104 protein-coding genes, 1 tRNA gene and 1 pseudogene (1 of these 106 only partly in view) are annotated in these 113,292 nt (G+C 70.8%); 51 read left to right on the top strand and 55 right to left on the bottom strand.

All coding sequences use genetic code 11. From position 1 onward, the window contains the following. Nucleotides 1–876 carry the 5' portion of an FAD-binding oxidoreductase gene (locus tag ACWEFB_RS20740; RefSeq protein WP_452287591.1) on the bottom strand. The gene continues 432 nt to the left of window position 1, outside the view, so the window shows 876 of its 1,308 coding nt (coding positions 1–876); it begins with the start codon at nt 874–876; its stop codon lies beyond the left edge, outside the window. Nucleotides 877–970: 94 nt separating this feature from the next. Between ACWEFB_RS20740 and ACWEFB_RS20735 the strand changes: the two genes are divergently transcribed. After that, nucleotides 971–3,061 carry a S9 family peptidase gene (locus ACWEFB_RS20735; RefSeq protein ID WP_452287589.1) on the top strand — a complete coding sequence of 697 codons (2,091 nt, stop codon included), beginning with the start codon at nt 971–973 and terminating at the stop codon, nt 3,059–3,061. A 161-nt stretch (nt 3,062–3,222) separates the two neighbouring features. Next, the gene (locus ACWEFB_RS20730; RefSeq protein WP_452287587.1) at nt 3,223–4,464 is read left to right on the top strand and encodes a family 16 glycosylhydrolase; all 1,242 of its coding nucleotides are present in this window, start codon (nt 3,223–3,225) and stop codon (nt 4,462–4,464) included. A gap of 59 nt (nt 4,465–4,523) precedes the next feature. On the opposite strand, the gene ACWEFB_RS20725 is transcribed toward ACWEFB_RS20730, so the two are convergent. Beyond that, on the bottom strand, nt 4,524–5,468 hold the full coding sequence (locus ACWEFB_RS20725) for a threonine ammonia-lyase (RefSeq protein ID WP_452287585.1): 945 nt from the start codon (nt 5,466–5,468) through the stop codon (nt 4,524–4,526). Between the two features lie 121 nt (nt 5,469–5,589). Between ACWEFB_RS20725 and ACWEFB_RS20720 the strand changes: the two genes are divergently transcribed. After that, a complete protein-coding gene (locus tag ACWEFB_RS20720; RefSeq protein WP_452287583.1) occupies nt 5,590–6,678 on the top strand; it encodes a DUF4352 domain-containing protein in 1,089 nt (362 codons plus the stop codon). Between the two features lie 4 nt (nt 6,679–6,682). Here ACWEFB_RS20720 and ACWEFB_RS20715 read toward each other — a convergent pair whose 3' ends face one another. From ACWEFB_RS20715 to ACWEFB_RS20705, 3 genes are read right to left on the bottom strand one after another with little or no spacing between them, the layout of a single operon-like run. Continuing rightward, nucleotides 6,683–8,239, bottom strand: a complete 1,557-nt coding sequence (locus tag ACWEFB_RS20715) for an FtsX-like permease family protein (protein ID WP_452287581.1) — start codon at nt 8,237–8,239, stop codon at nt 6,683–6,685. Next, nucleotides 8,236–8,928, bottom strand: coding sequence for an ABC transporter ATP-binding protein (locus ACWEFB_RS20710; RefSeq protein WP_452287756.1), 693 nt, complete (start codon nt 8,926–8,928; stop codon nt 8,236–8,238). The genes ACWEFB_RS20715 and ACWEFB_RS20710 overlap by 4 nt, the downstream gene beginning before the upstream one ends. Before the next feature lie 53 nt (nt 8,929–8,981). Further along, a complete protein-coding gene (locus ACWEFB_RS20705) occupies nt 8,982–9,518 on the bottom strand; it encodes a PadR family transcriptional regulator (protein WP_326561528.1) in 537 nt (178 codons plus the stop codon). A gap of 201 nt (nt 9,519–9,719) precedes the next feature. On the opposite strand from ACWEFB_RS20705, the gene ACWEFB_RS20700 reads away from it, so the two are divergent. From ACWEFB_RS20700 to ACWEFB_RS20685, 4 genes are all read left to right on the top strand, one after another. After that, nucleotides 9,720–10,076 carry an STAS domain-containing protein gene (locus tag ACWEFB_RS20700; RefSeq protein ID WP_326561529.1) on the top strand — a complete coding sequence of 119 codons (357 nt, stop codon included), beginning with the start codon at nt 9,720–9,722 and terminating at the stop codon, nt 10,074–10,076. A gap of 128 nt (nt 10,077–10,204) precedes the next feature. After that, nucleotides 10,205–10,678: a large conductance mechanosensitive channel protein MscL gene (mscL, locus tag ACWEFB_RS20695; protein WP_452287578.1), complete on the top strand. Its 474-nt coding sequence runs from the start codon at nt 10,205–10,207 to the stop codon at nt 10,676–10,678. Nucleotides 10,679–10,743: 65 nt separating this feature from the next. Beyond that, nucleotides 10,744–10,998 (top strand): hypothetical protein, encoded by a 255-nt coding sequence (locus ACWEFB_RS20690; RefSeq protein WP_326561531.1) that lies wholly within the window; start codon nt 10,744–10,746, stop codon nt 10,996–10,998. A 21-nt stretch (nt 10,999–11,019) separates the two neighbouring features. Further along, nucleotides 11,020–11,397 (top strand): hypothetical protein, encoded by a 378-nt coding sequence (locus ACWEFB_RS20685; RefSeq protein WP_452287576.1) that lies wholly within the window; start codon nt 11,020–11,022, stop codon nt 11,395–11,397. A 30-nt stretch (nt 11,398–11,427) separates the two neighbouring features. On the opposite strand, the gene ACWEFB_RS20680 is transcribed toward ACWEFB_RS20685, so the two are convergent. Next, nucleotides 11,428–12,360, bottom strand: a complete 933-nt coding sequence (locus ACWEFB_RS20680) for an SCO2521 family protein (RefSeq protein ID WP_326561533.1) — start codon at nt 12,358–12,360, stop codon at nt 11,428–11,430. Nucleotides 12,361–12,642: 282 nt separating this feature from the next. On the opposite strand from ACWEFB_RS20680, the gene ACWEFB_RS20675 reads away from it, so the two are divergent. Together ACWEFB_RS20675 and ACWEFB_RS20670 are read left to right on the top strand one after the other, a co-directional pair. Next, nucleotides 12,643–13,614 (top strand): FAD-dependent oxidoreductase, encoded by a 972-nt coding sequence (locus tag ACWEFB_RS20675; protein ID WP_452287574.1) that lies wholly within the window; start codon nt 12,643–12,645, stop codon nt 13,612–13,614. Between the two features lie 128 nt (nt 13,615–13,742). After that, entirely contained in the window at nt 13,743–18,095 is a 4,353-nt protein-coding gene (locus tag ACWEFB_RS20670; protein WP_452287572.1) for a HEAT repeat domain-containing protein, read from the top strand. A 38-nt stretch (nt 18,096–18,133) separates the two neighbouring features. Here the strand turns inward: ACWEFB_RS20670 and ACWEFB_RS20665 are convergent, their stop codons facing one another. The 4 genes from ACWEFB_RS20665 to ACWEFB_RS20650 all read right to left on the bottom strand — a co-directional run bounded on the left by ACWEFB_RS20665 (nt 18,134) and on the right by ACWEFB_RS20650 (nt 23,205). Next, nucleotides 18,134–19,093, bottom strand: a complete 960-nt coding sequence (locus ACWEFB_RS20665; RefSeq protein WP_326561535.1) for an SCO2522 family protein — start codon at nt 19,091–19,093, stop codon at nt 18,134–18,136. Further along, entirely contained in the window at nt 19,090–20,010 is a 921-nt protein-coding gene (locus tag ACWEFB_RS20660) for an SCO2523 family variant P-loop protein (RefSeq protein ID WP_452287569.1), read from the bottom strand. The genes ACWEFB_RS20665 and ACWEFB_RS20660 overlap by 4 nt, the downstream gene beginning before the upstream one ends. A 2-nt stretch (nt 20,011–20,012) precedes the next feature. Next, nucleotides 20,013–21,854: an SCO2524 family protein gene (locus ACWEFB_RS20655; protein WP_452287567.1), complete on the bottom strand. Its 1,842-nt coding sequence runs from the start codon at nt 21,852–21,854 to the stop codon at nt 20,013–20,015. 331 nt (nt 21,855–22,185) lie between these two features. Continuing rightward, nucleotides 22,186–23,205 (bottom strand): LuxR C-terminal-related transcriptional regulator, encoded by a 1,020-nt coding sequence (locus ACWEFB_RS20650; RefSeq protein ID WP_452287565.1) that lies wholly within the window; start codon nt 23,203–23,205, stop codon nt 22,186–22,188. Between the two features lie 63 nt (nt 23,206–23,268). On the opposite strand from ACWEFB_RS20650, the gene ACWEFB_RS20645 reads away from it, so the two are divergent. Beyond that, the gene (locus tag ACWEFB_RS20645; RefSeq protein WP_326561539.1) at nt 23,269–23,988 is read left to right on the top strand and encodes a PP2C family protein-serine/threonine phosphatase; all 720 of its coding nucleotides are present in this window, start codon (nt 23,269–23,271) and stop codon (nt 23,986–23,988) included. Between the two features lie 97 nt (nt 23,989–24,085). On the opposite strand, the gene ACWEFB_RS20640 is transcribed toward ACWEFB_RS20645, so the two are convergent. Both ACWEFB_RS20640 and ACWEFB_RS20635 read right to left on the bottom strand, forming a co-directional pair. After that, on the bottom strand, nt 24,086–24,397 hold the full coding sequence (locus ACWEFB_RS20640; protein WP_326561540.1) for a hypothetical protein: 312 nt from the start codon (nt 24,395–24,397) through the stop codon (nt 24,086–24,088). Nucleotides 24,398–24,491: 94 nt separating this feature from the next. Next, on the bottom strand, nt 24,492–25,388 hold the full coding sequence (locus tag ACWEFB_RS20635; RefSeq protein WP_452287563.1) for an NAD-dependent protein deacetylase: 897 nt from the start codon (nt 25,386–25,388) through the stop codon (nt 24,492–24,494). A gap of 221 nt (nt 25,389–25,609) precedes the next feature. On the opposite strand from ACWEFB_RS20635, the gene ACWEFB_RS20630 reads away from it, so the two are divergent. Beyond that, entirely contained in the window at nt 25,610–26,401 is a 792-nt protein-coding gene (locus ACWEFB_RS20630) for a DUF4184 family protein (RefSeq protein WP_452287561.1), read from the top strand. A 176-nt stretch (nt 26,402–26,577) separates the two neighbouring features. Here the strand turns inward: ACWEFB_RS20630 and ACWEFB_RS20625 are convergent, their stop codons facing one another. From ACWEFB_RS20625 to ACWEFB_RS20615, 3 genes are read right to left on the bottom strand one after another with little or no spacing between them, the layout of a single operon-like run. Further along, the gene (locus ACWEFB_RS20625) at nt 26,578–26,769 is read right to left on the bottom strand and encodes a DUF397 domain-containing protein (protein ID WP_452287559.1); all 192 of its coding nucleotides are present in this window, start codon (nt 26,767–26,769) and stop codon (nt 26,578–26,580) included. A 35-nt stretch (nt 26,770–26,804) separates the two neighbouring features. Continuing rightward, nucleotides 26,805–26,987 carry a DUF397 domain-containing protein gene (locus tag ACWEFB_RS20620; protein WP_452287754.1) on the bottom strand — a complete coding sequence of 61 codons (183 nt, stop codon included), beginning with the start codon at nt 26,985–26,987 and terminating at the stop codon, nt 26,805–26,807. After that, the gene (locus tag ACWEFB_RS20615; protein ID WP_452287557.1) at nt 26,984–27,787 is read right to left on the bottom strand and encodes a helix-turn-helix domain-containing protein; all 804 of its coding nucleotides are present in this window, start codon (nt 27,785–27,787) and stop codon (nt 26,984–26,986) included. Before ACWEFB_RS20615 ends, ACWEFB_RS20620 begins: the two co-directional genes overlap by 4 nt. A 257-nt stretch (nt 27,788–28,044) precedes the next feature. On the opposite strand from ACWEFB_RS20615, the gene ACWEFB_RS20610 reads away from it, so the two are divergent. The 3 genes from ACWEFB_RS20610 to ACWEFB_RS20600 are packed head-to-tail and all read left to right on the top strand — an operon-like array spanning nt 28,045 to nt 29,005. Further along, nucleotides 28,045–28,257: a hypothetical protein gene (locus tag ACWEFB_RS20610; RefSeq protein WP_452287555.1), complete on the top strand. Its 213-nt coding sequence runs from the start codon at nt 28,045–28,047 to the stop codon at nt 28,255–28,257. Continuing rightward, a complete protein-coding gene (locus tag ACWEFB_RS20605; RefSeq protein ID WP_452287553.1) occupies nt 28,254–28,802 on the top strand; it encodes a hypothetical protein in 549 nt (182 codons plus the stop codon). Before ACWEFB_RS20610 ends, ACWEFB_RS20605 begins: the two co-directional genes overlap by 4 nt. After that, nucleotides 28,799–29,005, top strand: a complete 207-nt coding sequence (locus tag ACWEFB_RS20600; RefSeq protein WP_452287551.1) for a hypothetical protein — start codon at nt 28,799–28,801, stop codon at nt 29,003–29,005. The genes ACWEFB_RS20605 and ACWEFB_RS20600 overlap by 4 nt, the downstream gene beginning before the upstream one ends. Before the next feature lie 334 nt (nt 29,006–29,339). On the opposite strand, the gene ACWEFB_RS20595 is transcribed toward ACWEFB_RS20600, so the two are convergent. Then, nucleotides 29,340–29,612 (bottom strand): helix-turn-helix domain-containing protein, encoded by a 273-nt coding sequence (locus ACWEFB_RS20595; protein ID WP_326561548.1) that lies wholly within the window; start codon nt 29,610–29,612, stop codon nt 29,340–29,342. Nucleotides 29,613–29,647: 35 nt separating this feature from the next. Here ACWEFB_RS20595 and map point away from each other — a divergent pair, with 35 nt between their 5' ends. Continuing rightward, entirely contained in the window at nt 29,648–30,415 is a 768-nt protein-coding gene (gene map, locus ACWEFB_RS20590) for a type I methionyl aminopeptidase (protein ID WP_452287549.1), read from the top strand. Here the strand turns inward: map and ACWEFB_RS20585 are convergent. Then, nucleotides 30,396–31,106 (bottom strand): DUF4386 domain-containing protein, encoded by a 711-nt coding sequence (locus ACWEFB_RS20585; protein ID WP_452287547.1) that lies wholly within the window; start codon nt 31,104–31,106, stop codon nt 30,396–30,398. The two genes, map and ACWEFB_RS20585, sit on opposite strands and share 20 nt — an antisense overlap. Nucleotides 31,107–31,199: 93 nt before the next feature. Here ACWEFB_RS20585 and ACWEFB_RS20580 point away from each other — a divergent pair, with 93 nt between their 5' ends. The 6 genes from ACWEFB_RS20580 to ACWEFB_RS20555 all read left to right on the top strand — a co-directional run bounded on the left by ACWEFB_RS20580 (nt 31,200) and on the right by ACWEFB_RS20555 (nt 36,199). Then, entirely contained in the window at nt 31,200–31,889 is a 690-nt protein-coding gene (locus tag ACWEFB_RS20580) for a TetR/AcrR family transcriptional regulator C-terminal domain-containing protein (protein ID WP_452287545.1), read from the top strand. A gap of 78 nt (nt 31,890–31,967) precedes the next feature. Beyond that, the gene (locus ACWEFB_RS20575) at nt 31,968–32,519 is read left to right on the top strand and encodes an RNA polymerase sigma factor (RefSeq protein WP_452287543.1); all 552 of its coding nucleotides are present in this window, start codon (nt 31,968–31,970) and stop codon (nt 32,517–32,519) included. Continuing rightward, on the top strand, nt 32,516–33,310 hold the full coding sequence (locus ACWEFB_RS20570) for a zf-HC2 domain-containing protein (protein WP_452287541.1): 795 nt from the start codon (nt 32,516–32,518) through the stop codon (nt 33,308–33,310). The genes ACWEFB_RS20575 and ACWEFB_RS20570 overlap by 4 nt, the downstream gene beginning before the upstream one ends. A gap of 92 nt (nt 33,311–33,402) precedes the next feature. After that, entirely contained in the window at nt 33,403–34,203 is an 801-nt protein-coding gene (locus ACWEFB_RS20565) for an ABC transporter ATP-binding protein (protein ID WP_452287752.1), read from the top strand. Then, nucleotides 34,200–35,588, top strand: a complete 1,389-nt coding sequence (locus ACWEFB_RS20560; protein ID WP_452287539.1) for a hypothetical protein — start codon at nt 34,200–34,202, stop codon at nt 35,586–35,588. Before ACWEFB_RS20565 ends, ACWEFB_RS20560 begins: the two co-directional genes overlap by 4 nt. Next, nucleotides 35,585–36,199, top strand: coding sequence for a hypothetical protein (locus tag ACWEFB_RS20555; RefSeq protein WP_452287538.1), 615 nt, complete (start codon nt 35,585–35,587; stop codon nt 36,197–36,199). Before ACWEFB_RS20560 ends, ACWEFB_RS20555 begins: the two co-directional genes overlap by 4 nt. Before the next feature lie 67 nt (nt 36,200–36,266). Here the strand turns inward: ACWEFB_RS20555 and ACWEFB_RS20550 are convergent, their stop codons facing one another. The 5 genes from ACWEFB_RS20550 to ACWEFB_RS20530 all read right to left on the bottom strand — a co-directional run bounded on the left by ACWEFB_RS20550 (nt 36,267) and on the right by ACWEFB_RS20530 (nt 42,812). Beyond that, on the bottom strand, nt 36,267–39,071 hold the full coding sequence (locus ACWEFB_RS20550) for a hypothetical protein (protein WP_452287536.1): 2,805 nt from the start codon (nt 39,069–39,071) through the stop codon (nt 36,267–36,269). A 579-nt stretch (nt 39,072–39,650) separates the two neighbouring features. After that, nucleotides 39,651–39,723, bottom strand: a tRNA-Lys gene (locus ACWEFB_RS20545). A 130-nt stretch (nt 39,724–39,853) separates the two neighbouring features. Beyond that, nucleotides 39,854–41,176: an ABC transporter permease gene (locus ACWEFB_RS20540; protein WP_452287534.1), complete on the bottom strand. Its 1,323-nt coding sequence runs from the start codon at nt 41,174–41,176 to the stop codon at nt 39,854–39,856. Continuing rightward, the gene (locus ACWEFB_RS20535; protein ID WP_452287532.1) at nt 41,173–41,931 is read right to left on the bottom strand and encodes an ABC transporter ATP-binding protein; all 759 of its coding nucleotides are present in this window, start codon (nt 41,929–41,931) and stop codon (nt 41,173–41,175) included. Before ACWEFB_RS20535 ends, ACWEFB_RS20540 begins: the two co-directional genes overlap by 4 nt. Then, nucleotides 41,928–42,812, bottom strand: coding sequence for an efflux RND transporter periplasmic adaptor subunit (locus ACWEFB_RS20530; protein WP_452287530.1), 885 nt, complete (start codon nt 42,810–42,812; stop codon nt 41,928–41,930). The genes ACWEFB_RS20535 and ACWEFB_RS20530 overlap by 4 nt, the downstream gene beginning before the upstream one ends. A 449-nt stretch (nt 42,813–43,261) precedes the next feature. Between ACWEFB_RS20530 and ACWEFB_RS20525 the strand changes: the two genes are divergently transcribed. Next, nucleotides 43,262–43,627, top strand: a complete 366-nt coding sequence (locus tag ACWEFB_RS20525; protein WP_326561560.1) for a cupin domain-containing protein — start codon at nt 43,262–43,264, stop codon at nt 43,625–43,627. Here the strand turns inward: ACWEFB_RS20525 and ACWEFB_RS20520 are convergent. Continuing rightward, the gene (locus tag ACWEFB_RS20520; protein ID WP_452287528.1) at nt 43,624–44,487 is read right to left on the bottom strand and encodes an SDR family NAD(P)-dependent oxidoreductase; all 864 of its coding nucleotides are present in this window, start codon (nt 44,485–44,487) and stop codon (nt 43,624–43,626) included. The two genes, ACWEFB_RS20525 and ACWEFB_RS20520, sit on opposite strands and share 4 nt — an antisense overlap. A gap of 134 nt (nt 44,488–44,621) precedes the next feature. Between ACWEFB_RS20520 and ACWEFB_RS20515 the strand changes: the two genes are divergently transcribed. From ACWEFB_RS20515 to ACWEFB_RS20505, 3 genes are all read left to right on the top strand, one after another. Then, on the top strand, nt 44,622–45,188 hold the full coding sequence (locus ACWEFB_RS20515; RefSeq protein ID WP_452287526.1) for a TetR family transcriptional regulator: 567 nt from the start codon (nt 44,622–44,624) through the stop codon (nt 45,186–45,188). 143 nt (nt 45,189–45,331) lie between these two features. Continuing rightward, nucleotides 45,332–45,799 (top strand): hypothetical protein, encoded by a 468-nt coding sequence (locus tag ACWEFB_RS20510; protein WP_452287524.1) that lies wholly within the window; start codon nt 45,332–45,334, stop codon nt 45,797–45,799. Between the two features lie 67 nt (nt 45,800–45,866). Then, nucleotides 45,867–46,700, top strand: a complete 834-nt coding sequence (locus tag ACWEFB_RS20505) for a class I SAM-dependent methyltransferase (RefSeq protein ID WP_452287522.1) — start codon at nt 45,867–45,869, stop codon at nt 46,698–46,700. On the opposite strand, the gene ACWEFB_RS20500 is transcribed toward ACWEFB_RS20505, so the two are convergent. Beyond that, nucleotides 46,686–47,204: a hypothetical protein gene (locus ACWEFB_RS20500; RefSeq protein WP_452287520.1), complete on the bottom strand. Its 519-nt coding sequence runs from the start codon at nt 47,202–47,204 to the stop codon at nt 46,686–46,688. The genes ACWEFB_RS20505 and ACWEFB_RS20500 overlap by 15 nt on opposite strands. A 97-nt stretch (nt 47,205–47,301) precedes the next feature. Between ACWEFB_RS20500 and ACWEFB_RS20495 the strand changes: the two genes are divergently transcribed. Beyond that, entirely contained in the window at nt 47,302–48,465 is a 1,164-nt protein-coding gene (locus ACWEFB_RS20495) for an NADH-quinone oxidoreductase subunit D (RefSeq protein ID WP_452287518.1), read from the top strand. Nucleotides 48,466–48,471: 6 nt separating this feature from the next. Here the strand turns inward: ACWEFB_RS20495 and ACWEFB_RS20490 are convergent, their stop codons facing one another. From ACWEFB_RS20490 to ACWEFB_RS20475, 4 genes are all read right to left on the bottom strand, one after another. Further along, complete coding sequence (locus ACWEFB_RS20490) at nt 48,472–50,382, bottom strand: hypothetical protein (protein WP_452287516.1); 1,911 nt, start codon at nt 50,380–50,382, stop codon at nt 48,472–48,474. Nucleotides 50,383–50,515: 133 nt separating this feature from the next. After that, nucleotides 50,516–51,520: a glycine betaine ABC transporter substrate-binding protein gene (locus ACWEFB_RS20485; protein ID WP_452287514.1), complete on the bottom strand. Its 1,005-nt coding sequence runs from the start codon at nt 51,518–51,520 to the stop codon at nt 50,516–50,518. Nucleotides 51,521–51,886: 366 nt separating this feature from the next. Further along, nucleotides 51,887–52,609: an ABC transporter permease gene (locus ACWEFB_RS20480; protein ID WP_326561569.1), complete on the bottom strand. Its 723-nt coding sequence runs from the start codon at nt 52,607–52,609 to the stop codon at nt 51,887–51,889. Further along, nucleotides 52,606–53,295 carry an ABC transporter permease gene (locus ACWEFB_RS20475; RefSeq protein ID WP_326561570.1) on the bottom strand — a complete coding sequence of 230 codons (690 nt, stop codon included), beginning with the start codon at nt 53,293–53,295 and terminating at the stop codon, nt 52,606–52,608. The genes ACWEFB_RS20480 and ACWEFB_RS20475 overlap by 4 nt, the downstream gene beginning before the upstream one ends. 98 nt (nt 53,296–53,393) lie before the next feature. On the opposite strand from ACWEFB_RS20475, the gene ACWEFB_RS20470 reads away from it, so the two are divergent. Further along, nucleotides 53,394–54,356, top strand: a complete 963-nt coding sequence (locus ACWEFB_RS20470; protein WP_452287750.1) for an ABC transporter ATP-binding protein — start codon at nt 53,394–53,396, stop codon at nt 54,354–54,356. A gap of 104 nt (nt 54,357–54,460) precedes the next feature. Here ACWEFB_RS20470 and ACWEFB_RS20465 read toward each other — a convergent pair whose 3' ends face one another. The 7 genes from ACWEFB_RS20465 to folP all read right to left on the bottom strand — a co-directional run bounded on the left by ACWEFB_RS20465 (nt 54,461) and on the right by folP (nt 59,467). Further along, nucleotides 54,461–54,952 (bottom strand): hypothetical protein, encoded by a 492-nt coding sequence (locus tag ACWEFB_RS20465; protein WP_452287512.1) that lies wholly within the window; start codon nt 54,950–54,952, stop codon nt 54,461–54,463. Nucleotides 54,953–55,126: 174 nt separating this feature from the next. Then, a complete protein-coding gene (locus ACWEFB_RS20460; RefSeq protein ID WP_452287510.1) occupies nt 55,127–55,441 on the bottom strand; it encodes a hypothetical protein in 315 nt (104 codons plus the stop codon). Between the two features lie 78 nt (nt 55,442–55,519). Continuing rightward, nucleotides 55,520–56,926 carry an ABC transporter permease gene (locus ACWEFB_RS20455; protein ID WP_452287508.1) on the bottom strand — a complete coding sequence of 469 codons (1,407 nt, stop codon included), beginning with the start codon at nt 56,924–56,926 and terminating at the stop codon, nt 55,520–55,522. A 183-nt stretch (nt 56,927–57,109) separates the two neighbouring features. After that, on the bottom strand, nt 57,110–57,628 hold the full coding sequence (locus tag ACWEFB_RS20450; protein ID WP_442792077.1) for a DUF3180 domain-containing protein: 519 nt from the start codon (nt 57,626–57,628) through the stop codon (nt 57,110–57,112). Between the two features lie 110 nt (nt 57,629–57,738). Further along, nucleotides 57,739–58,266, bottom strand: coding sequence for a 2-amino-4-hydroxy-6-hydroxymethyldihydropteridine diphosphokinase (gene folK / locus ACWEFB_RS20445; protein WP_452287506.1), 528 nt, complete (start codon nt 58,264–58,266; stop codon nt 57,739–57,741). Next, entirely contained in the window at nt 58,263–58,628 is a 366-nt protein-coding gene (gene folB / locus ACWEFB_RS20440) for a dihydroneopterin aldolase (RefSeq protein ID WP_452287504.1), read from the bottom strand. The genes folK and folB overlap by 4 nt, the downstream gene beginning before the upstream one ends. Continuing rightward, nucleotides 58,625–59,467 carry a dihydropteroate synthase gene (gene folP, locus ACWEFB_RS20435; protein ID WP_452287748.1) on the bottom strand — a complete coding sequence of 281 codons (843 nt, stop codon included), beginning with the start codon at nt 59,465–59,467 and terminating at the stop codon, nt 58,625–58,627. The genes folB and folP overlap by 4 nt, the downstream gene beginning before the upstream one ends. A gap of 460 nt (nt 59,468–59,927) precedes the next feature. Here folP and ACWEFB_RS20430 point away from each other — a divergent pair, with 460 nt between their 5' ends. The 7 genes from ACWEFB_RS20430 to ACWEFB_RS20400 all read left to right on the top strand — a co-directional run bounded on the left by ACWEFB_RS20430 (nt 59,928) and on the right by ACWEFB_RS20400 (nt 68,701). Next, complete coding sequence (locus tag ACWEFB_RS20430; protein WP_452287502.1) at nt 59,928–60,245, top strand: hypothetical protein; 318 nt, start codon at nt 59,928–59,930, stop codon at nt 60,243–60,245. Between the two features lie 16 nt (nt 60,246–60,261). Beyond that, entirely contained in the window at nt 60,262–60,624 is a 363-nt protein-coding gene (locus ACWEFB_RS20425) for a hypothetical protein (protein WP_121158026.1), read from the top strand. 127 nt (nt 60,625–60,751) lie between these two features. Then, nucleotides 60,752–64,345, top strand: a complete 3,594-nt coding sequence (locus ACWEFB_RS20420) for an ATP-binding protein (protein WP_452287746.1) — start codon at nt 60,752–60,754, stop codon at nt 64,343–64,345. 1 nt (nt 64,346) lies between these two features. Continuing rightward, nucleotides 64,347–66,308, top strand: a complete 1,962-nt coding sequence (locus ACWEFB_RS20415; protein WP_452287500.1) for an MFS transporter — start codon at nt 64,347–64,349, stop codon at nt 66,306–66,308. A 6-nt stretch (nt 66,309–66,314) separates the two neighbouring features. Then, entirely contained in the window at nt 66,315–66,863 is a 549-nt protein-coding gene (locus ACWEFB_RS20410) for a hypothetical protein (RefSeq protein WP_452287498.1), read from the top strand. Nucleotides 66,864–66,882: 19 nt separating this feature from the next. After that, a complete protein-coding gene (locus tag ACWEFB_RS20405; RefSeq protein ID WP_452287496.1) occupies nt 66,883–68,046 on the top strand; it encodes a peptidoglycan DD-metalloendopeptidase family protein in 1,164 nt (387 codons plus the stop codon). 37 nt (nt 68,047–68,083) lie between these two features. Further along, entirely contained in the window at nt 68,084–68,701 is a 618-nt protein-coding gene (locus tag ACWEFB_RS20400) for a hypothetical protein (RefSeq protein WP_326561580.1), read from the top strand. Nucleotides 68,702–68,716: 15 nt separating this feature from the next. Here the strand turns inward: ACWEFB_RS20400 and ACWEFB_RS20395 are convergent, their stop codons facing one another. Continuing rightward, on the bottom strand, nt 68,717–69,283 hold the full coding sequence (locus tag ACWEFB_RS20395; RefSeq protein WP_452287494.1) for a hypothetical protein: 567 nt from the start codon (nt 69,281–69,283) through the stop codon (nt 68,717–68,719). Between the two features lie 209 nt (nt 69,284–69,492). Here ACWEFB_RS20395 and ACWEFB_RS20390 point away from each other — a divergent pair, with 209 nt between their 5' ends. Then, a complete protein-coding gene (locus tag ACWEFB_RS20390) occupies nt 69,493–72,219 on the top strand; it encodes an FtsK/SpoIIIE domain-containing protein (RefSeq protein WP_452287744.1) in 2,727 nt (908 codons plus the stop codon). Beyond that, nucleotides 72,216–72,513: pseudogene (locus tag ACWEFB_RS20385) on the top strand (hypothetical protein); the annotation flags it as partial. The gene ACWEFB_RS20390 and the pseudogene ACWEFB_RS20385, both read left to right, overlap by 4 nt. Before the next feature lie 160 nt (nt 72,514–72,673). On the opposite strand, the gene folE reads toward ACWEFB_RS20385, so the two are convergent. The 4 genes from folE to ACWEFB_RS20365 form a co-directional block, all read right to left on the bottom strand. Continuing rightward, a complete protein-coding gene (folE, locus tag ACWEFB_RS20380) occupies nt 72,674–73,342 on the bottom strand; it encodes a GTP cyclohydrolase I FolE (protein WP_326563068.1) in 669 nt (222 codons plus the stop codon). A gap of 29 nt (nt 73,343–73,371) precedes the next feature. Next, entirely contained in the window at nt 73,372–75,396 is a 2,025-nt protein-coding gene (gene ftsH, locus ACWEFB_RS20375) for an ATP-dependent zinc metalloprotease FtsH (RefSeq protein WP_363593832.1), read from the bottom strand. 486 nt (nt 75,397–75,882) lie between these two features. Continuing rightward, nucleotides 75,883–76,458 carry a hypoxanthine phosphoribosyltransferase gene (gene hpt, locus ACWEFB_RS20370; RefSeq protein WP_452287492.1) on the bottom strand — a complete coding sequence of 192 codons (576 nt, stop codon included), beginning with the start codon at nt 76,456–76,458 and terminating at the stop codon, nt 75,883–75,885. Nucleotides 76,459–76,556: 98 nt separating this feature from the next. Then, nucleotides 76,557–76,700: a hypothetical protein gene (locus ACWEFB_RS20365; protein WP_326561585.1), complete on the bottom strand. Its 144-nt coding sequence runs from the start codon at nt 76,698–76,700 to the stop codon at nt 76,557–76,559. 152 nt (nt 76,701–76,852) lie between these two features. On the opposite strand from ACWEFB_RS20365, the gene ACWEFB_RS20360 reads away from it, so the two are divergent. Beyond that, nucleotides 76,853–77,806 (top strand): GlxA family transcriptional regulator, encoded by a 954-nt coding sequence (locus ACWEFB_RS20360; protein ID WP_326561586.1) that lies wholly within the window; start codon nt 76,853–76,855, stop codon nt 77,804–77,806. A 65-nt stretch (nt 77,807–77,871) separates the two neighbouring features. Here ACWEFB_RS20360 and ACWEFB_RS20355 read toward each other — a convergent pair whose 3' ends face one another. From ACWEFB_RS20355 to dacB, 4 genes are all read right to left on the bottom strand, one after another. Further along, nucleotides 77,872–79,524, bottom strand: a complete 1,653-nt coding sequence (locus ACWEFB_RS20355; protein WP_452287489.1) for a gamma-glutamyltransferase family protein — start codon at nt 79,522–79,524, stop codon at nt 77,872–77,874. A 9-nt stretch (nt 79,525–79,533) separates the two neighbouring features. Beyond that, complete coding sequence (gene tilS, locus ACWEFB_RS20350; RefSeq protein ID WP_452287487.1) at nt 79,534–80,526, bottom strand: tRNA lysidine(34) synthetase TilS; 993 nt, start codon at nt 80,524–80,526, stop codon at nt 79,534–79,536. 10 nt (nt 80,527–80,536) lie between these two features. After that, on the bottom strand, nt 80,537–81,607 hold the full coding sequence (locus ACWEFB_RS20345; RefSeq protein ID WP_452287485.1) for a zinc-dependent metalloprotease: 1,071 nt from the start codon (nt 81,605–81,607) through the stop codon (nt 80,537–80,539). A 94-nt stretch (nt 81,608–81,701) separates the two neighbouring features. Then, nucleotides 81,702–83,324: a D-alanyl-D-alanine carboxypeptidase/D-alanyl-D-alanine endopeptidase gene (gene dacB / locus ACWEFB_RS20340; RefSeq protein WP_452287483.1), complete on the bottom strand. Its 1,623-nt coding sequence runs from the start codon at nt 83,322–83,324 to the stop codon at nt 81,702–81,704. Between the two features lie 88 nt (nt 83,325–83,412). On the opposite strand from dacB, the gene ACWEFB_RS20335 reads away from it, so the two are divergent. Further along, complete coding sequence (locus ACWEFB_RS20335) at nt 83,413–83,658, top strand: hypothetical protein (RefSeq protein WP_452287481.1); 246 nt, start codon at nt 83,413–83,415, stop codon at nt 83,656–83,658. Between the two features lie 237 nt (nt 83,659–83,895). Continuing rightward, on the top strand, nt 83,896–84,405 hold the full coding sequence (locus tag ACWEFB_RS20330; RefSeq protein WP_326561590.1) for an inorganic diphosphatase: 510 nt from the start codon (nt 83,896–83,898) through the stop codon (nt 84,403–84,405). Nucleotides 84,406–84,459: 54 nt separating this feature from the next. On the opposite strand, the gene eccD is transcribed toward ACWEFB_RS20330, so the two are convergent. Further along, nucleotides 84,460–85,887 (bottom strand): type VII secretion integral membrane protein EccD, encoded by a 1,428-nt coding sequence (eccD, locus tag ACWEFB_RS20325; RefSeq protein WP_452287479.1) that lies wholly within the window; start codon nt 85,885–85,887, stop codon nt 84,460–84,462. 125 nt (nt 85,888–86,012) lie between these two features. On the opposite strand from eccD, the gene eccCa reads away from it, so the two are divergent. From eccCa to ACWEFB_RS20310, 3 genes are all read left to right on the top strand, one after another. Then, a complete protein-coding gene (gene eccCa / locus ACWEFB_RS20320) occupies nt 86,013–90,023 on the top strand; it encodes a type VII secretion protein EccCa (RefSeq protein WP_452287477.1) in 4,011 nt (1,336 codons plus the stop codon). Between the two features lie 152 nt (nt 90,024–90,175). Next, nucleotides 90,176–91,531 (top strand): type VII secretion-associated serine protease mycosin, encoded by a 1,356-nt coding sequence (mycP, locus tag ACWEFB_RS20315; RefSeq protein WP_452287741.1) that lies wholly within the window; start codon nt 90,176–90,178, stop codon nt 91,529–91,531. Between the two features lie 36 nt (nt 91,532–91,567). Further along, nucleotides 91,568–92,107 carry a GNAT family N-acetyltransferase gene (locus ACWEFB_RS20310; RefSeq protein WP_452287475.1) on the top strand — a complete coding sequence of 180 codons (540 nt, stop codon included), beginning with the start codon at nt 91,568–91,570 and terminating at the stop codon, nt 92,105–92,107. A 23-nt stretch (nt 92,108–92,130) separates the two neighbouring features. Here the strand turns inward: ACWEFB_RS20310 and ACWEFB_RS20305 are convergent, their stop codons facing one another. From ACWEFB_RS20305 to ACWEFB_RS20285, 5 genes are all read right to left on the bottom strand, one after another. Beyond that, complete coding sequence (locus ACWEFB_RS20305) at nt 92,131–93,309, bottom strand: MarP family serine protease (protein ID WP_452287473.1); 1,179 nt, start codon at nt 93,307–93,309, stop codon at nt 92,131–92,133. Nucleotides 93,310–93,381: 72 nt separating this feature from the next. Further along, nucleotides 93,382–94,101: an NUDIX hydrolase gene (locus ACWEFB_RS20300; RefSeq protein ID WP_452287471.1), complete on the bottom strand. Its 720-nt coding sequence runs from the start codon at nt 94,099–94,101 to the stop codon at nt 93,382–93,384. Further along, nucleotides 94,098–94,700, bottom strand: coding sequence for a TlpA family protein disulfide reductase (locus tag ACWEFB_RS20295; RefSeq protein WP_452287469.1), 603 nt, complete (start codon nt 94,698–94,700; stop codon nt 94,098–94,100). The genes ACWEFB_RS20300 and ACWEFB_RS20295 overlap by 4 nt, the downstream gene beginning before the upstream one ends. Continuing rightward, nucleotides 94,697–95,509, bottom strand: a complete 813-nt coding sequence (nth, locus tag ACWEFB_RS20290; RefSeq protein ID WP_442792080.1) for an endonuclease III — start codon at nt 95,507–95,509, stop codon at nt 94,697–94,699. The genes ACWEFB_RS20295 and nth overlap by 4 nt, the downstream gene beginning before the upstream one ends. A gap of 61 nt (nt 95,510–95,570) precedes the next feature. Beyond that, on the bottom strand, nt 95,571–96,767 hold the full coding sequence (locus ACWEFB_RS20285; RefSeq protein WP_452287467.1) for a CapA family protein: 1,197 nt from the start codon (nt 96,765–96,767) through the stop codon (nt 95,571–95,573). A gap of 327 nt (nt 96,768–97,094) precedes the next feature. Between ACWEFB_RS20285 and ACWEFB_RS20280 the strand changes: the two genes are divergently transcribed. Next, nucleotides 97,095–97,772 (top strand): Crp/Fnr family transcriptional regulator, encoded by a 678-nt coding sequence (locus tag ACWEFB_RS20280; RefSeq protein WP_326561599.1) that lies wholly within the window; start codon nt 97,095–97,097, stop codon nt 97,770–97,772. Between the two features lie 136 nt (nt 97,773–97,908). Further along, complete coding sequence (locus tag ACWEFB_RS20275; RefSeq protein WP_452287465.1) at nt 97,909–98,658, top strand: metallophosphoesterase family protein; 750 nt, start codon at nt 97,909–97,911, stop codon at nt 98,656–98,658. 39 nt (nt 98,659–98,697) lie between these two features. Here the strand turns inward: ACWEFB_RS20275 and ACWEFB_RS20270 are convergent, their stop codons facing one another. Continuing rightward, a complete protein-coding gene (locus ACWEFB_RS20270; RefSeq protein WP_452287463.1) occupies nt 98,698–99,267 on the bottom strand; it encodes a hypothetical protein in 570 nt (189 codons plus the stop codon). Between the two features lie 108 nt (nt 99,268–99,375). On the opposite strand from ACWEFB_RS20270, the gene ACWEFB_RS20265 reads away from it, so the two are divergent. From ACWEFB_RS20265 to ACWEFB_RS20240, 6 genes are all read left to right on the top strand, one after another. Continuing rightward, nucleotides 99,376–99,978, top strand: coding sequence for a TetR/AcrR family transcriptional regulator (locus tag ACWEFB_RS20265; protein ID WP_452287461.1), 603 nt, complete (start codon nt 99,376–99,378; stop codon nt 99,976–99,978). Between the two features lie 36 nt (nt 99,979–100,014). Beyond that, on the top strand, nt 100,015–100,887 hold the full coding sequence (locus tag ACWEFB_RS20260; protein ID WP_452287459.1) for a TIGR03084 family metal-binding protein: 873 nt from the start codon (nt 100,015–100,017) through the stop codon (nt 100,885–100,887). Next, nucleotides 100,884–102,614 carry an acyclic terpene utilization AtuA family protein gene (locus tag ACWEFB_RS20255; RefSeq protein ID WP_452287457.1) on the top strand — a complete coding sequence of 577 codons (1,731 nt, stop codon included), beginning with the start codon at nt 100,884–100,886 and terminating at the stop codon, nt 102,612–102,614. The genes ACWEFB_RS20260 and ACWEFB_RS20255 overlap by 4 nt, the downstream gene beginning before the upstream one ends. 198 nt (nt 102,615–102,812) lie before the next feature. Further along, nucleotides 102,813–104,369 carry an acyl-CoA carboxylase subunit beta gene (locus ACWEFB_RS20250; RefSeq protein WP_452287739.1) on the top strand — a complete coding sequence of 519 codons (1,557 nt, stop codon included), beginning with the start codon at nt 102,813–102,815 and terminating at the stop codon, nt 104,367–104,369. An 11-nt stretch (nt 104,370–104,380) separates the two neighbouring features. Next, nucleotides 104,381–106,417 (top strand): acetyl/propionyl/methylcrotonyl-CoA carboxylase subunit alpha, encoded by a 2,037-nt coding sequence (locus ACWEFB_RS20245; RefSeq protein ID WP_452287455.1) that lies wholly within the window; start codon nt 104,381–104,383, stop codon nt 106,415–106,417. Between the two features lie 16 nt (nt 106,418–106,433). Beyond that, nucleotides 106,434–107,597 (top strand): acyl-CoA dehydrogenase family protein, encoded by a 1,164-nt coding sequence (locus tag ACWEFB_RS20240; protein WP_452287453.1) that lies wholly within the window; start codon nt 106,434–106,436, stop codon nt 107,595–107,597. Nucleotides 107,598–107,616: 19 nt separating this feature from the next. Here ACWEFB_RS20240 and ACWEFB_RS20235 read toward each other — a convergent pair whose 3' ends face one another. Beyond that, nucleotides 107,617–108,021, bottom strand: coding sequence for a hypothetical protein (locus ACWEFB_RS20235; RefSeq protein ID WP_452287451.1), 405 nt, complete (start codon nt 108,019–108,021; stop codon nt 107,617–107,619). 141 nt (nt 108,022–108,162) lie between these two features. Between ACWEFB_RS20235 and ACWEFB_RS20230 the strand changes: the two genes are divergently transcribed. After that, on the top strand, nt 108,163–108,645 hold the full coding sequence (locus ACWEFB_RS20230) for an NUDIX domain-containing protein (RefSeq protein WP_452287449.1): 483 nt from the start codon (nt 108,163–108,165) through the stop codon (nt 108,643–108,645). Between the two features lie 51 nt (nt 108,646–108,696). Here the strand turns inward: ACWEFB_RS20230 and ACWEFB_RS20225 are convergent, their stop codons facing one another. From ACWEFB_RS20225 to ACWEFB_RS20215, 3 genes are all read right to left on the bottom strand, one after another. Continuing rightward, nucleotides 108,697–111,225, bottom strand: coding sequence for an alkaline phosphatase D family protein (locus ACWEFB_RS20225; RefSeq protein WP_452287447.1), 2,529 nt, complete (start codon nt 111,223–111,225; stop codon nt 108,697–108,699). A 681-nt stretch (nt 111,226–111,906) separates the two neighbouring features. Beyond that, entirely contained in the window at nt 111,907–112,701 is a 795-nt protein-coding gene (locus ACWEFB_RS20220) for a hypothetical protein (RefSeq protein ID WP_452287445.1), read from the bottom strand. A gap of 47 nt (nt 112,702–112,748) precedes the next feature. Continuing rightward, entirely contained in the window at nt 112,749–113,015 is a 267-nt protein-coding gene (locus ACWEFB_RS20215; protein WP_452287443.1) for a hypothetical protein, read from the bottom strand. Nucleotides 113,016–113,292 lie beyond the last annotated feature (277 nt).

Genomic DNA, 113,292 nt, shown 5'->3' with positions numbered 1-113,292 from the left:
CAGCCGGGCCACCCTGCCCCCGACGTCTGCCTGCCCGCCCTCCAGCAGCACGGCGAGACTGCCGGCCTCCGGCGGACCGGCCCGGTGGCCGGCGGCCGAGAACCCTTCCTTCGGCAGGTCGATCTCGATCGCCGCCGGGCTCAGCCAGGATCCGTGGATGAGCCGGACCAGGTTGTACATCTCCAGTGGGGACTGGACCGGGCGGGTCACCCAGATCCGGCTGGCCGGCACCGGCTGCACCCGCAGGGTCGCCGAGACCAGCACCCCGAGCGCCCCGTTGGATCCGCAGAGCAGCCTCGCGAGGTCGTGTCCGGCGGTCTCGCCGGCCGCCCAGCCGCCCGCGTGGTGCAGGACCCCGGACGCGTCGACGTAGCTGACCCCGAACAGCCGGTCGCCCGGCGAGCCGTGCCGGTGCCGCATCGGACCGGTCTCGTCGGCGGCCACCACCCCGCCGATGGTCGCCTCGGCCGAGGGCGCGTCGATCGGCAGCCGCATCCCGGTACGGGCCAGCGCGGCCTGCACCGCCCGGACCGGTGTGCCGGCGCCCACCTCGGCGACCATGTCCTCACCGGAGTGGTGCCAGACCCCGGCCAGCCGACCGGTGTCGAGGACGATGTCCACTCGCGAGGGTGGTGCGCCCCAGTCCAGTTTGGTGCCGGCGCCGCGCGGAACCACCGACAGCGCCCGGTCGGCGGCGGCCCGCAGCACCGCACCCACCGCCTCGGCGGTGCCCGGTGCGGCCACCCAGGCGGCCGGTGCTCCGGCCACCCCGTCGGCCATTCCGGCCGGTCGGGCGAAACGCTCTCCACAGATCTCGGCCAGACGCTGACCGATCCCCCCACCAGTTGTCCGCTCCACCGCTGTCGATGTCCCCACGAGGTTTATCGTACACATGTTCGAACGATTGCCAACGGTCGGCGCCGGACCGGCGGGGGGCGGGGGCGGGGGCATGGGCGGTAACGTGGCCGGGGTGAGCACTGAGACGCCCGTTGCCGCCCCCGTCGCCAACCGGATCCCCACCGAGCGCACCCACCACGACGACACCGTCATCGACGAGTACGCGTGGCTTGCGAACAAGGAGGACCCGGCGACGATCGCCTACCTGACCGCCGAGAACGACCACACCGACGCGGTCACCGCACCACTGGCCGCGCTGCGGGAGACGCTCTTCGGCGAGACGAAGGACCGCACCCAGGAGACGGACCTGTCGGTGCCGGCCCGCAAGGGCGGCTACTGGTACTACACCCGCACGGTCGAGGGCCAGCAGTACGGCATCCAGTGCCGCCGCCCGGTCGCCGACGGGGAGACCGAGCCTCCGGCGACCGGCGACGGCGCCCCGCTGGACGGCGAGGAGATCCTGCTCGACGGAAACGCGCTCGCGCAGGGCCAGGACTTCTTCGCCCTCGGCACCTTCGACGTCAGCCCGGACGGGCGGTGGCTGGCGTACTCGACGGACTTCGCCGGGGACGAGCGGTTCACGCTGCGGGTCAAGGACCTCCAGACCGGTGAGGTGCTCGCCGACGAGGTGCCGGACACGTTCTACGGTTCCGCCTGGTCCGGCGACGGGTCCACGCTGTTCTACCTGACCGTGGACGAGGCGTGGCGGCCGAACCAGGTGTGGCGGCACACCGTCGGCGCGGCGGCGGCCGACGACGTTGTCGTCTACCAGGAGGACGACGAGCGGTTCTGGGTCGGGGTGGAGCTGACCCGGTCGGAGAAGTTCATCGTCATCGACTCGCACAGCAAGGTCACCAGCGAGGTACGGGTCATCCCGGCCAGCAACCCGACCGGCGAGCCGGCGGTCATCGCACCCCGCCGGCAGGGCATCGAGTACTCGATCGAGCACCACGGGCACCGGTTCCTGATCCTGCACAACGACGGTGCCGAGGACTTCGCGCTGGCGTACACGTCGGCGGACAGCCCCGGCGACTGGGTGCCGATGATCGACCACCAGCCGGGCACCCGACTCGAGTCGGTGGACGCGTTCGCGAACCACCTGGTCGTGTCCCTGCGTTACGAGGGTCTGACCGGGCTGCGGGTGGTCACCGCCGGGAGCACCGACTCGTACGACATCGACTTTCCCGAGCCGATCTACAGCGTCGGGCTGGACGGCAACCCGGAGTACCAGACCGACACCGTACGGCTGCGTTACACCTCCCTGGTCACCCCGGACTCGGTCTACGACTACAACCTGGTGACCCGGGCGATGGTGCTGCGCAAGCGCAAGCCGGTGCTGGGCGACTTCGACCCGGCCGCGTACGAGCAGCACCGGGTGTGGGCGCTGGCCGACGACGGCACCCGGGTCCCGGTGTCGCTGGTCGCCCGCGCCGGTACGCCCCGCGACGGCTCGGCACCGTGCGTGCTCTACGGCTACGGGTCGTACGAGGCGAGCATGGACCCGTGGTTCTCCATCCCCCGACTGTCCCTGCTGGACCGGGGTGTGATCTTCGCGGTGGCCCACGTACGGGGTGGCGGTGAACTGGGCCGGCACTGGTACGAAGAGGGCAAGATGCTGGCGAAGAAGAACACCTTCACCGACTTCGTGGCGGTCGCCCGGCACCTGGTCAAGTCCGACTGGACGTCGACCGACAAGCTGGTGGCGCGGGGTGGCTCGGCCGGTGGGCTACTGATGGGGGCGGTGGCGAACCTGGCCCCGGACGCGTTCGCCGGGATCGTCGCGCAGGTGCCGTTCGTGGACGCGCTCAACTCGATCCTGGACCCGTCGTTGCCGCTGACCGTGACCGAGTGGGAGGAGTGGGGCAACCCGCTGGACGACCCCGAGGTGTACGCGTACATGAAGTCGTACACGCCGTACGAGAACGTGGCGGCGGTGGACTACCCGGCGATCCTCGCGGTGACCAGCCTCAACGACACCCGGGTGCTGTACCACGAGCCGGCGAAGTGGATCGCCCGGCTGCGGGCGGTGGCGCCGGGCGGGTCGTACCTGTTGAAGACGGAGATGGGCGCCGGGCACGGTGGGCCGAGCGGGCGCTACGACTCGTGGCGCGAGGAGGCGTTCGTCAACGCGTGGACGCTCGACCGGTTCGGACTGGGGGCCTGAGGCCTGGCCCGTCACAACACGAGGCGCGGGAGCGCGCCTGATCGGTACGCACTGGTGGAGAGTCGCGGCTGTCGCGGCTCTCCACCAGTCTTGTCGGAATTGACTTAGTTATTAGTTAACAACCTTGCCAGAAAGCCAACAGATGTTATAGAAGTATTTCCATGCGTATACGACGGACCGCCCTGGCTCTCGCCCTGTTGGGGGCAAGCCTGGCCACCCTGCTGACGGCTCCAGCGTCCGGCGTCGCCCAGGCGGCCCCGGGCGCACTCACCTGGAGCGACGAGTTCAACGGAGCCGCGGGCACCAGCCCTGACGGCGGCAAGTGGAAGTTCGACATCGGTGGCAGCGGCTGGGGCAACAACGAGCAGCAGTACTACACCAACTCCACCCGCAACGCCGCGCACGACGGCAACGGCAACATGGTGATCACCGCCCGCCGGGAGAACCCGGCGAACTACCAGTGCCACTACGGCACCTGCCAGTACACCTCGGCCCGGTTGCTGACCGCGGACCGGTTCACCCAGACGTACGGCCGCTACGAGGCCCGCCTGAAGATCCCGCGCGGGCAGGGCATCTGGCCGGCGTTCTGGATGCTCGGCACCGGCTCGCAGGGCTGGCCGGGCAACGGCGAGATCGACATCATGGAGAACATCGGTCGGGAGCCGAACACGGTCTACGGCACCCTGCACGGCCCCGGCTACTCCGGCGGCAGCGCGATCAGCAGCGCGTACAGCCTCCCCGGCGGGCAGGCGTTCGCGGACGCCTTCCACACCTTCACCGTGGACTGGGCCCCGGACTCGGTCACCTGGTACGTCGACGGCATCCAGTACGCCCGCAAGACTGCGGCCGACCTGCGCGGCAACCCGTGGGTCTACAACCACCCGTTCTTCATGATCATGAACGTGGCGGTCGGCGGGTACTGGCCCGGCTACCCCGACGGCAGCACCGTGCTCCCCCAGCAGATGCTGATCGACTACGTCCGGGTCTACGCCTGGAACTCCGGTGGCACCCCGCCGCCCGCCACCGGCGGGCAACTGATCGGGTACGGCAACAAGTGCGTCGACGTGCCCGGCGGTACGCCCACCGACGGCGCGCTGTTGCAGCTGTGGGACTGCAACGGCACCGACGCCCAGCGGTGGAGCTTCCCCGGCGACGGCACCGTCCGGGCGCTGGGCAAGTGCATGGACGTGGCCTGGGGATCGGTGACCAACGGCGCGAACATCCAACTCGCCACGTGCAGCGGCAACCCGGCCCAGCAGTTCGTCCTGAGCGGCGCCGGTGACCTGGTCAACCCGCAGGCGAACAAGTGCGTCGACGTACGCGACTGGAGCACCGCGAACGGCGCCAAGCTCCAGCTCTGGACCTGCCTCGGCGGGGCGAACCAGAAGTGGCGTCGCGGCTGAGCACGCCTCCGGGTCGTACCTGACCCGGCGCCGGTGTTCGCCTGAGCGGGGGGATCCGCTCAGGCGAGCACCGCGGCGGCCAGCACGGCCGGATCGACGTTCCCGCCGCTGATCACCGCCACCGTCCGGCCGGGCGGCAACTCGGCCGGACGGAACAGCCGGGCGGCGGTGGTCACCGCGCCACTCGGCTCGACCACCAGCCGGGCTCCCCGTACCAGGCGGGAGGTGGCGGCGGCGATCTCGTCCTCGGTGACGGTCACGATCCCGTCGAGGTGTTCCCTCAGGTGGGCCAGGGTCAGCTCGGCGAGGTTGGTACGCAGCCCGTCCGCGCTGGTCCGATGGGTTCGGGCCAGGTCCCAGACGACAAGCTCCCCGGTGGCCAGCGACTCCTGCGCGTCGGCCGCGTACGCGGGCTCGACCCCGTAGACCCTGGTCGACGGGGAGAGTGCCTTGATCGCGGTGGCGACGCCGGAGGAGAGTCCGCCCCCGCCGACCGGGACCAGCACCACGTCGACCTCGGGCAGGTCCTCGACGATCTCCAGCCCGATGGTCCCCTGGCCGGCGATGACGTCGCGGTGGTCGTACGGCGGGATGAGCGTCCGCCCCCGCTCGGCGACGATCCGCTCGGCGGTGACGAGCCGGTCGGCCGGCGGTACGAGCAGCACCTCGGCGCCGAGCGCGCGAACCTGCTCGATCTTGACGGCCGGCGCCCCCTCGGGGGTCACCACCGTGCACGGCACCCCGGCAGCCCGAGCCGCGTACGCCAGCGCCTGGCCGTGGTTGCCGGAGGAGTGGGTGACCACGCCACTGGCCCGCTGGGCCTCGGTCAGCCGGGCGACCGCGTTGGTCGCGCCGCGCAGCTTGAACGAGCCGACCGGCTGGAGGCTCTCCGGTTTGAGCCAGAGCTCCGGGTCCCAACCGGCGGGCAGCAGCGGGGTACGGACGACCCGGCCGGCGATCCGTTCCGCGGCGGCCCGGACATCGTGCAGCGTCACCAGGTCCATTCGATCATCATGCCGCAGGGGCTGGTCCGTACACCGCCACCAGAAACCACGATCTCGAACGGGCAAAGCGGCACTAAAGCCTAGAATCAGGCAAAGTGTTCCGCGTGATCGGGGGACCGCGATGCCCACGCCCGACCCTCCGGATAACGGCACGCCCGAACCCCGTCCCGAACCCACCCCGGACCCGCACGGCTCCCCGCCCTCCCGGTCCGGGTCACCACAGCCGCAGTCGTCCGAGCCGACCCCCGCGTCCGAGCCGCCGGAGGAGTCGGGCCCGCACGCCCAGCCCTGGACCTGGTCGGTGGATCCGGACCCGCCCACCAGCGAGCCGACCCCGGATCCCGAGGGCGGCCCCTTCGTGGACGACCCGACTCCCCCGTCCCCGGTGACCGGGCCACCGCCACCCGAGCCGCCCGCCCGTCCCCCGGACTGGTCCACCCCGGACACCCCGGTGGTCGCCCCACCCATCGGTGGAGACTTCGCCCCGCCGCCCCACCCGGACCAGACCTCGCCGTACGCCGAGCAGCCCCACCCCGGGCAGGACCCGTACCCCGAGCAGGAGTACGGGGAGCAGCAGCAGTACGCCGACGAGCCGTACCCCGACCCGCCGGGGGCGTACTGGCCGGACCACGCGCCCTGGCTGGACGAGCCACCGGGGTACGTACAGCCGCCGCCGGAGCGGCGCCGTCGGCTCTGGCTGCTGCTCGGGGTGAGCGTGGCCCTGGTCCTCTGCTGCTGCGCCGGCGTCGTCGGTACGGCGTTGACCTGGGGCGGCAACCTCTACGCCGAGGTGGAGAGCCGGGGCCAGCGGATTGTCGGGTTGAACCAGCCGGGCCGCGACGGCGACCTCGAATTCCTCGTACGCGAGGTCGAGTGCGGTGTCGGGCGGGTCGGTGACCCCCTGGTCAACCAGCTCGCGGTCGGTCAGTTCTGCGTGGTCGAACTCGCCGTGCGCAACGTCGGCAAACGACCGGTGTTCTTCACCGACACCCTCCAGGAGGCGTTCGGACCGGGGGGCGAGCAGTTCGGCGCGGACAGCGGCGCGAGCGTGCTCGCCAACTCCGACCAGCAGGTGTTCATGAACGAGATCAACCCCGGCATGAAGGTGACCGGTGCGGTGGTCTACGACATCCCGGCCGGCGCCCGGATCGTACGGATGCGGCTGCACCACATGCCCAGCTCGCCCGGCCTGGTGGTCCGGGTGGAGTAGCCGCTCAGCCCACCCGCAGCTCGGTCAGCGTGGTGCTGCGGCGCAGGAAGAGCAGCCCGACGCCGACCATCACCAGCACCGCGCCGAGCGCGCCGGCACCATAGAGCGCCAGCTCCGCCAGGGGTACGGGCACCGACCCGCCGACCAGCGGCTCCGCCACCGTCCGGCTGTACTCGGCCGAGGTGGCCGGGTTGTCGCACAGCGCCGGCCCGGCATCGCAGACGGTGTAGCTGTAGCCGCCGTGGCTGGGCGTACCGAAGAAGCCCCTGGCGAGGAGCACCCCGACCGTCAGCGCCATCACGATCGCCGGCACCACGGGGGCGAGCGCCTGCCAGGCGACCGACCGCCCGAGTACGGACGCGGGCACCCCGGTCGCGATCAGGGCGGCGTACGCCCGGCGTCGGGACACGATGCCCTCGACCAGCGCGACCAGCAGCCCTGCGGCGGCGATGGAAAGCGCGACGATCACCGCCACGTCGACCAACTCGACGGTACGCAGATAGAACGGGTCGTTCACCTCGACGATCTGCGGTTGCCCGGCGGCGAGGGCGTGCTGGCGCTGTACGGCCTCCCGGACCCTGTCGTCGGCCTGGAAGTACGCCCGCGCCCCGGCCGCCCCCGCGCCGAACAGCACCGCGGCCAGCATCGCGCCGAAGGTACGGCTGCCGGTCCACGGATCGGCGATCAGCCGCCGGGCCGCCAGCAGCGTCGCCGGGGACCGACCGAACCTGTGCAGCAGCCGCCCCGAGGTGTACGAGAGCCACCCCGTCCCGAGCACCACGCCGAGCGCGGCCAGTACGCCGCCACCGAGGAGCAACAGGATCATCAGCCCCTGGTCCGCGCCGTTGTCGCCGCCGTACCGGCGGTTGATCGAATCCGCGCTGCCGGCCGCGAACAGGCCGAGCGCGATCAGCACCCCGGGCCAGGGCCACGGGCTCCCGTCCCGTCGCGTCCGGCGGTAGACCCGGAACGGGGTGATCACGGTCCGGCGGGCGAGGAACGCGCCGATCAGCGCGGTCAGCAGCGGTAGGCCGATCAGCACGGCGACCAGCGCGCCCGGTGCGGGCAGCACGTCGGTGGGCAGGGCCAACCTGCCCTCGGCGTCCGGCCGGTGCAGCACCCGCCGGCCGACCAGGTAGACCGCGGTACCGAACCCGGTGCCGAGCAGGCTCGCCACCCCGGTTTCGGTGGCGATGATGGCGATCGCCTGGCCCGGTGTGGCTCCGGCCAGCCGGAACGCGGCCAGCCGGCGCTCCCGGGCCGGCGCGCCGAGCCGGGCGCACTGACCGGCCAACGCCAGCACCGGGATGGTGAGCAGGATCAGCGCGATTACCACGCCGGGTCGCAGCCCCGGCTCGATCAGCACGTTGTTGGTGTACTGGGTGGAGTTCTGACTCGACCGGTCGTCGCCCACCATCGGCGGCGTCGGGATGGCGAGCACGGTCAGGGCGGCCAGGGCGATGAGGGCGGCCAGGGCGGCGCTGAGTGCGGTCAGCACCACCCGGAGCGTGTCCGTACGGGTCCCGGCCAGGGCCAGCCGGACCAGGGTCGGGGGTCTCATCCGGCACCGGCCAGCAGTGTGCCCAGCCCGAGACCGGTCCCGTCGAGTTCACCGTCCCGCATGGTGATCTCCCGATCGGCGTAGCCGGCCACCCGCGCCTCGTGGGTGACCAGTACCACCGAGGTCCGCTGCTCGCGGACGACCCGGACCAGTTCGCCCAGCAGCCGCTCCCCCGCGAGTACGTCCAACGCACCGGTCGGCTCGTCGGCGAAGAGCACCCGCGGCTCGGTGACGAGCGCCCGCGCCATCGCACACCGTTGCTGCTCACCACCGGACATCTCGCCCGGCTGGTTGTCGGCCAGGTGTGCCACGCCCAGCCGGTCGAGCCAGGCCAGTGCCGCCGACCGTGCTGCTCGCCGCCCCGTGCCGGCGAGCAGCAGCGGCAGCGCGACGTTCTCCGCCGCGGTCAGTTCGGCGACCAGTTGGCCGAACTGGAACAGGACCCCGAACTCGGTCCGGCGCAGCCGTGCGCGGGCCGCCTCCGACCAGGTGTCGAGCCGGTGTTCGCCGTAGTGGACCTCGCCCGAGTCGGGGCGGAGGATGCCGGCCAGGCAGAGCAGCAGGGTCGACTTGCCGCAGCCGCTCGGGCCGGTGATGGCCACGATCTCGCCCTCGGCCACCGTCAGGTCGATCCCCCGCAGCGCCGGGGTACGCCCGTACGACTTCACCAGGTGGTCGGCGCGCAGCAGGGGCGGTGTGGTCGATTCTCGCTCGGCTTGGTCAGCCCGTTGTTCCGGCTCGGTCACGGCCGCACCTCCCGGTGCCAGTCGGCGACGCGTTCCAGGGTGGCCTGCAGCCACCGCAGGTCGGCGTCGAGATGGACGATGGCGAAGTCGGCGGCGACCACCTCGGCGAGGCTGGCCGACGCACTGATCTTGATCTGGGTCAGCTCGCGCAGCCGTACGGTGTGCGCCTGCCGTTGTGCGATCAGGTACTCCCTGGTCCGGTCGACGCCGACCACCAGCAGCGCCACCGCGACCTTGGCGAACAGGGTGCCGCTCACGTACGGCGCCGGTGGCTCGACCACCGCCAACCAGGCGTCGAGCGCGGCGTGCCCGGTGTCGGTGAGCGCGTACGAGGTCCGGTCGGGTCCGCCGTCCCGGTCCTGTCCGGCCGGCGCGACCAGGCCGTCCCGGGCGAGCCGGCCGAGCGTGGCGTAGACCTGGCCGTAGCCCAGTGGCTTGGTCCGGGGCAGTCGTTCGTCATGGGCCCGTTTGAGCTCGTACCCGTGCTGCGGACCGCCGGCGAGCAGCCCGAGCAGCACCTGAGCCGTCGACATGGCGCCACTATTCACTGAATGAATAGTGGCCGTCAAGCCCACCTCGTCCGAGCCGACACACCGGTCGGCGATCGACTCACCGGGGGCCGCCTGCCTCCGGTCGCCGCACGACCAGGAAGATGAGCACGCCCACCAGGGCGTCCGGTCCTGCCGCCGAACCCTCCGGTGGAGTACCGTTCGATCGATAACAGGAGGTCGCGAATGTCCTTGACGGTGCACACCGAGCAGCGCGGCGACGTGGTCGTCGTGGCGGTCGCAGGCGAGCTGGACATGGCCACCGCGCCGCAGCTACAGGACGAGATCACGGATCTGCTCGACCGGGGCAACAGCCGCCTGGTGTTCGACCTGTCCGACCTGACCTTCTGCGACTCGACCGGGCTCTCCGTGTTCGTCCGGGCGAAGAACAGCAGTGACGAGGTCGGCGGGGTGGTCCGACTCGCCGCACCGCAGCGCGGCGTGTTGCGCATCCTGGAGGTCAGCGGCCTGGTCGAGGTGTTGCAGACGCACCCCTCGGTGGAGCAGGCCATCGCGGCGGACCAGACCTCCGCCTCGTCGTAACAGCACACGCCCGGTCATGACGTGATCACCGCCTGGTCCGCCGCACAGCGGGCCAGGCGGCACTTTTCTCCGCACCCTCGACGGGGCATAGGTTGTCGGTCGACACCGCCAACCTTTCGGAGACGCGAATGCTCAAGGGTTTCAAAGACTTCATCATGCGCGGCAACGTCGTCGACCTCGCGGTCGGCGTCGTCATCGGCACGGCCTTCACCACCCTGGTCACCCAGCTCACCAACTCGTTCCTCAAGCCGCTGATCCAGTTGATGGGCGGCGACACGGGGGTGACCGCCGGGACATGGCCGGTGGGCGACGTCGAGTTCGACTGGGCGGCGTTCGTCAACGCGATAATCACCTTCCTGATCACCGCCGCGGTGCTCTATTTCCTGATCGTGCTGCCGCTCAACAAGCTGGCCGAGCGGCGTCGGCGTGGCGAGGAGCCGCCGCCGGCCGCCCCGAGCGAGGAGATCAAGCTGCTGACCGAGATCCGTGACGCCCTGGTGGCCGGCGGTCGGGTGCCGGCGCAGCACCGGGAGTCGTTCGACAACCTGACCGGCCGGGACTACCCGCCAGCCGGTCGGGAGTACCCCTCGGCCGGTCGCTGAGCCGCCGGCACCCGACTTTCCCCCTCCCCGCACCCTATCGAACACGTGTTCGATAGGGTGCGATCATGGAACAGCGGAAACACTGGTGGAACGGCAAGTGGGGGCACCTCGCGAGGCGCGATGTCTACCTGCGGACCGACGCGGACCAGTGGCACCTGGAGCAACGGGCCGGCGGCGCCGAGGGGATCTCCCGGTTCTACGAGTTCGACAGCGAGGACGAGGCGTACGAGGCGGTGCGCGGCCTGCTGGTCGGACCGGACAACTGGCGGGAACTCTCGGCCCGACCGCCCGGACTCGGCAGCGGTGGTTTAACCGGCTGACCGGGCGGGAATCGCCCAGACATGCACACCGATGTCCCGAACAGCCCCGAACCCATCGCCCAGGTGACCAGCGGCATGCGGGTGATCGACCCGGGCGGCGAAGAGGTGGGCACCGTCATCGCGGTCCAGCTCGGCGACCCGAACGCGGTGGCCGCCCAGGATCCGCCGAGCGGTGACGGCGTACTCGGTGACGGGGTGCCGCACACCGCGAGCGGGGACGAGCCCGACGTACCGCCGGACCTGGCGGCCCGGCTGATGCGTACGGGCTATCTGAAGGTGGACAGCCGAGGGTTCCTCGCCCACGACCTCTACATCGAGGCCGACCAGATCGCCAAGGTGAACCAGGACGTGGTGGAGCTGACCGTGGACCGCGACCGGCTCCTCCCCGAATCCCGCTGACCCTGGCCCCGCCGAGCGGGTCGGAACCGGTCAGCGGTACGGGGTTTCGAGCATCGCGATGGTGCCGAGACTGACCTGGTCCCGGATCCGGGTCACCGACGACTGCCACTGCCGGCTGAACCCCGGCCGCCGCTCCAGCGACTGCCAGACCGACAGCACGGACTCGTCCAGCCGGGCGGCGGGCATCCACAGGTGCAGCAGGCAGTCGATCGCCGGTCGGAGCCGGTCCAGCTTCTGCGCCCGGGTGCCCGGCCCGGTGAGGCTCGACTCCATCAGCGACACCAGCGTGGTGAGCAGCCAGTCGTGCAGGGCCAGGTCCTCGCAGAGCTCGACGATCGCCTGCATGTCCTGCCGGGCCGCGGTCAGTTCCAGCGTACGCAGGGTGTCCGACTCGACCCGGAAGGTGCCCTGGAGCTCGGCCTCGGGATCCTCGACCGGAACCACCGCCCAGCGCAGGCAGGTGCGCTGGGCCCGGAACGGGGGCCGGTGGTCCAGCGTCGCCGAGGCCTGGACGGTGTCCATCGTCCGGGCGCTGACCGCACCGAGGTTCAGCGCCGCGGCCTGGTACGCCGAACCGAGGAACCCACGGGTGATGTCCCGTACGTCGACCTTGCCGATCGTCTCCACCTGCCCCGGCCGGGAGAGGTAGTGCGACCAGACGAGCCGACGGTTGGCGGCGGCGCGGTCGATCCGGGTGTGGGTCGACCCCTGGAGCACGTGCCCGCCGGTGACCGCCGCGTGGGAGACGACCGTGCCGACGCCCCGGCTCCGGCTGCCCGAAGCGGTCGGCAGCCGGCAGTCGACCCCGCTGAGCTGGTCCGGGGAGACGGCGTACGCGATCGGCCGTTCCGACCGGCGGACCCGCTCGCCCACCAGCAGGTCGAGCAGGCCGGCGGTCCGGTCCAGCGGCAGTGCGGTCGAGTTCTGCAACAACCCGGTGTGGACCTCGCCCACGGTCAGCATGGCACCTCCGCAACGTCACGCGTCGCCACCGGCCACGGTCACGCCGCGGTCAGAGCCGATCGACCGGTTTCATCCCATCATCGGACCGACGCGCAACGTACCGGACACGCATGAGCGCGAATGATAATTCCCGGTCCTCACGTGCACGGCCGTCGCAAATACCGTCGAACCGACGGGACATCGGGTTATGACGAGCGGTTTCCGAGGGAAGTCCCTGATGCGCCTTTTCACCGAACTTCCAGGGCCAGCGTCGGATCGCATTTCCCGCCATAGGCTCAACTGGTGGCTCCTGCGAACATAGACGTACTCGTCGTCGGTGCCGGGGTGACCGGGCTGACCACGGCGGTGTGTCTGGCCGAGAGCGGGCGTTCGGTGCTGGTCCGTACCCGGGACCGGCCGGCGGACACCACGTCGTTCGCCGCGGGTGCGATCTGGGGGCGGGTGATCGCCGCGCACGAGCGGGCAGCGTACTGGGGTCAACAGACGCTGTCCCTGCTCAAGCCGTTGGCCCGAGCGGCCGGGACCGGGGTGCGTCTGGTCACCGGTCTGGAGGCGACCCGGGTGCCGTGCCCGCCGCACCCGTGGCTGACCGGGATCGACGACTTCGAGGTCTGCCCGCCGGCCGAGTTGCCCGCCGGTTTTGTCGCCGGCTGGCGCTACACCGCGCCCGTGGTCGACATGCCGCGCTACCTGGAGTACCTGGTGAACCGGCTGGGCCGAGCCGGTGGTCGGATCGAGCGGGCCACCGTCGGCTCGTTGGCCGAGGTCGCGGCCGAGGCGCCGGTGGTGGTCAACTGCACCGGCGCCGGTGCGCGGGAACTGGTGCCGGACAACGAGGTGCAGCCCACCCGCGGCCAACTGGTCGTGGTCGACAACCCCGGCGTGCACTGGTTCTTCGCCGAGAGCGACACCGAGACCACCGAGCTGACCTACTTCCTCCCGCACGGCGACCATGTCGTGCTCGGCGGAACGATGGAGGTCGGACACTCGGACGCCGCACCGCAGGCCGAGACGGCGGCGGCGATCGTACGGCGGTGCGCGGCTGTCGAACCCGCCCTGGGCCGGGCCCGGATCCTCGATCACCGGGTCGGATTCCGGCCGGTACGCCCTCAGGTCAGGTTGGAACAACTGGATCTCGACGGCGGCATAATGATCCACAATTACGGGCACGGTGGCAGCGGAATCAGCCTTTCCTGGGGCTGTGCCCTCGAAGTGCTGAACATGATCGAAACACGTACGGCAACCCCGTCCTGAAAATCATTGGCGCCGATGTCTTCGCAGGCCGGCGATACTGCTGTCGGGGGCCGGACGAGGGGACAAATATTCTTGCCCCCCATTGATACGGTGACCTCACGTGCCGCTCACGCCGCATAGGAGCCGCCGTGACCAAGGTCTACGTGTCAGCCACTTTCCGAGATCTACAGGAGTGCCGCGCCTCAGTGCAGCTCGCGCTGCGCCGGCTCCGGGTCGAGGACATGGCGATGGAATCCTATGTCGCGGAAGATCGACGGCCGCTGGAAAAGTGTCTGGCGGATGTCCGCGAATGTGATGTCTACGTGGGCATCTTCGCCTGGCGTTACGGTTTCGTGCCGCCGGGTTACGGCCGGTCGATCACCGAATTGGAATACCGCGAGGCGCTCAACAACGGAAAGCCCTGTCTGATCTTTCTCCTGGACGAGGAGGCACCCTGGCCGCGCCGGTTCGTCGACCGGGGGCCGGAGGCCGAACAGATCGAGGCGCTGCGGGCCGAGCTCGCCGACCGGCACATGTGCAGCATCTTCACCGAGCCGGGTGACCTGGCCGCGCGGGTCACCGCCGCGGTCGCCGTACGGCTGGCCGAGACCGGGTGGTCCGGGCACGGGTTGAACGCCCTCGGCCAGGACACGGTCCAGCGTTACTTCGCCCGGCTGCGCCAGCACTACGGCGTACTGGACCTGGACGCGTTGACGCCGACCGAGAGCGAGGACTACCTCCAGATCGGGTTGGCCTCGGTTTTTGTCGAGCAGTCCGTACGGGCGGATCCGCCGCCGGCCGAGATGCCCCGCGAGTGGCGCCAGCGGGTGCCGACGAACGGGCATCTGAGCAGCGAAGACGTCCCCGCCGAGGTGAACCCGACGGATCTGGTGCACCTCCAGGAGTCGTACCGGGCGAAGCCGTTGCAGCGGCTGTTCGACGTACTCGCCTCACCGGAGCAGCGGGCGGTGGTGCTGCTCGGAGACCCCGGCTCGGGCAAGTCCACCGCAGCCCGTTACCTCGTTCTCGCCCTGGCCGGCGGGCACCCCGACGACCGGCTCGCCGCCCTGACCGACCATCTGCCGCTCCTGGTCGAGCTGCGCTCGTACGTGACCCTCGCCGCCGAGAACCGCTGCCAGAGCTTCGTGGACTACCTCGACCACCGCGCGCACACCGACGGGCTGGGGATCGACCGGACGGCGCTGCTGCGCCACCTGACCCTCGGCCGTACGGTGGCCGTCTTCGACGGGCTCGACGAGGTCTTCGACCGCCGCCGCCGGGAGGAGGTGGCCAGCCAGATCGCCAACTTCGCCGCCGACTTCCCCCAGGTACGGGTGATCGTCACCTCGCGGGTGGTGGCGTACTCCCGGCGGATCCTCACCGACGTCGGTTTCACCCACTTCACCCTCCAGGACCTGGACGCCGACCAGACCGCGGAGTTCCTCGGCCACTGGTACCGGTTGGCGATCCACGACCGACCGCAGGACGCCCTGGTCCGCCGGGCCCGACTGCTCGACGCGATGCGGCACTCGCACGCGATCCGGGAACTGGCCGGGAACCCGCTGCTGCTGACCATCCTCGCGATCATCGGCAGGCACCAGGCGCTCCCCCGCGAGCGGTGGAAGCTCTACGACCACGCGGCGACCGTGCTGGTCGAGCACTGGGACGTGAACCGGCACCTGCGCGACCAGCACCAGGACCCGGACTTCATCGGCACCGAGGACAAGAAGGAGCTGCTGCGCCGGCTCGCGTACCGGATGCAGTCGGCCGACCGTGGTCTGGCCGCGAACTACATCGCCGCCGAGGAGTTGAGCCAGGTCTTCGAGGACTACCTGGTCGAGCGCTACCACCGGGATCCGGCCGCCGCTCGGGCGATCGCCCTGTCGATGATCAACCAGTTCCGGGAGCGGAACTTCATCCTCAGCCGGTACGGCCCGCACCTGTACGGCTTCGTGCACCGCACCTTCCTGGAGTTCTTCTGCGCGGACGCGGTGCTGACCAGGTTCGCGCACGACCGGGTGCTGACCATCGGCGAGGTGAAGGACCTGTTCCGCCGGCACTGGGTGAGTCCGTCCTGGCGGGAGGTGCTCCGGCTGCTCGCCGGTGCGCTGCCGGAGGAGCGCACCGCCGAGGTGGTCGACCTGCTGACCAACGAGGTCAACCGGTCCTGGCCGCCGACCGCGTTCCCCACCCCGCCGTGGAACCTGGCGCTCGCGGTGCAGTGCCTCGCCGAGGTCCGGACCATCACACCGGCGGTGGCGAAGCCGGCCGCCGCCCTGCTCCGGAAGGTGATCCTGCTCCTGGAACACGGTGTCGCGATCAACGACCGGGAGACCGCGAAGCTGATCGAGGAGGAGATCCTGCCCGCCGCCCAGGCGATCGGCACCGACTGGCCGGGCCGGGAGGACTACCTCTCCTGGTACCGGCGGCGCGGGGTCCGGGTGGTCTGGAGCCCGGTGTCGGCGTACGCCGCCCGGCTGGCCGCGATGCTCTCCACCCCGGCCGAGCGGATCGACGACCTGTTCGACGAGGTGCTCGGCGGACTCGACGACAGCTCCGCCGCGTACGCCTGGGTCGCCGGGCTGGCCGAGGTGGCGCAGCTCGCGACCGCCACGGAGGAGAGCCCCCCGCATCGCGCCGCCGCCGAACGGGTCCGCAACCGGCTGGTCAGGCGGGCCCGCGACGACGGTTACAGCGGAGCGCGGCTCACCGCCGTACAGGCCCTCGGAGAGTGCTTCGGCACCGACCAGCGGGCCCGCGAACTGCTCGCCGAACGCGCCAGGATGGACGGGTACGCCGGGGTCCGACTCGCCTGCGTGCAGGCGCTCGGCGAACGGTTCCGGGGCGAGACACCGGTACGCAACCTCCTGCTGGCGCAGGCGGGCCTGGACAGCAACGCGGGCGTACGGCGGGCCGCCCTCCAGATCCTCGGTGAGCGCTGCGGTGGTGAGGACGAACTGCGGTCCCTGCTGCTCGACCGACTGGAGACCGACACCGACGCCGATGTGATCCGGATGGCCGCCCAGGTCCTGATCGAGCGGTTCAACGCCCCCGGTGAGGTCCGCGACCTGCTGATCGGGCGGGCCGGTGCCGATGTCGACCCGGTCCTGCGTCGGGCCGTCGTCCGGGCTCTCGGCGAGCGGCTCGGGATCGACCCGGTGGTCCAGACGGTCCTGGTGGAGCGGATCCGGGTGGACACCGACGCCGGTGTCCTCCGGGCGGCGGCGCAGTCCCTGGTGGAGCGGTTCGGTCCGGACGAGGAGCTGCGCAAGCTGCTGGTGTCCCGCGCCCTGGAGGACACCGACGAGGTGGTCCGCCGGGCCGCCCTGCGGCTGCTGATCGAGTGCTTCGCCCGCGAGGTGCCGCTCTGCGAACTGCTGATCACGGTGGCGCGGGCCGACCGGGACACCGACGTCCGGCTGGTTGCCGTACGGGCGCTGGCGGACCAGGTCGGCACGGCACCGGAGGCGGTCGACGCGCTCACCGAACTGGCCCGTACCGACCTGGCGCCCAGGATCCGGTTGCTGGCCGTCGGGGCGCTGGTGGACAGGGTCGGAATGGACCCCGACGTACGGGACGTGCTCGCCGGGCTGGCCCGCGCCGACACCAGCGCGGCGGTACGGCTCGCCTCGGTACGGGCACTGGCCGAGTGGGTGACCGAACGCGACCTGCGGGAGCTGATCATCGAGCGGGCCCGTGAGGACAGCGGGGCGGAGGTCCGGCTCGCCGCCGTACGCGCCCTGGCCCGGGAGGCGGGTACGGACGCCGAGGTGCACGCCGTACTCGTGGATCGGGCCCGGCACGACTCGGACGGTGGCGTCTTCGCGCACGCCGCGGCGGTGATCGCCGGGCTGGCCGAGCAGGACGAACCGGCCTGGGAACTGCTCGCCCGGCGGGTCGGGGTGGACAGCAACGCCCGGCTCCGGCTCGCCGCGACCCGGATGCTGGTCGACCGGTTCGGGACCCGGCCGGAGGTCTCCGAGATCCTGCTCGACCGGGTACGACTCGACCCGGACGCGGAACTGCTCCGGGCGGCGGCGACCGCGCTGGTCGGCCAGTTCGGTCCCGAGGTGGCACAGTGCAAGGCGTTGCTGGCCCGGGTCGACAGCGACGACGTCCCGGTCCGCTGTGTCGCGGTGCGGATCCTCGGCGAGGAGTTCGGGGCCGACCGGGGCGTCCGCGAGGTGCTGATCGACAAGGCCCGCAAGGACGACGACGTGCAGGTACGCCGGGAGGTGCTCCGGGTCCTGGGTGAACGCCTCGCCGACCACCCGGAGGTCCGGGCGCTGTTCGTCGAGCGGCTGCACGACCACGACTGGTCGGTACGGGTGACCGCGGTCCGGCTGCTCGGCACCAGGTTCGGCGCCGACCCGCAGACCCGTACGCTGCTCACCCGGCTGGCCCGCGAGGACGACGACCACGGGTTCCGCCGGTTCGCCGGTCAGGCGCTGACCTGGCTGCCCGGTGCGGACCCGGACCAGTTACCGGACGTGCCGCGATGAGCCCGTCGACGGGGCGCCCGGTGCCCGACGGTTGCCGGTCAGTCCGAGATGAAGGTGTACTCGATCCGTTCGACCAGGTCCTTGGGGACGTCGACGTGTTCGTGCCGGCTGCGGGTGTGGATCTGGTCGAGCACCGCGGGGCCGATCGACACCTGACTGAGGATCGTCCGGACCGCGTGCTCGATCGGCAGGAAACGCGACCCGAGGACGGAGAAGGTGCGGTACGCGCTGAACGGCGCCGCCCTCGGGTTCAGCTTGACCACGGCCGGCAGGTCGTCCCAGTCGTCCGGCCACTCCTCGACCTGGTACGGGTTGGTCACCCCTTCGCCCTCGTGCCGCAGCAGGCCCAGTCGCATGAGCTGCCACACCCCGGCGAGGAAGGGACAGGACCAGCGCAGTTGCCCGTCCTCCTCGTAGTCCCACAGCTCGACGTCCATGAAGATGGAGTGCCGGTTCGCCGCGTTCTGCACCGGCGGCTGCCAGGTGTAGTCGCTCATCGCCTGGGCCGGGCCGGTGGCCGGGGAGCGTTTGCCGTTGCAGAGCCAACCGGTCTCGGTGAGCGGTGGACGTTCGCCGTTGGTTTCCGGGACCGGATCGGAGACGAGCTGGTCGAGTACGAGTTTGGCGAGCGGGATGTCGTCGGCCTGGGCGCACCCGGACTCGCGGGCGAAGTAGTCGATGACCAGGCCGGTGCCCTCGGTTGCTTCCTGGAGTTGCCGGACCACCTCGCCGGGCGTACTGAACCGGGTGAAGTAGTCGTCGATGAGGAAGCAGGTGCTGATCCGGGCCCGACCCTTCGGGACCCGGTCGATCGCCGCCTGCCTGGCCGCCGCCACCCAGGGCGCGACCCGCGAGAAATGTCGACGGAGTTGCTGGACCCCGCCGGCGAACTCCTCGATGTAGAGGTGGCCGAGTTCGATCGAGAGATGGGACAGGGGGACCGACTCGATGGTGCGCCGGGCCGCGGTCTCCTCGAAGCTCACATCCGTTTTTGTCACAGGGTCTCCCAGGCCGCGTCGTCGACTATCCGTTTGGCCAGGGAGGAGAACGCTTCGACCGTCTCCAGGTTGGCGATCCGCCGGGCGTACACGTCGTTGTCGGAGATGAGCTGCTCGCGCCATTGCAGGACCGGGTCCAGCGGCACCGAGCCGATCATCATGGTCCGACCCACCCGGTTGTTGCTGGCCAGCTCCAACAGGTCCTGGTTGCACTCACGCAACCAGGCCACCTGTGGCGGCTGGAGTCCCTCCAGCTCGGGTGAGTCGGGGTCGACCACGGCGGTACGCACGAAGCGCAGCGCGTTTATCAGGTCGTCGTGTTTGTGGCCGCGTCGTACGCCGGTGTCGAGGATGCCCTTGGCGCCGTACACGAGGCTGGAGGCGGCGAGCACGTGCTGCCGGGTCCAGCGGTGGAACACCAGCCAGCGGGCCTTGACCGCCCGCAGTTCGGGGGAGGCGGTGGCGGCGAGCACGATGTCGGTGGCGTACGAGCGGCCGGCGCTCAGGTCGATCAGGCTCAGTTCGAACTCCTCCTCGAGCCGGAGGAAGAGTCGTACGCACTGCCGGACCCGTTCCTCGCTGCTCGGGAACTCGCCCCCGCCGACGTCACCGGGCAGGAGCATCAGCCGCCCCGCGCCGGGCGGCCGGTTGCGCAGGCTGGCCCGGTCGGACTCGGACCACACGTCGATCCGGTTCGGCTCGGCGCACTCGCCGTTGAGGTAGACGTGCAGCCCGGTCTGGGTGGTGGTGCCGTGCACCGCGGAGTCGATGTTGAAGATGGCCCCGGCCGTGGGCGAGCCGAAGTCGAAGTCGAGATAGCAGACGTCGATGCCCTGCAACGCACTCCGGTAGAGCACGTTGCTGCTGGTCACGGAGCGGCCGGTGCCGCCCTTGTCGGAAGTAGCGAAGATCAGCATGGTCAGCCCGCCTCCGAGACGTCACGGCGGGCGGCGTCCAGTTCGTCGAGTGAACGCAGCACCTCGGTGGCCAGGGCTGCCGCCGAGCCGGGCCGGTCCTGCACGATCTCCCGGGCCCGGCGCAGGTTGACCCGGATCAGGTGCAGGGTCTGCTGCATCTTCGGGCCGCCCTCGGCGGCGCCGCTGAGCAGCTCCATGTCGTACAGGTGCTCGGCCTCGCTGAGCAGGTCCAGGGCGTAGTCCGCCAACCGGTCGCTGCGCAGTGGCGGTCGGTTCAGCATGTTGGCGGTGGTGACCAGCCCCTGCACCACCCGCTCGGTGTAGTACCAGGAGGTCCCGTCCTGGTTCTGTTTGATCTGGCGGAAGACCTTCGCCGGCTGGTCCCACAGGCTGCGGCCGGCACCGCCGTCGAGCCGCCGCTCGGCCAGGTGGTCCCAGACCCGGTCGGCGAGGTCGAGCAGCGCGGCGCGCTGCTCGGCGTCGCTGAGCAGGCCGGCGATGAACGAGGTCCGTTGCAGCAGCAGGGCGGAGAACTCGCTGACCATCCAGCGCAGCCGTGGGCCGCCGAGCTGCTCACTGCCGATGAGGGTCAGCCGTACGCCGGGTGAGTGCAGGGTCAGCGCCGGGTCGGCGTCGAACGGGCGGCGGGTGATCCGGGCCCGGTTGGCCAGCTCGCTCAGGGCCAGCCCGACCCGGGACAACTCGGCGTCGGAGCCGCGTTCCAGCATCAGGCCCTTGACCGCCAGCGAGGTGACCAGCAGCGTGTAGTAGTCGGAGGAGTCCTCGTCGGTGGTACGCCACGGGATGTCCTCCAGCGGCCACCGTTGCCCGTCGCCGAAGGTGGCGACCGTGGCCCAGTAGGTCCTGGTCAGTTCCCACCGCAGTTGCAGCGCTCGGGACAGCCGCTGCTGCTCGTCGTTGAGCAGCCCGAGGATGCGGGTACGTTCGGAGAACAGGTCCTCGATGGCGTCCACCGCGATGACGGTGAAGTAGAGCCAGGGCAGCTCGTGTGCCACGCCCTTGGGTTGTTCGCCGACCGGCTCGTCGGTCTCGACGAGCGGGGCGTCGTTGACGATCCCCCAGGACCAGCCGCACTCGAACAGTCGGTTCGCGCTCTCCAGGTCGGCGACCTGGCCGGATCCGATCAGGACCTCACGGAAGGTCGCCATGGTCTGGCGCAGGGCCCGGCGCAACTGGGAGACGATCTGGCGTTGCGGCAGCCCGGACTGGTTGACCGTACGGATCAGCGCCCGGCCCTCGTTGGAGTCCACGTCGAAGACGTTGACCGCGAAGCTGCGCAGCAGTCCGACCATGGCCGCACTGAGCCGGGCGCTGGCCATCGCCTCCAACTCGGCGATTTCCTGGAGGATTTCCTCGCGGCGGACGGCGCCCCGGAACACCCGGACGAAACCGATCGTCGCCAGCGACAGGGTGACCGACATCGCGAACGAGTCCACGATGTCCAGGTCACGCTGCTGCGGGGTGGCCGGCTGAGCGGGGTCGTCAATGCCGAAATAGCTGCCACCCGAAAAAATGGGCGTTCCGGACTCGTGGGTGTAGCGGCGGAAGTATTCGCTCAGGATCTGCACCAGGACCAGGGGTATCTGGGTCGCCGTACCGAGCGGGCGCAGGACTTTGATCATTTCATCGGCGGTCTCGTCCGGACGGTCGATGTTGAACGCGTCCACCTGGGTCGCCGGCAGGAGCAGGCAGAGCAGTTGCTCGGCGTCACTGATCGAATTGGAGCCGTTCTCGCCGCCCCATACCCATCGGCCGTCCCGCCAGGACGACCGTACGACGGCCGACCAGATCTCCAGGAGCTGCTGACGAGGCTGAATCCTCATCTCTCGTGCACCACCATCCGCCAATTGTCATGGATCCAGGTACGCCGGAGACCCGGAAAGCATGTGATTATCGATCATGGTTCGGCGCCAATGCGCGTGGAACCAGGTCAGTGAATCAAGCAAAAGAGCTGGCCAGCCCAGGGATTAAATGATCTTTCTACAGTGGCGCCACGAGTCATGGCGACCACCCCCTTCTCGCGGGCCCAGTCCTATCTGCCAATGATGTCGTACGCGTCAAGGGTGGAGAAATCGCCGACCAGCCGCTGGGACAATTGATCAATTAGCCACAGTGGTGCTGGTGGGACCCGTTGAGCCCGCTCCGAGTCGGAAATCAGACCGACTGGCTCGGTCCGGTCAATTGCCGGCGTACCGCCCAGAGGGCCGCTTCCGTACGCGACGCCGAGCCGGTCTTGCGCAGCAGGTTGGACACGTGCACGGTCACCGTCCGGACCGAGATGCCCAATGATCTCGCCACCTGCTTGTTCGACATCCCGGCGGCCAGGCACCCGAGCACCTCGACCTCCCGCGCGGTCAGCTCCGCACCGATTGGCTCGGGCGGCACCCTCAGGTGCTCCGGCGACGGCTCCCCCACCAGTCCGTCCGGCCCGTGCCCGCCCCGGGTGGCGATCAGCTCGGTGAGCCGGTACGGGTTCCCGCCGGTCCGCTCCCGTACCGTCTCGACCAGTTGCCGGTCCACCGGCCCGTCCGGGTACACCTGGGCCAGCACCGCCGCCACCTGGTCGGCGGTCAACGCGCCGAGGTGCTGGCGTACGGCACCGGGCGCGCCGGTGAGGCGGGCGAGCGTACGCGCGGCAAGCTCGGGCGCCAGCGCCGCCTCCGGTGGCCGGCTGGCGACCACCAGCAGGACCGGCAACTCCGGCGCGGCGGCCAGCTCGCCGATCAGGTTCAGGCTCGCCGGGTCGAGCGCGTGCAGGTCCTCGACCACGATCACCGCCGGTCCCGCCCCGACCAGCGCCCGTACGGTCGCCACGGCGAGCCGGAGCAGCGTGCCGGGGGCGTACCGCTCGCGGGGTGCGTTGGGGTGCTGGGCCAGCCAGGCCAGCGCGTCGGCGGGCAGCGGAAGACCGGTCGTGTCCCGCCCGCTGAGCACCGCCGCCAACCAGTCGTACGGCGCCGGATCGTGCACCCGGGCGGTGCCGAAGAGCACGTTGCACGGTCGCGGGTCGAACCCGTCCAGCGCGGCGGCGACGAGCAGGCTCTTGCCCACCCCGGCCGCCCCGGTGATCACGACCGTACGGCGGGCCGGCGGATCCGAGCCGGCCAGGCTGGACCAGGCGCGGGCAAGCTCGGTCAGCTCACCGACGCGCCCGACCATGGCGACCGGCATCATGGATCAACCCTACGCAACACTGCGTAGAGACGATCCGGTGCTCCGCTTGGCATGCTGCACGGCATGAACCTGCGCCTGCGTACCGCGATCGTCAGCGACCCCGGCCTGGTCCGCACGAACAACGAGGACGCCGCCCACGCGGGCGAGCGCCTGCTCGTGGTGGCCGACGGTGTCGGCGGGCAGCCTGCGGGCGAGGTCGCCAGCGAGATCGTGATCCGGAACCTGCTGCCGCTGGACCGTACCCCGATCGACGGTGACCCCACGACGGCGCTCACCGGGGCGCTCGCGGCGGCCAACCGGCAGATCGCGGAGGTCGGCCGGACCGACCCGAGCCGGACCGGCCTGGGCACCACGGTCACCGCCGTCCTGTTGACCGGCGACCGACTGGCCCTGCTGCACGTCGGCGACTCCCGCTGCTACCTCGCGCGCGACCCCAACTTCTACCAGTTGACCAGGGACGACACCTTCGTCCAGGAGCTGGTGGACCGGGGCGCGCTGACCCCGGAGGAGGCCCACCGACACCCGCAGCGGTCGATCATCACCCAGGCGGTGCAGGGCGGTGAACTCGTACCGGCGACCGTGGTCGTACCGGTGGTGGCCGGCGACCGGCTGCTGCTCTGCAGCGACGGCCTCTCCGACGTGGTCGACGACGACGCCATCGGCGAGGCGCTGGCCCAGCACACCGAGCCGCAGCAGTGCGCCGAGCAGATGGTCAAACTGGCTCACCAGGGCGGCGCCCCCGACAACGTCACCGTCATCATCGCCGACCTCATCCCGGCCTGACCTCACCACCTCGCCTCGGCTCCTTGAGCACGAAGAGTTCGGCTCGCTATGACCGGCCGAACTCTTCGTGATCAGGGAACGTGATCAGGAAAAGTCGTCAGAGGCCGAAGACGTCTTCGGCGGCGCCGTCGCGGGCGCCGTCCACGAAGCCGCGGAAGGCGGGGTCCTCGCGGTCGGCGGTGACGCTGGTGACGGTTTCCCCGGTGGTCTCGGCCACCGCGTCGACCAGCGGGGGATAGTCGAGTTCGACGTCACCGAGATCGTCCTCGTCCGCCTCGGCCAGGTTCAGCACCTGCTGGAGGTCGTCCGCCGAGGTGTCCTGGTCGGTCGCCCAGGCGTGCCCGATGGAGTAGCACTCGTCGTACAGCCCGCGTTGATCGTCGGTCCAGTCATCGTCGTAGTCCGGCACGCTGCGCCTCCTTCGGGGGCCGTTCCCTTTGCAGCATGCCCGCCCGCAGCCTGAGCACGAGCAGGGACGACAAAACTCGCGTACCCGTACGCCTCTAGAGGATTACGGCGCGAGCCGCCGTACCGGGCTCGACGGGAAGGCGTACGGAGAGCGGGTCGGGGCAGAGCCGGACGAGTTCCGGCAGCACCACACCGAGCGGGGCGTCGATGGTCAGCGCCGAGTAGGTGTCCCCACGGGTCGGACCCTGGTTGACGATCACCACCGGGATGCCGAGTTTCGCCGCCCGGATGACAAACCGGCGGCCGGACATCACCGCCAACGACGACCCGAGCACCAGCAGCATCCTGGCGCTCTCCACCAGGTCGAAGCACTGCCGGACCCGGTCCGGGGGCACCGTCTCGCCGAAGAAGACCACGTCCGGCTTGAGCGTGTCGCCGTCACACGCCGTACAGGCGACCATCCGGAACCGGTCGACGGCCTGGTCCGACAGGTCCACGTCACCGTCCGGGTTGACCGCCGTCGCCTCCGCGTCGAATAGTGGATTCGCCAGGCCGAGGCGCCGGTCCAGCTCGGCCCGGGAGGTCAGGTCACCGCAGCCCAGGCAGATCACCTTGGCCAGGCTCCCGTGCAGCTCCACCACCCGGTCGGCGCCGCCCGCCTGGTGCAACCCGTCCACGTTCTGGGTAACCACGCCGGTCACCAGCCCCCGCTGCTGCAACTGGGCGACCGCGCGGTGCCCAGCGTTGGGGCGGGTCCGGGCCATCCGCCGCCAGCCGAGGAAGCTGCGCGCCCAGTAGCGCTGCCGGGCGACCGGGTCACCGGTGAAGGTCTGGTAGGTCATCGGGCTGGTGCGTACCAGGGCTCCGCTCGGGCCCCGGTAGTCCGGGATCCCCGAGTCGGTGGAGAGTCCCGCGCCGCTGAGCACCACGACATCGCCGCCGGCCAGCGACCCGGCCAGCTCGGCGCACTTCTCGGCCGTACCCTCATGCACCCGTCCATGCTGCCGCACCCGGAGGCCGATCGGCCAGGCGCGGCGAACAACGTGGGCCAGGACTCAGACGGTACGGTGCAGGCGACGGCAATTCCGTACGATTGAGTGCTTTCGCCCGTTTCACGAATGGCTGACGGGAGCATTCCCGCGCATCGCACCGGGGTCCGTGGCGGTTAGCTGGAGCAGACCGGCCACGTACCACCGCGCGGATCGGAGGAACCATGCCGTTCACCGGTAGCCACCCCGCCGCCGTACTGCCGTTCCTGCGTACCGGGCTGGTGCCGTCGGCGCTGGTGATCGGGAGCATGACACCGGACCTGCCGTACTTCGTCCCGCTGCGGTTCTCCGGGAGCACCACCCACACCCTGACCGGGGCGCTGACCGTGGACGTACTCCTGGGTGGGTTGGCTTTCGGGGTGTGGCAGGCGGTGCTGGCGCCGTTCGCGATCGCGATGGCCCCGGCGGCGGTACGGGAACGCATCGACCCCAAGCTGCCGCGCGGTCTCCTTCACCACCTGCGAAGCTGGCGCCGGCTGGGGCTGCTCGGCGCCTCACTTGCGGTCGGTGCCGTGACCCACGTCGTCTGGGACTCGTTCACCCACGTCCCCGCCTGGGGGCCGGCACACATCGCCTGGCTGAATGGAATCCACGCCGGGATCCCCGGCTACCGCTGGGTGCAGTACGCCAGCACCGTCGTCGGCGGTGCCGCCCTGGTCGCCTGGTTCACCCACTGGATGTTCACGAGTACGCGACGGCCCGGCACCGACGCTCCGGTGGCGATGCCTCCCCTGGTCGCACACGCGGTGTGGGCCCTGATCGGGTTCGCCACGGTTGCCGGCGGCCTGCTCGCCGCCCGCCCCGCCTACCTGAACGGCTCCGGCCCGTACGTCACCGTGTTCCTGGGGTTGACCAGGGGCGGCGGGGCCGGCTTGATCGCCGCCCTGGGCTGCGCCCTCGCCTGGTTCTACTACCGCAAGCAGGCAGTCACCAACCCCCTGCCCCCTCGGCAGTAGACGAGCGACGCCTCCGCACCGAACAGGGGCGGAGGCGTGATGTCAACCCCGCGCTCTCCCTCCGGCCCGCGATCTAGGGCAAATGGTGGTGTTTGGAGATCAACAAACACGTATTTGCCCTAGATCGACGCCGAGGTGGGTCGGGCACGGTGGGTGCACGGCGTGGAATGGGCCGGTTAGTGCTGCTTTGCCAGGCCGACGAACGCGCGCCACGCCTGTGGAGCGAAGGCCAGTGTGCCGCCGTCACGATCCTTGGTGTCCCGCACCAGTACGCGCCCAGGAAGGTTGTCGGCCACCTCTACACACGCGCCACCGTTGTCAGTGGATCGGGACGATTTGCGCCATTGCGCACCGGTCGTGTCGCACATACCCCTGCCCCTTCTCGGTCACTTCGGCAACGGCGTCACTGCTGCTTCGCCAGGCCGACGAACGCGCGCCACGCTTGAGGCGCGAACGCCAGCGTGCCGCCATCGCGGTCCTTCGTGTCCCGCACCAGGACGCGCCCAGGAAGATTGTCGGCCACCTCCACGCACGACCCGCCGTTGACGCCCGAGCGGCTGGACTTACGCCATTTCGCACCCGTCATGTCGTCCATGCCTTCACCGCCTTCTTGATCAGCTCGATGGATTGCGCCCTGGGGAGGGAATCACTCCTGATCGCCTCCCAGAGCCCCTGGAGAGTGACGATGTCGTCGGCACCGGTGAGCACCTGCGCGCGAACCTGATGGTCGACCTGTGAGACCACCGTTCCATCTTGATAGGTCGCCATGATGAAGGCACCCTGCAACCCAGGGTAAACGCCGGCCTCCCGAGGGACCAGATGAATGTCTATGTTCGCTTGCTCGGCACAGGTCAGCAGATGCTCAAGCTGCTCCACCATCATCTCGGGTCGACCATGCACTATCGGCCGGTAGAGGATCGTCTCGTCGATCACGAAGACGAACCGCGTCGGACGGTCACGCTTGAGAGCCTCCTGCCGTTCCAGTCGGGATGCAAGCAACTGCTCAGCCGTCTCGGAGCTGATCCGCGCGTCCCGCAGCACCTGGCGTGCGTACGCCTCCGTCTGCAACATGCCGGGTAGGTAGAGCGGCTCGAACCAGCGCAGGAGCGTTGCCCTCTGTTCGTGCACGAGCCAATCCCGATGCCAGACCGGCTCGGCCTCGATACTTGCGAACTTCGCCAGGAGCCGGGTGTAGACGCCACCGGTCTGGAATGCCTTGTCGATGGCCGCGACGTAGTCAGTGGTTGGTGGTCGGTGCTGGGTCTCCACGGAGCTGACATGGGTTGGCGAGAACTTGATCTGGCGCGCCCACTCCTCCTGAGTCATCCCTCGGGACGTACGTGCCGCGATCAGTTCCTCGACCAGTAGATCAATCAAAGCGCTCATCTACTCAACCTCCACTCGGATTCTCTCGGCAACTACTCAACCCACGCACGACTACGCGTATCGCCGTTTAACCAGCGCGAACAGCCCGTGAGCCTATCGACAGTAGTGCAGTCCTATTCAGACTGTCACCTATGCGGGACCGCTCGAATCCGGCCACCCGATCGCCCCTGCGAAAGGACGGGCGGAACCGCGCGGACCACCCCGGCCTTCCCCACCTCCGGGGTGGTCCGCCTCCAATAACGAGCAGGAGGTGCGCGATGTTCAGAACCATTCGCGATTGGTGGACCACCCGCCGATCCAACCCCGCGAAGATCAAAGAGGAATCGACCGAACTGTGGCGTTTCAGTGCCCCTATGGGGGCAGCAGATCGCCACAGCCCGGCGTGGCACAGTGCGCCGACGGCCGAATACCGGCCGAGGATCATGACCTTGGGGCAGTTGACCGGATACCGGGTGGTGCGGTCGCGGTGAGTGGACCATTTCGGCTGCGGGTGGGCGAAATTCTGGACCTGGCCGCGGGCAACTACCTCATCAGTCCCGATCCGTCGACCGCCAGGCTGGCAAACCTTCGGGTACGCGTAAAGCACGTCCCACCCGGCACCACCGGCTGGCAGGGCGACTGGCTGAGCCTGCTCGCCGTCGAACTGCTCCCCGGCGACCTCGACGGTCGGGACCTCGCCTTGGTGGTGCACCGCCGCGCCCTGGCGGAACGACCACCGGTGGCGGCGCTGGCTCAGGAACCCACTGGCACGTTCGCATCAGACCGGGGACTGCACATCCCGCTGCGTCCGATGTGGTTCTGTCGTGTCGACGCGATGCCGTGGCCGTGTGCCGAGGCGAGGCTCGGGCTGACCGAGGGGTACCGGGGGCTGGAGATCAGTCTCTGCTGTTACCTCGCCATCCAGTTCCAGCAGGCGTTGACCGACCTGCACACGCTCAACCCGGACACCGCACCGGAACCGCGCGCCCTCTACGAACGGTTCCTCGGCTGGGTGCAGGTACGCCGGAACCCGTGAGCGAGCTGACGAAGGTCACCGTCAACCTGACACCGGCAGCCGAGGCGGCGTTGACCAGACTTGCGGTTGTCCAGCGGGATACGCGTACCGATGCGTTGAACCGGGCCCTGCGACTGGCCGCGCTGATGCTCGACCTGGCCCCCGACGGACATTTCACGCTCGTCCAGCCGGACGGTTCGCTCGACCGCGTCCACCTTGTGTGAAGGAGCCAGCGGCACCGCGCCGCCCCGGTCGGGCCGTATGACGCGTCAATGTTGTACATCGTCTTTGATGTGCGTACATCAAAGACGATGTATGAGTCGAAGGCATTAGTTTTCCCAGAGCGAGTGACGCGCGACGAGCGACGTCCGGCCGACCGCTGCCGAACACGAGGTCCTATTTCCATCGGACCCGCGACCGCTGATCGAGCACCCTTTCCTCATGCAGACAACACTGGACGGAAAAGGCTGCGCTGGTTTCATGATCTGACCCGGCCCCGGCCAGCGTCACCCCCGCCCGCAGAAGCCGTGCGGGGGATGACGCGTCGGCACAGCTTGGCTACGAGGCCAGCCGGTCCGGCAGGCGTACGGGCGCGGCGAGGGCGTCGGCCAGGTCGTTGAGGTCGAGGTCGAGAACCTCCGCGAGCGCGGCGACGGTGAAGAAAGCGGGAGTGGCGATCGCCCCCCGTTCGATCTTGCGCAGGGTGTCCAGGGAGATGCCTGCGCGCAGCGCCACCTGGGCGGCGCTGCGGGTGCCCCGGGCCCGTTGCAGGATCCGGCCCAGCGCGAGTCCCCGTTCCCGTTCGTCCTCGGTCAGCGGTGTACGAACCATGGCCTGGATAGTAATCCTAGTATTAAAATACCAGCATGGTTGTGCTCAAATCAGAAGCCGAGATCGCGACGATGCGGGAAGCCGGTCGGGTCGTCGCCAACACCCTGGCCGCGGTCGCCGCCGCAGCCCGGGTCGGCGTACGCCTGATCGATCTCGACGAACTCGCCGCCGGGCTCATCGCCAGCGGCGGCGCCAAGCCGTCGTTCCTGAACTACCACCCCGCCTGGGCACCGATCCCCTACCCGGGCGTGCTGTGCCTGTCGGTCAACGACGACATCGTGCACGGCATCCCCGGCCGCCGGGTGCTGGCCGAGGGGGACCTGCTCTCCATTGACTGCGGGGCGTACATCGACGGCTACCACGGCGACGCGGCGATCACCGTCGGCATCGGGCAGATCGACGAGGCCGCCCGGCGGCTCTCCGACGCCACCGACCGGGCCCTCGCCGCCGGCATCGCCGCCGCCAGGGTCGGCGCCCGGATCGGCGACATCTCCCACGCCGTCGAGAGCGTCGCCCGTGAAACCGGGTACGGACTGCCGGACGGACTCGGCGGCCACGGCGTCGGCAAGGCCATGCACGAGGCGCCCTCGGTCCCGAACACCGGCCCGGCGGGCCAGGGCATGCCGCTGTCGGAGGGGCTGGTGATCGCGATCGAGCCGATGCTGCTCGAAGGCGGCGGGAACCGGTGCCGGACCCTGGCGGACGGTTGGACCATCGCCACCGTCGACGGCAGCCGGGCGGCCCACTTCGAACACACCATCGCCGTCACCGCCGACGGCCCGGTCATTCTGACCGCACCCTGACCGGCACCGCCGCCTCGCGCGGCGGTTCGGCCAGCGCCACCGGGTGTACGCCACGGACGAGCAGGTAACCGATCATCCAGAACTCGCCCACGGTCGCCGGGATCACGAGGGCGTCGGCGACCACGCCCGCGTCGGGGGCGAGGTATCCGACAAACGCCCCGAGTACGTACCCGACGCCGCCCACGATCAGGATCCACCCCAGGGCGCGGGGCATGAATCCCGAGCGGTGCACGCACATTCCCATCGGGATGAGCCACAGTCCGAAGAAGAGTCCGCTCACCGTCCACAGGTGACCGCTGATGACGTACATGAGTTGGGCGGTGGTCGCCGGGTCGCCGAAGGGTGCGACGGCCACCTCGGTCGCGGTCGCGAGCAGAGCCGCGCTGCCGAGGACCGCGACGGCGTTGACCAGGCCGAAGGCGGCGATGCTGGCGGCGGCGACGGAATCGACCGTACGGAACAGCCGGTAGAACCAGACCGCGGTGAGCGTCTGGGTGAGCACGACGAGCAGTTCGAGGGCGATCCCGGCGCGTGCCAGGAACTCGTGCTCGACCAGGTTGGCCAGGGTCGCGCTCGGGTCGTCGGCCACGAAGAGTTGCTGACGGATGGTCAGGAAGCCGAGTGCCCCGGCGACGGCGAGGCCGAGATAGAACAGCCCGGTCGCGCGGGCGGTACGGACCAGCGGGTGCATGGTGGCTCCTTCGAGTGAGAGCCTTACGACGCCTGAGAGCCTTACAACGTAAGGCAACCATACAATGTAAGGCCACGACAGGGAAGAGGATCGATGGCAGCGAAGGGACCTCGGGAGCCGCTGAGCCGCGAGCGCGCCCTCGCGGTGGCGATCGTCATCGCCGACCAGGAGGGGATCCCGGCGCTGACCATGCGTCGCCTCGCCACCGACCTCGGCGTCGAGGCCATGTCGCTCTACCACCACCTCCCCGGCAAGGAGGGCCTGCTCGACGGCCTCGCCGAGGCCGTCATCACCCAGATCGAGGCCGAGGTCGCCCGCACGGCAGAGACAGGGTCCGACCAGGATTGGCGTACGCGCCTGCGCCAGCGGTTCCTCTCGGCGCGCGAGGTCATGCTCCGTCACCCCTGGGCGCCCGCCCTGCTCAGCTCCCGCCCCACCATCCCCACAGCGGTGTACCCGTACTACGACGCGATCGTGGCCACCCTGGTCGACGGCGGATTCTCGTACCGGATCGCCCACCGTGCGATCCACGCGTTCGGCAGCCTGGCCCTCGGGTTCGCCCAGGAGATCTTCCGTCCCGCATCGGCGGGCGGGAACACGGACGTCGACGTCGCGGAGGCGGACCTGGCCACCATGGCCGGGGCGCTGCCCCACCTGACCGCGATGGTCGCGGCCGAACTGCACGACGTCTCCGACCCCACGCTGGGTTGGTGCGACAGCCAGGTCGAGTTCGAGTACACCCTCGACCTGCTCCTCGACGGACTCGAACGCGACCGCGGCTGACGCGTTTCGGACCGGAAATGTGACCGGGGTCACGTCGGGAGGAGAACCGTGGAGCAGGAGCGGTTCGTCTTGCCTGGTGTGAAACGAAGCTTGGACGGACTCGACGAGGGTGAGTTGCTGCGTCGCGTCGCCCGGAGCGATCGGCGCGCCTTCGACGAGTTGTACCGGCGTACGGCGCCGTGGTTGACCGCGCGGTTGCGGCGGCGGTGCGCCGACGAGGACGTGGTGGCCGAGGTCCTCCAGGAGACGTACCTCGCGGTGTGGCGCTCCGCCGGAAGTCAGGCGCACGCGGTGGCCGGAGGCAGTGCGATCGGCTGGTTGTGGACGATCGCCGCCCACCGGCTGGTGGACGCGTTCCGGCACCGGGCCCGGCGCGATCGGGTGCCGGCGGTGCAGACCTTCGAGACGGTGGCTCCGGCGGCCGAGGAGGAGGCACTGGCCGGCGAGATCGGCGCCGATATGGAGCGGGCCCTGCTGGCGTTGCCGGCGGAACTGCGTCAGGTCCTGCGCGCGATGGTCCTCGACGGGCTGACCACCCGCGAGACCTCACTGCTGCTCGGCATGCCGGAAGGAACCGTGAAGACCCGCGCCCGGCGGGCCCGGATCGCAATGCGGGAGGCACTGTCATGACCACTCACCCCACACCGGCACTGATCTCCCGGTACGCCGAGGGTGACACCGGTCTCGACGACGCCACCACCTGGGCGGTGGAGGCCCACCTGGAGTCGTGCGCCGTCTGCCGGGCCCTGCTGGCCGACGCCGTCGACCCGACCACCCGGGACCTGTTGGACCGGGTAGCCGCCGGAATCGCCACCGGAATCGCCACCGGCCCGGCTCCGACGCGTCACCGCCGGCTGCGGCGTACGGGGGTCACCGGACGGGTCCTGCCCTGGCTGCTCACGGCGGCCACGCTGATGCTGGTCGCCGTCCTGTTCGAGCGGACCTTCGTCAGCATGCCCTCGCTGGTGCTGCTGATCGCCCCGATGGTGCCACTGCTGCCCGTGGCGGCGGCCTGGAGCAGGCGCCTCGATCCGGCCTGGGAGCTGATGGCCACCACGCCCCGTACGGGGTTGTGGCTGCTGTTGCGCCGTACGTTGGCGGTCCTGGTGGCGGTCGTTCCGGTGCTCGCGGTGGCGGGTTGGGGAACAGGACACTCCCCGGCGCTGTGGCTGCTGCCGTCGCTGGGCTTCACCGCCGGAACCCTGGCGCTGGGCGGGTTGGTCGGGGTGGACCGGGCCGCGCTCGTACTGGCGGTCACCTGGTCCGTGGCGGTGGTGGCGCCGAGCCTGGCCAGCCGGCAGCTTCCGGCCATCCTGGCGGACGGCAGTTGGCCCGGATGGACGGTGATCACCGTGGCGATGGCGGCCGTGGTGCTCCTCCGGGCGGGCGAATACCGCCGTCTCGGCGTCGACCGGACCTGATCCCGCTCGACCGAACACCCCTGCATCCTGTCCGACGGGAGCACTCCGACGTCCGCGAGGACGTACCAGGCATGACGAATGGAGAGATCATGATGCGTACGGTCAGCGTGGCGGAGACCGCACCGACCACCTACGCGTGGGTCGTGCACGCCGAGAAACTGCAGGTCCGAGCCGGCCGGCACCTGGCGGTCAACGGGCTCGACCTGGCGCTGGGCACCGGTGTGCACGGATTGCTCGGACCCAACGGCGCGGGCAAGACGACGCTGATGCGAGCCCTGGCCACGGTGCTGAAACCCGCCGGTGGGCGGCTGACCCTGCTCGGCGAGGACGTCACCGGCAACGCGGACCTGCCCAAGGTACGCCGCAGCCTGGGCTACCTCCCGCAGCAGTTCGGCTTCTACCCGCGCTTCACCGTCCGGGAGTTCGTCGAGTACATGGCCTGGCTCAAGGAGATGCCCAGGACGGTCGTCCCCGGCGCGGTGCAACGGGCCATCGAACGGGTGGGCCTGGCCGACCGCGCCGACTCCCGGATGAAGACCCTCTCCGGGGGCATGCTGCGCCGCGCCGGCATCGCCCAGGCGATCGTCAACGACCCGGAGGTGCTGCTGCTCGACGAGCCGACGGTCGGCCTGGACCCGGAACAGCGCCTCGACTTCCGCGAACTGCTGCGCGAAATCGGTATGGACAGTTGCGTGCTCGTCTCCACCCACCTGGTCGAAGACGTCGCGGTGGCCTGCACCGACGTGGTGCTGGTCAACGAGGGTCGGTTGGTGTGGCAGGGCACCGCCGGACAACTGGCCCAGCAGGGAGGCCCCGGCGACGCCGGTGACAGCGCCACCGAACGCGGGTACTCGGCGTTGCTGAGGGCTCATCGTGGGCAGGTGTCGGCATGACAGGACGCTTCCTGCGCGTCGAACTGCGCCGCTCGGCGGCCGGGGGCATCGCCCTGTTGATGCTGGTCGTCGGCACGGCGATGCTGTTGTCGTCGACCCAGTTCTTCGCCGGGCGGTGGATGCAACTGGCGGTCAACACCCGGTCCATGCTGATGGTGCTCCTGCCGTTGGCGCTCGCCGGTGGAGCGTGGCTGGGTCGGCGCGAGACACGTCACCGGGTCGACGAGTTGTTCGCCAGCACCGTCAGGCCCCGGTGGCACCGTGTCGTCCCGACCGCCGGCGCGCTCGCGATCGCGGTGGTGACCGCGTACGTCCTGGTGTTCCTCATCGCGGCCGGATGGGTGGTGCCGACATCGGAATACTTCCCGACCAACGCGATCGTCGTCACCTCGGTCGGCGCCCTGTCCCTGGTCGCCGCCGGTTGGCTCGGGATGGCCGCCGGCCGGGCGGTGCCCCGGGTGATCACCGCGCCCGTCCTTGCCGTGGTCGGGTTCGCCCTGGTGGGGTTGGCTCCGGAGCTGGTGATGACGCCCGACCTCAACGCTGAGATTGCCAGATTCCGGCCCGAGCCCTCGGCGGTGCTGCTCGTACCGGTCTTCAGCGGCGGCGTGGACGACCTTCAGACGATCGTGACGCGGATCAGCCTGCTCCAGACGCTGTGGCTGGTGGCCCTCGCGACCACCGGACTGCTGCTGCTGAGCGCGGTCGGCCGGCGTGCCACCGCGCTGGCCGTACTCCCGGCGGTGCTCGGCGCGGCGGTGGCCGTGCCGCTCCTGCCGGCTGGCGGGACCCGTGCGGCAGCCGCCGTCGACCCAGTCGCCGCCGAGCTGGTCTGTGACACAGGAGGCCCGCAGGTCTGCGTGACACGGGTGCACGCCGGAATCCTGCCGGATGTCGTCGGCCCGGCCCGGCAGGCGTTGAACATGGTGGCGGCGAAGCTGCCCAACGCCCCCACCCGGGCGGTGCAGAGCCAACAGGTCGCGTACTGGGCGCAGCTCGTCCCGGACTCGTCCCTGCCCCGGCACCAGGCCGACACGATCGTCTTCGACACCCCGACCATCGGCCGCACCGGTCGTGCCGAGCTTTCCGCCGATTTCCTGCCGTCGCTGCTGCTGGCTCCGTGGGAGCAGGAATGCGGCGAAGGGTCGGACCTCGACGAGGCGTACCTCGCCCAGGTGGTCGCCGCCGCCTGGCTCAGTGGTCAACCACCAACCCCGCCGCCGGGCTGGGAACCAGCGGAAACAGAGCAGGCGAAGACCGCGTACGAGGCGTTGGTGGGCCTGCCGGAGGCCGAGCAGCAGCGTCGGATGGCGGCGGCACGCGACGCCGCGATGGACTGCCGGGCGGACGGCCTCCTGGCGATCCTGCCGGAGGAGAAATCATGAGGTGGCTGCAACTGCACCTGCGCTCCCGGCGGGTCCCCCTCGCACTGACCACCGCGACATCGACGATCGCGCTGGTGTGGGCGCTGTCACTGGTCTACACCGACTCCCCGACCATCAACGCCCGTACGGCCAGCGTCACCATCGTGCTCGCGGTGATCGCGCTCGGCACCACCCTCAGCGGTGCCGACGATGCCCTCGACCGCACCGCGTCGGTCAACTGGCCGGTACGCCGGGCCGGGCACCTGCTGCTCGGCGCCGCCGTGATCACCGCCCTGTTGCTCCTCACCACGGTCACCGAGGCGAGCTTCGAGCCGCTCGCTCTCGTGCTGCGCAACACGGCGGGTCTGCTCGGACTCACCGCCCTCGGCGCCGCCCTGTTCGGTGCCGCCCTGGCGTGGATCGCCCCGCTCACCTGGACCCTCGTCGCGGTCATGCCGTTCATGGGACCCAGCCGGGAACTGAAGATGCAGCTTGCGAGCTGGCTGATCCAACCCACCGGCACCACCGCCGCCACCGTCTGCGCGATCGTCCTGGCGGTGACCGGTCTGCTCGCGTACGCGCTGCGCGGGTGCCCCCTGCGACCCGCCTCCGAAACAGCCCCCGACCAGTGACGCTCCCCCACCGGCCGCCGCGGCGGGCCCGTCCCGGTACGGACGAGCCCGCTGCGGCAACCAGGGGTCAGGAGTAGTTGACCAGGATGTAGTGGCTCGTCGGGTCGGTCCACACCCCGTCGGCGGTGCGTCCGCGCACCGTCATCGTGTGCGGCCCCGGCGAACTCGGCACGTAGCTCACGGTGGCCGTGCCGGTCGTGCTCGCCGCCACCATGGCCGGCTCGCCGCCGTCGAAGCCGTACTCGAACTCCACAACACCCGGACTGCCCTGGGTGAGGGTGAACTCACCGGCGACGCCAACGCCACCGGCCCAGTCGCCGTACGGGTAGGTGCTCGACGACACCAACGGCGCCGTGCCGACCAGGAAGGCGTAATCGGTCTGCGGCGTGTAAGCGCCCGCTCCGGTTCGACCCCGCACCGAGAAGACGTTCTCGCCGTTGCGATCCATGGTCACCCAGATGTCGGTCACCTGCGAGTTCGGCGTCTTCGGCACGCTCTGCCACGCCCCACCGTTGAGCTGGTATTCGAAGGTGGTCGCCTCGCTGATCTCGGTACGGACCTCGAACCGGCCGGACGTACCGATGCCACCGCGCGGGGTGTACTCGTCGAAGGCGCTCGACACCCGCACCTGCGGGTCGCGTACGTAGAAGTTGTAACGCCGCTCCGCGCTGACCGACCCGTCGGCGGTGCGGCTGGTGACCGACAGCATGGTGCTTCCGGGATGCGTCGGAGTCAGCTCGATCGTCGCCTTCCCGTCCGTTCCCGCAGCGACAACCTGCTCCTCGCTGCTGTACTCCAGGGTGTAGCGGTACTCGACCACGTCGGAGCGGCCGGGATTCAGGGTGAACCGCCCCACCTGACCGGGCTGGCCCGCCGGATCGTTCTCCGGGTAATCGGTGGAGACGACCACCGGAGCGTCACTGACCCCGAACGTGTAGGTCCTTACCGGCGAAAATGATCCATCCAGGAACCGCGTACGCACCGTCAACGTGTTGCTGCCGGAACGGTCGGGTGCCAACGTCACCAGGGCGGAGCTGTACTCCGGGTCGGCGACCTGCTCCGGCCCGCCGTTGAGCTGATAGAGGTAGACATCGACATCCGGCATGGCGGTGTCGAAGTTGAACTCGCCGGGGATACCCACGCCACCCCACGAACCGAACTCGTAGTAGGTGCTGGAGTAGACCGTCGGCTTCGCGTCGATGACGTTGAACTGGTACTGCGCCGACGTGGAGTAGGTGCCGTCCGCGCCGATGCTGCGTACGTACAGCGTGTACCAGTCCGGCTCCGTCGGCGTCCACTCCAGCACCGCGCTGCCGTCGGCCCCCGCCTCGATACGCTGCGGATCGTCGTAGCGGAACGCGTACTCGTACGCCACCACTCCTGCCCGGCCCGGCCGGAGGGTGAAGCTGCCCGGGCGGTCGACCACGCCGTCGGCGTCCGGGAAGGCGAAGTCGGTCGACTCCACGAACGGGGTGTCGGTGACCCACACGTTCTCCGTGTACGCCCCGACGAACTGCGTGCCGACGTAGCTTCGCACCTGGAGGTTGACCGAACCGGTCTGACCGAACACCACCGGGACGGTCGCGGTGCCGCCGGCGCCGGCCGCGACCCTGATCTCGGCGGCGTCGCCGATCCGGTAGCCGAACTCGGTAACGCCCGCCATATTGGTCGAGATGGCGAGCTGACTCGGGAGCCCGACACCACCCACCGTCACCCGTACCGAAGGCGCGGTGGAGCGTACGTAGAACTCGTACCGGGTCGTCGGTGAGGAGTTCGAGGCACTGTCGACGGTACGCACGCTCAGAGCCTCGGAGAATGAGGTCGGCGTGTATTCGATCGTGACCGGTGCGCCCGGCGACGGCGCGGCAACGTAGTTGTACGCGTCCCCGAACCGTCCCCAGTAGTAGCCGACCACGTCCGGCGATCCGTTCGCCGTGAACGTGAACGTTCCCGGCACCCCCGAGCCGCCGTGCTGCTGACCGTCGTTCGGGTACGTGGCCGAGGTGATGACGGGTGCGGCCGGGGCCTGCCCATCCACCTTCACGTAGCAGGGCTTGGCCCACTTCGAGTAGTCGTAGCCGTCGTACGCCCGGGCGGTCCAGGCCACCACCGTGCCGTGCGGGTATTGCGCCATGTTCCAGGTGCCCTTGGAAAGGGTGCCACCGTAGCTCTGCCCGAACTGCTCCGAACGCTGATCCTCATGGCCGACCGGCCACGCGGCGAACTGCCCGTTGAAGTTGTAGTCGTAGGGGTCGGCGTCCGCGCCCTCGACCATCAGCGTGTGGTTGCGTGCACCGACCGGCTGCGGGTTCGCCTTTGTGCCGCACCCCCACGAGGGGAATTCGAGGCCGATCCGCGTCACCGTCGGTGCGTGGTTGTACCGAGTGTTAATCGTGGGGAACGGGCGGAGCTTGCGGCCGTGGGAGAGCTCACCCTCGTAGCCGTGCGGCACCCGGATCTCGACGGTGAGGACCTGCTCGCCCCGGTCCGCCAACCGCTGAAGTGCGGGCTTGATGTCCCACACCAGATAGCCGGGGCAGGTGGCCTCGCCGCCGGCCTGGACGGTGCCGATCAGCTCTCGCCGCCGTGGCTTCGACTCCCAGCTCGTGGTCGCCGTGATCGGGTCGGTGCGCCACAGCTCGACCGGCTGGGCGGTCGCGCAGTCGGCCGCCGACCGCTCCTGGATCACCAGGTCGGCCTGGTGGATGACGGTTGCGTCGAAACGCGCGACGTCGAAGCTGAAATAGGACCGGGACTTGTGCTTCTTGCCGTCCGTACCCGTCCAAGCCCCGATCGGCGCGTCCCCCTGCGGGTTGACAAACGACTCATTCGGCAACCGCGAGTCCGTGTACGCCCAGCCGGACTTGTTCACGATGCGGGATTCGTAAGCCTGTGCCGGTGCGGCTGTGACGCTGAGTAAACCCGTTCCGACTATGACGCCGAGTGATGCGGCCAGGAATCTTCGCGCGAGCACGCGCAATCCACCTCCCCGTTGGTGATGGCGTGCATGCCATCGATGGCGGGAGCATATCCGGCCCTGTCACGCCTCAGGCATCCGATTTCCCGCTGCCCAGGGGCAAGATCCACACAGATACGACGAGGCCGTCACCCAGCCTCCTCAACCATCCCAATTGCCAATTACTGCTGTTATCTCCGGATACCGGTGCCCCTTGTGGATGTACCTCTACCTGACAACGATCGGACACCTACAGATTGACGTCCTCACTGAGCGTCATGCCCGAGTCCCGAATAAGGAGGCAGCGCGGTGGGGCCTGAGCCGGCCACCCATTTCGCCCCGTCCCCGTTCTTCTGACGGCAAAGCGGAACACTCAGCGTTATCGCCCGACCACTGCCGAGCAGAAGCAGGTTTTGCAACCAGGACTGCAACCGGAGATCGCTCGGATCTTGGTCGCATCCGTCGTACAGGTCACCTGGCCTGGTGTTACAGCGGTGGGCCGCCTGGGACTCGAACCCAGAACCCGCGGATTAAAAGTCCGCTGCTCTGCCAATTGAGCTAGCAGCCCGCGAGGGCCAAGACTACCGGATCACGTACCCGTCGCGCCCGGCTGGCCACCGGGGCACGGCGTACGGATATCCGACGCTCGGGCCCGCCGACGTGCTGGCCGGCGGGCCTGGAGGCGACAGCAGCTCTGCTCAGGCGCGCATCACGGTGGCGATTGGGATCCGGGCGGCCCGGATCGCCGGGATCAGACCGCCGAGCACCCCGGCGACCAGGCCGGCCACGACCCCCGCCACCCCTGCCTGCCAGGGAAAGACGAGATCGGCCAGGAACTGCTCCCGGTCACCGAAGAGGGTGCTGATCGCGGTCAGGGCGGCGGCCGACAACCCGATCGCGGCAGCCGCGGTGAACAACCCGGTCAGCAGGGTTTCCGCCAACACGATGCCGGCCAGCAACGACCGTGGGGTGCCGACCGCCCGCCTGAGGGCAAACTCCTCGACCCGTTCGCCGACCGTGGCGAGGCCGACGTTCAGGATGCCCGCGACGCCGATGAGAAGGACCAGGCTGGCCATGCCGAGGAAGATCCAGCGCATCAGCGCCAGTTCCTTCGCAATCTCCTTGCGGGCCTGGATCGTCTCGGCGTGCACCTGGTCGGCGGGGACGCCGCTGGCAACGAGCCGAACCCGCAGCAGCTGTTCCACGTCGAGCGCCGTGGGCGCCATCATGATCTGTAAACCGGGGCCGTAGTTCATGTTGCCGGTCGGCGCCGGCAGCCAGTAACCCAGCTCGTCGGCCCTGCCGTACGCGACCGGCTGCGAGTTGCCGTCGTCGACCACCCCGAGGATCCGGGGCGTCGGGTTGGCGGTCGCCCCGTTGATCCGCATCTCCGCCGGCACCCGGTTGCGGCTGAAGCCCTTGGCCGCTTCGAGATTGACCACGAGCCCGGGGGACAACGACGGCTCGGTGGAGAAGTCCAGCCAGTTACCGGCGACCGACCGGAACGGCCGGAACTGCCGGATGTCACCGGTGAGCGCGTTCAGGCTCATCTCGATCGCCGCGCCGGGCACCTGGGTGGCCGAGTCCTGGCCGTTCATCGGCACCGAGTAGCAGTTGCCGCTCTGGTCGCAGGTCGTGCTGTAGCCCATGCCGTAGCCGCCGGGCTGGTCGAACGGGGCCCCACCGGGATTGATCGGCGTCACGTTCGGTTCGCCGATGATCGCCTGGAGGTTGGTGACCGCGATAGCGTCCGGGCGTCCCTTCAGCGTCTCCTGGCTGATCCGGATCGAGTCCGGGGTGCCCTGGAGGTAGATCTGCCGGGTGCCGTCCTTGCCGGCGTGCAGTTCGAGGTCGGCCAACCGGGCGCTCTTGGCGGTCTCGGCGCCCACCTGGACGACCACGACGGCGAGTACGCCCAGGAACAGGCTGACCATCGAGAGCAGGGTGCGCGTCTTGCGGGCCCGGATGCCCTGACCACCGATGATCAGCGCGGAACGGAACCGCCCGGACAGCCGGATCACCGGTACACCCCCGTGGCGTCGGCCGCCGGGACGGGCTGGGCTGCCGGGACGGTCTCCGCGACCGGTCTGGTGTCGGTGGCCGGTTCGAGCAGACCGTCGCTCAGCCGCAGCACCCGCTGCATCTTGTTGGCGTGGTCCCAGTCGTGGGTGACCAGGATCAGCCCGCAGCCCCGGTCGGTGGCGGCACGCATCACCTCGATCACGAGGTTGCCGGTCTCGGTGTCGAGCGCACCGGTCGGTTCGTCGGCGAGGAGCAGCCGGGGTTCGCGTACGAGCGCTCGGGCGACCGCGACCCGCTGCTGCTCGCCACCGGAGAGCCGGGCCGGCTTGTGCTTGGCCAGGTGGGCGATGCCGACCTGGTCGAGTGCCGCCATCGTCCTGACCTTGCGCTTGCGGCGGGACATCCAGCCCTGGCCGTTGACCAGGGCCATCGCCACGTTCTGCGCCGCGGTGAGGTGTTTGAGCAGGAAGAACCGCTGGAACACGAAGCCGAACTCGGCGCTGCGCAGCGCCGCCGCCCTACGCTCGGACAGCTTGGTGATGTCCCGGCCGCCGAGCAGGTACTGACCGCCGTCCGGCCGGTCGAACAGGCCGATCAGGCTCAGCAGGGTGCTTTTTCCGGAACCGGAACGGCCGAGGATCGCCACGCTCTCGCCACGGTCGACGGTCAGGTCGGCACCGGCGAGGATCGTACGCGGGGCCTGCTGTCCCTTGAGGGTCTTGGTGATGCCGTTGAGTTCCAGCAGCGCCGTCATTTTCCACCCATCGGCGCGTTCGGGTCACCCTCGCCGGGCTTCGCCGCAGGCAGGTTCGGACCGGGTACGGCAACCGTCTCCGTACCGGTCAGGCCGGACTTGATCTCCACGACCTTGCCGTCGCTGAGCCCCAGCACCACATCCGTGGTCTGGCGTACGCCGTCCGGGCCGACCACGTCCACCTTGCCCTTGCCCTGCACCCCGGCAACCGCCTCGACCGGCAACGTCAGTACGTCGGCGGCCCGCTGCGTCACCACTTCGAGGGTGGCGGTCGCCCCGTTGATCAGCTTCACGTCGGCCGGGGCGGTGCAGACCACCCGCAGCCCGGTCGGCTCCGACGGCTCGGTCTTTCCCTGCTCGTCCGGGCGTACCGAGATCGGCGGTGCGACCGACGCACCCGGCACCGGCGCCACGGGCGGTGCGGCCGGCGGATCCGGAATGGTCCCGGCGGGCAGGGCCGCGATGGTGCCGAGCACCTTGCACGGGAACGGACCCGGGCCGTTTTTGATCTGGGCCTGGACGGTCGCGAGCCCCTCGGCGATCTGGTACGCCTGGGCCCCGTCCAGGTCGGCGACCAGCCCGTAGCCGATCATCTTCGCCGAGACGATCGGCATGCCGACGGTCACGTTGGAACGGTCGTCCACCAGGCGACCGGCGAACACCGCGCCGGCCGGCACCTCGATCCGGGTCGCCTTACCGGACACCCAGACGCTGGCCACCCTGGTGGGTTTGGTCGGGGTGCTCGTCGGCGTCTTCACGTCCAGGTAGCGAACCTGCCCCTTGACCGGCGCCACCAGCCCGAACACCGGATTGATGGTGACCTTGCCGGTGAGGCTGACCTTGTTGGCCAGGTCCTGCCGGGTGGGCTGCACGGTGGTCATCGTCGTGCCCCTGGATTCGAGCCCCGGGGTTTCCGTCGCCGCGCCCGATTCGCTGCACCCGGCAGCGGCGCCCACCACCAGGGCGAGGACGCACGAACGGAGTAGCAATTGCCTTCGCACCGGTTCCCCTAACTCGATTGCTTCAGGCGTACATCTGAAAGACGCATGGCGATGGCGGTCCGTTGCGGCTGACACGCGACTATCTCGACGGCCATCGAAACCTGGCAAAGACTACCGTCGAAGATGGTTTCCCGAGGCCCGGCGAGCCCGGTCTTCATAGGAAATACACGACTCTCGAACGCATTCGCAGGACGATTGCACCGGCGGTAACGGTGCACAGCACGGCCGGCAACGGACCGGCCCCGGGCAGGTATTGCACCACCACCGCCGCCATTCCCGAACCGACCAGAACCTCACCCGCCGGAACCGCCGTGTTAGCTTCCCGGACCATGATCGAGGATGTGTACGTCGGCAACGCCGGCCCGGACGCGGCGGGTGACCGGGGCTGGTTGCTCGGCCACTTCAAGCCGGTCGACGACGTACGGCACAGCACGGACGTCGAGATCAAGTGGGGTGTGCACCCGCCCGGTGACGAGCGGGCGGAGTGGGTCACCGGGGAACGGCGTACCGCCCTGCTCATGCTGATCAGTGGGCGTTTCCGGGTGGAACTGCCGGGGCGCAGCGTGCTGCTGTCGAAGCAGGGCGACTACGTGGTGTGGGGTCGGGGCGTGGACCACTCCTGGTACGCCGAACAGGAGTCGGTGGTGCTGACCGTACGGTGGCCCTCGGTCCCCGGATACGCCGTCGACGGCTAACTGTTGAGCGGGTCGAGTTCGGCGGCGGTGACGTCGTCGTGGTCGGTCGAGACGCTGAGCGTGCGCCACCGCGCGTCGGTCTCAGCGCGGGTCCGTCCGGCCTGGGCGGCGTAGTTGACCGCGTCGGTGCCGAGCAGCAGCCGTACCGGGGGCTGGTCGAGGTCGGCGACGGTGAGCACCACCTGGGCGACCTTCGCCGGATCACCGGCGGCGTTGCCGGTGCCGCTGCGCAGCATCTTCGCGACGACCCCGACGGTCTGCCGGTAGGACTCGCTGATCGGCGGGATCGCCATCGACGAGCCGGCCCAGTCCGTACGCATGCCGCCCGGCTCCAGCACCGTGACCCTGATGCCGAGCGGGGCGACCTCCTGGGCGAGGACCTCGGAGAATCCGCCCACCGCCCACTTCGATGCCTGGTACGCGGACAGCCCGGCGGTTGCCATCCGGCCGCCGAGCGAGGACACCTGGATGATGTGCCCGGACCCCTGCGCCCGCAGTACGGGCAGCGCCGCCCGGGACACGTTGACCACGCCGAACAGGTTCGTGTCGACCTGGGCGCGGAAGTCCTCGGCGGTGATGTCCTCGGTCGAGGCGAGGTTGGCGTAACCGGCGTTGTTCACCACGACGTCGAGCCGGCCGAACGCGTCGACGGCGGTCCGTACGGCGGCCTCGGCTCCGGCGACGTCGGTGACGTCGAGCGCCACCGGGCGGATCCGGTCGCCGTACCGGTCGACCAGGTCGGCGAGTTGGTCCGGCGTACGGGCGGTGGCTACCAGTTGGTGCCCGGCACCGAGTACGGCCTCCGCGATGTGCCGGCCGAGGCCGCGTGCACTACCGGTGACCAAAAAGACTTTTGACATGGTGTGGTGCCTTTCGTGATGTTCTTTGACCGACAGAGCGCCCCTGGGCGATCTGCCAACTGACTGGTTAGTTGAAGTGAAGCACGGGCCGACCGGAGCGTCAACTAGATGGTTAGTGAGCTAAGCTACGGCCCATGGTGGGGGACGCGCAGGCAACCAGACAGCGCCTGCTCGACGCGGCGACGAAGGAGTTCGCCGCGTACGGCATCGCCGGTGCGCGGGTGGACCGGATCGCGGCCGAGGCCCGGTCGAACAAGGCGCAGATCTACCACTACTTCGGCAACAAGGACGGGCTGTTCGACGCGGTCTTCAACGCCCTGGTCGCCAACACCGTCCGCGAGGTGCCGATCGACGTCACCGACCTGCCCGGCTACGCCGGCCGACTCTTCGACGGCTACGAGGCCCACCCCGAGGTCACCCGCCTGGCCACCTGGTACCGGTTGGAACGGGCCGGCTCGCAGGCACCCCTTGAGTCGATCATGACCAGCAACCAGCACAAGATCGACGAGATCGAGCGGGCACAGCGGGCCGGCCAGCTCACCACCCGCTACACCGCGGTCGACCTGCTCGCCCTCGTGGTCCACCAGGCCGCCCTCTGGACCGCCGTCACACCCGAGTTCGCCACCCTGCTCGACACGCACTCGCGAAGCCACCGCCGCAAGATCGTCACCGACGCGGTCGCCGCCCTGCTGGCACCGTAGACCACACCGACCGGTCCGCCGCCGGTCACCGTCGACCATCCACGGGTACGGGCGTACGCACGGTCGGACCGGGCGATCCGCACGGGGAACCGGTGACAGTCCACGGGTGGGACCTGCGCGCCCCGACCGGCAGCCTCGAAGGCATGACGGACGACGGAATCGAGCTGACCGCCCGGCAGGACCGGCGGGATCACGTACCCATGGGACTGATGGCCGCACTGCGGCGGCCCGCCGTGCACCTCGGCATCGTGCTCGGCGTACTCAATCTCCTCGACCTCGGCCGGTTCGAACCCGCCGGCTTCCTGACCTGGCTGCTGCCCCTGCTCGCGCTCTGCTACCTGGTGCTCGGCGTCGCCCGCCGGCGCAGCACGACCCGCGAGATACTCACCCGCCAGAGCGCCGGGCTGCTGCTGTTCGCGGTGATCGCGCTGGTCGCCCTGGTCGTCCACGCCACCATCGGGCAGTACGTGGTGGCCGCCGGCTACCTCGCCCACGCGGCCTGGGACTACGCCCACCGGGACGGCCGGGTGGTGCCGCGCTGGTTCGTCGACTTCTGCGTCCCGTTCGACATCCTGATCGCGGCCTCGCTCGTCCTGGCCGCGCTGCGATGAGTACCGCCCCGGCTGCCCTGAGCAGAATCGCTGTCCCGATCCCCGACCCGGCTGCCAGGCTGTGGCGATGGCGCAGGAGCTGGGATTTCGCGGCGATGTTGTCGACTACTACCACCGGTACCGTCGCGGCTACCCGGCGGCGGTCATCGACGCCCTGGTGGCGGCCTTCGCGCTGACCCGCGACGATACTGTGGTCGACCTCGGCTGCGGCACCGGACAGCTCGCCACCCCGATCGCCCACCGGGTACGCGCCGTCGTCGGCGTCGACCCCGAACCGGACATGCTGACCCGAGCCCGATCCGCCGCCGCCGAGCGGGGCGTCGGCAACGCGACCTGGATGATCGGAACCGACGCCGACCTGCCCGCACTCGGCGCCCTGCTCGGCATGGGCACCCTGGGCGCGGTGACCATCGGCCAGGCGCTGCACTGGATGCGGCCCGACGACCTGTTCCCCGCCCTGTTCCCGCTGCTGCGCACCGGCGGCGGTGTAGCCGTGGTGACCAACGGAACTCCACTGTGGCTCCAGGACACCGACTGGTCCCGGGCCCTGCGCCGCTGGCTGGAGGCGTGGCTGGACAAGGATCTCGGCTACGCCTGCGGCACCGACGCCGACAGCCAGCTCCGCTACCGCGAAGCGCTGACCGTGTCCGGCTTCGACATACGCGAACAGCACGTCGAGTACGCCGCCGACCTGGACCTGGAACACCTCGTCGGCGGCGTCTACTCGGCCCTGCCGGTCGACCGGCTACCCCCGCCGGACCAGCGCCCCCGGTTCGCCGAACAGATCCGCAACGCCCTGCCCCCCGACGACCCTTTCACCGAGCACATCCGGGTCGCGATGCTGCTCGGCACCAAGGTCCAGCACCAGGCAACCGAGCTGACCGGCCTACGCGGCAAGTAAATCCGACAGCGCGGCCATGTGCGCGACCCGCCCCCGGTGTTGACGCGCCTGGAGCACCAGGTTCGCCACCACGAGGGCAAAGTCCGTCTCCGGTACGTCAAGACCGAGCTTCAGATTGAGCCAGGGCGCCACCTCGCTCCACCGGTAGAACACCGTTCCCTCCCGAACAGGATCCACCGGAGGCGGGAAGTTACCGGGCCCGCGGTCGCCTGTGGCGTATCGACGTACCGACTCCCGACTCTGACCGATCCGATCCGCGATGTCAGCGAGCGTCAGAAGATCCTGGTCCAGTACACGCAGCGCCACCAGGCCGACGGAGTCGATCGCACGAACCGCCGACGCGATGGCGTCCGCCAGGGTGGGCGCCTCCCGGTCGAACTCCGCGACGGGGAAGCCATGCTCCCGCCCGAACGCCGCGTCATCGAGCCCAGCGGCGAAGAGCGAGTCGAACTCCTCCTCGGCCGGCTCGCGATCGAGCACAACCGTGAACGTATGGGTTGTCACCGCCCACCTCCTACCACTCGCCCGGTGCAATAGTGCACCACCTGTCACCAATCGGAACGGGCGGGCCAGTCCCGTCGCGGGGGTGGGGCGTGCCACGATGACGGGTATGACCACCGACACCGGCGCCTTGCGGGAGCTGACCGTCGGCACCGGGGCGGGGCTCGACACCGCCGACATGGTGCTCAACATCGGGCCGCAACACCCGTCGACGCACGGCGTACTCCGGCTCAAGCTGGTGCTCGACGGCGAGCGCGTGGTCGCCTGCGAACCGATCGTCGGTTACATGCACCGTGGCGCGGAGAAGCTGTTCGAGGTACGCGACTACCGGCAGATCATCGTGCTGGCCAACCGGCACGACTGGCTCTCGGCCTTCGCCAACGAGCTGGGTGTGGTGCTGGCGGTCGAACGGCTGATGGGCATCGAGGTGCCGGAGCGGGCGATCTGGCTGCGTACCGCCCTGGCCGAGCTGAACCGGGTGCTCAACCACCTGATGTTCCTCGGCTCGTACCCGCTGGAGATCGGCGCGATCACGCCGATGTTCTACGCGTTCCGCGAGCGCGAAACGCTCCAGGCGGTGATGGAGGAGGCCTCCGGCGGCCGGATCCACTACATGTTCAACCGGGTCGGCGGCCTGAAGGAGGAGGTACCGGCCGGGTGGACCGGTCGGGCCCGCGCCGCGATCGGCGAGGTACGCCGCCGGATGCCGGACCTGGACAACCTGATCCGGCGCAACGAGATCTTCCTGGCTCGTACCGTCGGGGTCGGCGTGCTCTCCGCCGCCGACGCGGCCGCGTTCGGTGCCTCCGGTCCGGTCGCCCGCGCCTCCGGACTCGACCTGGACCTGCGCCGGGACGAGCCCTACCTGGCGTACGGCTCGCTCGACGTGCCCGTCGTCACCCGGACCACCGGGGACTGTCACGCCCGGTTCGAGGTCCTCCTCGACCAGGTGTACGTCTCACTCGACCTCGCCGAACAGTGCCTGGACCAGGTCGACCGGCTCACCGGGCCGGTCAACGTCCGGCTCCCCAAGGTGGTGAAGGCCCCCGAGGGGCACACCTACGCCTGGACCGAGAACCCGCTCGGCATCAACGGCTACTACCTGGTGTCCAAGGGCGAGAAGACCCCGTGGCGGATGAAGCTGCGCACCGCGTCGTACGCGAACGTGCAGGCGCTGGCCACCCTGCTCCCCGGCTGCCTGGTACCGGACCTGATCGCCGTACTCGGTTCGATGTTCTTCGTGGTCGGCGACATCGACAAGTAGTGCCGCTCAGCGGCGGCGGGTTCCGCCGGCACGGGGAACGTCGTCGTCGGGCGGATAGCCGTACGCCGGCTCCTCGGCGCGGCGGCGGCCCGGCCCGGCCGGCTCGCGCGCCGCCGAGTCCCAACCTCCACGCCGCGAGGACGACGGGTCCACATTCCCAGCCGGCAGCGCCGGCGCACCGCCCCACCGATCCTGGCCACCGCCCGACCACGCCCCCGCATCCGCACCCGGCCAGTGCGCGTCACCGGAGCCCCCCGATCCGGGCCGGTACGCGTCGCCTGAGCCGGCGCCGGTCGAGCCGGGCCACGGGGCGCCGCCCGCATCGCCGCGTGAACCGGAACCGGACCACTCGTCGGCCCTGCGGCGACCACCCGATGCCCGGTCGTCGCCCGTCCGGCCGCCGCTCCCGCCGGGTGAACGGTCGTCGCCCGCCCGGCGTCCGCCCGGCTCGTCACGCCACGACTCGGCCCGCTGCTGCTCGCCGCGCCAGGAATCCTCCCTGCCGGACCGAGCGCGCCACGCCTCCTCGCGCTGGGGCTCGTCACGCCGGGCGTCCGCCCGTCGGGGCTCGTCCCGCCGCATGCTCGCCCAGCGGTCCTCCACCCGCATCTCGGTGCCCGAGTCGTCGGCACGCACCGCCGCCCGCCGCTCGCCCATCCGCAGCTCGCTGCCGCGCTCGTCCCGGCGTACCGAAGCCCAACGGTCGCCGGCCCCGCCCGACCAGTGCGGGTCGCCCTCGTACCCGGGGTCGTCCGGCTCGTCCCGGTCGTACCGGCCGGCACGCCGCGCCCCGCCGTCGCCACGGTCCCGGGGCCACTGGTCGGACCAGGAATCCTCGTCCGGACCGGCCCTGCGCCGGCCACGCGCCGGTTGCTCGGACCAGTCGTCCTCACGGTCGTCTCCCCGGCCCCCGTAGGCGTTGCCGGGCGGGTAACCGGCACCCGACGGGTACGCCGACCCGGAGTCGTAACCGGTGCCGCCGTAGACGGAGCCGGCCCCGCCATCGTCACCGGGCGGGCCGACGATGGTCTGTCGGGTGGTGACCTTCACCGTCTCGGTGTGCCGGACCACCCCACCGGCCAGGTGCGGCCGATGCGCGGGGCCGGCGCCACCGGCGGGTGCCGACGCGCCCCGACCTCCGCCCCGGTCCCCGCCGTAGCCGGGTTCGGGCTCCCCGGCCGGATACTGGCCGCCGCCGTACTGCTGGCCGGGGCCGTACTGGCTGCCGCCGTACTGGGCGGGGCCGCGCTGGGGGTTGCCGTACTGGCTCGCGCCCTCGGCCCTCCGGGGGTCGGCCCGGCCGAAGTCGCCCGGGTCGAAGTCCTGTTCACGTCCTGCGGGACCGGCGCGTCCATCCCGCTCCGGGCGGGGCGGCGTCGGAGCGGCACGTTCGACGGCGGGGCGGGACGGTGCGCCGTACACGCCCTCGCGGGCCGGCTCACGTCGCTCCGGCTCAACCGCAGGTCCGGCCGCCGCCGGGGCCGAGCCCGACCGGACGGCTCCGGCCACCGGCACACCGGCCCGACCGGGTACGGCATCCGCCCGCGCGTCGAGCTGACGGCGCAGTGCCTCCACGTTCTGCTGCACCACCTGCAACTGCTCACCCACGGACTGGTGGGTGGCTCGGTTGGCGGTGCCGATGTCCTGGCGCAGTACGCCGCGAAGTTCCTCGATCTCTTCGAGGAGGGTCTCCTCCAGCTCCGAACGTACGGTTTGCATGTCACCACGGAGCGTGATCGACAGTCCAATCAGGACAACCGCGAGTACGGCCAGCACGGCGGCGATCCGCAGCGGCCCGTTGCTCTGCCCGAACAGGAGCATCAGTGCAGCTAGCGGGGCCAACCCGACACCGACCCAGAACAGCACGGTCAGCAGTTGCCGGCGGTACGGCTGCTCGGTGTCATCCCCGGCGGGCATGGCACTGGAGCCTACCCACAGTTGCCGAATCCGGGGAGGGGGCGTCCACCGTCACCGCACACCGCCCGTACGCGACGCGAGGGCCGTCGCCGCGACCAGCGGCGCCGACCCCCACGGGCGGTGTACGGGTAGGTCAACCGACGGCGAGTTCACCGTCGGAGGAGAGCACCAGACCCACGCTGATCGCACCACTGGTCAGCGCGGACTTGGTCTGCGGACCACCGGCGTCCAGCGAACTGAACGAACCGGCCTTGAAGTTGTAGACCTCGACCAGCCCGGCCTGGCACTTCGGCCGCTGCGGGCACTCCGGCGGCCCACCGAGGATGGTGGCCGTACCGGAGCACTTGGCGGCCAGGTCGGACAGGGTCTTGAGCCCGTGCTGGTCGGCGAAGGCCTGGGTGACCGCGAAGGCGTTCTGGTCCTGGGCGGTGGAGGCGGTGCCGAAGGTCAGGCCGACCTTTTCCCCGAGGCCCTTCAGGTTGGTGACCGTCTGGTTCAGGTCGGAGGAGGCGACCGGGGTGGTGCTGCCCTGGTTGATCTTGCCGTTGAGGAAGGTGGCCAGGGTGGCGGCGTACTCCGGCACCACCTGGATCTCACCCTTCTCCAGCGCCGGCTCGTACAGTTCCCGGTTGCCGATCGTCTGGACCTTGACCTGGAAGCCGGCCGCGGTCAGTGCGATCGAGTAGAGCTCACCGAGGGTCTGGTTCTCGCTGAAGTTGGCCACCCCGACGGTGATCGGCCCACCCGCACCCTTGGTGATCCCGCTGGTGAGGTTGTTCGCGGAGGCGAACTCCTCCGCCGCCACCTTGGGGGTCTTCCGGTCGACGTCCACGGCCTTGTTGAGCTGGATCAGCTTCGGCGTGTCGACCGCGGCGGAGACCTTGTCCAGCGCGGCTACCAGCTCCGGCTTGGCGGCCTTGGCGTTGATCGCCGGAATGATGTTATCGGTGTCCTGCAGTTTCTTGTCGTCGTCGAGGACCACCAGCTTCTTGCCGGCCACCGGTGCACAACCGGCACCCGCCGCCGCGCTCGGTGGCGCCTCGGTCCCCGATGATCCTGACTCCCCGCATCCGGCGAGGAACGTGGCCGCCGCGAGTGCGCCGACCGCTCCCACCGCCAGACGTGTACGTGCGCGCATGACGCCCGCCTTCCGTGTCCCGGCGCGGCCCGGGGGCCGGCCGCGTGTCCGACGGACGATCTGACGTGGCGATCGCCCGCGACCTCCCACCCAACATCGTCGCGTACCGGCGGACAACTCGGGGGCGATGTCGTCACAGGATCGTCACACTGTTAGCCGGCCCGAATAACGGGTACGCCACCGGCCGGTCACGTACTGTTCCGCCGAGCCGGTGCCTCGGCCCGGCGGACGGCGACGGCCCCTCGCCCGGAGGTGGGCGGGATCACCTCACCTTGCCGGTGCGACCAACGACACCTCCGGACCGGTCACCGGCGGGTCGAACTCCCAACCGCCACCACCTCGTCGGCCCGCCCGGACGGACTCCGCTCAGGAACCGCCGATGGCGGCGGCGGCGCGGCGGTCCGCACGCCGGCTCCTACGGCGCAGCGGGCGCGGGGTGACCGCCCGCTCGACAACGGCCAGGATCGCCTCGACCAGCACCGCGAGCAGCGCCACCAGCAGGCCCCCGGCCAGGATCTGGCCCCCGCCGACGGCGATGCCGAGCCCGAACCCGGCGCTGATGATCTGCCCGAGGCCACCGCCGTTGACAAACGAGGCGAGCGCCGCGGTGGCGACCACCTGCACCGCCGCCGTACGGAATCCGGCGGCGAGGTACGGCACCGACAGCGGGAGTTCCACCCGCCGGAGCAGTTGCCCCCCGGACAGTCCCATCCCCCGGGCGGCGTCCCGCGTCTCCGGATCGACCTCCCGCACCCCCGTGTACGCGTTCGCGAGCAGCGGCGGCACCGCGAAGACCGCCAGCGCCACGATCACCGGCCGTTGGCCGAAGCCCAGGGCGGTCAGCGGGAGGATGGTCAGCAGGGCGATGGTCGGGATGGCCAGCGTCACGTTCGAGATCAACAGCACGAAGCCCCCGCCCCGGCCGATGTGGCCGAGCCAGAGCCCGATCGGCCAGGCGACCAGGCAGCCGAGCGCGACCGCGGCGGCGGAGATGGTGAGGTGCTCGCCCAGCCGGTCCAGGATCCCTCCCGGATTGGTCCAGTTCAGCGGGTCGTTGAGCCAGGTCACGGCCTGTTCGAGCGCGTTCATCGGGCCCTCCCCCGGACGATCCACGGTGTCAGCAGCCGGCCGATGCCGGCGAGGATCAGGTCGAGCACCAGGGCCAGGACCACGCAGAGCACGGTCCCGGTGAGGATCTCGGCCTTGAAGAAGTTGTTCCGGAAACCGCCGAGGATGAGCTGACCGAGCCCGCCGTGCCCGACCAGGACCCCGACCGTGACCAGCGCCACGGTGGAGACGGTGGCCAGGCGTACGCCGGTGAGGATGCCCGGCAGGGCCAGGGGAAGGTCGATCCGGAGCAGGCGACCCAGCCGGCCGTACCCCATCCCCTCGGCGGCGTCGCGTACCTCGGCCGGCACCTGGTTGAGCCCGGCGAGCGTGTTTCTGATGATCAGCAGCAATGCGTAGAGGACCAGGCCGACCAGAACGGTCGTGGTGCCGATGCCGAGCACCGGCGCGAGGAAGGCGAACAGCGCGAGTGAGGGGACCGTGTAGAGAATCCCGGATAGTGCGAGAATCGGCCCGGCGAGAGCACGGAACCAGTACGCCGCGACCGCAAGCGGTATCGCTATCAGTGCGGCGAGTAACACCGCCTGCGCGGTCAGGCTCGCGTGTTCTCGCAGTGCGGCAAGAATGGTGTCAGAGTTGTCCCGCACGTACTGCCAGGAGAACCACGGATTGCCCGGGGCTTCCCGGTAGGCCAGGTGGAAGGACATAGGTGAACGCTACCCCGGAGGGCGATTCCGCGGCATCGCACCGCAGCGCGCCGAACAGCGCCGGCGCGTCGAACAACGGCGCGCCGAGTGCGGCGTCGATCCGGCTGGACGGGGTCCGCAAGCAGTACCCGGACGGGACCGTCGCGGTCAACGAACTCGACCTGTCCGTCCCGGCCGGCGAGCTGGTGGTGCTGATCGGGCCGTCCGGCTGCGGCAAGTCCACCGTCCTGCGCATGATCAACCGGCTGATCGAGCCGACGGGCGGGCGGATCCTGCTCGACGACGAGGACGTCACCCGGGTCGATCCGGTCGAGCTCCGCCGCCGGATCGGGTACGTGATCCAGAACGTCGGACTCTTTCCACACCAGACGGTCCAGGCCAACGTCGGCACCGTACCGCGCCTGCTCGGCTGGTCCCGGGCCCGCATCCGGAGCCGCTCCGACGAGCTGCTCGACCTGGTCGGCCTCGATCCGGTCCAGTTCGGCCGGCGTTACCCGCACGAACTCTCCGGCGGGCAGCGGCAGCGGGTCGGGGTGGCCAGGGCACTGGCCGCCGACCCGGTGGTGCTGCTGATGGACGAGCCGTTCTCGGCGGTGGACCCGATCGCCCGTGCCCGGCTCCAGGAGGAGTTCCTCCGGTTGCAGGCGGAGGTGCACAAGACCATCGTGCTGGTGACCCACGACCTGGACGAGGCGGTCCGGCTCGGTGACCGGATCGCCGTACTCTCCCAGGGCGGGCGGCTGGAGCAGTACGACCAGCCGGCCACCCTGCTGGGCGAGCCGGCCTCACCGTTCGTCCGGGAGTTCGTCGGCGCCGACCGGGGCATCCGCCGGCTCGCGGTCACCCCGATCACCGCCGACCTGCTCAAACCGTTGCCGGAAACGCCGTCCGACGCCTCCCTGCCCCGGCTGGAGCTGGGCTCGTCGCTCTACGACGCGCTCGCCACCCTGCTCATCACCAACGCCGACGAGGCCCAGGTCACCGAGGACGGCAAGCCGGTAGGACTCCTCACCCGCCACCGCATCCTCAGCATCGACTACCCCGCCGACCCCGTCGCCTGACCCGGCCCGCAGGACCTCATGTAGAGAAAGAGTGGCAATCCCCGAAGGAATTGCCACTCTTTCTCTACAACTGTGTGAACCCCGGCGAGGCGCGGGACGGGGCATCAGCGGCGGCCGCGCCAGCTGCCGAGGGTGGCGAGGCCGATGATCCAGCCGACGAAGAGGCCGTAACCGGCGCCGTCGCCGGCCGCTCGGAAGGCGCCGAGCAGCGTCGGGTTCGCCTGGATCAGGGTGGTGAACAGTGCCGCGAAGGCACCGGCGAAGACGTACGACGCCCAGCCGGCGAAGAGCTGACTGAGGGTGCCCCGGGCTCGGGCGAGCTGTGAACCGGGCAGGAGATAGAGGAACAGCGCGGTGAGTACGACGACCAGGATCGCCTTGAGGTCGGCGGCGATGACGTTCTGCACCGAGTCGTCGGAGTCGAACCGCCAGGCCGGCCAGGAGAGCAGCCGGAGGAACCAGCCACCCGCCGTGTTCGGATCGGTGTTGTCCGCGGCCCAGTCGACGTACCACGGGCTGCCGAAGACGAGGACCAGGATGAGTGCGGCCAGGGTGCCCGCACCCGTTGCGGTCTTGTAGCGATTGGTGAGAGCCATGGCGCGTTAGTTCCCAGCGCGCTCCGGCGGACAAACCTGAGAGTTGCTCACCCGTTGGTGCCCAGCCCGATGATAGGCATCAACGGGTCACACCCGAACATCACCGCGGAACAAGCAAATATCCGGAAGAGTGGACATTCGAATGGTGCCCCGATTGGTGGTCCGGTTACCGGTTCAGTGCTTCAGCAGGTAGTCGATGAAGGCGGCCCGCAACAGCGGTTCGGTGTCCGGCTCCGCGTACCCGTGGCCGGTGAGCTGCCGCCAGAGGGCGACCGCCTCGTCCACCGTCGGGCCGACCGAGTTCGGTGAGCCGTCCAGAACGGTGGCCTCGTCCGCGTTCGGCAGGTGGCGCAGCACCGACCAGAAGAAGCCGACATCGAGCCGCTCCCGGGCCCGGGAGAACGCCCGCTCCCGCAGCTCCTCAGTGGACAACGCATCGAGCTGCGCGAAGTCGGATCCGGCCCGGTCACCGCCTGACGATTCGGTCATAGCGCCGAGCCTAACCCGCACCGGTCCGGGCGGCACCGGGAGTCCCCAGGTGACCGGCCACCCCGACCGTCGTAGAGGTCAGCGGTCGGAGCCCCACCGGTCGTTCCCCCACGGGTCCGTACGCCCGGACGGCGGCTGCTCGGGCAGCACCGAGGACCACTCCGGCCGCTCCGGCGGCTCCTCGCTCCAGTTCGGTGCCGTCGGTGCCGGCCCCGGCGGGACGGGCTCGGGCTGCCACTCCTCTTCCGTGTCACCGGCCGACCGAGGCCGACCGAACGTCTCCACCAGCCGGGTCACCATCAGTCCGGCGGCCACCGTTACGGCGGCGGCGGCGGCGAGCGCGATGTCCCAGTCCGCCTCGTTCTCGTACGCGAGGAAGAGGGTGAGCGCGGTGACCGCGAACAGGGTGCCGAAGACCCCGCCCCGGCGGCCGTACGCGCTGGTCCCGCCGACCAGGGCGGCGCCGAGCGCGAGCCCGGACCACTCCAGCCCGGACGTCGGTGCCACCCGCCCGGTCCCGTCTGCGGCCAGCAGCACCCCGGCCAGGACCGCCGCGACCATCGAGATGACGATCGACAACGTGGTGATGGTCGCGGCCACCCCGCCCCGACGGCGGGCCGGGTCGGCCACCGGGCGGAACCGGCCGACCGAGCGGCGGACCGCCTTGATCATGCCGAGGAGTCCGCCCAGCAGCGCCAGCGCGGCGAAGCCGCCGAACAGGTAGAGGGCGTGCCGGGTCGGGTCGTAGTCGCCCTGCACGTCGACCGGCCCGGACCGCTGCTGGATGAAGACCAGCACCCCGAGCGCGGCGGCCAGGCTCGCGGCCCATCCCGGCACGTGGAAGCCGACCACCAGGAGCGCGACCACCAGCCCGAGCCCGATCGCGAACAGCAGCGCCGGGATCATCGCGGTGATGACGCCCCGATCGCCGTTCTCGGCGAAGTGCAGGGCCGCCGCGACGGCGACCGGGCCGAGGGCGAGGTTCGGCGCCCCGGCGCGCAGGGTCAGGCCGGCGCCGAGGGTGAGCGCGCCGATCGCCGCCCCGTCGACCAGCAGCCGGTCCAGCGGCGCACCGCGCAGCAGGTCCGGGTCCGCCCGGTAGAGCGCGTACGCCAGCAGGCCCACGCCCAGCAGCAGCACGAACTCCCAGGCGAAGTGCACACCGAACCGGTCGCGGCCGGGCTCGCCGTGTGCCGGGTCGTCGAAAACGTCATCGAGTACGGCGGGCGGCACACCCGGCCGGACCGGGGTCATCGGCTCCGGGGCCTCGGAGAACTGGGCCGTCGTCGAACCCCTGCGGTAGTAGGTGTCGGAGGGGTACTCGTCGGCCGGGTAACCGGCGGCGTAGGCGGGCTGCTGGTAGCCGGAGGCGGGGTCGTCGCGGTAGTCGGGCTCGCCGTACCAGGAGTCGTCCCGGGGGCCCGGACCAGCCGGCTCCGGCCCGGCCGGCTCGTGCCGCCGATAGATCGACTCGTCGTACGCCATGTCGCGCGCCTCCCGCGGTCGTCGTGCCGACCATCCCAGCCCCGCGACGGTCGCCGGGGCCCGAACCGGTCACAGCGCCGGACCCGACCCGACGGAACTCGAGTTTCCACCGGTCGCAGGCACGCTACTCGGATCCGGCACCGGCGTCACCCCCCTGCGCAGGCCACGATTCACGCCTGTCCGCTATGGCTCGCGGTCGGTGTTTTCCCGCTCGTCGTCGGGGCGCTTCGGCACCCGGCAGGCCCGCTCCAACAGCAACGCCGCCACGACCAGCCCCAACGACGCGACCAGCCCGGCGGTGGCCGCCGGTACGTCGTCCACCGCGGCCCTGGTCCGCTCGACCAGCAGCCAGGCGTCGAAGCCGGCGTAGAACCCGGCGAAGATGGCCGCGGCGAGCGAGGACGCCTTGGCCAGTACGACATAGCGCGCCACGGTGAGCGGATCCACCGGGTCCCGGCCGGGCCGGCGCTCGATCCGCAGGCGGGTGTCGATCGCCGCGTAGCCCTCCAGGACTGCGAGCGCCGCGATGGTCGCCGGGGGCAGCCACGGCAGGTCGGGGAACTCCCCGTAGAACAGGCTGATCAGCAGCCAGGCCAGGGCGGCCGAGCCCAGGGCGGCGACCACCAGGGTGGACAGCCGGGTCGGGCCCATCCGGGGACGCTCGTCCGTCGGCCCGCGCGGTGGGGACTCCCGCTCGGTCATGAAGTCTCCTCGCTCCGCTCGTCGTCATCATGACTGCCACAACTGAGCCGACCAGTGACCTCGCTCCGCTCGGTCACGACGTCTCCTCGCTCAGCACACTCACCAGCTCGTTATATCGACTCTAACTGGAGATCCGGCCGGGGGCGCATCTCAAGCACGTCGGTCGCGACCGGGTCGGTGTTCATCACGTCGGTCAGCCAGCCGTGGCCGGGGAGCTTGCCGTACGGCTGGATGTCGATCCACGGGCGCAGCACGAACGCCCGCAGGTGCGCCCGTGGGTGCGGCAGGGTCAGTTCCGGATCGTCGCTGTGCACCGGTGCACCGTCCTCGGTCCACACCCCGATGACGTCCACGTCCAGGCTGCGGGGTCCGTACCGCCGGTCCGGGTCGCGGGTCCGGCCCGCCGCGTCCTCGATCGCGTGGGCCCGGTCGAGCCAGTCCCGGGGGCGCGCCGCCGGGTCCGCGACCAGCAGCACGGCGTTGAGGTACGCGGGCTGGTCCGGGTCGTCGCCCCACGGCGGGGTCTCGTAGACCCCGGAGACCACCAGGAGTACGTCCCGGAGCGCGACGACGGCGGAGCGCAGGTGCCCGAACCGGTCGCCGAGGTTGCTGCCGAGCGAGAGCACGGCCCGGGTCACCGCTGCCGCCGCCTGGTCAGGGTGACGGCCACGTCCGCGAACTCGTGCGGGATGGGTGCCTGTGGCTTGTGCACGGTCACGGTGGCCGCGCCGACCCGTGGGTCGGCGAGGCAGGCGGCGGCGAGCCGCTCGGCGAGTGTCTCGATCAGGTTGACCGGTTCGCCGCCGACGATGGCGACCAGTGCCCCGGCCAGTTCTCCGTAGTGCACGGTGTCGGTGACGTCGTCCGAGCGGGCCGCCGGGGCGAGGTCGAGTTCCAGCACCACGTCGACGATGAAGTCCTGCCCCTGGGCCCGTTCGAAGTCGAAGACGCCGTGATGACCTCGGGCGCGCAGCCCGGTGAGTTCGATCCGGTCGCTCATCGCCCGGGCTCCGATCCGACCGGCGCGGGTACCGCACCGACCAGGCGGGGTCGGCCGCTCGCCTGCCAGACGGCGAGCGCGTCCGCAGTGCCGCGTACGTCGTGCACCCGTACGCCCCAGGCGCCGGCGGCCACCGCGAGCACGCTGGTGGCGATGGTCGCCGCCGCGCGTTCGTCGGTCGGGCGCGGGCTGCCGTCCGGCCCGGCCAGCAGCGCACCCAGGTACGACTTGCGGCTGGCGGCGAACAGCAGCGGGTAACCGAGCGCCAGCAGCTCGGGGAGGCGGGCGGTGAGCTGCCAGTTGTCGGCGGCCCGCTTGGCGAAGCCGAGGCCGGGGTCGATCACGATCCGGTCGGCGGCCACACCGGCGGTGAGCGCGTCGTCGATCCGCTGGCCCAGCTCGGCCTTCACGTCGGCCACCACGTCGGTGTAGTTGGCCAGGTCCCGCATCTGCTTGGCGTGCCCGCGCCAGTGCATCAGCACCCACGGGCAGCCGGCGTCGGCGACGACCTTCGCCATGTCCGGGTCGGCCAGTCCACCGGAGACGTCGTTGACGACCGTCACGCCCGCGGCGAGCGCGGCGGCGGCCACGCCGGCCCGGTAGGTGTCGATGCTCATCGGTACGCCGTGCGCGGCCAGCTCGCGGATGACCGGCAGCACCCGGGCCGCCTCGGTCTCGGCGTCCACCCGCTCCGCGCCGGGTCGGGTCGACTCGCCGCCGACGTCGACCAGCCGGGCGCCTTCGCGGTACATCTGCAACCCGTGCCGTACGGCCGCGTCGAGGTCGGCGTACCGCCCGCCGTCGGAGAACGAGTCCGGGGTGACATTGAGGACCCCCATCACGACCGGCCGGTCCGTACGCAGCAGATCCTCCGGTCCGGCCCCGGTGGGCGGGGCGTGGTCGGGGGCGTCCGGGGTCGGCCCGGGGGGCGATCCGGGAGCGCCGGCGGGGCCGTGAGCCAACTCAGTCACGGCTAGACGTTACCTACCGGCCGTCGGCGTACCGCGCTCCACCTGGGCAGTAATTGGTCAACTAGACCGGACAAGCGAGCCGTAACGGTGACACTCCACTTGGCTTGTTCGAAGCAGGCACGGGCCGTACCCTTTGGAATTGCGCAACAGCCGGACGTCGAAGCTTGAGGAGATGGGCCGAAGCGGACCAAAACGCCCAGAAACCGTCACCGCTCGCGGTGATGGTCGAGACAGAGGGTCAACCCGGCACCGTTTCGCCGACCCCTTGTTCGGCCGGGTTTGACAACTGCAGTGCGCGACTTCGGTCGCCGCACCGGGGAGGATTCCGATGATCGCCATGGAGCTGGCGGAGACGGCGTGGGCCAGCACCACGCACGCGCTCCAAACGGTTGCCACCGTGCTCGCCGCCGAGCCGGAGCCCACGCCGGGCATCAATACCGACGGCGTGGTCAGCTTCTTCGCCAGCAAGATCGCGCCCATCCTGCTCGCCGTACTCGGAGTGATCTTCATCGGTCGGGCCAGCCGCGGTGAGATCTCGAAGGTGCTGACCAGCTCGGCCATCGCCATCGTTGGCCTGGCCTTCATCGCCGGTGCCGCCACGCTCTTCTTCGTCGGCGACTACCTGATCAAACTGATCTTCGAGTAGACCGCGGAGCTTCCAGATGCGGCTGCGCACCGACGACGACATCTACCGAGCACGTCTGGTCTACCTCGGGCCGCCCGGCTACACCCTGCCGGTGCACCTGCCCTACGCCCAGTACGGCCTGTTCCTGCTGCTGGTGCCGCTGTACATCTTCATCCACTGGCTGTTCACCCTCAAGGTCGAACTCTTTCCGGCCTGGGAAATCGCACTCGCGATCGTCACCACGTCCTTCATCTTCCGGCACGTCGACCCGGACCGGCCCGCCCGCATGGTCATCCGCACCGCGCTGACCGACTGGCGGCGTACCCGCGAACCGGCCACGGAGCAGCGCGATCCCCGGTTGATCGCGACCCGCATCCGGATCCGGGAGGACCTGGCATGAGTAGGCAGCGGACGAGCGTAGGGCTCGGGGTGGCGGCCGGAGCGGCCGTGTGGAACGAATCGAGGCGGCGCGTGGACAACTGGTCGAGGTCTGTGGCGGGAGCGTTCCGGTCGGGCGAGGCGACGGCATGACCCGCCCCGCCACGCCGGGTTCCGCTCACCCGGCCGACGGTCCGGCCGGCCCCAGGGGTCACGGTACGCGACCAATCAGCTACGCCGAGCCTGATCTTGACGAGGACGAGACCGTCAACGACGCGCTCGTCGCCACCCCCGGCAACGGTGGCGCGGCCGTATTCCAGGCACCCCAGCCGACGCGGGGACGCCCGACCGCACCGGCCACGCCCAGCGCCACCCCGCCGCCGGCTGACGGGCCGGACATCGACTCGCCCTTCCTCGACCTGTTCGGCGGCGCGCTGCCGGTCCCGCCGCCGCCCCGGACGATCGCACCGCCCGCGACCGGGCAGCCGCCGTCCGCCCCGCACACCGGAGCGCCACCACCGGCGATCGCCCCGCACCAGGGACCGCCGCCCCGTCCGGTGGGGAGCCGACCCACACCCGGCCGGGCCGTCGCCGACCACCCCGAACCGCCCCGGACCATCCCGGAAGTCACAGTCGTGGCGGACACCGGATGGGCCGCACACCCCGCCGAACTGCCGGCCTGGGAGCCGGACGAGCTGCCCGAGCCGGCACCGAGGACCCGTACGACGGATCCGGCCGTACCGGCGATGGACCCGGCCCGTCGACGGATCGCCGCCGGCCCGCCCACCCAACGCGCCGCCACCTCGGCCGGGGCGCCCCCGCGTCGACGTATCCCCGAGCAGGCGGCCAACCCGGCGGTGGCACCGGAAACGGCGTACCCGCAGTCGCCGGGCGACCCGTACGCCGAGCGGAACGCGGAGGCACGGACCTCGGCCCGCCCGGCGGACACCGACCCCCGCGCGCCCGGCCCGGACCCCCGCTCCACCGACACCGGCTTCCGGCAGGGCCGCCCGGACCCGCGACCGGCCGACCAAGAGCCCCGGGAGGACTACCGGGACCCTCGGGAGGGCGACCCCCGTCAGCAACCGGACGACACCGGGTCGAAGCGGAGCCGGGAGCGGACCGGCCGGTCCCGGCGCCGCGAATCGGAACCGAAGCCCACCCAGGTACGTCCACCCAAGGTGAAGTTCACCGACCGCGACCCCGCGATCGAACTCGCCATCACCGAGATCGCCGGCCACCTGACCTTCACCCCGAACACGGTGACCGCCTGGTACTGGCTGCCCGAGGTGCGCTGGGCGTTCCGCCCCGACGCCGAACGGGAGGCGCTGCTCGCCGCCATCTCCGAGCAGTACGCCGGCCTCGCCGGGTTCCGGCTGCACCTGCGCCGGACCACCCGCCCGTTCCCGGCCGACGAGTGGGCCCGCACCGTCGACGCCCACACCCCGAACCCGCTGGCCGCCGTACCCGGCGCGGCGAGCTGGTCGGACCACCTCGTCGCCGCCCAACGGCACCTGCTCTCGGTCAACCACGCCGAGGGTCAGACCTACCTCGGGGTCACCTTCGCCCGCCGCTCCCTGGGCAACTCGCTCACCGAACGGGTCCTGCGGACCTTCGGACGCGGGGTGGCCGACGGGGAACGCCGCAAGCTCGGCCGCACCGTAGAACAGTTCGACGAGGTGCTCGGCGCGTTCGGCATGCGCGGCCGGCGGGTCACCGCGACCGAACTGGAATGGCTGCTCTACCGCTCGGTGGCCCTCTGCATGGCGCCGCCCGGCACCCTCTCCCCGGTGACGAACGGCCAGTGGGAACGCGGCGACCTGCTCGCCCTGACCGAACAGGTCGAGCGTTACCGCAGCCCGTACGGGTCCACGGTCAAGCTGGTCAACCGGATGACCGGCGAGGAACGCCACGTGGCGGTGCTCGCCGTCGGCCGGATGGAGCCGCTGGAGATCCCCGAACGGCACGAGCCGTGGCTGCACTTCCACGAACGGCTGCCCTGGCCGATGGAGCTGTCCACCCGGATCGACATCCTCGGATCGGGTGACTCGTTCCGGAACCTGGAACACCGGCTGCGGATGATCCGGTCACAGCAGCTCGACTACGCCGAGCACGGTATCGACGCCCCGCCCGAGCTGGAACGGCTCGCCAAGCGTGCCCTCATCATCGGCGACGAGATGACCACCGGCCTGCCCGTCGACTCCGCCCGCGCACACGGTTGGCACCGGATCGCGGTCGGCGGACGCACCCGCGAGGAGTGCCTCGAACGGGCCCGCCGGCTCATCCAGCTCTACTCCCGGGAACTGCGCATCTCGCTGCAGCACCCGAAGAACCAGGACTGGCTGGCCCGCGAGTTCATCCCCGGCGAACCGATCGCCAACACCGGCTACATCCGGCGGATGCCGGTCAACCTCCTGGCCGCCGCGCTGCCCCAGGCCGCGTCCACGGTCGGCGACCGCCGTGGGGACCTGATCGGGCGTACGGCCGGAACCTGCCGCCGGCCGGTCTTCCTCGACCTGCACTTCCCCACCGAGGTACGCGAACGCTCCGGACTGGCCGTGTTCGTCGCCGAGCCCGGTGGTGGCAAGTCGACCCTGCTCGGCGCCCTGGGTTACCTGGCCGCCCGGCGGGGTGTCCAGGTGACCCTGCTCGACCCGTCCGGCCCGCTGGCCCGGCTCTGCTCGATGCCGGAGCTGCGGCCGTACTCCAGGGTGCTGAACCTGACCGGGTCGGAACAGGGCACGCTGGCGCCGTACGCGCTGATCCCCACCCCGCTGCGGTCGGAGTTCGCGGCCGGGGCGGCCGGTGACCGCGAGTTCGAGATCTCCCTGTCCAACTCCCGCGCCGAGCGCCGGATGCTGGTGCAGGACATCTGCATGATGCTGGTGCCGCCGCAGGTGGCCCGCGAGGCCTCCACCGCGACCCTGCTGCGGCACGCCGTACGCCAGGTGCCGGCCGAGGAGACCTCCACCCTGGACGACGTGGTTGCCTGCCTGGCCACCCTCGACAACGACGAGGGCAAGGAGCTGGCGAACCTCCTGCTCGACACCGCCGAGATGCCGCTGGCGCTGCTCTTCTTCGGCCGCCCCCCGGCCGGACTGCTCGGTGCCGACGCCGCGCTCACCGTGATCACGATGGCCGGGCTGCGGCTGCCCGACCTGAAGATCGAGCGCGAGTACTGGTCGGCCGAGGAGGCGCTCGCGCTGCCCATGCTGCACACCGCGCACCGCCTCGCGGTCCGCCGCTGCTACGGCGGGTCGATGGCCTCGCGGAAGATGGTCGGACTGGACGAGGCCCACTTCATGGAGGGCTGGCGCTCCGGCCGGTCGTTCCTGGTCCGGCTGGCCCGGGACTCCCGGAAGTGGAACATCGCCGCCCTGGTGGCGTCGCAGAACCCACGCGACATCCTGGGGCTGGACGTACAGAACCTGGTGTCGACGGTCTTCGTGGGTCGGATCGCCGAGGACACCGAGATCGCCTCCGAGGCGTTGCGCCTGCTCCGGGTGCCGGTCAACGACGGCTACGAGGCGACCCTCGCCTCGTTGTCCAACGTGGACACTTCATCGGCCTCCCGGCTGGGCTTCCGCGAGTTCGTGATGCGGGACGTCGACGGACGGGTGCAGAAGATCCGGGTCGACGTGTCGTACGTCGAAGGCCTGCTCGACCACCTGGACACCACTCCGGCGAGCGCGGCCTCGACTCCGGCCAACCTGCCGATCCCCCTCGCGGACCTGGAGGCTTGACATGGCGCGGGCCGGCGTACGCAGCATCGCGTTCCTCCTCGCCCTCGCCGTACTCGCGGTGGCGACCGTGTCCTGGCCCCTGTTCGGCGCGGCCACGGCCGCTGCCTCGGTCACGCCGACCGCCGGGCTGCCGACCCTGGCCCCCACCGACCTCTGCACCACGGAGGAGTGGCAGGCGGACTTCCGGGCCTGCGTGGACAAGCTCCAGGACGTCACCGGTGCGACCGCCGACTGCCTGGACCCGCCCACCCCGGGCACCCCGGACTCCGGCCTCGCCGGGTGGTTCGCCGCCCGCCCGGACTCGGTGACCACCCCCGGCGTACGGGGTCTCTACAGCGACTACGGCTACGCCGGTTACAGCTACGAGACGTACGACCAGGAGGGTGGCTGTGCCGCCGGTGTGGTCAACCCGGCGAGCCTGGCGCTGACCAAGGTGGCCAGCGGTGAACTGATGGCGGCGACCGCGATCATCGGTGCGTCGAACGCGCTGCGCGAGCGGGCCTGGGATCCCCGGACCATGTGGGACTGGGCGAATCCGCTGGTCGAACAGGCAACCAAGGCGGTCTACGAGAAGGTCTTCAGCGTCTTCGGGATCATCACTCTCTGTATTGTTGGTCTCTATCTGCTGTGGCGGTCCCGGCAGTCCGAGATGAGCCACGCGATGACCACCGCCGCCTGGGCACTGCTGGTGATGGTCGCGGTGACCGCCCTCGCCGCCTGGCCGGTGCAGTCCGCGAACGTGGCGGACAACGCCCTGATCACCACGTTGAGTGTGGTGCACGGCGCGGTCGGCCCGTCGAGCAAGGACGTACCGCCGGACGAGTGCGTGCTGCCGGACCCGACCTGGTGCGCCGACAACCGTCCCCCCGCCGTACGGGCGAGCGACATCTCGACCGAGACCATGCTCTACCGGAACTGGCTGCGCGGCCTGCTCGGCTCGGCCGACAGCGAGACCGCCAAGAAGTACGGCGAGGCGCTGTACGACGCCAAGTCGCTCACCTGGGAGGAAACCCAGGGGCTCCGGGCGAACCCGAACACCCGCAACGCCATCTTCGCGGCGAAGAACACCCAGTGGAACAAGGTCGCCCAGCAGATCAAGGTCGAGGACCCGGAGGCGTACGAGTACCTGCAGGGCACCCGGGACATGGAACGGATCGGTGCCGCCTTCATCGCCCTGCTCGCCGCCCTGCTCTTCGCCCTGTTCGACCTGACCGCCTCGCTGCTCGTACTGCTCGGTTTCCTGATCTTCCGGTGGGCGGTGATCGCCGCCCCGGTCCTCGGCACGGTCGGGCTGATGCGACCGGCCAGCGCCGGTCTGCGTCGACTGGCGAACGCGGTGGTCGCGGCCGTGTTCAACATCGCCATCTTCGGCACCGGCGCGGCCATCTACCTCTTCGCCGTCGACCTGGTGATGAGCACGTCCACCCTGCCCGGCTGGCTCCAGGTGGTCCTCGTCTTCCTGACCGGGGTGGTCGGGTGGCTGCTGCTGCGGCCGTACCGCCGGATCACCCAGCTCGGCGGCAAGACCAGCACCCGGACGGTGGAGGCCGAGCAGTCCTGGCACCGCAGGTTCCTGCGCGACCTGCGCGAGTCGTCCCGGTCGGACCAGTCCGACTCGCGCGGCGACCGGGCGGTGGGAAAACGCCGGGAGGTGGTTGCCGAACAGACCAACCTCCGCCCGGAAGCCCGGTTGGAGGACCCCTCCCACTCGGCGGACACCCGCTCCAACGAGCGTCCGGACGGCCGGGAGAACGCCGGTGGATCGACCGGGGCGAGCGAGGACACCCCGTCTACGCAGCCGGCCACGGCACCGGCTCCCCGGCGGAACCGGGCGGGCGAGTGGACCGACCCGGACGTGCCGGCGGAGAAGCCGACCTACGTCCTCTACCGTCCCGATTCCGCGCCGCGGCCGGAAACCACTCCGGCCCCGACCGCTCCGCGGATCCGGACCGAGGCGAGGTAGGTCGTCGTGCGGCGCGCGCTTGAAACCCTGGTCACCGGCATCCTGCGGTCCCGGCTCGGGATCGCGTTGGCCCTCGCGGTGGTGATCCTGGGCGTGGTCGGGGCGGCCCGACTCTTCTCCGGCGTGACCGGCGACGACGGCGGGCTGGCCGGCGCACCGGTCGCCCCGATCTCCACGGTCGATCCGACCGCCGGAAACGACGGCATCCTCGCCACCGAACCGCCCCCGACACCACGGACGAGTCCGGGGGCGCCCGCACCGGAGGAGATCGCCCGCAAGTTCGCCACCGCCTGGCTCAAACACGACGGGGTGCCGGCCGAGCAGTGGTACGCCGCGCTCCGACCACTGTCGACCGGCGGGCTGGCCGATCGGCTCAGCGGGGTGGACCCGGCGGGCGTACCGGCCAGCCGGCTCACCGGCGAACTGGCCGTCATCACCCGCAGTGAAGAGTTTGTCGAGGTGACCGTGCCGGTCGACGCCGGCACGCTCCGCCTCGAACTGGTCGCGCCGCAGGGGCGGTGGCTGGTTGACGCGGTGGACTGGGAGCGCGGATGACCACGGTCCGGGGTGAACGATGAGCGTCGACGACGGTGACCGGGATCCGGACGGTGCCGCTCGGCGCAGACGCCTACCAGCGCTGGCGGTCGCGGTGACCGCCGCGCTGGCCCTGCTCTGCTGCACCGGTGGGAGCGGGGTGTTGCTGCTGTCGGAATTCCTCGGCAGCTCCGACGACCAGTTGGTGACCACGCTCGGCTGCGGTCAGGACAAGCCGATCGAGATCAAGGACGGTCTGCCGATCGTCGAGCCGTACGACGCGGCACAGATGCGCAACGCGGCGGTCATCATCAACGTCGGTGCGCAGATGCGGGTGCCGCCACGGGGCTGGGTGATCGCGGTGGCGACCGCGATGCAGGAGTCGCGCCTGAGCAACCTGCCCCACCTCGGCTCGAACAACGACCACGACTCGATCGGCCTGTTCCAGCAGCGGCCCAGCATGGGCTGGGGTACGCCCGCCCAGCTACAGGACCCGGAGTACACCTCGCGCAAGTTCTACGAGAAGCTGGTGGGCGTCAGCAACTGGCAGAAGAAGCGGCTGACCGACGCGGCCCAGCGGGTGCAGCGCAGCGCCTTCCCCGACGCGTACGCCAAACACGAGGCGATCGCGACCCAGATCGTGAACGCCCTCACCAAGGGCGGGGCCAAGGCTGCCGGCGGCGGACTCCCGGTCAACGGCGCCGACCTCCAGTGCGCGTCCGGGGCGGACATCGCCGCCTCCGGGTGGACGTTGCCGATCCCCGGCTCGGTCGGCTCCGGTTTCCGTACCGCCGAGCGGCCGGCGCACAACGGGGTGGACATCGGGGCGGCGAAGGGCACCGAGATCCACGCCGCGGCCAGTGGCCGGGTGCTGGTGTCCAGATGCGACCCGGACCGGCGCGGGGTGCACAGCTGTGACGTCGACGGTTACCCGGGCAAGGGCGGGTGCGGCTGGTTCGTCGACATCCTGCACGCGAACCAGGTCATCACGCGTTACTGTCACATGGTCAGGAAGCCCATGGTGAGCGTGAACGACATGGTGGAGGCCGGGCAGGTGATCGGGATCGTCGGGTCGAGCGGAAACTCGTCCGGTCCGCACCTGCACTTCGAGGTGCACCTGAAGGCCGACCGGAGCAGCCGGGGCGCGATCAACCCGGTGCCGTTCATGCGTGACCGGGGCGCGTCGTTGCAGGGCAAGGGATGAGGCTGGTCCGCATCGGCACCACGTACGGAGCCCGGCCGTGACCGGCGATGCCCTGCCGGACCCGTTCGCCGACCAGCCGGACTGGGCCCCGCGTCCGCCCCGACCGGTGGCGCTCACCCCCTCCGGGGAGCAGCTCGACCTGCGCGGCCGACGGGTCCTGGTCGGGCTTCCCGGACTCGGTTGGCGGGCCGACCTGCGTTCCGACGAGCGGGTGGTGCAGGGCAGCCGGACCTACGTCCCGGTGATCGCCGAGCAGGAGTGGTACCGGGCGGAATCCGAGCAGGTCGAGGTCTTCGCCCCGCTGGTGCCGGCCGACCGGGTCTGGGTGGAGACCCTGGGCGAGCCGGCCGCGCCGGATTTCGGCGTACGGATCACGGCGTCGGACGTACTGTCCCGGCTGGTGTCGCTGGATCGGCCGGCGCACCGGCCCCCACTGCCGGTGGTGGACGCGGACTCGGTTGCCGGTCGGCGGGTGGTGCACGTGGCGGACACCGTCGAGCGGCGTGACCTCCGCGCGGTCACCGAGGTCTACACCAGCAACGACGGGGACATCTGCGTACGGGTCACGCCCGAGTTGGACTGGTACCGCTGGGCCTGGAGCGGGCAGCCGCCCACCACTTTGGAGATCCCGGTACATCTGCTCTGGATCGAGTGACACCCGGTCCGACGCTCACTTGACCTGCGTCGCCTCGCACACCCGCCACTTGTCGTCACGCTCGGTCACGAACCGCCAGGACTGCCGGCCACTCTGGGTCAGGTTGTTGACCCTGCTGGAGATGACCAGGTCGACCAGGACCTCCGCGGTGTCGCCCTGCTCGGCCGCCTTCAACTCGCCCCACTTCACCCGGATGGTGGTCTGGAACCGCTCCTCGCGCGCGACCAGGTCGGCCCGCAGCGCCGCCAGCTCGGCCATCTTGGACGTGTCGTCGCAGGCCAGCTCCTTGGCCCGGACGTCGTTGCGGTCCGCCATGTACGCCTGGAGGTAGTTGTTGACCGTGATGTCCGGCGCGCTCTGGTCGGGTGCGGTGTAGCGGTCGTAGACGACGTACCCGATGGCCACCCCGGCCGCACCGAGCACCGCGAGCGTCCCGGCGATCACGGCCAGGATCAGGCGCAGCCGGCGCCGTTTCGGCGCGGGTGGAGTCGCGACCGGATCGGGAGCGTCCTGACCCGGTCGGGTGCGTTGCGCCGGGACCCGCGACACCTGGGAACCGGCGGGGGGTTGCACTGACTCCACACCCCGAGGCTATCGGTTGCCGAGTCTCCACCCAATGGGCGAGAAGCACAGGTTGATAACTCAATGGCAGCAAAACATGACGATATGCAGTTGATGCGACAAGCTCCCCATCGGAGCGCCGCTGCGCGTCCATGATGATCCGCTCCGGCTGGGATAACGTCTGCACCCAGAAGAGGTACCCGCCCCGGGTGACCCGCCACGAGTGAGAGGTGGAGGGGGTGACCCAACTGAAGACGCGGAACAGTCAGGCCGCCGCGCTGCACCGGCAGGCAGCGGCTACCGCCGTGGCCGCCGCCGCCACGCTGGACGCCACCCAACCGGCCGCCGCCGACCAGCGCGAACAGCACGAGCTCGCCGAGCGGCTGCGGGCCGCCGCATCCACCCTGGTGCCCGGCTGGCTCGGCGCACCGCTGGGCGCCCAGTCGGCGGACACCCCGCTGGGCGGGCCGGGGCTACCCGAGTTCGTCCGGATCGGCACCGCGCAGCCCCTCGACGACGCCCGGTTCCCGGCGATCGTCCCGCTCCTCGGCACCGGCCACCTGACCATCGACGCCGACACCCGCGATCCCCGGGTCGCCGGCCTGGTCCGGGCGGTCCTGCTCCGGTTGCTCGCCGCCGCCCCCGCCGGATCGCTGCTCGTACGCGGGGTCGACGCGGCCACCGCCGGGCAGGTGTTCGCCCCGTTCGCACCACTGGCCGACGCCGGACTGATGCCACCCCCGGCAACCGACCGGACCGGCCTACGGGCCATCCTCGCCGAGGCCGAGCAGTGGGTACGCCCGACCCGCCCGAACGCCACCCGGCACCACCGGCACGAGCGCACCCTGCTGCTGGTGATCGCCTCCCTGCCCGAGCTGACCGAGGCCGCCGACCTGGTACGCATCGGCGCCCTCGCCCAGCACGGTCCCGGCGCCGGGCTGCACCTGATCATCGCCGGCTGGCCCCCTCCACCGCTGACCGCGGAGACCACCCAGCCTCCCCTGCCGGACAGCACGATGATCGCCCTGCGGAACCCGTACGCCCTGGTGGGGGACCCGCCCGGCGCCTCGTTCGGCAATCCCGCCCCGCACCTGCCGTCGACCGGCCTCAACTCACCCGTCTTCCTCGACGAGGACCCGCCGGCCCAACTCTTCCACCGGGTCTGCCGGGAGCTGACCGCGCAGGTCAGCGCGAACTCGCGACCCCGGTTGGCCGAACTCCTGCCGGACGGGGCGGAGGCGCTGTGGGAGTCCGACCCGGCCGACGGGCTGGTGACCACGGTCGGCCGCGACGGCGAGATCCCGGTAACCGTACGGTTCAACGACCTCACCCCGCACTGGCTGGTCAGCGGGCGTCCCGGAGCCGGGAAGTCGGCGTTCCTGGTCAACGTGCTCTACGGCCTCTGCGCCCGGTACTCCCCCGACGACCTGGCGCTCTACCTGGTCGACTTCGCCGACGGTTCGTCGTTCGAGGAGGTCCTGCCGGCCGGCTCCGACCCGTCCTGGCTCCCGCACGCCCGCGCGGTCGGAATGGCGGCCGACCGGGCGTACGGGGTGGCCGTCCTCGGTGAACTCGACGCGGAGGTGAACCGGCGGGCGGCGCTGGCCGAGGCGGCCGGGGTCACCCGCTTCGCCGACCTGCGCGCCCGGCACCCGATGCCCCGGATCGTCTGCCTCCTGGACGGGTTCCGCCACCTGATCGACGCCGACGACGACGGCGACGAGCGCACCGATGGCGACGGCGCCGAGTCCACCGTCCGGGACCCGGATCCGCTCGCCGCCGAGGCGTCGGGACTGCTGGAGTCGCTGGCCCGGCGCAGCCGCCCGTACGGCGTCCACCTGGTCCTGGTCAACCGGGCGGTGTCCGAACCCGGGTACGGCCAGCGTGACTCGGTCTACGGGCAGTTCCCGGTCCGGGTCGCCCTTCCCGGTGGCGGTGAGGTGCTGGAGCCGAACAACGACGCGGCGGCCGGTCTGCCGATGGGCAGTGCGGTGGTGAACACCGCCGGTGGCCTGGGCGGGCCGCGCGGGGCGACCAGGGGGCACGAGCGGGTGGTCCAGTTCCCCGACCCGCAGGCCGACCCGTACGCGCTCGGCACGCTGCGCCACCGGCTCTGGCAGGCCCGCCCGGAGCACGCCGTACCGCCGACGGTCTTCGCCGGTCATGCCGCGCAGTACCTGGACGACGATCCGGCCTACCGGGCCGCGTACGAGGGTCTGGGGGACAATCCGGCGGCGTTGGTCGGACGGGTGGTCGGCCCGGCGCTCGACACCGCCACGATCCCGTTCGACAAGGCGCCCGGTCGGCACCTGGTGATCCTCGGGCCCGGCCCGTCCGGCGCGGACGTGCTCGACGCGGCGGCCCGCAGTCTGGCCGCCCACCACCCCTCCGGCACCGCGCGGTTCGTGATCGCGTCGCTGGTGCCGGCGGGGACCGGACCGGCCGATCGGCTCGCCGCCGACCTGGCCGAACGGCACCGAGTGGTGACGGTCGACGCCGCCGGGCTGGCGCACGAGTTCGAGCGGGAGGAGCCCGGTTACCTGGTGGTCTTCGGCCTGGACGGGCTCGACCCGGAGATCCTGCCCGGCGACCGGCTCGCCGGGCTGCTGGACGCCGGACCGGCTCGGGGCGTACACCTGCTGGCCTGGGCCCAGCGGCCCGGCCGCCTCGCCGCGCTGCTCGCCGCCACGCCCGCTACCGCCGCTGCCACCGCCACCGCCGGGGTGGCCGCCCCCGCCGCTGCCGCGCCCGGTGCCGCCGACGCACCCGGTGTCGAGACGGCCGCCACCGCCACGGTGAGCGATCTGGTTCTGCTGGACCTGCCGGCGGCGGAGGTCGCCTCGTTGACCGGGCGGCCGGTCCGCCCACCCCGGCCCGGCCGGGCGCTGTGGCACGACCGGCTCGCCGACCGGACCACGGTCATCGTGCCGTTCGCCCGTCCGGAGGAGGTCCGATGAACGCCTGGGAGGAGTACCTGTCCGCCGCCCAGCGCCTCGACGCGGTCCGCCGGGGCGCGGCGACCGCGGCCGGCGAGCAGGCGGAGGCGGTCCAGGACGCCCGGGAGGAACTGACCGCCGTACGGGCCCGGCTGGTCCCGCAGCAGGCCCGGTTGCGGGCGCTGGGCGTACCCGAACCCGAACTGGTGCCGGCGCCGGCCGAGGTGGCCGCGGCGAGCCAGGCGATGGCGGCCGGACCGGCGGCGGTGCTGGCCGGTCTGCGTCAGGCCCGGGGTACGGCGGACGTCGCCGACGTGATGGTCACCGCGACCCGGGTCCCGCCGTCGACGGGCGGCCGGAGTCACCGGCGCCGGACCTGGGTGCACGGGCTGGTGGTGTACGGGCCGTTCGCGCTGGCGGTGCTGGTGCTCGTGAGCTGCCTGGGGGCCGGGGCGTACGCCCTGTTCGGCTCCGGCTAGGAGTGCATGATCAGGGCCATCGCCTCGGCGCGTGACTTCGAGTCCCGCTGGAGCGAGCCCCGTACGGCCGAGGTGATGGTCTTGGCGCCGGACTTCTGGATGCCCCGCATCGCCATGCACATGTGCTCGCACTCGAGCACCACGACCACACCGCGCGGTTGCAGCTTCTCGGTGAGCAGGTCGGCGATCTGGGTCGTCAACCGTTCCTGCACCTGCGGGCGCCGGGCGAAGACCTCGACCAGCCGGGCGAGCTTGGACAGCCCGGTGATCCGGCCGCTCGCGCCGGGGATGTAGCCGATGTGGGCCAGCCCCCGGAACGGCAGCAGGTGGTGCTCGCAGAGGCTCATCACGTCGATGTCGCGGACCAGCACCAGCTCGCTGTGGTTGGCCTCGAAGGTGGTACGGAGCACCTGGGCCGGGTCGACCCGCAGGCCGGCGAAGAGTTCCGCGTACGCCCGCGCGACCCGGGCGGGGGTCTTCACCAGCCCGTCCCGGTCGGGATCCTCGCCGACCGCGATGAGGATCTCGCGTACGGCCTTCTCGATCCGGGCCAGGTCGACCGCCTGCTCCACCGGTGTCCCGGTCAGCTTGCCGTCTACCAGCCGGGCAGCGAGGTAGTCGAGGGTGTCGTCGCCATCGGGCTCGGTGGACGAGGCGTCGTGCACCTCGTCCACCGGGCCGGCGATGTCACTGCTCAGTGCGGGCCGTCCGAGTTCGGCGGGGGCGTCGTGCCACCGCCGCCCACGGTCGCCTCGGCGCCGTCGGCCTCGGCCTGCGCCTTGAGCTTGTCCTTCTCGGCCGGGGTCAGCACCGGCGGCTCGGTCGACGGCTGACGCTTGCCGAACCCGTTGTACGGGGCCAGCGGCGGGCGCTTGACCACCCGGGCGCAGATCCGGGCCATGTCGGCGGTGGAGAGAGTTTCCTTCTCCATCAGCTCGAGCACGAGGTTGTCCAGGACGTCCCGGTACTCGACCAGGATCTCCCAGGCCTCGTCGTGCGCCAGCTCGACCAGTGCCCGCATCTCGCCGTCGATCTCGGCGGCAACCGAGTCGGAGTAGTCCCGCTCGTGGCCCATGTTGCGGCCGAGGAACGGTTCGTCACCGGTGGTGCCGTACTTGATCGCACCGAGCTTGGAACTCATGCCGTACTGGGTGATCATCGCGCGGGCCAGTGCGGTGGCCTTCTCGATGTCGTTGCCGGCACCCGTGGTCGGCTCGTGGAACACCAGTTCCTCAGCCGCCCGACCGCCCAGCGCGTACGCCAGCGTGTCGACCATCTCGGCCCGGGTCTGGGTGTACTTGTCCTCGGTCGGCAGCACCAGGGTGTGGCCGAGCGAGCGTCCCCGGGACAGGATCGTCACCTTGTGCACCGGCGCCGAGTGCGGCAGCGCCCAGGCGACCAGCGCGTGCCCACCCTCGTGGTACGCGGTGATCTTCTTCTCCTGGTCGCTCATCACCCGGGTACGCCGCTGCGGGCCGGCGATGACCCGGTCGATCGACTCTTCGAGCTGGTCGTTGGTGATCGCGCGCAGGTTGCCACGGGCGGTCAGCAGGGCCGACTCGTTGATGACGTTGGCCAGGTCGGCACCGGTGAAGCCGGGGGTACGCCGGGCGACCGCGTCGAGGTCGACGTCGGGCGAGAACGGCTTGCCCTTGGCGTGCACCCGCAGGATGGCCTTGCGGCCCTCCATGTCCGGGGTGTCGACCGCGATCTGCCGGTCGAACCGGCCCGGGCGCAGCAGCGCCGGGTCGAGGATGTCCGGCCGGTTGGTCGCGGCGATCAGGATCACGCCGCCCTTGGTGTCGAAGCCGTCCATCTCGACCAGGAGCTGGTTGAGGGTCTGCTCACGTTCGTCGTGGCCACCACCCATGCCCGCGCCCCGGTGCCGGCCGACGGCGTCGATCTCGTCCACGAAGACGATCGCCGGTGCGTTCGACTTGGCCTGTTCGAACAGGTCACGCACGCGGCTCGCGCCGACGCCGACGAACATCTCGACGAAGTCGGAACCGGAAATCGAGTAGAACGGCACTCCCGCCTCACCGGCGACCGCCCGAGCGAGCAGCGTCTTGCCGGTACCGGGCGGGCCGAAGAGGAGTACGCCCTTGGGGATCTTGGCGCCGAGCGCCTGGTATTTCGCCGGGTTCTGCAGGAAATCCTTGATCTCGTGCAGTTCCTCGACAGCTTCTTCGGAACCGGCGACATCGGCGAAGGTGGTCTTCGGCGTGTCCTTGGTGATCACCTTCGCCTTGGACTTGCCGAAGTTGAGCACCCGGGAACCGCCGCCCTGCATCTGCGACATGAACAGCAGCAGCAGGATGACCAGTACGGCAATGGGCAGCAGGTTGACCAGCAGCGTGAGGAAGACGTTGTCGCTGGAGACCTTGACGTCGGCCGGACCGGTGATCCGGTTCGCCGCCTTGGCCGCGAGCACGTCGTTCCACACCTCGTCGCCGACCTCGGCCGGGAACTGGGCCTGGATGCGGTCGGTTTCGGTGTCGCCGAACTTGGCCTTGTTGGCCAGGTCGAGCTGGAGCGTCTGCTCCTTGTCCTGGAACACCGCCTTCTTGATACTGGCCGTGTGGAGCTGATCAAGGGCGACTGAGGTGTCGACCTTGTGGTAGCTCGGGCCGCCGGTGAAGAACGAGCTGAGCGCGATCGCACCGATGATCACCAGGATGATCCAGACCACCGGGCGGCGGAAGAAACGCGTACGTTCCATACTGTTGTCGAGCGCCGCGGCGCCCGGACCCTCCTGATCGACGTCCTGACCGTCTGGCTTGGCTTGTCGCCGCGGTAGCGGCGGCCGGGGCCGCCTTGCGGGCCGGCCTCGACCTCGACGCGAATATCTCGCCGGGGTGATTCGACGGTACACCGTGACCGCGAGGAGTGAGCTTGCGAGCCCCGCAGTCGCGATCCGGTGCCGCTCCGTGAGCGCTGGAGGAAACCCTCCGGGGACGCCCGCGGCTCGCCCGTCGTGCCAGCGTGACGGCGGATTCGCGCCCGGTTCCCGACCTGTCCGGTCTAACAGGGCGGAAAGACCCGGCGCGGAAATGCATCCGCGCCACCACGCATACCGTAGCCGGTGATACTGAGAGCGCGCTGTACGTCCGCTCGATATTTCCTTACGCCAATGCCCAGGATCGGGCCCCGGGGCCTCCTGAGAGCGGGGCAAACCGGTCTCGATCGGGCCGGCGGAGCGCCCGGATCAGGCGCGGGCGTAGACCTCGGGCTTGAGCACCCCGACGAAGGGCAGCTCCCGGTAGCGCTCACCGAAGTCGAGGCCGTACCCGACGACGAACTCGCTCGGGATGTCGAAGCCGACGTACTTCACCGGGACCGTGACCTTGATCGCGTCCGGCTTGCGGAACAGGGCGACCACCTCGACGCTCGCCGCCGAGCGGGACTCGAGGTAGCGCAGCAGCCAGGAGAGGGTCAGCCCCGAGTCGACGATGTCCTCGACCACCATGACGTGCCGACCGGCGATGTCCCGGTCCAGGTCCTTCAGGATGCGGACCACGCCGGAGGAGGTGGTGCCCTGGCCGTACGAGGAGACGGCCATGAACTCCAGCTCGGCCGGGGGGCCGTGCCGACCCAGCGCCCGCGCGAAGTCGGCCATGAACATGACCGCACCCTTCAACACGCACACCAGCAGCAGCCCGTCGGTCACCGAGGAGTAGTCGGCCGCGATCTGCTTGGCCAGTTCCTCGGTCTTCTCGCGGATCTGCTCCTCGGTGATGATCACGTGGTCGATGTCGGCGTCGTACCAGGAGCCATCAGCCATGCACCTAGCCTGCCGTACGCCGGTAACGGCCTGCCGCCGGGGCGGCCAGTTCGTGACGTGACCACCCCGGCGGGGATCCGGCGCATCGGACAGACCGGTCAGTAGGGGCGGGAACGCCACCCGAGGCCGGCGTCGGCCGGCTCCCGGGGCGCCCACTCGCGGGACTCGTGGGTGTCGGCGGTCAGCCCGAACACCGAGGCGAGGGCGATGACCAACAGGAACAGTGGGACGAGGATTTCCATGGCGGCGTGGACCTTTCGGAGAGTCTCGGTTGGTTCGCCGCCGGTGCGCACCGGACGTCCTGTTCAGTTTCCGCCCGGCGCGAACACCCGGACAGTGGCAGAAATGACAGACAGCCTCGATTTTCTGCCACCCTCCGGGTTACCCTCACCACATGCTGAGCAAAGTCGCGGTGATCGCCCTCGACCCGGTGGCCGCGTTCGAACTGGGCGTGCTCTGTGAGGTGTTCGGCACCGACCGGAGCGCCGACGGCTTCCCCACCTACCGCTTCGACGTCTGCTCCGTCGACGGGAAGCCGGTACGCAGCCGCTCCGGGTTCGACGTGGTGCCCCACTCCGACCTCACCCCGACCGAGGACGCCGACCTGGTCGCCGTCCCGGCGTACGGGGACAGCGCTGGCTTTCCGGAGCCCGTACTGGAGGCGCTGCGGCGGGCACACCGGCGCGGGGCGTACGTGCTCAGCGTCTGCTCCGGCGCCTTCGTCCTCGGTGCGGCCGGGCTGCTCGACGGCCGCGAGTGCACCACCCACTGGAAGTACGCCGACCAGCTCGCCGAACGCCACCCCTTGGCCCGGGTCCGGTGCGACGAGCTCTACGTCCAGGACGGCAACCTGCTCACCGGTGCCGGGACCGCCGCCGGTATCGACGCCTGCCTGCACCTGGTACGCCAGGAACACGGCTCCGCCATCGCCACCAAACTCGCCCGGCGGATGGTCGTACCCCCGCACCGCGACGGCGGCCAGTCCCAGTACATCGAGGCACCGATCCCGCGTACGCCGGACGCGCCCACCCTCGAACCGGTGCTCGGCTGGCTGGTGAGCCACCTCGACCAGAACCTGACCGTGGACGAGTTGGCCGCCCGCTCCCACATGGCACCGCGTACGTTCGCCCGGCGGTTCCGGGCCGAGACCGGCACCACCCCGCACGACTGGCTCACCAACCAGCGGATCCTGCTCGCCCGGCGGCTCCTGGAGGAGACCGAACTCGGCGTTGAGGCGGTGGCGACCCGAGCCGGGTTCGGCGACGCCGCAACGCTGCGCCACCACTTCACCCGCCGGGTCGGCACCACCCCGCACGCGTACCGCACCCTGTTCCGGGAACGGGTCTGAGGTCGGAGCGCCCAGCACAGCGGCGGACCTGACCCGCGCCACGCACAGGCGTCAGGACGACCCGGTCAGTAGACGACCGCGCAACCGTCGGCGCGGGGATCGGAACCGGCGACGTAACCGCCCTCCGGCAGCCGCCAGATCGCCTGGCCGTAGCCGAACGGCGGGGAGTCGTCGTCGTCCGCGACCGCCAGGGCGTGACCCCGCTGACGCAACTCCCCGATCGCCATCGGCCCGGACCGGAGCGTGAGCAGGTCCGGCTCGACCAGCACCGACCGGTCGGTGTGCCAGTACCAGCGGGGCGCGTTCAGCGCCGCCTGCGGATCCAGGCCGTCGTCCACCGTGTGCGACACCAGTTGCAGGTGCCCCTGCGGCTGCATGTGCCCACCCATCACCCCGAACGGGCCGACCGGAGCACCGCCACGGGTCAGGAAACCCGGGATGATCGTGTGGTACGGCCGCTTGTTCGGCGCCACCACGTTCGGGTGCGCCGGGTCGAGGCTGAACCCGGTGCCCCGGTTCTGCAACCCGAACCCGAAGCCGGGCAGCACCACGTGCGAGCCGAAGGCCAGGTAGTTGGACTGGATCAGGCTCACCATCGTCCCGCCCGAGTCGGCGGTGCACAGGTAGACCGTGCCGCCCCGCCCCGGACTGCCCGGCTCCGGCGTACCGGCGCGGTCGCCGATCAGCGCCCGGCGGGTGGCCGCGTACTCGGGGCTGAGCAGTTCCTCGGTCGGTACGGACACCTTCTCCGGGTCGGCCACGTACGCGTGCGCGTCGGCGAAGCCGAGCTTCATCGCCTCGATCTGCCAGTGCAGCCGGTCGGCCAGCGACATCCCGGCCAGGTCCACCCCGTCGAGGATGTTCAGCGCCAGCAGCGCCGCCACACCCTGCCCGTTCGGCGGCAGCTCCCAGACCTCGTGCCCCCGGTAGTCGGCCCGGATCGGCTGGACCCAGGTCGACGAGTGCCCGGCCAGGTCGTCGGCGGTGAGCAGGCCACCGGTCCGGGCCGCGTACTCGGCCAGGGCCTGGGCGATCTCACCCCGGTAGAACGCGTCCGCATTGGTCGCGGCGATCCGACGCAGGGTCCGCGCCGCGTCCGGGTTGCGCCACCGCTCACCCGGCCGGGGCGCCCGCCCGCCGTCGACGGTGAAGACCCGCGACCACTCCTCGAACTCCGGACCGGTCAGCCCGGCCTGCACCTCGACCGACCGGGCCCAGCCGGCGGCCACGTTCGGGGACACCGGGTAGCCCTGCTCGGCGTACCCGATCGCGTCGGCGAACAGGTCGGCGAAGGGCAGCACCCCGAACCGGTCGTGCAGGTCCCGCCACCCCGCCGGGGCACCCGGCACCGTCACCGGCAACCAACCCCGGGCCGGCATCCCCGGACCGGAGCCCTGGGCCCCGCCGAGCGCGTCCACCGGCTCCGCTCCCCGGCCACCGGTCGCGGCCAGCACCGCGTCCAGGGTCAGGGCGGACGGTGAACGCCCGGAGGCGTTCAGGCCGTGCAGCCGCTCACCGTCCCAGACGATGGCGAACAGGTCGCCGCCGATGTCGTTGGAACCGGGTTGGACCACGGTCAGGGCGATCGCGGTGGCCAGCGCGGCGTCGACCGCGGTGCCGCCCTTGCGGAGTACGGCCAGCCCGGCCGCGGCGGCAAGGGGCTGGCTGGTGGCGACCGCACCGTGCGGCGCGAAGAGAGGTTGACGGGGATGTGCCATGCCCCCTGTCTACCCCCTGTTCAGAGCGTCACCGCGTCGGGCCACCGTTATTGCCCCGGGCAGGTGTACCGGCCCCTGCCCGTGCCAGTCGGTGAGCAGCGCGTCGAGGGCGGCCACGTGCCGGGCCGACAGCGCCGCCGCCGGTACGCCGAGCTCCAGCGCCCACCGGTGCAGCACCCGCGTACGCACCGCGCCCGGCAGCCCGACCAGCTCCGGCACCGCCAACCGTGCCGGGTTCTCGGGATCCGTACGCGCCGCAACGAGGGCTTCGGCTGCCAACCCGTCCAGTACGGCGGTGTCCTCGGCGATCAGCCGCGCTGTCCTGGCGAGGTTCGCCACCACACCCGTACCGAGCGTGGCGACCAGGGCCGGCATCAGATCCGCCCGTACGCGGGCACGGGCGTAAACGGGGTCGGTGTTGTGCGGGTCCTCCCACGGGCTCAGCCCGAGCGCGGCACACGCCTTGCGGGTCTGGTCCCGGTCGACGTCCAACAGCGGCCGGAGCAGCGGCACGCCGTCGAGTTCCCGGCGTACCGGCATCCCGGACAGGCCGTGCGGGCCGGCACCACGAGCGAGCGCGAGCAGGACCGTTTCGGCCTGGTCGTCCCTGGTGTGCCCGAGCAGCACCGCCGCCGCCCCGTGCCTCCGGGCAACCTCGACCAACGCCTGGTACCGGGCCTGCCGGGCAGCGGCTTCCGGCCCACCCGGGCGGCCGGCGACCACCACCGTGGCGACCTCGACCGGATCGAGCCCCTGCGCGGTAGCCCATCCGGCCACCTCCAGGGCACGTTCCGCCGAGCCTGCCTGAAGACCGTGGTCGACCGTGACCAGCCCGGCGGCCAGACCCAGCCGGGGCGCGACGAAGGCGGTGGCGGCGGCGAGGGCGAGGGAGTCGGCACCACCGGAGCAGGCGACGAGGATCGGACCGGGTGGGCGTACCCCGGTCAGGGCCGAACGGACCGCGGCCCGGACGGCCGCGACCGGCGGGGCGAGCGCGGCCATCGCGGTCGGGTCAGCCGGCGGCCGACGAGCGGCCGACCGAGCCGTGCACCCGGGCCACCCAGGCGTCCGGGTCGGCCAGCTCCTCCAGCCGGGGCAGGGTCAGCGGTGAGCTGAAGACCCGGTTGAAGCCGTCCATCCCGACCCGGTCCACCACGCCGTGGACGAACTTGCGTCCCTCGGCGTACTGGCGCATCTTCACGTCGACCCCGAGCAGCTTGCGGATCGCCTTCTCCACCGGGTTGCCCGACTCGCGGCGACGGTTGAACTTGGACCGGATCCGCTCGACGCTCGGGATCACCTCCGGGCCGACCCCGTCCATCACGAACTCCGCGTGCCCTTCGAGCAGGGTCATCAGCGCCGTCAGCCGGTCCAGGACGGCCCGCTGGCCGGGCGTCTGCACGATGTCCAGCACGCTCGCCCGGCTGTCCGGGTTGCGGACCGAGTCGGCCAGCGTCGCCACCCCCCGACGCAACCGGTCGGCGAAGTGCTCACCACCGGCCTGGGAGGCGTCGACAAAGGCCTGGACCTCGCCGAGGAAGTGCCCCCGCATCCACGGGACGGCGGTGAACTGGGTGCGGTGGGTCACCTCGTGCAGGCAGACCCAGAGCCGGAAGTCCCGGGGCTCCGCCTCCAGCTTCCGTTCCACCTCGACGATGTTCGGCGCGACCAGGAGAAGCTGCCCCGGATCGGCGGAGAAGACCTCGTACTGGCCGAGGACCCGGCCGGAGAGGTAGGCGAGCACCGTACCGGCCTGCACCCCGGTGAGGCGGGAGCCGATCGCGTCGCTGATCACGCCGGGCTGCTTGTCGCCGGAGAGCCGGGTGACCAGCGGAGTGATCACCTCACGCAGGCCGGCGATGTTGGTCGCCGCCCAGTCCCGGCGGTCGACCACCCGTACCGGCGGGTGCGCCACCTGGGACCGCAGCCCGGTGTACGCGACCACGTGCCCCGCCGCCTCGTCGGTAAGCTGCCGCAGGTCGCCCACGACCTCGGTGGCTTCGTCGTACGAGACCTTCGGTCCCGACTTTCCCAGCGCGCCCGCGGTGGCGGCGGCCAGATCCCAGTCCACGAACTGCGCCATGGCACCCACCGTACCCGCGCCCGCGCAACCTCACCCTTGTCGTACGCGGATGGGCGGATTGTCGTACGCGGATGGAGGCCCGGTGCCCCGCCGGTCAGCTACCGCAGCCGCAGGAGGCGAGGGCGGCGGCGATCCGGTCCAGCGGGGGCTGCGCCTGTTCGAGCCCGACCGGCACCTGATCGGCCAGTACGGAGAACGCGAGCAGCCGACCCTGTGCCGTGGTCACCACCCCGGCGATCGCGTGCACCCCGGTCAGGGTGCCGGTCTTCGCCCGTACCACCCCGATCGCGGCGCCCGCGTCCTGGCCCTCGAACCGTTCGGTGAGCGTGCCGGACCAGCCAGCCACCGGCAGCCCGGCGAAGATGCCGGCCAGCTCGGGGCGGGTCCCGTCGGCGGCCAACGCGAGTACGTCGGTGAGCAGCTCGGGACTGATCCGGTTGTTCCGGGACAGGCCGCTGCCGTCGCTGAGCGTGCTCTGGTCGGCGGGGAGCTTCAACTCGGCCACCACCGCGTCCATCGCGGCAGCGGCACCGTCGAACGAGGCCGGCTGGTTACGGGCCAACGCCACCTGCCGGGCCAGCGCCTCGGCGACCACGTTGTCGCTGTCCGCCAACATGAACTCGACCAGCCGCCCCATCGGCGGCGACTCGACCCGGCCCAGTTCGGTGCCCGGACCAGCCGGTCCCGTACCGGGGCTGGCCTGGTCCGTACCGGGGCTGGCCTGGTCGGTGCCGGGGGTGGCCTCGGAACCGGCCGGTGGGGCGGCCGTGTCCGGAGGTGCGGTGCCACGGGCCACCGCGTTCACCGCGGCCGTCGGCAGTCCGAGCGCCCTGGCCAGGGCACGTCCGGCGGCGATGTCGGGGTTGGCGTACCGCTCGGCGCCCTTGACGTTGTCCTTGGGGTCGACCCGGCCGCCGTCGGTCATCAGCGCGGTGATCGGACCGGCGAACCCACCAGTCGGGATGTCGGCGTCCCAGCCCGGACCGTAGACCGGCTTCGGAAACAGGGACGAGTCGACGGTGACCTTGGTCGGCGCGACCCCACCCAGTGCCTGTTTCACCTGGGCCGCGAGCTGGTCCAGCCGACCCGCGCCGGGGTAGATGCCGGTGGCGTTGATCGCGAGCGTCGGGTCACCGCCGCCGACCAGGACCACCTCGCCCGGTGCCGTCCCGGCCACCACCCGGGTGGCGATCCGGTACGCCGGGCCACGGGCCGAGAGCACGGTCGCCGCGGTGATCAGTTTGGTGGTGGAGGCGGGCACGGTCGGAGTCTCCGGACCCTGGCCGTAGAGCAGCTCACGGGTGGCCACGTCGAGCACGGCGACGTGCACCGAGGGGCCCAGCACGTCGGCGCCGACCAACGGGTCGAGCACCGTACGGAGGCCGTCCGGGGTGGGGGTGGGGGCACCGTTCCCGACGGCGGCGAGCACCGCACCGGGCGGCGGCTCGGGCGGGTCGGCGGCGATGCTCGGGGTGGGTTCCGCCCCGCCCATCCAGCCGGCCACCGGCCCCGGTTTGACCACCACCACCCCGGCTGCGGCGAGCGCCACCGCGACGACGGCGGTGAGCCCGACGAGCAGCCCGGTCCGGCGTCGCGCCGGACCGGCCGGCGGCGGCGTGACCGGGTCCGGCGGATTGGCCGCCGGAGGTGCGGGGGGTGCGGGCAGGTTCGGCGGAACCGCCGTCCGCCCGGACTTACCGTCTTCCGGGGACCTCATCGACGGGACGCTCGCCCGCCCGGACCCGTTTTCCGACGGCGGCACGGACTGGACGGTCGCCCGGCCGGAACCGCTGTTGGGCGGCGGCGTGGGCGTCACGGTCGGGTACTGGGCCGACGGGTACGTGGTGCCGGTCGCCCCGGCGGCGGGCGGGACGACCGCCCGGCCCTGCGAGGCGGGCTGGACCGGTCGGGCCGACCCGGCGGCCGGTGGCGGACCGGAGCGCTGCGGACCCGTCGGCGCCGGACCGGTCTGGCTCGGCGCGGGCGGCGGCACACTCGCCCGGCCCGGTGCCGACCGGCCACCCGGTGGCACCTGGGCGGCTTGCGGATGATGGGGTAATGGCTGCTCGGGCCAGGAGGGCCCGGCCGGCGGTGGCTCGTTCACCCACCCCGAGTGTGAATCTTCACTCTCCACCGGCCCCTCCTCCCAGTCGGTAAATGGCTCTAGGTGACACTACTTCCGTCCGAACACTAAGCGGCGCCCGGATCGAGCGAGTGGGACAACACTCCTCCGGTACACGCCGCCTGGATTCCGTTAGCCAGCGTCGGCGAACGAGGGAGCGTGGAAGATGGATTTCGACGTCACGGTTGAGATCCCGAAGGGTCACCGCAACAAATACGAGGTCGACCACGCGACCGGCCGGATCCGGCTGGACCGTACCCTCTTCACCTCGACCCAGTACCCGGCGGACTACGGCTTCATCGAGGGCACCCTCGGTGAGGATGGCGACCCGCTCGACGCACTGGTCCTGGTACCCGAGCCGACCTTCCCGGGTTGCCTGATCCGCTGCCGGACCATCGGCATGTTCCGGATGACGGACGAGAAGGGCGGGGACGACAAGGTCCTCTGCGTGCCCTACGAGGATCCGCGCCAGGAGCACCTGCGCGACATCCACCACCTCGGCGAGTTCGACCGGCTGGAGATCCAGCACTTCTTCGAGGTCTACAAGGACCTCGAGCCGGGCAAGTCGGTGGAGGGCGCGACCTGGGTCGGCCGTACCGAGGCGGAGGCGGAGATCCGGGCGTCGTACCGGCGCCAGCAGGAGGCCGTCGAGCGCGGCGAGGGCCTGCCGCACTGATCACGTACTGAACCCGCCGGCCGGAGACCGGCCGGCGGGAAGCAGGCCGGTGGGTCAGCCGAGCAGGCCGCGTACCTGGGCGTAGAGACCGAGGACCGCGCAGGCCACCGGCACCACCGAGACCACCATCAGGGTGTCGACCAGGTCGGCGGCCCGACCGAGGTACGGCGACGGAACCCGGTTCGCGTACGTCGCACCCGCGGCCACGGTCACCAGTGCGAGCACCAGCCCCGCCCCGGTCAGCAGCAGCAGACCGTCCGCGCCGGAACGGGTGACCAGCGCCAACCCGAGCACCACGAAGCCGAGGATGCCGGCGACCACCAGCGGCAGCCGCTGACGGAACGTGACGAACAGCCGGGAGCGCAGCAGCAGCGCAGCCGCGGCGACCGCGACCAGCAGCCGGCCGGCGAAACCACCGGCGACCACGAGCAGCCCGGACGCCACCGTGGCGAGCACGGCGTGACCGATCAACATACCGGTGAGCAGTTCCTCCGTACGGGCCACCGCGGCGAAGACCCGGTTGCGTTCCGGCCGCTCGCGGGCCCCTTCGAGGGAACCACCGGCGGCGGTGAACCCCTCGCTGCCGTCGGTGCCGGCCGGGAGGGTGATCGGCGGCATCGGCAGTTTGCCGAACCGGATCGCCAGCAGCGGCAGCACCCCGATCCCGCAGACCAGCACCGACAGCAGGACCGCGGCGGCCCCACCGGCGCTGAGCACGAACCCGCCGAGCGCGGTCAGCGCACCGAGCAGGCCGACCGTGGCACCGGCCGCGAAGACCCGCAGGCCCGCGGCCACCCCGACCGCCCCGAGTACGGCGACCAGCAGCACCGCCACCGACCCGGCCAACGCCTCCGGCGCACCGAGCCAATGCACCGGGCCCAGCACACCGGCCGGATCCCCGGAGGCGATCAGCATGGCGCCGCCGAGGAAGGCGTACGGCAGGGCGTACCCGCCCAGCGCGGCCCCGGCCGGTGCGTCCCCGTACGCGCGGGAGGCCACCACCCCGGCGAGCGCGAGCAGTACGGCGATCCCGAGCGCGGCCACCGAGGCACCCCGTGCCCCCGGCCCACCGACGAGTACGGCGAACAGTCCGACCGTGAGCAGGGCACCCGCCCCGGCGAGGCTGGCCGCCCTGGTGGCCGACCCGGACCAGGCCGCGCCCCGGCGCCTCGCCCCGTCGGCGATCGCCTCGACCACGTCGTCGTACTCCAGCTCGGGCCACTGGGCGCGGGCCGGTACGAGGTGCAGGACGTCGCCGTCGCGTACGCCCTGGGGTAGCAGTGCCTGGCCGGCGAGCAGCGCGGCCCCGTCGGTACGCCGCAGCACCCAACCGCCGTGGCGTTCGCCGTCGTCGGCGAGCCCGTCACCGGCGTGTCGCAGCACCTCGGGCAGCAGTTCGGCGAGCGGGAGATGTTCGGGCAGAGCGACGTCCACCCGGCGTTGGGGCGCGCTGATGGTGACCCGGGCGAGCCCGCTACTCATCGACTTTCCTCCATCACCGGCCGGCCACGGCTGCGCGGACGACCGCACTTTACCTACCATGGGCCCGGCTTGGTCGACCGAGCGTCAGGGGGAGATCGGATGAGCGGACTCGGCGAGGCGGGGGCATGAGCACGATCGTCATCAAGCGGCCGCCCCGACGGCCGGCACCGGACATCCCCACCGGTGAGCTGCCGGTCGACCCTCCACCGGAGATCCCGGCCGCCGCCGGTGGCCGGATGCAGCAGCTCATGATGGTCCTGCCGATGCTCGGCGGGTCGGTCGCGATGGCGATGATGTTCGGCCGTGGCGGGGGCGCCTACTCCTACGTGGTCGGTGCGATGTTCGGCGTGTCGTCGCTGGCCATGCTCGCCTCCTCGTGGGGCAGTGCGTCCGGCACCCCGAAGAAGGCCGAGATGATGGCGGCCCGCCGGGAGTACCTGCGGCACCTGGCGACCCTGCGTCGGCGGGTCCGGGACACCGCCGGCAAGCAGCGCGCCGGCCTGTTCTACCGGCACCCCGACCCGGCCCGACTCTGGTCCACGGTGGGCAGTCACCGGGTCTGGGAACGCCGGCCCGCCGACCCGGACTTCGGCGTGGTCCGGGTCGCGGTCGGCCCGCAGACCCTGGCGACCCCGCTGATCCCGCCGGTCACCCGGCCGCTGGAGGATCTGGAGCCGATGACCGCCGGTGCGCTGCGCCGGTTCCTGGACGCGTACGCGGTGGTGCCGGACCTGCCGGTGGCGCTCTCCCTGCGCGCCTTCGCCCGGGTCTTCGTGCGCGGCGAGGCGACCCGTACCGAACTCGGTCGTCCCGAACTCGGCTGGACCGACACGGGGCGGACCGACCCCGGCACCGGGGCGGAGGGGCCGCAGGCCCTGGCCCGGGCGATGCTGACCCAGCTCGCCGTCTTCCACGCCCCGGACGAGCTGCTGATCGCGGTCTGCGCCGGGCCGGAACGCCGGCCGCTCTGGGAGTGGCTGAAGTGGCTGCCGCACGCCCAGCACCCGGACCGCTCCGACGCCCTCGGCCCGGTACGCCTGGTCGCCAGCTCCGCCACCGAACTCGAATCACTGCTGGAGGACGTGCTCGGCAACCGATCCCGGTTCAGCCCGGCGGGTCCGGCGACCGACGGGCCGCACGTGGTGGTCGTACTCGACGGGGGTGACCTGACCGGTGCCGCCGCGTTGATCAGCGACGGTGGCATCGACGCGGTGACGATCATCGACCTGGACAGCCCGCCGCCCCGGCTGCTGGACCGCTCCATGCTGGTCCTGGAGGTACGCGGCGGCCGGCTGAACACGTACACGATGGACGGGCAGGCCGAGGTGGGCACACCCGACCGGCTGACCGTGGTCGAGGCCGAGGCGGTCGCCCGACGACTCGCTCCGCTGCGGCTGGCGGCGGCCGGCAAGGGCGGCGCCGACACCCCGCTGAACGCCGAGATGGGCCTGGCCGAGTTGCTCGGCATCGGCGACCCGGACAACTTCACCACCGTGCAGGGCTGGGCGCCGCGCCCCGGCCGGGACCGGTTGCGGGTGCCGATCGGGGTGGCCGGTGACGGCGGGGCGATCGAGCTGGACCTGAAGGAGTCGGCGCAGGACGGCATGGGCCCGCACGGGCTGCTGATCGGCGCGACCGGGTCGGGCAAGTCGGAGCTGCTGCGTACGCTCGTGCTCGGGCTGGCCGCCACGCACTCGTCCGAGGCGCTGAACTTCGTCCTGGTCGACTTCAAGGGCGGGGCGACCTTCTCCTCCCTGGACCGGCTGCCGCACACCGCCGCGGTGATCACCAACCTGGCCGACGAGCTGCCGCTGGTCGACCGGATGGTGGACGCGATCAACGGTGAGCTGATCCGCCGGCAGGAACTGCTCCGCCGGGCCGGCAACTTCGCCAGCCTCCGCGACTACGAGAAGGCCCGGGGCGGTGGTGCGGCGCTCGCCCCGCTCCCGTCGCTGCTGATCATCTGTGACGAGTTCTCCGAGCTGCTCTCCGCCAAGCCCGACTTCATCGACCTCTTCGTCCAGATCGGTCGGTTGGGCCGGTCGCTCGGCGTACACCTGCTGCTGGCGTCGCAGCGGCTGGAGGAGGGGCGGCTGCGGGGGCTGGACACGCACCTGTCGTACCGGATCGGGTTGCGTACGTTCTCCGCCCTGGAGTCGCGGGCGGTGCTCGGTGTCCCGGACGCGTACGAGCTGCCCCGCTCACCGGGGCACGGTTACCTGAAGTTCGGCACCGAGCCACTGGTCCGGTTCAAGGCCGCGTACGTCTCCGGCTCCTTCCGCCGGGCCGGGCTCGGCGGTGCCGGCGGCGGCCAGTCCGGTGCGCCGCGCCTGCTGAACTACTCGACCCACTTCGTGCCGGTGCCGGACCCGGTGACCACCGCCGAGCCGGTGCCGGAGGAGGTGCCGGCCGGGCAGAGCCTGCTCGACGTGATGGTGTCCCGGCTGGTCGGCCAGGGTCCGCCGGCCCACCAGGTGTGGCTGCCCCCGTTGGCCCAGGCCCCGGCCCTGGACGAGCTGCTCGGCCCGGTGGTCACCGACCCGGCGCGCGGGCTGACCTTCGGCAACCCGGAACTGCACGGTGGCCTCCAGGTGCCGGTGGCGCTGATCGACAAGCCGTTCGAGCAGCGTCGGGACCTGCTCTGGCTGGCGCTGGACTCGGCCGCCGGGCACGTCGCCGTGGTCGGTGGGCCGCAGAGCGGCAAGTCGACCCTGCTCCGGACTCTGATCTGCGGGCTGGCGCTCACCCACACCCCGGCCGAGGTGCAGATCTACTGCCTCGACTTCGGTGGTGGCGCGCTGGCCGCGCTGCGCGACCTGCCGCACGTCGGCGGGGTGGCGGGCCGGCTCGACACCGCCGCCGTACGGCGCACCATCGGCGAGATCTCGACCCTGCTCGCCGAGCGGGAGCGGCGCTTCGCCGACCTCGGGGTGGACTCGATGGTGGCGTACCGCAAGCGCCGGGCGGCCGGTGGCGTCGGGCCGGGCACCGATCCGTTCGGTGACGTGTTCCTGGTCGTCGACGGTTGGCCGACGCTGCGCGGGGAGTACGACGACCTGGAGCCGATGATCACCGACCTGGCCACCCGTGGCCTGTCGTACGGCGTACACGTGGTCGGTGCCGCGCCGCGCTGGATGGACTTCCGGCCGGCGATCCGGGACCTGTTCGGCTCCCGCCTCGAACTGCGCCTCGGTGACCCGACCGACTCGATCGTGTCCCGGCGTACGGCGGCGAACGTGCCGGAGAAGACGCCGGGACGCGGGATCACCGCCGAGAGCCTGCACTTCCTGACCGCTCTGCCGGGGCTGTCCAGTCTCGGTGGGGACACTCCGTCGCTGGTCAAGGCGGTGGCGAGTTCGTGGACCGGTGCGCCGGCTCCCCGCGTACGGCTGTTGCCGCCGGTGCTGCCGTACGCCGAGTTGGACCTGTCCGGAACGTCCGGCCTGCGGCTGCCGATCGGCATCTCCGAGGCGGACCTGCGGCCGGTCTCGATCGATTTCGCGAGCGAGCCGCACTTCCTGCTCTTCGGCGACGCCGAGTGCGGGAAGTCGTCGTTCCTGCGGGCGCTGGCCACCTCGATCACCGGCCGGTTCACCCCGGAGCAGGCCCGGGTGATCCTGGTCGACTACCGGCGCAGCCTGCTCGGGACGATCCAGACCGAACACCTGATCGGGTACGGCACCGCAGCTGCCGCCACGGTCGAGCTGATCGAGTCGGCGGCGGGTTACATGCAGCGCCGCCTGCCCGGCCCGGACGTCACCCCGCAGCAGCTCAAGGACCGGTCGTGGTGGACCGGCCCGGAGCTGTTCGTCCTGGTCGACGACTACGACCTGGTCGCCACCGGTCCGGCGAACCCGCTGCGTCCGCTGGAGGAGTTCCTGCCGCAGGCCCGGGACATCGGCCTGCACCTGGTGCTGACCAGGCGGTCCGGTGGCGCCTCCCGGTCCCTCTACGAGCCGATCATCCAGCGGTTGCGTGAGCTTTCCTCACCCGGTCTGGTGATGTCCGGCGACAAGGACGAGGGCGCCCTGGTCGGTGCGGTACGCCCGGCGCCGATGCCGCCCGGACGGGGTCGGCTGGTGACCCGCAAGGAGGGAACACGCCTGATCCAACTCGCCCATCTGCCTCCGGTCTGATCGATTCGTCGCGAACGCCCCGCCACCACAGTGAAAAGGGGTAACCTCCGTGCATCACGTGTCCACCGGGGTGAAATGGCCAAGCTGTGACAGGGCTGGTGTACCGAGACGGGCGTGCCGGGCCACGGGCTGCCGTGGCGGCGCTGCTCGCCATGCTCGGGATCGGGGTGACGCTCGCCGGGCCGGCGGTGGCCACGGCCGCGCCGCAGGCCCCGCAGACGATGCTGCGCGCCCAGCCGGCGGCCCTGCCGATCCGGGCCGACTCGGTCCGGGACGAGCAGTGGCAGCTCGAGGAGTTCGACGCCAAGGCCCTGTGGAAGGTGTCCACCGGTAAGGACGTCACCGTCGCGGTGATCGATTCCGGGGTGGACGGCACCCATCCGGATCTCGCCGGTCAGGTGCTGCCCGGGCTCGACCTGGTCCAGCCGGACGGCGACGGGCACACCGACCCGGTCGGTCATGGGACGACGGTGGCCGCGCTGATCGCCGGGCGCAACGACGACAGTCGCGGCGTCGCCGGGCTCGCCCCGCAGGCCAGGATCCTTCCGGTACGGGTGCTCGACGCGCAGAACCGCTACGACGACGCGATGATCGTGGCGAAGGGTCTGCGCTGGGCGGTGGACAACGGCGCACGGGTGGTGAACCTGTCGCTCGGTGGTGCCGGGAACAGTCCGGCGCTCGCCGCCGCGCTCGACTACGCGTTCGTCCGGGACGTGGTTGTCGTCGCCTGCACCGGCAACCGGGGTGTGTCGACGTCGACCGACGTCTGGTACCCGGCCCGGGAGCCGGGTGTGGTGGCCGTGTCCGGCATGGAACGTGACACCGACGGGCTCTGGTCGGGTTCGATCAGCGGGCCGCAGACCGTACTGACCGCCCCGGCGACCGGTCTGCTCGGCGCCGGTCGCGACGGTGGCTACTGGCGGGTGCAGGGCACCAGCTTCGCGGCCCCGCTGGTGACCGCCTCGGCGGCGCTGGTCCGGTCCAAGTGGCCACAGATGTCCGCGGCCGACGTGGTGAACCGGCTGGTGCAGACCGCCCGCGACCTCGGCCCCGCCGGGCGGGACGACCGGTTCGGCTTCGGTCTGGTCAATCCGCTCGCCGCGCTGTCGAACCCGGTCGGGCCGGTGGCCCGCAACCCGCTCGACGACAACCTGTCCCCCGGTGAGGCCGGCTTCGGTCCGGCTCCCGGCGTGAACGCCGCGAGCGGGTCGGGCAGCCAGCAGACGGATGCGCTCAAGGTCGGCCCGCCGGGTGACCGGATGCGCTGGTCGGCCCGACCGGCCGGTGGCCTGGAGGGTTCCGCCGGGCAGCGGGGGGTCTGGACCGGCACGGTGGTCCTGTTGGTCGTACTCACCGGCAGTGTGCTGCTGGTGAACCGGGCCCAGTTCGCGCACGCCGTACGGAACCGGTCGTGGCGGTTGCGCCGGCCGTGGGACCGGGTGACCGCACCACCACCGCCACCGCCCGCCGGTACGCACAACGACGACAAATCGTCAGGACAATCCTGACACCGGTCCGCCCGTACGGGGACTACTGTTCGCCCCGTGGTGGAGATCGACACTGAGCGACTGGTCCTGCGCGACTGGCGGAAGTCCGACCTGGCGCCGTGGGCGGCGATGAACGCCGACCCCGAGGTACGGGAACATCTCGGGCCGGTGCTCACCGCCCACGAGGCCGCCGCCTCGATCGAGAGCTTCCAGCACGACCTGGACCGCAACGGCTTCGGTTTCTGGGCGGTGCAGGTCCGGTCGACCGGGGAGTTCATCGGGTTCACCGGCCTGGATCCGGTGGACGAGAACATGACCTTCACCGGGGTCGAGGCCGGGTGGCGGCTGGCCCGTACGGCATGGGGTCACGGGTACGCCACCGAGGCGGCCCGAGCCGCCCTGGCGTACGGCTTCGACACGGTCGGCCTGCCGGAGATCCTCGCCATCACCACCAGGACGAACCTGCGCTCCCAGGCGGTGATGCGCCGGCTCGGGATGACCACCGACCCGGCGGAGGACTTCGACGACCCGGACTCCGAACCGGGCCCGCTGCGCCGCCAGGTCCTCTACCGCAAGCAACGCGCCTCGCACGGGTAGGTGAGGCGCGGCCCGCCGGTCGGTCAGGTGCAGGCGCCGGTGTCGGTCGAGCGGGTCCGCTCGGTCCCGGCGGTCGCGGTCGACCTGGCCTCGTTGGCGGTGACCGCGAACCCGGTGTTCGGGTCGTCCGCCGCCGCCGCGAAGATCACGCCGAGCACCTGGCCGTTCGGTGCCACCAGCGGCCCGCCGGAGTTGCCGCTGCGGACCAACGCCCGGATCGTGTAGATCTCGCGGGTCACGTCCCCGGAGTCGTAGATGTTCGGTCCGGTGATCTTGCTGACGTCCCGGACCCGCGCCGACTGCGCGTTGTACGGACCGTCCAGCGGAAAGCCGAGCACGATCGCGTCGGCCTCGCTCGGCGCCTGCTTGGCGGCGAACGGCATCACCGGCGCCGAGAGCCCCGGCACGTAGATCACCGCCAGGTCCCGTTCCGGGTCGTAGACGACCACCCGCCCGTTGTGCCGGTCGCCGTCCAACTCCACCGAGACCGACCGGGTTCCGGCGACCACGTGCGCGTTGGTCATCACCCGGTCCTCGGCGTAGACGAACCCGGAGCCCTCGATCCGGCGGGAGCAGGCCGGCGCGGAGCCGAGCACCTTCACCACCGACCGCTTCCCGTTCACCACCACCTGGGAACCGGCCAGCGCCGGATCGGGCGGCGACACGTCGCGGGCACGGGTCGGTGCCAGCCTGCCGAACGGGTCCGGGAAGCCGTCGGTGTCGACTGTCTCCCGGAGCTGGTCCGACAGGGCCTGCGCCTGGGCCGGCAGTACCCGGTCGACCACGTTGATCAGCGCACTGTTGCGTACGGCGCTGGCCAGCCAGGGCAGTGACGAGGACCCGAGCGGTACCGCCACCAGCCAGGCGGCCAGCAGCACCGCGAACAGCGACACGAAGGCCCCGCCGATGTCGTCGGCCTTGCGGCCTGCCTGGCTCCTGATCGCGTGCCGCAGGTGCGAACCGACCCAGCCGGAGAGGGTCTGGCCGAGCACCGCCAGACCGAAGATCGTTATCAGCGCGACCAGGATGCGCATCGCCTCGCCGGTGAACTGCTCCGCGAGCAGCGGGCCGAGTTGCAGCCCGATCAGCAGACCGACAAAAAAGCCGGCGAGGGAGAGCCCTCCGACGAAAAAGCCCTGCCGGTAGCCGGTGATCGCAAACACCAGCATGAGCAGGATGAGGACCGCATCCACCACCGACACGACCCCAGCGTACGGGGACGGGGCACTCCAGATGACAGGCCGCTCACACAGAATCGGAATAAGCGCCCGGAATCAGCGCCCGGGGATGACCTTCCCGCTCCCCGAACCGGGCTCGGCCAGTTCCCCGTCGTTGCCCGCGTACGGGGCCGGGGTGGTGCGTACGGGTGGGAGTTCCACCACCCGGTCCTGCGGCCACGGTCGGTTCCAGCCACCCATCCCGAGCAGGGCGTCGAGCACTCCGGCGGTAAAGCCCCAGACGAGCATCCCCCGGACCTGGAAGGCGGGACCGACCCAACCGCTCGGGTGGCGGACCCGTAGCCGGTTGGCGGGGTCGACCAGTTCGGCGATCGGCAGCCGGGCGACGTGGGCGACCTCCTCCGGCTCCCGCGCGTGCACCGGATGCGGCCGGTGCCACCAGCCGAGGATCGGGGTGACCACGAAGTCGCTCACCGGGATCCAGAGCGGTGGGAGTTGCGCCAGCACGGTCACGGTCGCCGGGTCGAGGCCGACCTCCTCCTCCGCCTCGCGCAGGGCGGTCGCCGCCGCGTCGGCGTCACCGGGGTCGGCGGCACCACCGGGGAAGGCCGCCTGACCGGCGTGGGTACGCATGGTCGCCGCCCGCTGGAGCACGAGGACGTCCGGCCCGTACGCCGAGTCCTCGCCGAGCAGCACCAGTACGGCGCTGGGTCGACCGCCGCTGGTGGGCGTACGGAGTCGGGTGAAGTCCTCGGTACGGGCGGTGCGTACCCGGCTGACCAGTGGCTCGCACCACGGGGGAAGTTGTGCGCTCATGCCGGGACCACCACCCCGAGGTGCTGCTCGACCAGGGCGGCGAGCTTGTTGTCGTCGAGTGCGCCGGTGACGTCCAGGTGCCGGATCCGCCCCTGCGCGTCAACGAACACGGTGGCCGGCAGGCCGGGGGCGGCGACCCCGCTGCGGAGCTTCTCGCCGGGGTCGAACAGGGTGGGGAAGGTGAGGCCGAGTTCGCCGGCCAGGTCGCGGGCGTCGTCCCGGTCGTCGCGGGTGTCCACCCCGATGACGTGCAGTTGGCCGCCGGCCCGTTCGGCGAGCCGCTGGAAGGCGGGCAGTTCCTTGCGGCAGGGCAGGCACCAGGCGGCCCAGAGGTTGACCACGGCGGGTCCGCGTACGGCGGCCAGGGACACCTCGGCGCCGCCGGTGAAGCAGGGCAGCCCGACGTCCGGCAGCGGCCTGGTCGACCCGTCCGGTCTCCCGCCGGTGTCGGCCGGGGCCGCGCTCGGGACGGTGGTCAGTGCCGCGCAGTCGGCGAACGGTGCCGGGGGCTCCGGCTCGGGTGCGGGGTCGGACCGGCCGCATGCGGCGACCGCGAGCAGCAGCAGGGGCAGGAGCAGCCCGGCGAGCGGACGCCTCACGGTGCCTCCGCGGCCACCGCCGTGGCCGGGACCAGGACCGGGTCGATCCCGGCCGCGATCGCGAGTTCGCGGGCCCGTGGCCCCTTGAGCAGCTTGGCGGCGGCTTCGGGCTCGGTCGGGCCGAGGCCGTACGAGGGGCAGAGCGGGGCGAGTGTGCAGGCGCCGCAGGCGGGCGTACGGGCGTGGCAGACCCGGCGGCCGTGGAAGATCACCCGGTGCGAGAGCATGGTCCAGTCGCGCTTCTCGTAGAGCGCACCGACCGCGTGTTCGATCTTGACCGGGTCGGTTTCGGTGGTCAGCTTCCACCGGTGCATCAGCCGCTGGAAGTGGGTGTCGACGGTGATGCCCGGTACGTCGAAGGCGTTGCCGAGGATGACGTTCGCCGTCTTGCGCCCGATTCCGGGCAGCTTCACCAGGTCGACGAGCTTGCCGGGCACCCGGCCGTCGTACTGCTCGACCAGGGTCCGCCCCAGGTTGATCAACGAGGTGGTCTTGTTCCGGAAGAAGCCGGTCGGCCGGATCAGCTCCTCCATCTCGGCCCGGTCCGCGCCGGCGAAGTCGGCGGCGTCGTGGTAGCGGGCGAAGAGTTTGGGCGTGACCTCGTTGACCTTCTTGTCGGTGCACTGGGCGGACAGGATGGTGGCCACGGCGAGTTGCAGCGGGCCGTCGTGGTCCAGCTCGCAGTGGGCGTCCGGGTGCGTCTCGGTCAGCACCCGGCCGATCCGGCGAGCCCTTCGCTTGCGGCCGAGGTCGGTCTCGGCGGCGGGGGCAGGGGTACGGCTCACGTCGGTCAGCCTACGTCGGCCCACCGACCTCCCGGCCGGTCCTACCGTTGCGACCGCTGACTGACCTCCGCGCCGGTCCTGCCGGTCAGGCCGGCGGACTGATCTTCCCGGCCGCGTCGAGTTTCGCGGCGGAGTTGTCGAAGTCGGCGCCGGACAGCTCCTGGACCGCCTTGAGTCCCCGCTTCTGCGTGTCCAGGGTCGGCTTGCCCGCGCTGTTCATGTACGTCGAGACGAACTCGCCCCCGGACCAGCTCCCGTCGGCCGCGAGGGACACCTTGAGCACCCCGCCCCAGCCGAGCCGGCCGCTGTTGTTCAGCGCCCCGGCACCCCCGGCGAAGTTGCCCAGGCTGTACGCGATCAGCCGGCCCTGGTAGAACTCCATCCCGCGCAGCACGTGCGGCCCGTGTCCGACGATCAGGTCGGCACCGGCGTCGATCATGGCGTGGGAGAACTTGACCGGGTCGCCCCGGTTCTCGCCGAGGAACATCTCGGTGCCCGGCTTGACGTGGATCTTGTCGGTGCCCTCGCCGCCCATGTGCACCTGCACCACCACCAGGTCGGCCTGGGTGGTCGCCTTCTTGATCACTCCTGCGGCGGCGGGGATGTCGACCAGGCTGTTGTTCCACGGATACGACGAGAACCCGACAACCGCGACCTTGACCCCCTTGACGTCGACCACGGTGATCTGGTCCGGGGCCCCGGTGTTCGCCAGTCCCTGCTCCTCGAGGTGCTTCTGGGTGTTGCGGTAGCCGGCGGCGCCGTAGTCGTACCCGTGGTTGTTGGCCTGGTTCAGCAGCCCGAACCCGGCTTCCTTGAGGTGTGCCGCGTACGACGGGGGGACCCGGAACTGGTGGCACTGGGTGGAGCCGGCGCCGCACTTGGAGGTGCCGGTGTCGTCCGTTATCGGCTCCTCCAGGTTCCCCATCACCAGGTCGGCGGCGAGTGCCGGCTTGACCGAGTCGAAGAACCCCTTGCCGCCGTTGGCGGGCAGCCGCGCCGGAGCGTTGCCCATCACGATGTCACCGGTCGCCGAGAGCGAGATGACCTGTGCCGTCGTCGGGGCGGCGCTCGGCGACTCCGGGCCGGGCGTGCCGCCGTCGCCGGTCGGCTCGGCCTGCCACTGGGACTGGTCCGGGTCGTCGCCGAGCAGGCGCGTGGCGGCCACCCCGGCCAGCCCGACACCGAGCAGGAGGGCCACGACCGCCCCGATCACGAGGACGAGTCGACCCGGGCCGCGACGTCGGCGGTCCGGGCGGGGCGGAGATTGGCTGCTCTCGTACATCGCTCGCGACGCTACATAACCCGTTCACCTGGCGATGTCGGCCGTTCGGTTCGGGAAAACCGGTCACCGCGTCCAGAAAGGCCGCAATGTCCCCGATTCACCGGTGTTGACCTGCTCGATCGGGGGTGGTCTGCGGGGTCGGGTGGACGCGACCGCCTGGCGCGCGGATGATAGCCGCTGTCATGGTCGGACGGGTTACCGTGCCGGATCAAGTTTCCAGGGGTGCACCCCCGGATCCCGTTGACGTGCGCTTAGACTTGGCGGCGCGCGACGGATCATCGGCCGGCGGACCCGGCCGACGGAGGTGCGCGCAGTCGGAGGTGCGCGATGGACGAGGTACTGGCCCGCAGCGGGATCTTCCAGGGCGTAGACCCGGAAGCGGCCGAGGCGCTCGCCAAGGAGATGGAGACGATCGACGTCCGCAAGGGCGAAATCGTCTTTAACGAGGGCGAACCCGGTGACAGCCTCTATATCCTACTCACCGGCAAGATCAAGGTTGGTCGACGCGCCGCCGACGGCCGACAGAATCTGATCGCCGTGATGGGTCCGTCGGACATGGTCGGGGAGCTGTCGCTCTTCGACCCGGGTCCGCGTACGGCCACCGCAACCGCGGTCACCGACACCCGGTTGGTCCGGTTGCGCAAGCAGGCGTTGCGGCCGTGGCTCAACAACCGGCCGGAGATCGCCGAGCAGTTGCTCCGGGTGCTCGCCCGCAGGCTGCGCCGGACGAACGACTCCCTGGCCGACCTGATCTTCACGGACGTACCGGGCCGGGTGGCGAAGAACCTGCTGCAGATGGCGGGCCGCTTCGGCACCCGTGACGGCGGCGTCCTGCGGGTCACCCACGACCTGACCCAGGAGGAGATCGCCCAGCTCGTCGGCGCCTCCCGGGAGACGGTGAACAAGGCGTTGGCCGACTTCGCCTCGCGTGGGTGGCTGCGGCTCGACGGCAAGAGCATCATCATCCTCGACCCGGAGCGTCTCGCCCGACGCGCCCGCGTCTGAGTAACAGGGCACAAAAGCGGGGACCGCCGACCGGCAGTCCCCGCTTTCTGCTGTCCGCCCACTGATGCCGGGCCCGCGTTCTGCCCTGCGCTAAGGGGCCTCGACCGGACCGGTACGCACAGGCGAGGCTGGACGGATGCCACAGACCATCGCCGTACTCTCCGACATCCACGGCGTGCTGCCGGCGCTGGAGGCGGTGCTGGCCGAGCCGGACGTCCGCGCGGCCGACCGGATCGTGCTGACCGGTGACATCGCCGCCGGTCCGCAGCCCGTCGAGACCCTGGACCTCCTGACCGCGCTCGGCGACCGCGCCATCTGGGTACGCGGAAACGCCGACCGCGAGCTGGTCGAGATGCGCGCCGGCAAGGAGCCCTCGATCCCGGACCCGATCGCCCCGTGGGCCGCCGCACAGCTCCGCGACGACCAACTCGACCTGCTGACCTCACTTCCCGAGACGGTCACGTTCCCGGTCGACGGGCTCGGCACGGTGATCTTCTGCCACGCCACCCCGCGCGACGACGAGGAGGTCGTGCTGGTCGACTCCCGCCTCGACCGGTGGACCGAGGTCTTCGACGGGCTGCCCGACGAGGTCGACACGATCGTCTGCGGCCACACCCACATGCCGTACGTCCGGCTCGCCCACCGCCGCCTGGTGGTCAACCCCGGCAGCGTCGGCATGCCGTACGGCCGGTCCGGTGCCCACTGGGCCCTGCTCGGTCCGGGGGTGCAACTACGCCGCACCGCGTACGACATCGAGGCGGCCTGCACCCGCGTCGCCGCCGAGTCGACCTACCCCGACGCCGCCACCTGGGCCGACTACTACCTCCACTCCCGCGCCAGCGACGCCGAGGCGTTGACCGTCTTCGGCCCCCGCGACGGCCGCTGAAGCAAGCAGGACGGTCACCGGTGCCGGATGAGTCGGTCGTTAGCCGCGGGGCACCCGGTGGCGCCATGACTCGGCGAGGTCCCGCCAGCGCCCCCACGTCCGGCGCAGGTAGAGCAGGTAGGCCAAGCCCGAGACGACGCCGATCGCGAGCAGGGCCAGCGGGGTGCCGACACCGGGCAGGCCGTCCGCCGGGTACACCCGCCCGCCGGGGTCGTCGGGGTGGTACACGATCGCTACCGAATCGCCGACCTCCGGCGCCGGATCGGGGCGGGTGGCCGACGCGGTGACGGTCTGCCCGGCGGCGGTGGTGAACCGAACCGTCATGCCGGAGGTCCGTCGGGCCAGACTCACCACCGTGCCGGTGGCTGCCTGGCCGTCCCGCGCGATGCTCACCCGGTTCGCGTTCGCCGATGCCGCGAAAGCGATGTCGGCGGCCATGAAGAGCACGACCAGCACCAGGCTGAGGGCCGGGTGCCGTCGCCAGTAGCCGGGCCGCCACCTGCTCCGGGCGGGTCTTTCCGGCACCGCGTCCGCCGCCCGAGCATCCGGTACGGGTGCGAGGAGCTGCCGTCGGGGTCGCCCACCACCCCGCCTGTCCCGCCTGCCCATTGACGCCTCCCCACCCTCCGCCGTCCCTACATGGCACCACTTCGGAGCAATACACGATCAGAAAAAGTCAGGCTTGACTGTTTGTTTTCCGCGCGGGACGCTGGTGGCGTGTCCGCCGTCACCCGTGTGCCGCAGCAGGAGCGCAGCCGCGCGACCCAGGCCCGGCTGCTCGAAGCCACCGTGGACTGCCTGGTCGAACACGGCTGGTCCGGCACGACCACGACCGTGGTCGCGGCGCGGGCCGGCGTCTCCAGGGGCGCCCAGTTGCACCACTACCCCACCAAGGCCGCCCTGGTGATGGCCGCCGTCGAGCACCTGGCCGAACGGCGGGCGGAGGAGATCCGGGCCGAGGCCGTCGCGCTACCGTCCGGGCCGGATCGACTCGACCGAGTGATCGACATGCTCGCCACCGCGTTCACCGGGCCGCTCTTCGTCGCCGGTTTGGAACTCTGGCTGGCCGCGCGTACGGACCCGGAGTTGCGGGACGCGCTGGTGCCGCTGGAGGCGCGGGTCGGGCGGGAGATGCACCGGCTCACCGTCGAGCTGCTCGGCGCCGACGAGCGCAACCCCGGCGTACGGGAGTCGGTGCAGGCCACCCTGGACCTGCTGCGCGGGCTCGGGGTCGCGAACCTGCTCTCCGACGACTCGGCCCGCCGCGCCCCGCTGCTCGCCGTATGGAAACGCCAGCTCGCCGTCATCGTCAACCCGTAGTGCACCTGAGCACCCGAGCGAATCATCGGAGGCACCGTGGTCGACCTGGGTCAACTGCTGACCGACCTGACCGACGAATCAAGCGAGCTGGACGCGCTGGTCGCCGAGCGGCCGGCGGTCGACTGGGCCGAGCCGACACCCGCACCCGGTTGGACCATCGCCCACCAGATCGCCCACCTGGCCTGGACCGATCATCTGGCACTGCTGGCCGCGACCGACGTACCGGCGTTCTACGCCTGGCTCGAACACGCGGCGACGGATCCGGGCGGCTTTGTCGACCGGGGCGCGAACGAGTTCCTCGACCAGGTGATGGCCGGTGCACCCGACTGCTCGGCCGACCCGGACACCGCTCCGGCCGCCCTGCTCGACCGGTGGCGTACCGGCCGGTCGGCGCTCGTCGACGCCCTCGCCGCCGCCCCCGTCGGGACCAAACTTCCCTGGTACGGCACGAGAATGTCGCCCGCCTCGATGGCCACCGCCCGGCTGATGGAAACCTGGGCACACGGGCAGGACGTGGCGGACACGCTCGGTGTCACGCGTACCCCGAGCGGGCGGCTGCGGCACGTGGCGCACCTGGGCGTCCGTACCCTCGGGCACAGCTTCGCCACCCACGGCCGGGCCACGCCCGACGTGCCGGTCCGGGTCGAACTCCGCGCCCCCGACGGTGACGAGTGGACCTTCGGACCGGCCGACGCCCCCGACCGGGTCGCCGGGCCGGCACTGGACTTCTGCCTCCTGGTCACCCAGCGCCGGCACCGGACCGACCTGTCCCTGGTGGCGACCGGCCAGGTCGCCGACGAGTGGCTGGACCTCGCCCAGGCGTTCGCCGGGCCGCCCGGCGCGGGCCGGGAACCGCGCGCCGGCCGCGACCGGGCCGCCCGCCGCACCGCCGCCGGAACCCACCCATGAGTACGCACACCGCCCCGCCCGTCCTCCGGATCGGCAACGCCTCCGGTTTCTACGGCGACCGGTTCAGCGCCTGGCGGGACATGCTCGACGGTGGGGAACTCGACGTCCTCACCGGCGACTACCTGGCCGAACTGACCATGCTGATCCTCGGCCGGGACCGGCTCAAGAACCCCGATCTCGGCTACGCCAGGACGTTCCTGCGCCAGCTCGAATCGTGTCTCGGCATCGCGGTCGAACGCGGCGTCACCATCGTCACCAACGCCGGTGGGCTGAACCCCGCCGGGCTCGCCGACGCGATCCGCGCCCTCGGCACCCGCCTCGGCATCCCGGTCAGCGTCGGCCACGTCACCGGTGACGCGGTCGACCAACCGGACGCGTTGACCGCCAACGCATACCTGGGCGCGTTCGGCATCGCGCGCTGCCTGACGGGGGGCGCGAACATCGTGGTGACCGGTCGGGTCACCGACGCGTCCCTGGTCGTCGGCCCGGCGATCGCCAGGTTCGGGTGGACGCACGCGGACCTCGACCAGCTCGCCGGGGCGACCGTCGCCGGGCACCTGCTCGAATGCGGCACCCAGGTCACCGGAGGCAACTTCAGCTTCTTCACCGAACTGCCGGACGGCGGGCGCCGACCCGGTTTCCCGGTCGCCGAGCTGCACCACGACGGCTCCTCGGTCATCACCAAACATCCCGGCACCGGTGGTGGGGTGACCCGCGAAACCGTTACCGCGCAACTGCTCTACGAGATCGGCGCCCCGGACTACCTCGGCCCGGACGTGGTGACCCGCCTCGACACGGTGAAGCTCACCGACGACGGCCCGGACCGCGTACGGGTCTGCGGGGTGCGGGGGCTGCCGCCGCCGCCCACCCTCAAGGTGGGTGCCAACTCCCTCGGCGGGTTCCGGAACACCGCCACCTTCGTCCTTTGTGGACTGGATATCGAGACGAAGGCGGAACTGGTCGAGGCCCAGCTCACCGAGGCGGTCGGGGCGACCGGGCTGGAGTTCGTCCTCGCCCGTACGGACCATTCGGACGCGGTCGACACCGAGTCGGCGAGCGCGCTGCTGCACGTACACCTGCGCGACGGTGACGCCAAGCGGGCCGGGCGGTTGTTCTCGGCCGCCGCGGTGGAACTCGCCCTCGCCTCGTACCCCGGTTGCACGCTGACCGGTGTGCCCGGCGACGCCAGCCCGTACGGCGTCTTCACCGCCACCGACCTCCCCCAGGACGCCGCCGCCCACCTGGCCGTCCTCCCCTCCGGCGAACGGATCCCCGTCCCGCCCCCACCCCTCACCGCCACCCCACCATCCCATCCAACCCCACCGACCCCCGTCCCCCACCAGCCCGGACCGACCCGCCGCGCTCCACTGGGGACGGTCGTCGGAGCCCGTTCGGGCGACAAGGGCGGGGACGCCAACCTCGGGGTGTGGGTACGGGCAGCCGACGGCTACGCCTGGTTGCGTGACTGGCTGACCGTGGAACGCCTGCGTGACCTGCTGCCGGAGACGGCGAATCTCGACGTCGAGCGGTACGAGCTACCGAACCTGGCGGCGGTCAACTTCGTCATCCGGGGGCTGCTCGGTGCCGGAGTGGCCGCGTCCACCCGGTTCGACCCGCAGGCGAAGGCCCTCGGCGAACTGCTCCGGGCCCGGATCGTCGACCTGCCGGCGGCCCCGGCCGACAACCGTCCGGCCCCGATCAGCCACTCCACGGCGGGTGCGTCATGACCCCGTCGGCGTGTCCGTCTCGCACACACGTTCGGCCGGTGTCGGTCCGTATCGCCATCGGTGAGCTGCTCGTTACGGAGGTGGCGATGGCCCAGTCCATCGCCTTCGTCATCGCGAAGGGCATGGGAAGCTGACGTGGCCGTTCTGGAGACCGCGGTGCAGCCGCGGCAGCCGGCGTACCAGGGGAACAGGGCGGCGATGCTGGAGCGTCTCGCCGAACTGGACGCCGCCGTCGCCACCGCCCGTGCCGGCGGGGGCGAGAAGTACGTGACCCGCCACCACGCGCGGGGCAAGCTCCTGCCCCGGGAGCGGATCGAACTCCTGGTCGACCGGGACTCACCGGTGCTGGAGCTGTCCCCGGTGGCGGCGTGGGGCACCGACTATCCGGTCGGGGCGAGCGTGGTGACCGCGATCGGTGTGGTCGAGGGTGTCGAGTGCGTGATCGTCGCCAACGACCCGACCGTACGCGGCGGCGCGGTGAACCCGTACACCCTGCGCAAGACCGTACGGGCCGGGGAGATCGCGCTGGCGAACCGGTTGCCGCTGGTCAACCTGGTCGAGTCGGGCGGGGCGGACCTGCCCAGCCAGGCGGAGATCTTCATCCCCGGTGGGCAGGTGTTCCGGGATCTGACCCGGCTCTCGGCCGCCGGCATCCCGACCGTGTCGGTGGTGTTCGGCAACGCGACCGCCGGTGGCGCCTACGTGCCGGGCATGTCCGACTACACGATCATGGTCCGGGGCAGGGCGAAGGTGTTCCTCGCCGGTCCTCCCCTGGTGAAGATGGCCACCGGTGAGGTGACCGACGACGAGTCGCTGGGCGGCGCGGCAATGCACGCCTCCACCTCAGGTCTGGCCGACTGGCTCGCCGAGGACGAACGCGACGGGCTGCGGCTGGCCCGGCAGTGCGTACGCCGGTTCAACTGGCGCAAGCAGGGCCCGGCTCCCCGTACGGCCGTCGCGCCACCACCGAAGTACGACGCCGAGGACCTCCTCGCGATCGCTAGCGCCGATCCCCGTACCCCCTTCGACCCGCGCGAGGTCCTGGGCCGGATCCTCGACGGCTCCGAGTTCGACGAGTTCAAGCCCGGTTACGGCAGCGCCCTGGTCACCGGTTGGGGCGAACTGCACGGCTACCCGGTCGGGGTGCTGGCCAACGCCCGGGGGGTCCTCTTCTCCGAGGAGGCGCAGAAGGCGACGCAGTTCATCCAACTCGCCAACAACGCCGACACCCCGCTGGTCTTCCTCCAGAACACGACCGGTTACATGGTCGGCGCCGAGTACGAACAGGGCGGCATCATCAAACATGGCGCCTTGATGATCAACGCGGTGTCGAACTCGACCGTCCCGCACCTGACGGTGAACCTCGGGGCGTCGTACGGGGCCGGCAACTACGGCATGTGCGGCCGGGCGTACGACCCGAGGTTCCTGTTCATTTGGCCGAACGCGAAGTCGGCGGTGATGGGGCCGACCCAGCTCGCCGGGGTGCTCTCGATCGTGGCGAGGCAGGCGGCGGAGGCGAAGGGCCAGCCGTACGACGAGGACCGGGACCGGGCCATGCGCATGATGGTCGAGGGTCAGGTCGAGTCGGAGTCCGCCGCGCTGTTCCTCTCCGGGCGGCTCCTCGACGACGGGGTGATCGACCCCCGCGACACCCGTACGGTGCTCGGTCTCTGCCTTTCCGCGATCCACAGCGGCCCGGTCGCCTCGTCGCTCCACAGTGCACGAAGCGCCGGCTTCGGCGTCTTCCGGATGTGAGGGAATCCCCAATGATTCGCAGGCTGCTGGTGGCGAACCGGGGCGAGATCGCCCGCCGGATCTTCGCCACCTGCCGGTCGGTCGGCGTCGAGACGGTCGCGGTCTACTCCGACGCCGATGCCGACGCGCCGTACGTCAACGAGGCGGACTTCGCCGTACGCCTGCCCGGCCATGCCCCGGCGGACACCTACCTGCGCGCGGACCTGCTCGTCGCCGCCGCCCGCCGATCGGGGGCGGACGCGGTCCACCCCGGTTACGGCTTCCTGGCCGAGAACGCCAACTTCGCCACCGCAGTCACCGACGCCGGCCTGACCTGGGTCGGCCCGACCGCCAAGGCGATCGCGGTCATGGGTTCGAAGATCGGGGCGAAGGCGTTGCTGGTCGACGCCGGGGTGCCGATGCTGCCCACCGAGACCGAACCGGACCGGGTGACGGACTTCCCGGTCCTGGTCAAGGCGTCGGCCGGGGGCGGCGGGCGGGGGATGCGGGTGGTCCGGGACGCTGCGACCCTGACCGAGGCGGTCGCCTCGGCCCGCCGGGAGGCGGCCAGCGCGTTCGGCGACGGGACCGTTTTCATCGAGCGGTACGTGGAACAGGCCCGGCACGTCGAGGTGCAGATCTTCGCCGACAGCCACGGCACCGTGCTGCCGCTCGGTGAGCGGGAGTGCTCGATCCAGCGCCGGCACCAGAAAATCATCGAGGAGACCCCGTCCACGGCGGTCGGCCCGGAGCTGCGGGCGGCGCTTTTCGACGCGGCGACGGCGGCGGCCCGAGCGGTCGGTTACCTCGGCGCCGGCACGGTCGAGTTCCTGCTCGCCCCGACCGGCGAGTTCTTCTTCCTGGAGATGAACACCCGACTCCAGGTCGAACACCCGGTCACCGAGGCGGTCACCGGCCTGGACCTGGTCCGTTGGCAACTCCTGGTCGCCGAGGGCGGGGCCCTGCCGGTGCCGGGCGAGCCGACCGGTCACTCGATCGAGGTACGACTCTGCGCCGAGGACCCGGCGAACGTCTGGTTGCCGGCGACCGGGACCCTGCACCGGTTCTCGGTGCCGGAGGTGGTGACCGAGTTCGAACCGGTCCCGACCGGTGGCGCCGGCCGGGCCGGGCTCCGCCTCGACGCAGGCGTACGGGACGGGTCGGTGGTCGGGGTGCACTACGACTCGATGCTGGCCAAGCTCGTCGCCTGGGCACCGACCCGCTCCGAGGCCGCCCGACTGCTGGCCAGCGCCCTGTCCCGGGCCGAGTTGCACGGCGTACGCACCAACCGTGACCTGCTCGTACGCGTACTGCGGCACCCGGAGTTCCGTACCGGTGCGATCGACACCGGGTTCCTGGACCGGCATCCGGAACTCTTCGCCCCGCTGCTCTCCTCGGTCGACGCGGTCCGGATCTCCTGCCTCGCCGCCGCGCTCGCCGGTGCCGCCGACCGCCGACGCAACGCCCCGGTCCTCGCCGGCCTCCCGTCCGGTTGGCGCAACGTCCCGGCCGGCGCCCAGACCAGCGTGTACGACGGACCGTCCGGCCCGGTCGAGGTCGGCTACCGGCTGGACCGGACCGGGGCACTCGCCACCTGGTGGGTCCGCCCCGTCGACCCGGACGAACTCGACCTCGCCGGTCTGTACCCGTCCGCTCCCGCCCCGGCCGAGGAGCCGCCCGCGGTGACGATCCTGTCCGCCGCCCCGGACCGGGTGGTGCTCGACGTCGCCGGGGTGCGGACGGCGTTTGCCGTACACCGGGTCGGTTCGGACTCCTTCGTGGACGGCCCGGACGGTTCGGTGACGCTGTCGGAACTCCCCCGCTTCCCCGAGCCGGCAGCCGACCTGGCCGAGGGTTCCCTGGTCGCGCCCCTGCCGGGGGCGGTCAGCCGGGTCCTGGTCGTCCCCGGCCAACGGGTCGCGGCCGGTGAACTCCTGCTCACCCTCGAAGCGATGAAACTCGAACACCCCGTGCACGCCCCCGCCGCCGGAATCGTCGCCGAGCTGCCGGTCACCGCCGGCAGCCAGGTCGAAACCGGCGCTGTGCTCGCGGTACTCACCGACGCGTAAAGGAAGGCCACCCCTCATGGACTTCGATCTCACCTCGGAACAGGAACAGCTCCGCGACGCGGTGCGCGCGTTGGGCCGCCGCTACGGGCACGAGTACTACGTCAAAAAGGCGAAGGCCGGCGAGCACACCACCGAGCTGTGGCAGGAGGCCGGCAGGCTCGGCTACCTCGGCGTCAACATCCCCGAGGAGTACGGCGGCGGTGGCGGCGGCATCACCGAACTGGCGATCGTCTGCGAGGAACTGGCCGCGACCGGCTCCCCCCTCCTGATGATCGTGGTGTCGCCCGCGATCGTGGCCACGGTCATCACCCGGCACGGCACCGAGGAGCAGCGCAAACGCTTCCTCCCCGGCATGGCCGACGGGACCCTGAAAATCGCGTTCGCGATCACCGAGCCGGAGGCCGGATCCAACTCGCACAAGCTCGGCACGATCGCCCGCCGCGACGGCGACGACTGGCTGCTGTCGGGACGCAAGTGCTTCATCTCCGGGGTGGACGACGCCGCGTACGTGCTGGTCGTCGGGCGTACCGAGGACGCCACCACCGGCAAGCTCAAGCCGGCCCTGTTCGTGGTCCCGACCGACGCTCCCGGGTTCACCAAGTCGAAGCTCGACATGGAGATCCTGTCCCCGGAGAGCCAGTGGATGCTCTACCTGGACGACGTCCGGCTGCCCGCCGACGCGTTGATCGGTGGCGGGGTCGACGTCGGACTACAGGCCCTCTTCGCCGGGCTGAACCCCGAACGCATCCTGGTCGCCGCCCTGGCCGCCGGCTCCGGCCGCTACGCGATCGAGCGCGCCTCGTCGTACGCGGCGAACCGGAAGGTCTGGGGTGGCCGGACCATCGGCTCCCACCAGGGGCTTTCGCACCCGCTCGCCCACGCGGCCGTACAGGTCGAACTGGCCCGACTGATGATCGCCAAGGCGGCTGCCCTCTACGACGCCGGCCGCGACCTGGACGCCGGAGTCGCCGCGAACATGGCCAAGTACGCCTCGGCCGAGGCCGCCGCACTCGCCGTCGACACCGCCATCCAGGTCCATGGCGGCAACGGCATGACCACCGAGTACGGCGTGGCCACCCTGCTCGGCACCGTACGCGCGACCCGGATCGCCCCGGTCAGCCGCGAAATGATCCTCAACTTCGTCGCGCAACACGTACTGGGGCAGGAGAAGTCGTACTGAGACTTCTCAACCCGGTCGTTCAGAGTCCGACGAGATAGTTCCTGAGCATCAGCGGGGGCCGTGCCGCGAACAGGATGATGAGGCCCGTGACGAGCCCACCCAAATCTTCGTTCGAGAAGCCGTTGCCGAGGGTGATGAGCGTCCAGATCACCCAGACGAAGAAGGCGAGGCTGACGAGAGCGGGTGTGACCAAGCGCCGGCTGAGCAGGGCTGCCCCGGTGGCCATGACCAGGAGCAGGGAGCTGGTGAATCCCCCCACGCAGGCGAAGAACCTCGGGTCATCTTCACCATGCAGAACATCGCTGAGACTCAGGACGACGCCGACCACGCAAATGGCGCCCGTGACGAGGAAACGAAAGAAGCACAGGACCAGGTAGCGGCGGGCGATCTTGGGGCTGGGTGGGTGGCGGTGAAGAGTAATCATCAGCAGTTGTCACGCTCGTTACCGACCCCCGACATCGCAGCAGCGTACTTCGGCACCGGCATAACCTGCTGCCCCTGATTGCGCGCTCTCGTCGCGCAACGTGTTGTCGGTGTGTGGCGCCGGTGGAGGTAACTTCGGCTGGTGACGACGCTTCCAGGCGACTACACCGCCACGCTGCCGCGCAAGCGCATGGGATCGGCCGTGCTGCTACGTGATCGGGAGGACAGGATCCTGCTGGTCGAGCCGACGTACAAGGACTACTGGGAGTTTCCCGGAGGCTTGGTCGAGGACGACGAGCCGCCGTACCGGGCTGCGGTTCGGGAGGTGGCCGAGGAGTTGGGGCTGTCGGTCGCGCCGGGACGGCTGCTGGTGGTCGACTGGGTTCCGCCGGAGTTGGGGCGTACGGATGGGGTCATGTTCGTCTTCGACGGCGGCCTGCTCGACCCGGTACGCGAAGCGGAGATCAACCTTCCCGCCGACGAACTCCGTAGCTGGGCCTGGTCGACGCCGGAGGAGGCGGAACAACGCCTGCCGCCCCTGCTCGCCCGCCGGGCAACCGCCGCGCTGCTCGCCCTGACCCAGGGAACAACCCTCTACCTGGAAGACGGCAACCCCGTCACCTGACGGTCGCGCGGGCGGCCGGTTGACCCGACCGCCCGCGCGAGCAGAACCAGCTCAGAGCCGGCCGAGCACCGCGAACGGGTCAGCGTCGGTCCCGCTGTCAACGGCGGCGATCCGCCGACGCAGGGTGTACGTCTCCCCCGGTGCGAGCGTCACCTGACGCTGGCTCATCACCCAGTTGTACGCCGCATACGCACCGAACCCGCCCTCGTCGTAGAGCAGTCCGTACGTCTGCCGGTCGGTGCCGGTCATGCCGATCCATGGTGCCGTCGGCGGGTAGTCGGCGGGGTCGCTGGCCTCGATGGTCCCGTGCCCCGCGATGCCACTGCGCTGACCGGCACCATCGTGGTCGAGCGCGTCACCGGCCCAGAAGGTGCTCGGTGTCGTGCCCCGGTTGGTGAAGGCGCTCTCGGCCACCACCCACGGCTCGTTCGGCCGGATCGTGTACGTCGTCACCACCGCGAGATTGGCGACGGTGGTGCTCGCCCCGGTCGCCCGTACGGTCGCGGCCGGGCCGCCCGCCGAGAGCACCTCGATCGAGTCGGTCCGTACGGTCCGCTGCTGCCAGGCGTTACCGCCGCGCGGCTGCGCGGGTGAGGCGTACGGCAGGTTGATCCAATCGAGCTGGTCCAGCCGGCCGACCATCGCCATGTCGAGCGGCTTGCCGACGGCTACCGGGGTCAACTGGGAGTCGTCCGTACCGGCGGAGACGGCCAACGCCACCAGGTCGTTGCTGAGCACGATGTCAGTGGTGGTGGCCGACGCCTGCGGACCGGGCACCGTACGCCCGGTTCCCGCCCTGGTGGCCGCCCGGTCGAGCCGCAGGTCGAGCTTGGCCGGCGTACCGTCGACGACCGTGACCGGGCGACTCGCCGGCTCGTAGCCGACCCCGTTGACCGCGACGGTGTAGTTGCCGGGCGGCGCGAAGGCCAGCACCTCGCCCGACGGGTCGGTGGTGCTCGCCACCAGGCGGCTACCGTCCTCCCGGGTCACGATCACCTCGACGTTCGGCAGGGCCTTCCCGGTCGCCGCGTCGGTGACCTGCCCGACGATCCCGTCCCCGGCGTCGACCCGCTGCGCGCCCGGCTTGCCGTCGCGGACCGCGAAAGCCGCGATCGTGTACGCCGGAGACGCAGCGTCCCGCGCGTCGAGCACGATCCGCAGGTCGGCCCGCCAACGCTTCTCGTTGACGTCGCAGATGACGTAGCCCCGGTAACTTCCGTTGTAGAACTTCACGTGCGGGTTCGCCGCCAGACCCGCCCGTACGTCCGGGTCCCAGCTCGCCCCCGACGAGATCGAGGTGCCGACGAACTCGCTGGCGACGACCATGGCGCGCGGGTCGTCGAAATCGGTTTTCAGGTCGTTGACCCAGTGGGTGTGCCAGTCACCGCCGAGCACGATCGGGTTGCCGATCTGGTGCTTCACGATATGGTTCAGGATCCGGTTGCGCGCCAACGGGTAACCGTCCCACTGGTCCAGGTTGACGATTTTCGTCGGGCCGAGGTCGTAGTCGAACTGGGCCATGATGGTCTGCTGGGCGATGACGTTCCACTGGGCGGTCGACTGGCGCAGCCCGTTGAGCAGCCAACGTTCCTGGTCGGGGCCGGTCATCGTCCTGGCTGGGTCGAAGACCTCACCGGTCGGTTCCTTGCGCCCGTCACCGAGCGCCTGGTCCGATCGGTACTGCCGGGTGTCGAGCACACTGAACTGGGCCAGCTTGCCAAAATCGAACCGGCGATACATCAGCATGTCGGCGCCGTCCGGCTTGTGCATGGGCCGCAGCGGCAGGTGCTCGTAGTACGCCTGGTAGCCGTTGGCCCGACGCTCCAGGAACGGCCGCCCGTCACCGGCGTTCGGCGGGATGTCCCCGGCGTAGTTGTTCTGCACCTCGTGGTCGTCCCAGGTCATGACGAACGGGAACCGGGCGTGCGCGGCCCGCAGGTCGGGCGAGGTCTTGTAGAGGGCGTGCAGCCGACGGAACTCGGTCAAACTCCCGTTGGTGGTTTCGTAGATGTAGTCGCCGAGGTGCACGACAAAGTCCAGCTCCTGGGCGGCCATGTCGCGGTAGGCCGGGTAGGGGCCACCCACCCACGACTGGCAGGACGCGAAGGCGAACCGCATGTGTTCGATGTTCGCGCCGGGCCGGGGGAACGTCCGGGTACGACCGGTGCGGCTGTAGACCCCGTTGGCCTTGAAGCGGTACCAGTACCACCGGTCGGGCGCCAGGTCAGAAACCAGAATGTGTACGGAGTGCGCCGACGCCGGGTCCGTCATCCGCCGACCCGACTGCACCACCCGCCGGAACTCCGGATCGGTGGCGACCTCGAAGTTCACCGCTACCGGCTCCGCCGGCATGCCACCGTCCACGGTGTTGAGCGGATCCGCCACCAGCCTCGTCCAGAGCACCACACTGTGGTCGTCGGGCTCACCCGAGGCGACCCCGAGGGTGAACGGCGCCGGGTCCATCTCGTCCGCGTACGCCGGGGGAAGTTGCGCGATCAGTTGGCTCACGGCGACCGCACCCGCGGTCCCTCCGGCCAGGGTCAGGAAATGTCGACGGCTGATCGGGGAAGCGTCCGACACGGGGCACACCTGCTTCGGGTAGGCACAGAGTTGTGCCAGACACCCTGTTCACCCCGCCTGCCCACCACCTGAAGCCAACATGAAGCCCGCCCGTACGCCAGGAGTCAAGATCCCCGTACGCGCATGCCTCGGGGCGGGTTAGCCTCCACTGGTAACGATGGTTCCGGGCGACTGCAGCGCCACATCGCCTCGCAATGCACGGGCTTGGCCGCGCTGCCACGTGACCCAGACGGCCGAATTCTGCTGGTCGAGCCGGTATACACGCCGAGAACTGCCCGGAGGCGTGCTCGAGGCTGACGAGTCGCCGTACCGGGAGGTGACTGAAGAGGTGGAGTCTCGTCTCCAACTCTGCTCACCCGCCGCGCCCCGGCCACGCTACTTGCCCTTACAGAGGGAACGACCCTGCACCCCAAAGACCCAGCCGCGATGGATCGCAAGATCGTCGAATCGGTGAAAAGCAAACACCGCATACCGCTTGCGACCTGCTCGCCTATTGGGAACAGCGCCGAGCCGAGCAGCACGCGGCACTCGAAGCCACCGCTCAACCTTAAGGACAAAGGAGATTTGAGATTGCACCCCAACTACGGCGCGTAGCGCAAGGCGCATTCGGTTTCGCCGCAAGTGCCCGACAGGGGAGGATTTACTACTACTTCGGGCTCGACCCTTCTCCTGGCATCGTCTTCAATCTCCCTCTTCCGTATATTTATCAAGGAGCTCAGCGGCAACAGCCGGCGGAAGAATGGTCGACCAGATAATTTCACCGGGCTCCGGCGCCAATCCAACGACCCCGCCAGGCTCAGCTAGCCACGCATCCCTATCTATACCCGGCACAGCATCCAAGATTACTGCGAAGATCTTTGGATCTGCGATATTTTCCGTACCGACCGCCAAGTATGTCTCGCCATCCGCAGCTCGCGCCAACACCGTTATGCTATAGCCCTGAAAAGCAGCCTGATATGAGTGTCCGGTCCGGAGCGAACGCACGATCAACTCGCAGACAATCCTACGGACCTCCCAAACCCATGCGGTCGCGTGTTCAAGCTCGAGACGCTTCCAGTCCCATTCATCTGGCAACCAGCGATCAGAAGACACGCCCTCCTGATGCTTACCATCTCGCCGTGCTGCAGCAGCCATGGACGCATAGAAGTCCGAAGGATCGCCATCTCTTCGGTAGCCCGCAGCGCCCAACCACCAGGGAGCCAACTGAACCTGGGGTTCCCCTGGAGGTTGATCACCATCGGACAGGCGAATTGCCGCCCCCCGCCACCGACCCGCCTTTACCTTGAACCAGACTCGATCAGCAAGGGCGAGAATGCGCTCCACACCACCGGCCGCATGGGTGTCGGGCAGCCGCTGCGCTTCCTTGATCAAGAGGTGGTCAAGGTCAGACATGCGCACGTCGAGGCTCGGGATCGGCAGGTCGAGTGCTCGCGCGCACGAACGAGTTGGTCGAACAGGCAGGGGCTCATCGTTCATTCCGATGAGCCTAAGGTCCTAAGACAACTAAATCCAGACGTGACAAATCAGTTCGTCTCAGGCATCCCGCCATATTGATCAAGCTCGTCTGCGGGCACCCCCGTTAGCAACGACACGGCAGCTTGCGGCGAACCGTCTAGCTGACGCAGCGCCGCCCGCACGCCTTCATTGATCTCAGCCCGATGCGCATCGATATATTCGCGCACAGCGGCGTCAACGACTTCCTTCTTTGCCTTACCTAGGAAGTGAGCAGCGTGCGAGATGAGTTGGTCAGTATCAACATCAACTTTGATGGGAGCGGACGTAGCGGCCATATGAGCCCCCTTCCAGCAACCAGAGTACCGTGGTACCAAAGTACCCGACAACACCGATCTCTAACCCGGCACACTACAGGCCCCACGCGCCGACCAGCAGAGATAGGGCCAATTTGGGTGTTTTGTCCCTTTTTTCCCGACTACATCTCACACCTAGCGGAACGATCGCGGGAAGCGCACGTGATGCGAATCACGAATTACTCGGCGTGTCGCTGACTTCTGGTGACCACGGCGTTGCTAGGCTGCCGCGCTAGCTTTGCTGTTCAGCGCGGCAGCC

The sequence above is a fragment of the Micromonospora sp. NPDC004704 genome (assembly GCF_053601675.1).
The sequence above is the reverse complement of the archived record's forward strand: the minus strand, read 5'-3'. Positions and strand labels throughout refer to the sequence as shown.

Excerpts from the sequence above, each read along its gene's own strand:
- tilS (WP_452287487.1), bottom strand. The coding sequence starts at position 80,526 with ATGGCCGCGCTCGCCCCGCCGGTCGCGGCCGTCCGGGCCGCGGTCCGT.
- mycP (WP_452287741.1), top strand. The coding sequence starts at position 90,176 with ATGCTCGGGATCGGGGTGACGCTCGCCGGGCCGGCGGTGGCCACGGCC.
- ACWEFB_RS20530 (WP_452287530.1), bottom strand. The coding sequence starts at position 42,812 with ATGACCACCGTGCAGCCCACCCGGCAGGACCTGGCCAACAAGGTCAGC.
- map (WP_452287549.1), top strand. The coding sequence starts at position 29,648 with ATGGTTGTGCTCAAATCAGAAGCCGAGATCGCGACGATGCGGGAAGCC.
- ACWEFB_RS20405 (WP_452287496.1), top strand. The coding sequence starts at position 66,883 with ATGAGCGTCGACGACGGTGACCGGGATCCGGACGGTGCCGCTCGGCGC.
- ACWEFB_RS20220 (WP_452287445.1), bottom strand. The coding sequence starts at position 112,701 with ATGAACGATGAGCCCCTGCCTGTTCGACCAACTCGTTCGTGCGCGCGA.
- mscL (WP_452287578.1), top strand. The coding sequence starts at position 10,205 with ATGCTCAAGGGTTTCAAAGACTTCATCATGCGCGGCAACGTCGTCGAC.
- ACWEFB_RS20630 (WP_452287561.1), top strand. The coding sequence starts at position 25,610 with ATGCCGTTCACCGGTAGCCACCCCGCCGCCGTACTGCCGTTCCTGCGT.
- ACWEFB_RS20645 (WP_326561539.1), top strand. The coding sequence starts at position 23,269 with ATGAACCTGCGCCTGCGTACCGCGATCGTCAGCGACCCCGGCCTGGTC.
- dacB (WP_452287483.1), bottom strand. The coding sequence starts at position 83,324 with ATGAGGTCCCCGGAAGACGGTAAGTCCGGGCGGACGGCGGTTCCGCCG.
- ACWEFB_RS20460 (WP_452287510.1), bottom strand. The coding sequence starts at position 55,441 with ATGACCGAATCGTCAGGCGGTGACCGGGCCGGATCCGACTTCGCGCAG.
- ACWEFB_RS20570 (WP_452287541.1), top strand. The coding sequence starts at position 32,516 with ATGACCACTCACCCCACACCGGCACTGATCTCCCGGTACGCCGAGGGT.
- ACWEFB_RS20355 (WP_452287489.1), bottom strand. The coding sequence starts at position 79,524 with ATGGCACATCCCCGTCAACCTCTCTTCGCGCCGCACGGTGCGGTCGCC.
- ACWEFB_RS20255 (WP_452287457.1), top strand. The coding sequence starts at position 100,884 with ATGAGTACGCACACCGCCCCGCCCGTCCTCCGGATCGGCAACGCCTCC.
- ACWEFB_RS20610 (WP_452287555.1), top strand. The coding sequence starts at position 28,045 with ATGTTCAGAACCATTCGCGATTGGTGGACCACCCGCCGATCCAACCCC.
- ACWEFB_RS20700 (WP_326561529.1), top strand. The coding sequence starts at position 9,720 with ATGTCCTTGACGGTGCACACCGAGCAGCGCGGCGACGTGGTCGTCGTG.
- ACWEFB_RS20250 (WP_452287739.1), top strand. The coding sequence starts at position 102,813 with ATGCTGGAGCGTCTCGCCGAACTGGACGCCGCCGTCGCCACCGCCCGT.
- ACWEFB_RS20650 (WP_452287565.1), bottom strand. The coding sequence starts at position 23,205 with ATGATGCCGGTCGCCATGGTCGGGCGCGTCGGTGAGCTGACCGAGCTT.
- ACWEFB_RS20415 (WP_452287500.1), top strand. The coding sequence starts at position 64,347 with ATGGCGCGGGCCGGCGTACGCAGCATCGCGTTCCTCCTCGCCCTCGCC.
- eccCa (WP_452287477.1), top strand. The coding sequence starts at position 86,013 with ATGAGCACGATCGTCATCAAGCGGCCGCCCCGACGGCCGGCACCGGAC.
- ACWEFB_RS20280 (WP_326561599.1), top strand. The coding sequence starts at position 97,095 with ATGGACGAGGTACTGGCCCGCAGCGGGATCTTCCAGGGCGTAGACCCG.
- ACWEFB_RS20685 (WP_452287576.1), top strand. The coding sequence starts at position 11,020 with ATGCACACCGATGTCCCGAACAGCCCCGAACCCATCGCCCAGGTGACC.
- ACWEFB_RS20680 (WP_326561533.1), bottom strand. The coding sequence starts at position 12,360 with ATGCTGACCGTGGGCGAGGTCCACACCGGGTTGTTGCAGAACTCGACC.
- ACWEFB_RS20555 (WP_452287538.1), top strand. The coding sequence starts at position 35,585 with ATGAGGTGGCTGCAACTGCACCTGCGCTCCCGGCGGGTCCCCCTCGCA.
- ACWEFB_RS20690 (WP_326561531.1), top strand. The coding sequence starts at position 10,744 with ATGGAACAGCGGAAACACTGGTGGAACGGCAAGTGGGGGCACCTCGCG.
- ACWEFB_RS20565 (WP_452287752.1), top strand. The coding sequence starts at position 33,403 with ATGCGTACGGTCAGCGTGGCGGAGACCGCACCGACCACCTACGCGTGG.
- ACWEFB_RS20520 (WP_452287528.1), bottom strand. The coding sequence starts at position 44,487 with ATGTCAAAAGTCTTTTTGGTCACCGGTAGTGCACGCGGCCTCGGCCGG.
- ACWEFB_RS20560 (WP_452287539.1), top strand. The coding sequence starts at position 34,200 with ATGACAGGACGCTTCCTGCGCGTCGAACTGCGCCGCTCGGCGGCCGGG.
- ACWEFB_RS20455 (WP_452287508.1), bottom strand. The coding sequence starts at position 56,926 with ATGGCGTACGACGAGTCGATCTATCGGCGGCACGAGCCGGCCGGGCCG.
- hpt (WP_452287492.1), bottom strand. The coding sequence starts at position 76,458 with ATGGCTGATGGCTCCTGGTACGACGCCGACATCGACCACGTGATCATC.
- ACWEFB_RS20725 (WP_452287585.1), bottom strand. The coding sequence starts at position 5,468 with ATGGACCTGGTGACGCTGCACGATGTCCGGGCCGCCGCGGAACGGATC.
- ACWEFB_RS20585 (WP_452287547.1), bottom strand. The coding sequence starts at position 31,106 with ATGCACCCGCTGGTCCGTACCGCCCGCGCGACCGGGCTGTTCTATCTC.
- ACWEFB_RS20215 (WP_452287443.1), bottom strand. The coding sequence starts at position 113,015 with ATGGCCGCTACGTCCGCTCCCATCAAAGTTGATGTTGATACTGACCAA.
- ACWEFB_RS20595 (WP_326561548.1), bottom strand. The coding sequence starts at position 29,612 with ATGGTTCGTACACCGCTGACCGAGGACGAACGGGAACGGGGACTCGCG.
- ACWEFB_RS20360 (WP_326561586.1), top strand. The coding sequence starts at position 76,853 with ATGCTGAGCAAAGTCGCGGTGATCGCCCTCGACCCGGTGGCCGCGTTC.
- ACWEFB_RS20420 (WP_452287746.1), top strand. The coding sequence starts at position 60,752 with ATGACCCGCCCCGCCACGCCGGGTTCCGCTCACCCGGCCGACGGTCCG.
- ACWEFB_RS20235 (WP_452287451.1), bottom strand. The coding sequence starts at position 108,021 with ATGATTACTCTTCACCGCCACCCACCCAGCCCCAAGATCGCCCGCCGC.
- ACWEFB_RS20245 (WP_452287455.1), top strand. The coding sequence starts at position 104,381 with ATGATTCGCAGGCTGCTGGTGGCGAACCGGGGCGAGATCGCCCGCCGG.
- ACWEFB_RS20450 (WP_442792077.1), bottom strand. The coding sequence starts at position 57,628 with ATGACCGAGCGGGAGTCCCCACCGCGCGGGCCGACGGACGAGCGTCCC.
- ftsH (WP_363593832.1), bottom strand. The coding sequence starts at position 75,396 with ATGGAACGTACGCGTTTCTTCCGCCGCCCGGTGGTCTGGATCATCCTG.
- ACWEFB_RS20490 (WP_452287516.1), bottom strand. The coding sequence starts at position 50,382 with ATGCCCGCCGGGGATGACACCGAGCAGCCGTACCGCCGGCAACTGCTG.
- ACWEFB_RS20705 (WP_326561528.1), bottom strand. The coding sequence starts at position 9,518 with ATGTCGACGGCTCAGGTGCTGCTCGGGCTGCTCGCCGGCGGTCCGCAG.
- ACWEFB_RS20430 (WP_452287502.1), top strand. The coding sequence starts at position 59,928 with ATGATCGCCATGGAGCTGGCGGAGACGGCGTGGGCCAGCACCACGCAC.
- ACWEFB_RS20620 (WP_452287754.1), bottom strand. The coding sequence starts at position 26,987 with ATGACGGGTGCGAAATGGCGTAAGTCCAGCCGCTCGGGCGTCAACGGC.
- folB (WP_452287504.1), bottom strand. The coding sequence starts at position 58,628 with ATGAGCGACCGGATCGAACTCACCGGGCTGCGCGCCCGAGGTCATCAC.
- ACWEFB_RS20240 (WP_452287453.1), top strand. The coding sequence starts at position 106,434 with ATGGACTTCGATCTCACCTCGGAACAGGAACAGCTCCGCGACGCGGTG.
- ACWEFB_RS20715 (WP_452287581.1), bottom strand. The coding sequence starts at position 8,239 with ATGAGACCCCCGACCCTGGTCCGGCTGGCCCTGGCCGGGACCCGTACG.
- ACWEFB_RS20495 (WP_452287518.1), top strand. The coding sequence starts at position 47,302 with ATGACGGGTATGACCACCGACACCGGCGCCTTGCGGGAGCTGACCGTC.
- folP (WP_452287748.1), bottom strand. The coding sequence starts at position 59,467 with ATGGGGGTCCTCAATGTCACCCCGGACTCGTTCTCCGACGGCGGGCGG.
- ACWEFB_RS20485 (WP_452287514.1), bottom strand. The coding sequence starts at position 51,520 with ATGCGCGCACGTACACGTCTGGCGGTGGGAGCGGTCGGCGCACTCGCG.
- ACWEFB_RS20615 (WP_452287557.1), bottom strand. The coding sequence starts at position 27,787 with ATGAGCGCTTTGATTGATCTACTGGTCGAGGAACTGATCGCGGCACGT.
- ACWEFB_RS20300 (WP_452287471.1), bottom strand. The coding sequence starts at position 94,101 with ATGAGCGCACAACTTCCCCCGTGGTGCGAGCCACTGGTCAGCCGGGTA.
- eccD (WP_452287479.1), bottom strand. The coding sequence starts at position 85,887 with ATGAGTAGCGGGCTCGCCCGGGTCACCATCAGCGCGCCCCAACGCCGG.
- ACWEFB_RS20480 (WP_326561569.1), bottom strand. The coding sequence starts at position 52,609 with ATGAACGCGCTCGAACAGGCCGTGACCTGGCTCAACGACCCGCTGAAC.
- ACWEFB_RS20580 (WP_452287545.1), top strand. The coding sequence starts at position 31,200 with ATGGCAGCGAAGGGACCTCGGGAGCCGCTGAGCCGCGAGCGCGCCCTC.
- ACWEFB_RS20625 (WP_452287559.1), bottom strand. The coding sequence starts at position 26,769 with ATGTGCGACACGACCGGTGCGCAATGGCGCAAATCGTCCCGATCCACT.
- ACWEFB_RS20475 (WP_326561570.1), bottom strand. The coding sequence starts at position 53,295 with ATGTCCTTCCACCTGGCCTACCGGGAAGCCCCGGGCAATCCGTGGTTC.
- ACWEFB_RS20285 (WP_452287467.1), bottom strand. The coding sequence starts at position 96,767 with ATGTACGAGAGCAGCCAATCTCCGCCCCGCCCGGACCGCCGACGTCGC.
- ACWEFB_RS20525 (WP_326561560.1), top strand. The coding sequence starts at position 43,262 with ATGATCGAGGATGTGTACGTCGGCAACGCCGGCCCGGACGCGGCGGGT.
- ACWEFB_RS20465 (WP_452287512.1), bottom strand. The coding sequence starts at position 54,952 with ATGGCTCTCACCAATCGCTACAAGACCGCAACGGGTGCGGGCACCCTG.
- ACWEFB_RS20515 (WP_452287526.1), top strand. The coding sequence starts at position 44,622 with ATGGTGGGGGACGCGCAGGCAACCAGACAGCGCCTGCTCGACGCGGCG.
- ACWEFB_RS20425 (WP_121158026.1), top strand. The coding sequence starts at position 60,262 with ATGCGGCTGCGCACCGACGACGACATCTACCGAGCACGTCTGGTCTAC.
- ACWEFB_RS20660 (WP_452287569.1), bottom strand. The coding sequence starts at position 20,010 with ATGCTGATCTTCGCTACTTCCGACAAGGGCGGCACCGGCCGCTCCGTG.
- ACWEFB_RS20505 (WP_452287522.1), top strand. The coding sequence starts at position 45,867 with ATGGCGCAGGAGCTGGGATTTCGCGGCGATGTTGTCGACTACTACCAC.
- ACWEFB_RS20720 (WP_452287583.1), top strand. The coding sequence starts at position 5,590 with ATGCCCACGCCCGACCCTCCGGATAACGGCACGCCCGAACCCCGTCCC.
- ACWEFB_RS20655 (WP_452287567.1), bottom strand. The coding sequence starts at position 21,854 with ATGAGGATTCAGCCTCGTCAGCAGCTCCTGGAGATCTGGTCGGCCGTC.
- ACWEFB_RS20535 (WP_452287532.1), bottom strand. The coding sequence starts at position 41,931 with ATGACGGCGCTGCTGGAACTCAACGGCATCACCAAGACCCTCAAGGGA.
- ACWEFB_RS20510 (WP_452287524.1), top strand. The coding sequence starts at position 45,332 with ATGACGGACGACGGAATCGAGCTGACCGCCCGGCAGGACCGGCGGGAT.
- ACWEFB_RS20270 (WP_452287463.1), bottom strand. The coding sequence starts at position 99,267 with ATGGGCAGGCGGGACAGGCGGGGTGGTGGGCGACCCCGACGGCAGCTC.
- ACWEFB_RS20365 (WP_326561585.1), bottom strand. The coding sequence starts at position 76,700 with ATGGAAATCCTCGTCCCACTGTTCCTGTTGGTCATCGCCCTCGCCTCG.
- ACWEFB_RS20730 (WP_452287587.1), top strand. The coding sequence starts at position 3,223 with ATGCGTATACGACGGACCGCCCTGGCTCTCGCCCTGTTGGGGGCAAGC.
- ACWEFB_RS20345 (WP_452287485.1), bottom strand. The coding sequence starts at position 81,607 with ATGGCGCAGTTCGTGGACTGGGATCTGGCCGCCGCCACCGCGGGCGCG.
- ACWEFB_RS20330 (WP_326561590.1), top strand. The coding sequence starts at position 83,896 with ATGGATTTCGACGTCACGGTTGAGATCCCGAAGGGTCACCGCAACAAA.
- ACWEFB_RS20275 (WP_452287465.1), top strand. The coding sequence starts at position 97,909 with ATGCCACAGACCATCGCCGTACTCTCCGACATCCACGGCGTGCTGCCG.